At 36.7% G+C, this 87639-nt stretch carries 97 protein-coding genes, 9 tRNA genes, 1 rRNA gene, 1 pseudogene and 1 riboswitch (1 of these 109 only partly in view); of the genes and pseudogenes, 32 read left to right on the top strand and 76 right to left on the bottom strand.

Annotated elements, in window-relative coordinates; translation table 11 throughout:
• The 11 genes from ABDZ63_RS02125 to ABDZ63_RS02075 form a co-directional block, all read right to left on the bottom strand.
• Window positions 1-164 (bottom strand): 16S ribosomal RNA (locus ABDZ63_RS02125); the annotation flags it as partial.
• A 120-nt stretch (window positions 165-284) separates the two neighbouring features.
• Window positions 285-361 (bottom strand) — tRNA-Ile (locus tag ABDZ63_RS02120).
• A gap of 5 nt (window positions 362-366) precedes the next feature.
• A tRNA-Gly gene (locus tag ABDZ63_RS02115) sits at window positions 367-440 on the bottom strand.
• A 19-nt stretch (window positions 441-459) separates the two neighbouring features.
• A tRNA-Arg gene (locus tag ABDZ63_RS02110) sits at window positions 460-536 on the bottom strand.
• 62 nt (window positions 537-598) lie between these two features.
• A tRNA-Leu gene (locus tag ABDZ63_RS02105) sits at window positions 599-684 on the bottom strand.
• A gap of 114 nt (window positions 685-798) precedes the next feature.
• Window positions 799-873, bottom strand: a tRNA-Gln gene (locus tag ABDZ63_RS02100).
• 6 nt (window positions 874-879) lie between these two features.
• Window positions 880-956, bottom strand: a tRNA-Asp gene (locus tag ABDZ63_RS02095).
• Between the two features lie 3 nt (window positions 957-959).
• Window positions 960-1031, bottom strand: a tRNA-Glu gene (locus ABDZ63_RS02090).
• A gap of 14 nt (window positions 1032-1045) precedes the next feature.
• Window positions 1046-1137: transfer RNA gene (locus ABDZ63_RS02085), tRNA-Ser, on the bottom strand.
• Between the two features lies 1 nt (window position 1138).
• Window positions 1139-1213 (bottom strand) — tRNA-Asn (locus ABDZ63_RS02080).
• A gap of 342 nt (window positions 1214-1555) precedes the next feature.
• A complete protein-coding gene (locus ABDZ63_RS02075) occupies window positions 1556-2002 on the bottom strand; it encodes a SprT family protein (protein ID WP_343781461.1) in 447 nt (148 codons plus the stop codon).
• Between the two features lie 387 nt (window positions 2003-2389).
• Here ABDZ63_RS02075 and cmpA point away from each other — a divergent pair, with 387 nt between their 5' ends.
• Window positions 2390-2512: a cortex morphogenetic protein CmpA gene (gene cmpA, locus ABDZ63_RS02070; RefSeq protein WP_425541929.1), complete on the top strand. Its 123-nt coding sequence runs from the start codon at window positions 2390-2392 to the stop codon at window positions 2510-2512.
• Between the two features lies 1 nt (window position 2513).
• On the opposite strand, the gene ABDZ63_RS02065 is transcribed toward cmpA, so the two are convergent.
• The 14 genes from ABDZ63_RS02065 to acpS form a co-directional block, all read right to left on the bottom strand.
• On the bottom strand, window positions 2514-4694 hold the full coding sequence (locus tag ABDZ63_RS02065; protein ID WP_343781458.1) for a Tex family protein: 2181 nt from the start codon (window positions 4692-4694) through the stop codon (window positions 2514-2516).
• A 188-nt stretch (window positions 4695-4882) separates the two neighbouring features.
• Entirely contained in the window at window positions 4883-5491 is a 609-nt protein-coding gene (locus ABDZ63_RS02060) for a SpoIIE family protein phosphatase (protein ID WP_343781457.1), read from the bottom strand.
• A complete protein-coding gene (gene sigB, locus ABDZ63_RS02055) occupies window positions 5488-6276 on the bottom strand; it encodes an RNA polymerase sigma factor SigB (RefSeq protein WP_343781456.1) in 789 nt (262 codons plus the stop codon). The genes ABDZ63_RS02060 and sigB overlap by 4 nt, the downstream gene beginning before the upstream one ends.
• Window positions 6248-6727 carry an anti-sigma B factor RsbW gene (rsbW, locus tag ABDZ63_RS02050; RefSeq protein WP_343781455.1) on the bottom strand — a complete coding sequence of 160 codons (480 nt, stop codon included), beginning with the start codon at window positions 6725-6727 and terminating at the stop codon, window positions 6248-6250. The genes sigB and rsbW overlap by 29 nt, the downstream gene beginning before the upstream one ends.
• Entirely contained in the window at window positions 6724-7053 is a 330-nt protein-coding gene (locus ABDZ63_RS02045; RefSeq protein WP_343781454.1) for an STAS domain-containing protein, read from the bottom strand. Before ABDZ63_RS02045 ends, rsbW begins: the two co-directional genes overlap by 4 nt.
• Before the next feature lie 67 nt (window positions 7054-7120).
• Window positions 7121-8134, bottom strand: coding sequence for a PP2C family protein-serine/threonine phosphatase (locus tag ABDZ63_RS02040; RefSeq protein WP_343781452.1), 1014 nt, complete (start codon window positions 8132-8134; stop codon window positions 7121-7123).
• Between the two features lie 12 nt (window positions 8135-8146).
• Window positions 8147-8551 (bottom strand): anti-sigma regulatory factor, encoded by a 405-nt coding sequence (locus tag ABDZ63_RS02035; RefSeq protein WP_343781451.1) that lies wholly within the window; start codon window positions 8549-8551, stop codon window positions 8147-8149.
• Entirely contained in the window at window positions 8551-8910 is a 360-nt protein-coding gene (locus ABDZ63_RS02030; protein ID WP_343781449.1) for an STAS domain-containing protein, read from the bottom strand. Before ABDZ63_RS02030 ends, ABDZ63_RS02035 begins: the two co-directional genes overlap by 1 nt.
• 5 nt (window positions 8911-8915) lie before the next feature.
• Window positions 8916-9782 (bottom strand): STAS domain-containing protein, encoded by an 867-nt coding sequence (locus tag ABDZ63_RS02025; RefSeq protein ID WP_343781448.1) that lies wholly within the window; start codon window positions 9780-9782, stop codon window positions 8916-8918.
• Window positions 9783-10049: 267 nt separating this feature from the next.
• Entirely contained in the window at window positions 10050-10400 is a 351-nt protein-coding gene (locus ABDZ63_RS02020; protein WP_343781447.1) for a type II toxin-antitoxin system PemK/MazF family toxin, read from the bottom strand.
• A gap of 5 nt (window positions 10401-10405) precedes the next feature.
• Window positions 10406-10687, bottom strand: a complete 282-nt coding sequence (locus ABDZ63_RS02015; protein ID WP_343781445.1) for an antitoxin — start codon at window positions 10685-10687, stop codon at window positions 10406-10408.
• 119 nt (window positions 10688-10806) lie between these two features.
• The gene (gene alr / locus ABDZ63_RS02010) at window positions 10807-11922 is read right to left on the bottom strand and encodes an alanine racemase (RefSeq protein ID WP_343781444.1); all 1116 of its coding nucleotides are present in this window, start codon (window positions 11920-11922) and stop codon (window positions 10807-10809) included.
• Between the two features lie 160 nt (window positions 11923-12082).
• Window positions 12083-13102 (bottom strand): LolA family protein, encoded by a 1020-nt coding sequence (locus ABDZ63_RS02005; protein WP_343781442.1) that lies wholly within the window; start codon window positions 13100-13102, stop codon window positions 12083-12085.
• Between the two features lie 149 nt (window positions 13103-13251).
• On the bottom strand, window positions 13252-13614 hold the full coding sequence (gene acpS / locus ABDZ63_RS02000) for a holo-ACP synthase (protein ID WP_343781441.1): 363 nt from the start codon (window positions 13612-13614) through the stop codon (window positions 13252-13254).
• A gap of 84 nt (window positions 13615-13698) precedes the next feature.
• Between acpS and ABDZ63_RS01995 the strand changes: the two genes are divergently transcribed.
• Genes ABDZ63_RS01995 through ABDZ63_RS01985 form a run of 3 tightly spaced genes read left to right on the top strand, consistent with a single transcriptional unit; the run spans window position 13699 to window position 16124 of the window.
• Entirely contained in the window at window positions 13699-14295 is a 597-nt protein-coding gene (locus tag ABDZ63_RS01995) for a rhomboid family intramembrane serine protease (RefSeq protein ID WP_343781440.1), read from the top strand.
• Between the two features lie 28 nt (window positions 14296-14323).
• Complete coding sequence (locus ABDZ63_RS01990) at window positions 14324-15235, top strand: DMT family transporter (RefSeq protein WP_343781438.1); 912 nt, start codon at window positions 14324-14326, stop codon at window positions 15233-15235.
• 28 nt (window positions 15236-15263) lie between these two features.
• Window positions 15264-16124, top strand: a complete 861-nt coding sequence (locus tag ABDZ63_RS01985) for a DegV family protein (protein ID WP_343781437.1) — start codon at window positions 15264-15266, stop codon at window positions 16122-16124.
• A gap of 487 nt (window positions 16125-16611) precedes the next feature.
• Here ABDZ63_RS01985 and ABDZ63_RS01980 read toward each other — a convergent pair whose 3' ends face one another.
• On the bottom strand, window positions 16612-17010 hold the full coding sequence (locus ABDZ63_RS01980; protein WP_343781435.1) for a YppG family protein: 399 nt from the start codon (window positions 17008-17010) through the stop codon (window positions 16612-16614).
• Window positions 17011-17099: 89 nt separating this feature from the next.
• Complete coding sequence (locus ABDZ63_RS01975) at window positions 17100-17570, bottom strand: MarR family winged helix-turn-helix transcriptional regulator (RefSeq protein ID WP_343781433.1); 471 nt, start codon at window positions 17568-17570, stop codon at window positions 17100-17102.
• Between the two features lie 116 nt (window positions 17571-17686).
• On the opposite strand from ABDZ63_RS01975, the gene ABDZ63_RS01970 reads away from it, so the two are divergent.
• Window positions 17687-18298: a class I SAM-dependent methyltransferase gene (locus ABDZ63_RS01970; protein ID WP_343781431.1), complete on the top strand. Its 612-nt coding sequence runs from the start codon at window positions 17687-17689 to the stop codon at window positions 18296-18298.
• Window positions 18299-18395: 97 nt separating this feature from the next.
• On the top strand, window positions 18396-19691 hold the full coding sequence (locus tag ABDZ63_RS01965; RefSeq protein WP_343781429.1) for a globin-coupled sensor protein: 1296 nt from the start codon (window positions 18396-18398) through the stop codon (window positions 19689-19691).
• Between the two features lie 154 nt (window positions 19692-19845).
• Here ABDZ63_RS01965 and ABDZ63_RS01960 read toward each other — a convergent pair whose 3' ends face one another.
• The gene (locus ABDZ63_RS01960) at window positions 19846-20187 is read right to left on the bottom strand and encodes an LIM domain-containing protein (protein ID WP_343781427.1); all 342 of its coding nucleotides are present in this window, start codon (window positions 20185-20187) and stop codon (window positions 19846-19848) included.
• 97 nt (window positions 20188-20284) lie between these two features.
• On the opposite strand from ABDZ63_RS01960, the gene ABDZ63_RS01955 reads away from it, so the two are divergent.
• From ABDZ63_RS01955 to ABDZ63_RS01935, 5 genes are all read left to right on the top strand, one after another.
• Window positions 20285-21283, top strand: coding sequence for an LLM class flavin-dependent oxidoreductase (locus tag ABDZ63_RS01955; protein WP_343781426.1), 999 nt, complete (start codon window positions 20285-20287; stop codon window positions 21281-21283).
• Between the two features lie 24 nt (window positions 21284-21307).
• Window positions 21308-21973 carry a VOC family protein gene (locus ABDZ63_RS01950; protein ID WP_343781424.1) on the top strand — a complete coding sequence of 222 codons (666 nt, stop codon included), beginning with the start codon at window positions 21308-21310 and terminating at the stop codon, window positions 21971-21973.
• 19 nt (window positions 21974-21992) lie between these two features.
• On the top strand, window positions 21993-22847 hold the full coding sequence (locus ABDZ63_RS01945) for a polysaccharide deacetylase family protein (protein ID WP_343781422.1): 855 nt from the start codon (window positions 21993-21995) through the stop codon (window positions 22845-22847).
• A gap of 147 nt (window positions 22848-22994) precedes the next feature.
• Window positions 22995-23651, top strand: a complete 657-nt coding sequence (locus ABDZ63_RS01940; RefSeq protein WP_343781420.1) for a peroxiredoxin — start codon at window positions 22995-22997, stop codon at window positions 23649-23651.
• A gap of 372 nt (window positions 23652-24023) precedes the next feature.
• Entirely contained in the window at window positions 24024-25820 is a 1797-nt protein-coding gene (locus ABDZ63_RS01935; protein ID WP_343781418.1) for a M3 family oligoendopeptidase, read from the top strand.
• 77 nt (window positions 25821-25897) lie between these two features.
• Here the strand turns inward: ABDZ63_RS01935 and ABDZ63_RS01930 are convergent, their stop codons facing one another.
• Complete coding sequence (locus ABDZ63_RS01930; RefSeq protein WP_343781416.1) at window positions 25898-26392, bottom strand: GNAT family N-acetyltransferase; 495 nt, start codon at window positions 26390-26392, stop codon at window positions 25898-25900.
• A gap of 139 nt (window positions 26393-26531) precedes the next feature.
• On the opposite strand from ABDZ63_RS01930, the gene ABDZ63_RS01925 reads away from it, so the two are divergent.
• Window positions 26532-26891 (top strand): ArsR/SmtB family transcription factor, encoded by a 360-nt coding sequence (locus ABDZ63_RS01925; RefSeq protein ID WP_343781414.1) that lies wholly within the window; start codon window positions 26532-26534, stop codon window positions 26889-26891.
• A complete protein-coding gene (locus tag ABDZ63_RS01920; RefSeq protein ID WP_343781412.1) occupies window positions 26891-28990 on the top strand; it encodes a heavy metal translocating P-type ATPase in 2100 nt (699 codons plus the stop codon). Before ABDZ63_RS01925 ends, ABDZ63_RS01920 begins: the two co-directional genes overlap by 1 nt.
• A gap of 66 nt (window positions 28991-29056) precedes the next feature.
• On the opposite strand, the gene hisC is transcribed toward ABDZ63_RS01920, so the two are convergent.
• The 9 genes and pseudogenes from hisC to hisZ all read right to left on the bottom strand — a co-directional run bounded on the left by hisC (window position 29057) and on the right by hisZ (window position 36612).
• Window positions 29057-30127, bottom strand: a complete 1071-nt coding sequence (hisC, locus tag ABDZ63_RS01915; protein WP_343781410.1) for a histidinol-phosphate transaminase — start codon at window positions 30125-30127, stop codon at window positions 29057-29059.
• Window positions 30120-30751 (bottom strand): annotated as a pseudogene (gene hisIE, locus ABDZ63_RS01910) (bifunctional phosphoribosyl-AMP cyclohydrolase/phosphoribosyl-ATP diphosphatase HisIE). The gene hisC and the pseudogene hisIE overlap by 8 nt, the downstream one beginning before the upstream one ends.
• A 7-nt stretch (window positions 30752-30758) precedes the next feature.
• Complete coding sequence (gene hisF, locus ABDZ63_RS01905; protein WP_343781408.1) at window positions 30759-31517, bottom strand: imidazole glycerol phosphate synthase subunit HisF; 759 nt, start codon at window positions 31515-31517, stop codon at window positions 30759-30761.
• The gene (gene hisA / locus ABDZ63_RS01900) at window positions 31511-32230 is read right to left on the bottom strand and encodes a 1-(5-phosphoribosyl)-5-[(5-phosphoribosylamino)methylideneamino]imidazole-4-carboxamide isomerase (protein WP_343781406.1); all 720 of its coding nucleotides are present in this window, start codon (window positions 32228-32230) and stop codon (window positions 31511-31513) included. Before hisA ends, hisF begins: the two co-directional genes overlap by 7 nt.
• Window positions 32227-32841 (bottom strand): imidazole glycerol phosphate synthase subunit HisH, encoded by a 615-nt coding sequence (gene hisH / locus ABDZ63_RS01895; protein ID WP_343781404.1) that lies wholly within the window; start codon window positions 32839-32841, stop codon window positions 32227-32229. The genes hisA and hisH overlap by 4 nt, the downstream gene beginning before the upstream one ends.
• A 13-nt stretch (window positions 32842-32854) precedes the next feature.
• Window positions 32855-33439, bottom strand: a complete 585-nt coding sequence (gene hisB / locus ABDZ63_RS01890; protein ID WP_343781402.1) for an imidazoleglycerol-phosphate dehydratase HisB — start codon at window positions 33437-33439, stop codon at window positions 32855-32857.
• 15 nt (window positions 33440-33454) lie between these two features.
• Complete coding sequence (gene hisD / locus ABDZ63_RS01885) at window positions 33455-34741, bottom strand: histidinol dehydrogenase (RefSeq protein ID WP_343781400.1); 1287 nt, start codon at window positions 34739-34741, stop codon at window positions 33455-33457.
• A complete protein-coding gene (gene hisG / locus ABDZ63_RS01880) occupies window positions 34731-35384 on the bottom strand; it encodes an ATP phosphoribosyltransferase (protein WP_343781399.1) in 654 nt (217 codons plus the stop codon). The genes hisD and hisG overlap by 11 nt, the downstream gene beginning before the upstream one ends.
• On the bottom strand, window positions 35371-36612 hold the full coding sequence (hisZ, locus tag ABDZ63_RS01875) for an ATP phosphoribosyltransferase regulatory subunit (protein WP_343781397.1): 1242 nt from the start codon (window positions 36610-36612) through the stop codon (window positions 35371-35373). The genes hisG and hisZ overlap by 14 nt, the downstream gene beginning before the upstream one ends.
• 138 nt (window positions 36613-36750) lie before the next feature.
• On the opposite strand from hisZ, the gene ABDZ63_RS01870 reads away from it, so the two are divergent.
• Window positions 36751-37521, top strand: coding sequence for a histidinol-phosphatase HisJ family protein (locus ABDZ63_RS01870; protein WP_343781395.1), 771 nt, complete (start codon window positions 36751-36753; stop codon window positions 37519-37521).
• A gap of 127 nt (window positions 37522-37648) precedes the next feature.
• On the opposite strand, the gene ABDZ63_RS01865 is transcribed toward ABDZ63_RS01870, so the two are convergent.
• From ABDZ63_RS01865 to ABDZ63_RS01850, 4 genes are all read right to left on the bottom strand, one after another.
• Window positions 37649-38467 (bottom strand): DUF368 domain-containing protein, encoded by an 819-nt coding sequence (locus tag ABDZ63_RS01865; RefSeq protein WP_343781393.1) that lies wholly within the window; start codon window positions 38465-38467, stop codon window positions 37649-37651.
• Window positions 38468-38545: 78 nt separating this feature from the next.
• A complete protein-coding gene (locus ABDZ63_RS01860) occupies window positions 38546-39310 on the bottom strand; it encodes an ABC transporter ATP-binding protein (protein WP_343781392.1) in 765 nt (254 codons plus the stop codon).
• Window positions 39311-39321: 11 nt separating this feature from the next.
• Entirely contained in the window at window positions 39322-40362 is a 1041-nt protein-coding gene (locus ABDZ63_RS01855) for a FecCD family ABC transporter permease (RefSeq protein WP_343781391.1), read from the bottom strand.
• Window positions 40363-40399: 37 nt separating this feature from the next.
• Entirely contained in the window at window positions 40400-41365 is a 966-nt protein-coding gene (locus tag ABDZ63_RS01850; RefSeq protein WP_343781390.1) for an ABC transporter substrate-binding protein, read from the bottom strand.
• A 129-nt stretch (window positions 41366-41494) separates the two neighbouring features.
• A riboswitch (cobalamin riboswitch) is annotated at window positions 41495-41677 on the bottom strand.
• 178 nt (window positions 41678-41855) lie between these two features.
• Between ABDZ63_RS01850 and ABDZ63_RS01845 the strand changes: the two genes are divergently transcribed.
• The 4 genes from ABDZ63_RS01845 (at window position 41856) to ABDZ63_RS01830 (ending at window position 46864) form a co-directional block, all read left to right on the top strand.
• Entirely contained in the window at window positions 41856-42800 is a 945-nt protein-coding gene (locus ABDZ63_RS01845; RefSeq protein ID WP_343781389.1) for a BMP family lipoprotein, read from the top strand.
• A 12-nt stretch (window positions 42801-42812) separates the two neighbouring features.
• Window positions 42813-44462: a methyl-accepting chemotaxis protein gene (locus ABDZ63_RS01840; protein ID WP_343781388.1), complete on the top strand. Its 1650-nt coding sequence runs from the start codon at window positions 42813-42815 to the stop codon at window positions 44460-44462.
• Window positions 44463-44795: 333 nt separating this feature from the next.
• On the top strand, window positions 44796-46037 hold the full coding sequence (locus ABDZ63_RS01835) for a helix-turn-helix domain-containing protein (RefSeq protein ID WP_343781387.1): 1242 nt from the start codon (window positions 44796-44798) through the stop codon (window positions 46035-46037).
• Between the two features lie 53 nt (window positions 46038-46090).
• Window positions 46091-46864, top strand: a complete 774-nt coding sequence (locus ABDZ63_RS01830; RefSeq protein ID WP_343781386.1) for an enoyl-CoA hydratase — start codon at window positions 46091-46093, stop codon at window positions 46862-46864.
• 314 nt (window positions 46865-47178) lie between these two features.
• Here the strand turns inward: ABDZ63_RS01830 and ABDZ63_RS01825 are convergent, their stop codons facing one another.
• Together ABDZ63_RS01825 and ABDZ63_RS01820 are read right to left on the bottom strand one after the other, a co-directional pair.
• Window positions 47179-47742: an NADPH-dependent FMN reductase gene (locus ABDZ63_RS01825; RefSeq protein WP_343781385.1), complete on the bottom strand. Its 564-nt coding sequence runs from the start codon at window positions 47740-47742 to the stop codon at window positions 47179-47181.
• A 67-nt stretch (window positions 47743-47809) separates the two neighbouring features.
• On the bottom strand, window positions 47810-48349 hold the full coding sequence (locus ABDZ63_RS01820; protein ID WP_343781384.1) for a P-loop NTPase family protein: 540 nt from the start codon (window positions 48347-48349) through the stop codon (window positions 47810-47812).
• Between the two features lie 272 nt (window positions 48350-48621).
• Here ABDZ63_RS01820 and ABDZ63_RS15810 point away from each other — a divergent pair, with 272 nt between their 5' ends.
• Window positions 48622-49200: a 3D domain-containing protein gene (locus ABDZ63_RS15810; RefSeq protein WP_425541927.1), complete on the top strand. Its 579-nt coding sequence runs from the start codon at window positions 48622-48624 to the stop codon at window positions 49198-49200.
• Window positions 49201-49487: 287 nt separating this feature from the next.
• On the opposite strand, the gene ABDZ63_RS01810 is transcribed toward ABDZ63_RS15810, so the two are convergent.
• Both ABDZ63_RS01810 and ABDZ63_RS01805 read right to left on the bottom strand, forming a co-directional pair.
• Window positions 49488-49904: an organic hydroperoxide resistance protein gene (locus tag ABDZ63_RS01810; RefSeq protein WP_343781383.1), complete on the bottom strand. Its 417-nt coding sequence runs from the start codon at window positions 49902-49904 to the stop codon at window positions 49488-49490.
• Window positions 49905-50095: 191 nt separating this feature from the next.
• Window positions 50096-50293 carry a cold shock domain-containing protein gene (locus tag ABDZ63_RS01805; RefSeq protein ID WP_017185847.1) on the bottom strand — a complete coding sequence of 66 codons (198 nt, stop codon included), beginning with the start codon at window positions 50291-50293 and terminating at the stop codon, window positions 50096-50098.
• 259 nt (window positions 50294-50552) lie between these two features.
• Between ABDZ63_RS01805 and ABDZ63_RS01800 the strand changes: the two genes are divergently transcribed.
• The gene (locus ABDZ63_RS01800) at window positions 50553-51308 is read left to right on the top strand and encodes a SurA N-terminal domain-containing protein (RefSeq protein ID WP_343781382.1); all 756 of its coding nucleotides are present in this window, start codon (window positions 50553-50555) and stop codon (window positions 51306-51308) included.
• A 148-nt stretch (window positions 51309-51456) separates the two neighbouring features.
• On the opposite strand, the gene ABDZ63_RS01795 is transcribed toward ABDZ63_RS01800, so the two are convergent.
• The 4 genes from ABDZ63_RS01795 to ABDZ63_RS01780 all read right to left on the bottom strand — a co-directional run bounded on the left by ABDZ63_RS01795 (window position 51457) and on the right by ABDZ63_RS01780 (window position 54289).
• Window positions 51457-52143: a class I SAM-dependent methyltransferase gene (locus ABDZ63_RS01795; RefSeq protein WP_343781381.1), complete on the bottom strand. Its 687-nt coding sequence runs from the start codon at window positions 52141-52143 to the stop codon at window positions 51457-51459.
• 10 nt (window positions 52144-52153) lie between these two features.
• Window positions 52154-52687 (bottom strand): DUF4269 domain-containing protein, encoded by a 534-nt coding sequence (locus tag ABDZ63_RS01790; RefSeq protein WP_343781380.1) that lies wholly within the window; start codon window positions 52685-52687, stop codon window positions 52154-52156.
• A 74-nt stretch (window positions 52688-52761) separates the two neighbouring features.
• The gene (locus ABDZ63_RS01785) at window positions 52762-53790 is read right to left on the bottom strand and encodes a hypothetical protein (RefSeq protein WP_343781379.1); all 1029 of its coding nucleotides are present in this window, start codon (window positions 53788-53790) and stop codon (window positions 52762-52764) included.
• Window positions 53777-54289, bottom strand: a complete 513-nt coding sequence (locus ABDZ63_RS01780) for an RNA polymerase sigma factor (RefSeq protein WP_343781378.1) — start codon at window positions 54287-54289, stop codon at window positions 53777-53779. The genes ABDZ63_RS01785 and ABDZ63_RS01780 overlap by 14 nt, the downstream gene beginning before the upstream one ends.
• A 173-nt stretch (window positions 54290-54462) precedes the next feature.
• Here ABDZ63_RS01780 and hmpA point away from each other — a divergent pair, with 173 nt between their 5' ends.
• Window positions 54463-55689 (top strand): NO-inducible flavohemoprotein, encoded by a 1227-nt coding sequence (gene hmpA / locus ABDZ63_RS01775; RefSeq protein WP_343781377.1) that lies wholly within the window; start codon window positions 54463-54465, stop codon window positions 55687-55689.
• Between the two features lie 396 nt (window positions 55690-56085).
• Here the strand turns inward: hmpA and arsC are convergent, their stop codons facing one another.
• The 4 genes from arsC to ABDZ63_RS01755 all read right to left on the bottom strand — a co-directional run bounded on the left by arsC (window position 56086) and on the right by ABDZ63_RS01755 (window position 59102).
• On the bottom strand, window positions 56086-56526 hold the full coding sequence (gene arsC, locus ABDZ63_RS01770; protein ID WP_343781376.1) for an arsenate reductase (thioredoxin): 441 nt from the start codon (window positions 56524-56526) through the stop codon (window positions 56086-56088).
• A 15-nt stretch (window positions 56527-56541) separates the two neighbouring features.
• Complete coding sequence (locus ABDZ63_RS01765) at window positions 56542-57840, bottom strand: arsenic transporter (protein ID WP_343781375.1); 1299 nt, start codon at window positions 57838-57840, stop codon at window positions 56542-56544.
• Between the two features lie 21 nt (window positions 57841-57861).
• Window positions 57862-58206, bottom strand: a complete 345-nt coding sequence (locus tag ABDZ63_RS01760; protein WP_343781374.1) for an ArsR/SmtB family transcription factor — start codon at window positions 58204-58206, stop codon at window positions 57862-57864.
• Window positions 58207-58313: 107 nt separating this feature from the next.
• A complete protein-coding gene (locus tag ABDZ63_RS01755; RefSeq protein WP_343781372.1) occupies window positions 58314-59102 on the bottom strand; it encodes a hypothetical protein in 789 nt (262 codons plus the stop codon).
• Window positions 59103-59247: 145 nt separating this feature from the next.
• Here ABDZ63_RS01755 and ABDZ63_RS01750 point away from each other — a divergent pair, with 145 nt between their 5' ends.
• The gene (locus ABDZ63_RS01750) at window positions 59248-59670 is read left to right on the top strand and encodes a disulfide oxidoreductase (RefSeq protein WP_343781371.1); all 423 of its coding nucleotides are present in this window, start codon (window positions 59248-59250) and stop codon (window positions 59668-59670) included.
• A 2-nt stretch (window positions 59671-59672) separates the two neighbouring features.
• Window positions 59673-60086: a thioredoxin family protein gene (locus ABDZ63_RS01745; protein ID WP_343781369.1), complete on the top strand. Its 414-nt coding sequence runs from the start codon at window positions 59673-59675 to the stop codon at window positions 60084-60086.
• Between the two features lie 23 nt (window positions 60087-60109).
• On the opposite strand, the gene ytzI is transcribed toward ABDZ63_RS01745, so the two are convergent.
• Window positions 60110-60286, bottom strand: coding sequence for a YtzI protein (ytzI, locus tag ABDZ63_RS01740; protein WP_343781368.1), 177 nt, complete (start codon window positions 60284-60286; stop codon window positions 60110-60112).
• A gap of 64 nt (window positions 60287-60350) precedes the next feature.
• Window positions 60351-61508: an acyl-CoA dehydrogenase family protein gene (locus ABDZ63_RS01735; protein WP_343781367.1), complete on the bottom strand. Its 1158-nt coding sequence runs from the start codon at window positions 61506-61508 to the stop codon at window positions 60351-60353.
• A gap of 186 nt (window positions 61509-61694) precedes the next feature.
• Between ABDZ63_RS01735 and ABDZ63_RS01730 the strand changes: the two genes are divergently transcribed.
• On the top strand, window positions 61695-62003 hold the full coding sequence (locus ABDZ63_RS01730; RefSeq protein WP_343781365.1) for a YggT family protein: 309 nt from the start codon (window positions 61695-61697) through the stop codon (window positions 62001-62003).
• Window positions 62004-62027: 24 nt separating this feature from the next.
• On the opposite strand, the gene ABDZ63_RS01725 is transcribed toward ABDZ63_RS01730, so the two are convergent.
• The 9 genes from ABDZ63_RS01725 to ABDZ63_RS01685 form a co-directional block, all read right to left on the bottom strand.
• Window positions 62028-62906, bottom strand: a complete 879-nt coding sequence (locus ABDZ63_RS01725) for a DMT family transporter (protein WP_343781363.1) — start codon at window positions 62904-62906, stop codon at window positions 62028-62030.
• A gap of 457 nt (window positions 62907-63363) precedes the next feature.
• Entirely contained in the window at window positions 63364-64326 is a 963-nt protein-coding gene (locus ABDZ63_RS01720; RefSeq protein ID WP_343781362.1) for a ring-cleaving dioxygenase, read from the bottom strand.
• 118 nt (window positions 64327-64444) lie between these two features.
• A complete protein-coding gene (locus ABDZ63_RS01715; protein WP_343781361.1) occupies window positions 64445-64972 on the bottom strand; it encodes a GNAT family N-acetyltransferase in 528 nt (175 codons plus the stop codon).
• 14 nt (window positions 64973-64986) lie between these two features.
• A complete protein-coding gene (locus ABDZ63_RS01710) occupies window positions 64987-65436 on the bottom strand; it encodes a pyrimidine dimer DNA glycosylase/endonuclease V (protein ID WP_343781360.1) in 450 nt (149 codons plus the stop codon).
• A gap of 10 nt (window positions 65437-65446) precedes the next feature.
• Window positions 65447-66307, bottom strand: coding sequence for a 5'-3' exonuclease (locus ABDZ63_RS01705; RefSeq protein ID WP_343781358.1), 861 nt, complete (start codon window positions 66305-66307; stop codon window positions 65447-65449).
• 13 nt (window positions 66308-66320) lie between these two features.
• Window positions 66321-66605, bottom strand: coding sequence for a hypothetical protein (locus tag ABDZ63_RS01700; protein WP_343781357.1), 285 nt, complete (start codon window positions 66603-66605; stop codon window positions 66321-66323).
• Between the two features lie 137 nt (window positions 66606-66742).
• Window positions 66743-67198 carry an AAA family ATPase gene (locus tag ABDZ63_RS01695; RefSeq protein ID WP_343781356.1) on the bottom strand — a complete coding sequence of 152 codons (456 nt, stop codon included), beginning with the start codon at window positions 67196-67198 and terminating at the stop codon, window positions 66743-66745.
• A gap of 72 nt (window positions 67199-67270) precedes the next feature.
• Window positions 67271-67441 (bottom strand): AAA family ATPase, encoded by a 171-nt coding sequence (locus tag ABDZ63_RS01690; protein ID WP_343781354.1) that lies wholly within the window; start codon window positions 67439-67441, stop codon window positions 67271-67273.
• 421 nt (window positions 67442-67862) lie between these two features.
• Entirely contained in the window at window positions 67863-68996 is a 1134-nt protein-coding gene (locus ABDZ63_RS01685) for a M20 family metallopeptidase (protein ID WP_343781353.1), read from the bottom strand.
• Between the two features lie 649 nt (window positions 68997-69645).
• On the opposite strand from ABDZ63_RS01685, the gene ABDZ63_RS01680 reads away from it, so the two are divergent.
• The 5 genes from ABDZ63_RS01680 to ABDZ63_RS01660 all read left to right on the top strand — a co-directional run bounded on the left by ABDZ63_RS01680 (window position 69646) and on the right by ABDZ63_RS01660 (window position 75388).
• Window positions 69646-71376 carry an ABC transporter ATP-binding protein gene (locus ABDZ63_RS01680; RefSeq protein ID WP_343781351.1) on the top strand — a complete coding sequence of 577 codons (1731 nt, stop codon included), beginning with the start codon at window positions 69646-69648 and terminating at the stop codon, window positions 71374-71376.
• Window positions 71366-73201, top strand: coding sequence for an ABC transporter ATP-binding protein (locus ABDZ63_RS01675; protein WP_343781350.1), 1836 nt, complete (start codon window positions 71366-71368; stop codon window positions 73199-73201). Before ABDZ63_RS01680 ends, ABDZ63_RS01675 begins: the two co-directional genes overlap by 11 nt.
• Before the next feature lie 195 nt (window positions 73202-73396).
• The gene (locus ABDZ63_RS01670) at window positions 73397-74086 is read left to right on the top strand and encodes a phosphoribosylanthranilate isomerase (RefSeq protein WP_343781349.1); all 690 of its coding nucleotides are present in this window, start codon (window positions 73397-73399) and stop codon (window positions 74084-74086) included.
• Window positions 74079-75050 carry a carbohydrate kinase family protein gene (locus tag ABDZ63_RS01665; RefSeq protein ID WP_343781347.1) on the top strand — a complete coding sequence of 324 codons (972 nt, stop codon included), beginning with the start codon at window positions 74079-74081 and terminating at the stop codon, window positions 75048-75050. Before ABDZ63_RS01670 ends, ABDZ63_RS01665 begins: the two co-directional genes overlap by 8 nt.
• 113 nt (window positions 75051-75163) lie before the next feature.
• On the top strand, window positions 75164-75388 hold the full coding sequence (locus tag ABDZ63_RS01660) for a DUF3892 domain-containing protein (RefSeq protein WP_343781345.1): 225 nt from the start codon (window positions 75164-75166) through the stop codon (window positions 75386-75388).
• Between the two features lie 51 nt (window positions 75389-75439).
• Here the strand turns inward: ABDZ63_RS01660 and ABDZ63_RS01655 are convergent, their stop codons facing one another.
• The 5 genes from ABDZ63_RS01655 to ABDZ63_RS01635 all read right to left on the bottom strand — a co-directional run bounded on the left by ABDZ63_RS01655 (window position 75440) and on the right by ABDZ63_RS01635 (window position 79131).
• Window positions 75440-76249, bottom strand: a complete 810-nt coding sequence (locus ABDZ63_RS01655; RefSeq protein ID WP_343781344.1) for an RsiV family protein — start codon at window positions 76247-76249, stop codon at window positions 75440-75442.
• Between the two features lie 274 nt (window positions 76250-76523).
• Window positions 76524-77246: an amino acid ABC transporter ATP-binding protein gene (locus tag ABDZ63_RS01650; protein WP_343781343.1), complete on the bottom strand. Its 723-nt coding sequence runs from the start codon at window positions 77244-77246 to the stop codon at window positions 76524-76526.
• Window positions 77239-77898, bottom strand: coding sequence for an amino acid ABC transporter permease (locus ABDZ63_RS01645; protein ID WP_343781341.1), 660 nt, complete (start codon window positions 77896-77898; stop codon window positions 77239-77241). Before ABDZ63_RS01645 ends, ABDZ63_RS01650 begins: the two co-directional genes overlap by 8 nt.
• 27 nt (window positions 77899-77925) lie before the next feature.
• Complete coding sequence (locus ABDZ63_RS01640; protein WP_343781340.1) at window positions 77926-78726, bottom strand: transporter substrate-binding domain-containing protein; 801 nt, start codon at window positions 78724-78726, stop codon at window positions 77926-77928.
• 210 nt (window positions 78727-78936) lie between these two features.
• The gene (locus ABDZ63_RS01635) at window positions 78937-79131 is read right to left on the bottom strand and encodes a hypothetical protein (RefSeq protein WP_343781339.1); all 195 of its coding nucleotides are present in this window, start codon (window positions 79129-79131) and stop codon (window positions 78937-78939) included.
• A 455-nt stretch (window positions 79132-79586) separates the two neighbouring features.
• Here ABDZ63_RS01635 and ABDZ63_RS01630 point away from each other — a divergent pair, with 455 nt between their 5' ends.
• A complete protein-coding gene (locus ABDZ63_RS01630; RefSeq protein ID WP_343781337.1) occupies window positions 79587-80474 on the top strand; it encodes a cation diffusion facilitator family transporter in 888 nt (295 codons plus the stop codon).
• Window positions 80475-80709: 235 nt separating this feature from the next.
• Here the strand turns inward: ABDZ63_RS01630 and mbcS are convergent, their stop codons facing one another.
• Window positions 80710-82290: an acyl-CoA synthetase MbcS gene (gene mbcS / locus ABDZ63_RS01625; protein ID WP_343781336.1), complete on the bottom strand. Its 1581-nt coding sequence runs from the start codon at window positions 82288-82290 to the stop codon at window positions 80710-80712.
• Window positions 82291-82462: 172 nt separating this feature from the next.
• Between mbcS and ABDZ63_RS01620 the strand changes: the two genes are divergently transcribed.
• Complete coding sequence (locus tag ABDZ63_RS01620) at window positions 82463-82843, top strand: RidA family protein (protein ID WP_343781335.1); 381 nt, start codon at window positions 82463-82465, stop codon at window positions 82841-82843.
• A 639-nt stretch (window positions 82844-83482) separates the two neighbouring features.
• On the top strand, window positions 83483-84949 hold the full coding sequence (locus ABDZ63_RS01615) for a catalase (protein ID WP_343781333.1): 1467 nt from the start codon (window positions 83483-83485) through the stop codon (window positions 84947-84949).
• Between the two features lie 191 nt (window positions 84950-85140).
• Here the strand turns inward: ABDZ63_RS01615 and ABDZ63_RS01610 are convergent, their stop codons facing one another.
• The 5 genes from ABDZ63_RS01610 to ABDZ63_RS01590 all read right to left on the bottom strand — a co-directional run.
• On the bottom strand, window positions 85141-85830 hold the full coding sequence (locus ABDZ63_RS01610; RefSeq protein WP_343781332.1) for a Crp/Fnr family transcriptional regulator: 690 nt from the start codon (window positions 85828-85830) through the stop codon (window positions 85141-85143).
• A gap of 88 nt (window positions 85831-85918) precedes the next feature.
• Window positions 85919-86548, bottom strand: a complete 630-nt coding sequence (locus ABDZ63_RS01605; protein ID WP_343781331.1) for a trimeric intracellular cation channel family protein — start codon at window positions 86546-86548, stop codon at window positions 85919-85921.
• 219 nt (window positions 86549-86767) lie between these two features.
• On the bottom strand, window positions 86768-87226 hold the full coding sequence (locus ABDZ63_RS01600) for a DinB family protein (RefSeq protein ID WP_343781330.1): 459 nt from the start codon (window positions 87224-87226) through the stop codon (window positions 86768-86770).
• 112 nt (window positions 87227-87338) lie between these two features.
• Window positions 87339-87515, bottom strand: coding sequence for a hypothetical protein (locus ABDZ63_RS01595; protein ID WP_343781329.1), 177 nt, complete (start codon window positions 87513-87515; stop codon window positions 87339-87341).
• Window positions 87516-87639: the 3' portion of an aconitate hydratase gene (locus ABDZ63_RS01590; protein WP_343781328.1), read on the bottom strand. 1838 nt of this gene lie beyond the right edge of the window; the window shows 124 of its 1962 coding nt (coding positions 1839-1962); its start codon lies beyond the right edge, outside the window; the stop codon is at window positions 87516-87518.

The following is an 87639-nucleotide window of genomic DNA, read 5'->3' as shown; positions in this document are numbered from 1 at the left end:
GTTATCCCAGTCTTACAGGCAGGTTGCCCACGTGTTACTCACCCGTCCGCCGCTCGTTCCACAAACGTCCTCCCTAAGGATTCAGTTTGTTTCCCGCGCTCGACTTGCATGTATTAGGCACGCCGCCAGCGTTCGTCCTGAGCCAGGATCAAACTCTCCATAAAAGTGTTTGATTGACTCGTTTAATGTCATCTCTTTGTTTTCTTCTACAAGTCAATAAGAAGAAAACTAGAATTGACGACAGGCTATTTTGTTTAGTTTTCAAGGTTCGAAGAAAGTTTATATGGTGGGCCTGAGTGGACTTGAACCACCGACCTCACGCTTATCAGGCGTGCGCTCTAACCGACTGAGCTACAGGCCCATATATGGAGCGGGTGATGGGAATCGAACCCACAACATCAGCTTGGAAGGCTGAGGTTTTACCATTAAACTACACCCGCAGATGATTATCTTTATTGTTGGCGCGCCCGAGAGGAGTCGAACCCCTAACCTCTTGATCCGTAGTCAAACGCTCTATCCAATTGAGCTACGGGCGCTAAATGCGACAAACTCTATATTAACAAATCCAAATAAGTTTCGCAAGTCTTTTTTAATGTTTTGGTGCGGCCGAGAGGATTTGAACCTCCACGGGTTTTACCCCACTAGGCCCTCAACCTAGCGCGTCTGCCGTTCCGCCACGACCGCAAGTGATGAGCCAAAGAGAATCAATTAGAACCTCCAGCAATTAGCTTTAACCTTGATTCACTCTATTTCAGGCATAAAAAAAGACTGATCAACCAATATTTAATTTTAATTAAATGGCTGGGCCACCAGGATTCGAACCTGGGAATCACGAGACCAAAACCCGTTGCCTTACCGCTTGGCTATGGCCCAAAATAATGGCGGTCCGGACGGGACTCGAACCCGCGACCTCCTGCGTGACAGGCAGGCATTCTAACCAACTGAACTACCGGACCAGATGACCCATAGGGGATTCGAACCCCTGTTACCGCCGTGAAAGGGCGGTGTCTTAACCACTTGACCAATGGGCCTTATAATTTTAAAATGGCGGAGAAGGAGGGATTTGAACCCTCGCGCCGCTCAATGCGACCTATTCCCTTAGCAGGGGAACCCCTTCAGCCACTTGGGTACTTCTCCATGGCTCCAGCGGCAGGATTCGAACCTGCGACCAATTGGTTAACAGCCAACTGCTCTACCACTGAGCTACGCTGGAATAATACTAATGAGTCAATTCAACTTTATAAGGTGCATTTTATTTCTTCCATCTAAGAAGTAATCTCGTACAACTTCAACGCTAAAATATTATAAAATGTTATCTACCTAATGTAAAGTGTTTTTTATGACTTTTATTAATTTTATAAGGTGCATTTCTTGATGCATAGTCGCGTTAATTTGTTGCGACATACAGTATAATATAACATCTTCTTTTTGATGTCAATTACTAATCAATTAATTTATTTAAGTTTTTCGATTGAGCTAAACAGTTCCTCTGTGTCAGCTTTTATAATTTATCATGCTATATATTGTTCGTCAATACGTAATAAGTAATTTAAATTTATTGGATTTGTACAATTTTCCCCTGACATTTACCACAACGATAGCGAGCAGGATTAATTTTTCTTTTTCGTTTAAAAGTTAAACCACAACTACGGCATTGAAACTGGTGTTTTTTCTTGTCCTCTTCTGAAGGTAAAGTGCCACAAAATCGCGGTGACCCCGTTTCTTCCAACAATGCTCTAAATTCTCGACTACGGTGATGATAAGGTTTTCCTTCTATATGGAGGTGGTAGTGACACAATTCATGTTTAATAATCCCCATTAAATCTTCTTCACCTAATTCTTTATAATACTTAGGATTGATTTCAATAGTTCGTTTTGCTGGGATATACCTTCCACCTGTCGTACGTAAACGGTTATTAAATTGAACAGAGTCAACAAAAGGTTTACCAAAGAATTGTTGGGACAATTTATTTGTTAATAATTCAAGCTCTTCTTGCTTCATCATGATCACGCCCTACACCTTTTTAAAATTAAGAAAACCTTACCCATAATTCTTAATTATAACACGACTCGTTCATATTCTAATTCAAGTCTGAGACAAAAGAAATGAAATATTGTTAAAATGCGATCTTTGATACCTTGTGTAAGATGAGAAGTTACCCGAGCGGATCATTTTATCAGTGTTCGGGGGCTTTTTATCAGCGCTCAGCTACTTTTATCAGCGCTCGAGACTTTTGGAAGTCGCGAGCGCGAAACACAAAAATCCGAACGAGTTCATTTTCGATGAATCGTTCGGATTTTCTATTACTCCTTATACAGAATATTATATTTTACGGAAGCGAATAAGCTGTGGCTGCATAATATAAATTACAAAATAAATTAAAAGGTGATGTTTATGCCTAATTGGTTACAAAACCAGTTTCTTAATGCTTATGCTTCTAAAGACAAACAGCAAATTAAAACGTTAAATCAGTGTTGGTTTTTTTACTATAAAAAGTTACTCAATGAATAATTCAGCTCGTAACAGGAATCATCGTTAATGCGATACGCTGTCGTTTTACATCTACTTCATCAATCCAAACCGTTACAATATCCCCAACCGCTACAACATCTAATGGATTTTTCACAAACTGATTTGATAATTTAGAGATATGGACAAGGCCATCTTGTTTAACGCCAATATCAACAAAAGCACCAAAATCAACGACATTACGAACAGTCCCTTGTAACTCCATCCCTTGCTCTAAATCTTCCATCGATAATACATTCGTTTTTAAAAGCGGTGTAGGTAGTTCATCACGAGGGTCTCTGTTTGGTTTTTTTAAGTCATTTACAATATCTTGTAATGTCAAATGCCCAACATCTAATCCGTCAGATAACTGATTATTAGTCATTTCACCTAGCTTCTGTCGCACCTCTTCAGAACCAATGGCATCAGTAGTTAAGTCAAGCTTCCTTAGTAAATCTTCTGTCGCACTATAGCTTTCTGGGTGAATCGAAGTTCGATCTAGTGGGTTTTCTCCATCTAATATTCTTAAGAAGCCGATTGCCTGCTCATATGTTTTATTACCTAAGCGTGGAACTTTCTTAATTTGCTTACGATTTATAAACTTTCCGTTCTCTTCACGATATTTCACGATATTATTAGCTACAGTCTTATTTAAACCTGAAATGTATTGTAATAATGAAGAAGATGCTGTATTCACATTAACACCAACTTGGTTTACAGCTGTTTCTACAACAAATGATAATGAGTTATTTAATTTCTTCTGACTTACATCATGTTGATATTGTCCAACCCCGATTGATTTTGGGTCGATTTTAACAAGTTCACTTAGTGGGTCTTGAACTCGTCTTGCGATTGATACAGCAGAGCGTTCCTCCACTTGTAGGTCAGGGAATTCGTCTCTTGCTAACTTAGAAGCAGAATATACACTTGCTCCTGCCTCATTAACGATTAAATAAGCAACATCTAATTGATGCTGTTGAATTAAGTCTGCAATAAATTGCTCAGTCTCACGAGAAGCTGTACCGTTACCAATCGCGATTAATTCAATAGGATAATCTTCTAAATACTTCAGCACTTTCCTCTTTGCACCAGCGATGTCTTTTTTCGGTTCAGTTGGATAAATGACATCTACTGATTGCATTTGACCCGTTTCATCGACAATTGCTAGCTTACACCCTGTCCGAAATGCTGGGTCGACAGCTAAAATCGTTTTTCCTTTTAAAGGTGGCTGAAGTAGTAAGTTTCTTAAGTTTTTAGCGAATATGTCAATCGCGTGTTCTTCAGCATTCTCTGTTAGTGATGTTCGAATATCACGCTCAATTGACGGCTGAATTAATCGCTTATAGCTATCTTCAATTGCTTCATTGATTAAATCTGCCTCTTCTGTTTGATTATTTTTAATAACAGTTCGTTTAATATAATCGATAATCGGATCAACAGGAGGTTCAATCGCTACTTTTAATACTTTTTCTTTCTCCCCGCGATTGACGGCTAATACACGGTGGGGCACCATACTTCTGACAGGCTCCTGATATTCATAATACATTTGGAATATTTCTTTTTCGTCTTCTGCATTTTTCTTAAGCTCTGTAGTAATAGCCCCTTGCTTAAAGGTGTATGAACGAATATCATCACGGAATGCAGGTTCATCTGAGATCCACTCAGCAATAATATCGTTAACACCTTGTAGCACCGCTTCAACATCTGTTAGCTCATGCTCTTCTGAAAGATACTGTTTTGCTTCTTCATTAACTTGAATCCCCTCTTGCTTCCATACAAGCTCTGCTAATGACTCAAGCCCTTTTTCTTTCGCAATTGTCGCACGTGTTCGACGCTTTTGCTTGTAAGGACGATATAAATCCTCAACTCTTTGAAGCTGAGTAGCTTTTAAAATGTCCTTCTTTAACTCATCTGTTAATTTACCTTGTTCATCAATTAATCGAACAACTTCTTCTTTACGTGTATGTAATTGTTGTTGATAGTCATATGTTTCTTTAATTGATTGAATTTCAGTTTCGTCTAGCCCTTTCGTTTGCTCTTTACGGTAGCGGGCAATAAAAGGTACAGTATTCCCTTCATCGATCATTTGGACAACCGTTTTCACAATCGCCTCTTGAATACTGACTTGTTTTGAGGTGACTTGGATTAATTCATTCTGTATTTCAGCCAAAATGTTTCCTCCCATAATATTAGAATCTATCTTATTATAACAAAAAAATGTCCTTACCATGAATTGTTCTTTTAAGAAGTTTTATTAAATATTAAAGTCCTGCTGTATTGTAAAACATATATTCACCTTATACAGCAAAGGCCTTACTGACTAAGCGATTAGAACTATAGATTAAAAATGAGGGAAACCGTACTAGGTCACCCTCACTCCTTTTGATACTTCATTGCAATTAATGTGGTATCATCATCCATATAGTCTTTTTGCTGTAATCTAAACCATTGAATCGTTAAATCCATCGTATCATGGCTATAAAATTCTTTAGTTAATTGACGTTCATTGACTCCATCTGAAAACATAAAGAAAACAGAGCCAGCCTCAAGCTTCCCATCTTGAACTTTAACTGGCTTCTTAACACCTGATAAATAACCCGGAACCGGTATATTTCTACGCTTATTCCCATAACAATCAACCACAATAACACTAATATTTCCTATTGAAACATAAGAATATAGTTGTCGTTTATAATCAACACGTAATATACCTAAGACACAGCCTCGCAGTTGATGACCAAACAGGGACTTATTAGCTTGTTCAACTAATACATCTAATGGTTCATCAAGGTGGTTTCTGATCACATTAATCACTGTATCTGATGAATCTTTAGCGATCTCTCCACTCCCTAACCCATCAGCTAAAGCACATATGAAACCATCATTCATTTCCATGTAAAAATAAGAGTCACCTGAGTGATAGTTCCCTTTTTTCGGTTTTTGAAAAGTAGCAACCTCCATGCGGTCTTTCTTTTCAATCAAAATAAAACCTCCAAATCTTCTTCACCCATCGACTCTCTTAACTTCCTTAGCGCACGACGTTGCAATCTAGAAACGTGCATTTGTGATAAGCCTAAACGTTCGCCCGTTTCTTTTTGACTTAGATTTTCAAAGTAGGTAAATTTCAATATTTCTTGCTCTCTTTCGCTTAATAAAGGCATAATCTTTTCGATTAGAAGCTTATAATCCGTTTTATCATAACCTTCTTCATGATTACCCACTAAATCTAAAATCGTTACTGTACTACCATCAGCATCCGCTTCAATTTGTCGGTCAGTAGAGAGTGCGTTATAACTTTTACTCATTTCCATTGTTTCTAATACTTCTTCTTCAGTTGCACCTAGATAATTGGCAATGTCAGCTACTGAGGGTGATTCCTGCATATCAGTTGTTAGGTCTTCTACTGCAGATTTTATCTTAGGTCCAAGTTCCTTAATTCGTCTTGGAACATGAACACTCCAAGTTTTATCACGAATAAAGCGTTTGATTTCACCTATTATAGTTGGTACGGCAAATGACTCAAAGGATTTCCCATACGTAGGGTCGTAACGGCGAATAGCAGCCATTAGACCAAGCATCCCAACTTGTACTAGATCTTCATGAATTTCACTATTTTTAGAGTATTTTTTTGCTAGTGAATGAACCAAGTTTTCATATTTGTAAATAATCTTTTCTTGAGTCTCTTCACACTCTGGGTTTTCATGTAAATACTCGATTAGTTGATATATATCTTCTCCGTTATTGTGTTGTTGAGATTTGGTCGTCACTTTGCCCCACCTCATTTTCATACAAAAACTTGGTCATTATGACGATTACTCCATGGTTATTATTAATTTCCACTTTATCCATTAGGGCATCGATTAAGAAGAGACCAAACCCTCCTTCTCTCATATCCTCAACTGTTTCTCTCTCATCATAAGGACCGATTTGCTCTTTAACTTCCTGTAAATCAAAGCTTCCTCCACGATCTGCAACCATCACCTCTAAACGGTCCTCATATAGGCCAAAACCTATAGTCACTTCACCAGAATCTTCTTCATAATAAGCGTGGTTAACAGCATTTGTTATTGCCTCAGAAGTCGCTACTTTTAAATCTTCTATTTCCTCATATGAAAACCCCATACGATTCGCAACACCTGAAATGGTTAACCGCAAAACACCGACAAACTCAGATTTTGCAGGTAGCTTCATTTCAACAAAATCGAAAGCTTCCTTCATGACAATTCACCCTTAACTGTATTTTCTATATTAATAACATCATTTAGTCCTGTAATGTTGAATAGGCGATAAACATTTTCTTGTAAGTTTATAAGTTTTAAATGATGCTCTTTTTCCTTTGATAATTTAAGAGCACTAATAAACACTCCTAAACCTGTACTATCCATATAGTTCACTTTTAGTAAATCAACTTCTACTTCACGTTTCTCCTCAACTAAAGCAAGTAATTCTTCTTTTAATTGAGGGGCTGTGTAAGCATCGATTTCACCAGAAAGCTTTAAAACACCTAAATTCTCGTTTCGATGACCATCGATATGTAAGTTCATTTCTGTAATCCCCCATTCTATAGTTTACCTAATAGGATATACCCACTATTAACTTTCTTAAAACCTCTTACCCATCATTTCTTTTCATAACTACTAAAGTAAAATCATCTCTAAGCTGAAAATCTTGTAAACGCTCAAAGTATTTAAAGACATGATCCACGATTTCTTGAGATTCTAAATGGGCATGAGCCTTAATAACATTTAATACTTCTTCTTGTTCGATAAACCTACCATCTACCCGACATTCTGTTACACCATCTGTTAATAACACAATGAGGTCATTGGGGTTTATAGCAGTTTGTAATTGTTCGTATTGAACAGTACTTTCAACCCCTAGTAATAATCCTTTAGCATCTATCTCTTCAAACTCCCCTGTTTCCTCACGAAGAACATAACAAGGTTCATGTCCTGCAGATGCATAATAAAATTGGTGAGTATATACATCGTAGAGTCCATAGAACATGGTGACAAACATGCCCTTATCTACATTTCGTCCAACAACTCGGTTTAAAGACTCTAGAATCCACTGCGGATAAATTTGATTCTCAGTGAAACTTTCCATAGCAAACTTAATCATTGACATGCAAAACGCTGCTGGTATTCCTTTACCGATCACATCAGCTACAGCAACCCCAATATTACCTTGTTCATCTTTAATAAAATGATGGTAATCGCCATTCATTTCTTTTGCTGGAACTGACTTAACACCTATATCCATAGCATTTGCACTTGGAACTGATGTTTTTAATAATGTATTTTGCATATTGGCTGCTACACCAATTTCTGATTTCAATTCAATCTGTTTCTCACGTAATACTTGGTGTTCTTGATAGGCCAAGCCATATGAGATCATGGTCTCTATTAAGAACTGAAACGAATCTTGTACACTTTCATCAATATTTGGAATCAATTCTTGTAATGCTTGGTAATGAACATTAATAACTTCATCTGGTGATATATTTTGCTGTATAGATTGCTTACTAAACTGTTCTGCTTGGTATAATACCGCTTCGTCTTTCGTTTTTAAATACTGTGATAATAACTCTTTGTAGTCTTGCATATCCGATTTTAATGAGCTCAATTGCTCCCCCTCCTATGGTCGAGCCCACTTAATCACGGTAACTTTAGTACCCGTATCGCCAGACTCCATATCAAACTCATCCATTAAACGTTTAACCCCTGGCAAACCGGCACCTAAGCCTCCCGAAGTGGAATAACCATCTTTCATTGCAGCACTAAGATCATTAATCCCAGGCCCTTTGTCTTTAGCAATGATTTTAAGCCCAACCTTTGGCAGATCATGGACTTCATCAAATATAATTTCGCCTTCTTTAGCGTATAAATAAATATTACGAGCTAGTTCTGATATAGCCGTTGTAATTCTTGCTTGGTCAACAGAACCAAAACCTAAGCGCTGTGAGATTTGCCTTCCTGCTTGACGAGCAGCGACAATATCCCATTCTTTCTTAATAGCAACAGAGGATACCGTTTCTTTCATCACTTCTCCTCCAATTCTTGTCTTAACTTAATTATACCCTGTTCTAAATCTAGTGCAGTTGGTACCTCCTTTAAGTAAATACCTAATTCAATTAAAGTCATAGATACTGCTGGTTGAACACCAGTGAATACAACCTTTGCTCCCATTAAATCAGCCATTGATACGACATCACCGAAAACTTTTGCGATAAATGAATCAACAACCTCTACAGAAGTAAGGTCAATTACGACACCTGTTGCTCCTGTTTCGTGGATTTTACTTAACAGGTCTTCTTGAAATTGCATGGCTGTTTGGTCATCCAACTCGATTTGAATAGATACTAATAAATAATTATGCAACTTTAAAATTGGTACGCGCAAGACTATTACTCCTTTCCGATTGAATCTAAAATATCTTCAATATCTTCTGTTTTATTGTCATTTGAAATTATTTTCTTATCTGTCATTTGTAAAGCTGTTTCAAAGCCTTTCTTCAATGAACTCTTAGTAGGGAATTGACTCAAATCAATGCCTAAATTAACAATTGTTTGTGCAATTTCTGGCCTAATCCCTACTAAGATACACGTTGCACCTAGTAGTCTCACCGCTTCTGCTGCTTGAATGATATGATGAGCAACCATCGTATCAACTACTGGTACTCCAGTAATGTCAATTAAAACGACATCAGTTCTGTTTTTCACAACACCATTTAATAAATTCTCCATAATTAACTTGGCGCGGTCTGTGTCAATCGTTCCAACAAGCGGCATAACAGTCACTTCATCCATGACAGGAATTAATGGTGCAGAAAGCTCCTCTAAAGCTAGCTTCTGTAATGAAATAATATTGTTCCAGTTTGTGGAGTACTGATTCATTAATCGAATTTTAAGAGGGTCTAGCCAAGCATTAACCCCTTCCATCACCTCAATGAAGTCACTTTTAGTTTCAGTTTCATGTAAGTCTAAAACAAACTTAATGCTTTCTGTACGGAAGATTTGAAGCCCCTCTGTGATATAACCAAATGGCCACCCAATATTGACTACCTTCTCAGCAAATTCATCTAACTCTTTTAATTGAGATTCTCCGCCTTTCAAGCTTGAAACGATAATCCCTGAAAACTCACGGTTCATCTGTTCAATCATCTCAGTTGATATCGTTGAGCTGTAATCCTGTAAAGATTGATTATCTTGTTTGTCAAACCATCTCGCTACAATTTCATCACTATGTTCTAGTACAATCTTTTGTAGATTCATAATTAAACAGTACCTCCATATTTAAACTATTATTTACAATTTACCACTACGGATGATTTTTTTCTACATTTGTCAGAAAACTTTAGCATTAATTTGTATGTTTACATTATAGCGTTAACATCCGTAAATATAAAGAGCAGCACTACTAACATAATGCCTCCACCACAAGTGATTAATGCTCATCATACTGACCAACTACTAAAAGACCACCATTTATGAATGTATTTACAAAATACACTCATAAATGGTGGTCTTCTTCTAACCTTATTATAAGTCTAATAGCCCAAGACTAATTTGCAATGCATCATCCACTTGATTCATTAAATATTCATCTAGTGTTGTAATTTTATCGGTTAGTCGCTGTTTATCAATCGTTCGAATCTGTTCTAGCAAAATAACAGAATCACGCTCAAAATCATATTTTTCCGCATCTATTTCAACATGAGTTGGTAATTTAGCTTTTTGAATTTGCGCTGTGATTGCAGCAACGATTACCGTCGGGCTAAATCGGTTACCTATATTGTTTTGAATAATAAGAACTGGACGAACACCGCCCTGTTCAGAGCCTACCACGGGGGTCAGGTCTGCGTAGTAGACGTCGCCACGTTTAACATACAAATTAATTACACCCCACTCACTAAGCGCTCAAGAGTGGTTTCAGCCTCCTCTTCAGCTTGGAAAGCTTCAGATGCGATATCTAAGTTGATATTTTTCATTTCTACATAACCACGGCGCATCTTTTCTTTAATTTTACGTTTCTTTTCTTCTTTCACATAGCTATCAATAGCGTGCAGAATGAGCTGTTGGCGATCGACCATTTCTTCTTCATTCTCAACCAATTCATCACACTCATTCAGTAAAGACATCGGTAATTGTATCATTACCTCTTTTGAAGAATCTGACATCCTTACACCCCCAACATTTTACGAACAACAAATCTAATAAATATCATAACATCATTCGCTAAGTTTCGTAAAGAAAAAACTCAACTTAAATATGATTGTGGTGCTACTTTAAGAGTTATTCACTCAAAATAAACCCTTGGTACTCGCTCATTAATCATACAAGGAATCTCATAATTAATCGTTTCTAGATGGTTAGCGACATCATCTGTCGAAACGAATTCTCCATTATTCTCACCGATGATTGTAACCTTTGTATCAATCGGGATATAGCGATCTAATTTGACCATAAACTGATCCATACATATCCGACCGACTATAGGATACTTTTTCCCATCAATAATAACTTCGAATCCTTGTAACTTACGAATCCAACCATCACCATAACCTATAGGAACAGTTCCAACCCACTCCTCTTCTAAAGCGGTATAAGTTGCTCCATAACTAATCGTCTCACCTGGATTAATTTTTTTAATATGTGATAGTTGACTAATTAATGAAAAGGCTGGTTTTAAGGGTATACCAGTCTGTTCTTTAACAAGTTCAGATGGGTATAAACCATACATGCCAATCCCAAAACGAACAGCATCATACATGGAGTCTTTAAATCTCATCGCACCAGCAGAGTTACCTATATGAAACTCTATTTCTTCTGGCAATTGGGGTTTAAACTCCTCTATATATTGTCTAAACCGTTTTAATTGCTTCTCAAGATGTGTTCGTTCATCCTCATCTGCTGTTGCTAAATGGGAATAAACCCCTGTAATTTCAATACTTGTCGATTTAAGCTCTTTTAATACATCATACGCTTCTGCAGCTGTTCTTATACCTAAACGATTCATTCCGGTATCAAATTTAATATGAACATTTAAATTAGAATGCAAATACTGACGAGCTTCTACTACCCAATCTGCTTGAAAAACTGTGACCGTCAAATTATGCCAAGCAGCAATTTGGGCATCACGTGGACGAATTCTACCAAGGACTAAAATAGGTGTATCAGGTATATGTTTCCTTAATCGAATCCCTTCATCAAGTAATGCAACCGCTAATTGGTCAGCACCAGCTTCTAATGCAGCTTTCGCCACTTCTACATCACCATGTCCATAACCATTAGCCTTAACAACAGCATACACTTTCTTAGGTGATTGGTAGATCATTTTCATTTGTTTAATATTATGTTTAATGGCATTCAAATCAACTTCTGCCCACGTATCTCGATAAAAATGGTTTTCCATGCTTTGACCTTCTTTTCTTACCTTTAGAAAAGGACTTTTCTCTATATTATCTATTTCTTTCACACATCATGTCAAATGACTGTAGTCTTGACTTAAAAGAAAAAATGCCCAAGATTTATGTTGGGCATGATCAATGACTTATTCTATTTCTATTTATAGGTTACTTCATCATCTCAGAGTCTACCGATTGTGCAACTTGGATCATTTCATTTACCGTTAATGAGTCACTAGCTAGGACAAAACGCATGCCATCTAACTCCCATTCTAATGAACTGTTCGTTAAATGACCTACCGCAAATCCTAAGTCAACCATGTCACCGCCTGCATGGACTGGAGCCATTAAACTAGTAGGGTATGAGTCAAACTTCTCTTGTACTAAAGTAAATGGCTTATCACCTTCATAAGATGAGATGACTCTTTCACCATCTTCAAAATCAATCACTTCTTCACTAGCAGCAGATGCACCTTCAGGTAAGGACGATGGGGAATAAACTTCCATTTCACGATCTTCTAATTCAGCCATTGTCGGCACGCTCACTGCACCTTCTGCTAAGTTTTGTTCAGTATCAAACTCTTCATCACTAATTTCTACATCCGTTTCAAATGATGTAAAATCGACTTCGACCATTGTTTCACCATTATGGTCTTGCACTCTTACTAACGCCGGGTGGTAGGATCCTTTGTGGAAGTAAACTTCCTGAAAAGGTAACTGTTGATTACCTTTATAGTTTGTCTTCACTTTAAAGACATAGTAATTATCAGTCATTTGAAACTCTCGTTCACTATCACTAATAATGTCGCTGACAAGTGAGGTGTATAAATAAGGTTGGCTATGTTGCTTTGGCCAGTCATTTTGGAATTTGTAACTTTTGTTGATCGAAGGAGTTAAAACAAATACACCTTCATCATTACGCAAAATGACTTGATTACCTTCTTCATCCTCTGTGTTATTCATTGCAACTTTGAAATAATCTTCTTTTTTGTGCCAAACGTCAATTTGATATTGTTGTGATTCTTCCCCCGTGGTCATCGTCATCTCTGCTGAGGCCTTGAAACTCGACATGTCAGCTACTTGGTCATCAAGTGATTGTAGAACATCGTCTACAGTCTCTTCTCCACATGCCGTTAAAAGAACAGCGGTTAACACAATGGATAAGAAGAGAAAAAGTTTTCTTTTCATTTGGACAACTCCTTCGTCTCAATTTTCGCTGCTTGTTTACTTTTTGAACAAGCGATCTATTCAGTTGCGGTGACAATGTGCACATCGGACCCTTTTGTTACCCGCAATACACTATATGAGACAAGGAGTATGAATATGCAGACTAGCTATTAAACTTGTTCAATTATTACTTGCGCTACAACATAATCTTTACTATGAGAAATAGAAACGTGAACACCATGCATTCTCTCATTGTTTAAAAGGAATTGTGGTTGTCCATGGTGAGTAGATATGATCTCAACCGATTGGAAAGATAACTCCTTTCCAATACCACACCCCATCGCTTTACTATATGCTTCTTTAGCCGCAAACCGACCTGCTAAATATTCAACCTGCCTATTATAATTACTGTAAGAATAATATCTTTCCTGTTCCTTTTCAGTTAAGATTCGTTGAATAAAGCGTGGTTGTTTTTCTAGTAAATTTTTAATACGGTCTAACTCTGTAATATCTATTCCAGTACCTTTAATCATGAAAGCCCTTCTTTCTTATTGCATGTTTTCATAAAGATTAGTATTCTTAAAGGAAATAAACTCATCTAAAGTGAGGCGTTTGCCATGTTTTTTTTACGCACAGAAAGCTTTAGGGAATTCCTGCGTTTTTACCCTGTTATATCATCAATTGTTGTCATACATATTATTATTTTCTTAGCTGTTAATGTATCAATGGATATTCGCCAGCTATTAACAGGCTGGAACTTCGCTATTTTAGTACATGATCAATATTGGCGTTTATTTTCATCCATCTTCGTCCACATTCAACCTATGCATTTACTGTTTAACACATTCAGTTTAATTTTGTTTGGCCCTGCTTTAGAAGCAATGCTTGGGCGATTTAAGTTTATTTTAGCATATTTAGGTGCTGGTGTTATTGCTAATATAGCGACATTATACTTAGCAGATTTGGCCACATCAAATGTTGGAGCATCAGGTGCGATTTTTGGGCTATTCGGTATTTATTTATACCTACTCTTCATGAGACCTGAACTAATTGATGCGAATAGTAGGCAAATCATTGTCGTCATTGTTATTGTTGGTTTAGTTTTAACGTTTCGTCCAGGAATCAATATTTATGGACATATATTCGGTTTAATTGGTGGGCTTGCCATAGGCCCTATCATATTTGCTCGGTATAAAGGAAGATTTCGACTATAATCAATGGAAGCATACTAGGAGTGATCATATGAGCGAAAAACAATTCACACCCTACATAGCCATCGCAATTGGTGTAGTCGCTGTTTCAACGTCTGCTATTTTCGTTCGGTTAGCGGATGCACCTTCATCCATGATTGCTAACTACCGCTTACTACTCGCTGTATTAATCATGCTTCCATATATAGTATGGAAACATCTAGGTGATTTCAAATATATATCAAGACGCGATTGGTGGTTTTCAGCTGCTGCTGGTATCTTTTTAGCCCTTCACTTCATTTTATGGTTTGAATCACTCAACCATACGTCTGTTGCGAGTTCTGTTGTTCTTGTGACAACCCAACCCATATTCGCGTTTATAGGTACATATTTATTTTTTAAAGAGCGTTTTACAAGTGGAGCAGTCTTAAGTATGGTGATTGCTTTTACCGGTAGTGTTATTATTAGTTGGGGCGACTTTCAAATTAGTGGAATGGCTTTAGTTGGTAACTTTTTAGCGCTAATGGGTGCGATTGCTATTACTGGTTATTTCTTATTTGGACAAGATGTTCGTAAGCGTGTTTCACTTATGACATACACGTTTATTGTATATGGTATAAGCTCCATAACACTTGTCTTATACAATATTGTTTTAGGTGAATCTTTTACAGGATACACAGGTGAAACATGGATGTATTTCTTAGCACTTGCAATTATCCCAACATTCTTTGGTCACACATTGTTTAATTGGGCGATTAGATGGGTGAGTGCTTCAACAATAACGATGGGAGTACTCTTTGAACCAATCGGTGCTTCAATCATGGCGTATTTCATTCTCGGAGAACTGGTTACTTGGTCACAATTCTTAGGTGGTTCAATTGTAATCGTTGGACTTATGCTATTTATCATTAGTACATCTAAAAAAAGAAAAATAAAAGTTATTAATGAACAAAAACAAACATAGATCAATTTTATTTAATAGGGGTGTTAACATGAGTATTCAATTTATGGTTGATGGTGGGGCAGACCTACCACAAGGTTTCTCAGAAAAATTTAATATTAAAGTTATTCCGCTAAACATCCATTTTGATGATGGCGTCTATAAAGCGGGGGTTGAACTTTCAACAAAACAGTATTACGAGAAGTTTTTAGAATCTGAAGAAATCCCTAAAACTTCAGCTCCTAGCCCTAATGATTTCTATGAAGCGTTTAAAGAAGTCGACCCAACATCACCCATTCTATTACTATCACTAACTAAAAATTTAAGTGCTACTTATCAAAATGCAACTATTGGAAGAGATATGTTATTAGATGAGGAACCAGAGCGAGAAATTGAAATCATTAACACTAAAACAGCTTCATGCGGGATCACTCTATTACTAAACGAAGCAATCAAAATGAAAATTAAGAGTGAGGAATTTCAGAAGATTGTTACTGAAACCAAACAGAACGTCGAAAAAACCGTTACTCTATTTTCTTTGAAAACCGTTGAAAATTTAATAAAAGGCGGGCGTCTTGATAAGTTTCGTGGAACCATTGCCAAAACGTTAAATATCAAACTGTTAATGAAAGCTTCTGATGAAGGAGAAATTGATGTCACTGAAAAAGTACGCGGTGAGAAAAAAGCATTGCGTCGCTTAGTTGAACAAATTGGTGACTATACGAAAACATTAGACGGAAAAACGATTACAATGTCTCAAAGCAATTGTGAGAGCAAAGCAAAAAAAGTATTAAGTCAAATTAAAGAACACTATAATCATAATGAAGACTATATTGTTGAAATGGGGCCGTTAATTGCCAACTATGCAGGTGAAGGCGGGTTAGTGATCTCATTCCTTGAAGATGAAAAATAAAGACGAATGTTGATTAATGCTTATATTTAATTTGAGGTATATGATCTCCTCTCGATTATTGAAACTGGTTTCATACCAATCAATAAAACGGGAGGAGATTTTTTTGAGTTGAGGTGGTGAGTTCCCTTGAATGAGTGGTCAGTTTTATTAGTGCTCGCTGTTACTTTTATCAGCGTTCAACCTATTTTTTTCAGCACTCGCTACTAGTTGTACAGCACTTTAAATCAGCTGGAGACGATAATTCCATTTGGAGAATTTACATAGGGAATAAGCAGCTCATGACATGTATTAGCATCTTTATTCGCATTCATCGATATCGCCTGATTATTGATTATTCAGGCGATATCTTCAATATTCAGGCGAAAAAAATTATAATCGGGCGAAAATCCCGATAATCGGGCGAAATCCTCAATATTCAGGCGAACGCCCAATTATTTAAGCGTTCGCCCGATTATACACTCGCACCTGCTCTCATGCCCCCATTATTTCATGAATCTCTCACCATTGAGTTTAAACCCTTTAATAGCGGGGAAACTTGTTGTGTTATTTGTACGACTTGCCCGAGAGTTTTAAAAACTTTATCAAGGTCGACTTCACCATTTTCGTCTTGAAAATATTGCATAAGCATTTGTTTTTGTGAAGGTGTCATCGTTTGTTGATCATGTTGCATTATAAAAGGTTGCTCATCATAATGCGTGGGAAAAATAGGTTGTTGTGGCATATCATAGGTTTGGAATTGTTGATAATCAGGATAAAAATGCTGATAACCTCCCGTCGTCTCCATTGGCATCGCATTATACATTCCTGAATGGTAAAGATCATAATTATAATATGGATCATTAGGGCCTTGAGCCCATGGGTATACGCCATAATCATTTCGATACATTTTCTTTTTAGCCTCCCTCATCATTCTACACTGTGCTTTATTTTATGACTAATAAGGAAGGTGTGTGTATATCACGGTCGTGACCTTTGTTATCGTTTTTCTATTTTGTATTCCTCAGCTGACCTACCAAGTTTTTTCACTAAATCAATTGCCTGTAATTTTTCATCTTCTGTTAGACCATCCATAAACCGTTCGATCTCTTCCCAATGCTTAGGAAAAATATCATTTAACAACTCGCGACCTTTTTCAGTTATTTCAGCGTATGTAACGCGACGATCATTTGATGAGGGTATTCTTTTTAACAGCCCTTTTTCTTCTAGGTTATTAACGACATAAGTAATACTACCACTCGTTAACAAAATTCTTTCTCCAATTTTTTGTAGGGGTTGCTTGCCTCTGTGATACAGTAACTCCAATAAAGCAAATTCAGTTGGGTTCAACCCGTATCTTGTCATATCGAGTTGTGCTAAATCTCCTAATGCCCTAGAAGCCTTTGATAAAACGACGAAAAGTTTTAATGATGGGTCTTGTTTACGTTTTTGATATTCTGATTCATTCACGGCAATCATCCTTTATAATAAAACTACAACCATTATAGGTTGTAGACGTTCAGCCGTCAAAAAGGTTTTAACATCATATGACTTTTGGCATAATAGTTTCCTAGGAGGGAATCGCTATGATTGAAGATACAGGAGAACGTGTTATACCGAAAATGATGGACCCAACGAACCCATTATTGTTAGAACATATAGCTAGGTACCAATTTGCATTACCGTATTTACATGGCCGAGTTCTCGACTTAACATGTGGTGCGGGTTACGGGAGTCATATGATTGTAAAGAGAAGAAAAAGGCAAGTTGAAGAAGTGATTGGAGTCGATCTAGACCCAGAAATCATTAATTATGCAAAAGGGGCATACTACCATCCTAAAACACAATTTATCATTGCCAATGCAGTCGATGAAACATTGGTTGAACAAATGGGGACATTCGATGCGATTGTAAGCTTTGAAACCATTGAACACATTGAGGAAGAACAGGCATTATTAGACAATTATAATCGATTACTCAAACCAGGTGGGACACTCATCGTATCAACTCCATTTGGCAAGGGGCGTGGCAAGCCTTGCGGGTCTCCATTTCACGTCCATCAGCTAACGCCAGATGAATTTAAAGAATTATTCATACACTACCAATCGACACAATTTTATTACCAAAATGGCGTCTTAATTGAGCCTGGACGTGAAAACTTACAATATCCATTAGGGATTGCAGTATGTACTAAGTAGGTCGAATAGCGGATAAAATAGTCGATATTTAATTTACTTTCTGAGCATTTCCTAATATACTAAGGGAAAATGAACTAGTTTCTTAGGAGTTGTTGACATGTTTAAACTTCAAAAACAAATAGAGCCAACATTAACAGCTGACTTGTACATAGGTGATGTGATCATTGATACATCTAAACAAAATGATCTAACTAAACAGCTAAGTATGGTCAATCTATCAAAAGAAGATTTATCCATTTTAAGGTCATTAAAACCCATTGTCTCTGAACATATTGAAGCGATTGTAACACAGTTTTATGACAACATTGAACACGAACCTTCGTTAATGCAAATTATTGAAAAAAACAGTTCAGTAGAGCGTCTTAAAGAAACACTGACTCGACATATTCAAGAAATGTTTAATGGTGTAATTGATGATGAGTTTGTTGATCAGCGTAAATATATTGCTTACGCTCACGTTAAAATTGGATTAATGCCAAAGTGGTATTTATGTGCATTCCAAGATCTATTAAACTCTTTTCAGCGTATTTATTTCGACCATTTTGATCATCAAGAAGATATTTTCAAAGCACTATCTGCAACATCAAAAATATTGAATATCGAGCAGCAACTTGTTTTAGAAACATTTGAACAAGAAAATAAACGTGAACGCGATGAACAATATGAAAAACAAGATAAACTATTACAAGAAATTGATCAAATGTCTGATGAACTTGTTCAAATTTCAAACCAAACGGATGTCGCGATGAAGCAATTATTAGAGCACTCGAACGAAATCCGCTCATTCTCTAAAACAACCGTTGAGACTGCTTCGACTGTTGAAGATCAATCGAATACAGGAAAAGATGATTTAGAGGATCAGTTACATAAAATGGGTGAAATTGAACAGCAAATGAATTCCATTTACAAAGAGATGACTAAACTTGAAGAAGCTTCTTCACAAATCAATGAAATACTAGACTTTATTACAGACGTTTCAGAACAGACGAATCTATTATCGTTAAATGCTAGTATTGAGGCTGCTCGCGCCGGAGAATTAGGAAAAGGATTCGCTGTTGTAGCACAAGAGGTTAAAAAGCTGGCTGATCAAACAAAAGGATCGATTGAAAATATTACTGAATTAATTAATACAACAAATCGTCAAATCGGCCAAGTTTCAAAGGATGTTACTGCAACAACTAGTTTAATAAAAGATGGAACTGAGAGTATGAAGAAAACAAATACTTTCTTTGACGACATTTTAACAAACACTCACGAAAGTAAAGCGTTAAATGATGAAATGGAAGCTAAATTAGCTAATATTAATGAAGTTGTTGAACAATTAAGTGCAGCCTATGCTGAGGTTAATGATGCGGCTGAAAGCTTATCAAATTTAGCTAAAGATCACGGGTAATAAAACAAAAGATTAAAGAAAATCAAGTGGTAATAACAGAAAATCCGAACGATTCATCACAAATGAACTCGTTCGGATTTTTGCGTTTTGGTATCACTACATCTCGATTGTTAACAACTCTACATCCTTTTTGCCCACATCATTCATCATAAGATCAGCTTTTACTGGGTACTTTTCGTTCGATTGTAATCCAGCTAATGAAGCGATAAATCGGATAAATTAAAACTAAGACAACCGCAATAAAAGGAACTTCAATAAATGTTATAAAAGCTACAAATAAAATAACGAAAATTAATGTCATGATATTTGCGTAACGACCGTTAAATGGCATCGCATCGAAAAACATTGAAGCCCTTTCCTTCTTTTCTTCAACACGTTTTTTAAAACACTCTTCATGAAAAGGCTTTACTGTCATTTTTACATTAGCGGTCATTAATTCAGAGCGACCTTTAATTTCTTTATTACAACCATAACAGGTTACAGTTTTTGTCCCCATTGTCACTTTCCCTCACTCTTATATGCATATCGATTGAATTTTAAACGTAAATCTAAAACAATTATAATCATAACTTAATTAAAGAAGGGTGTCGAATATGAATTTACAATTAAGTGTGTTAGACCAATCACCTTTATTACAAAACCACACACCTCAAGAAGCTTTACAACAAACCATCCAACTTGCCAGGCATGTTGACCAATTGGGTTATAAGCGGTTTTGGATGAGTGAGCATCATAGTACGAAAAGTTTAGCAGGATCAGCACCTGAAATGCTCATACCAGCAATCGCCGCTTCTACCGAAAGAATTCGCATCGGAACTGGTGGTGTCTTACTTCCACATTACAGTCCATTTAAAGTTGCTGAACAATTTCGTGTACTAGAAGCGTTATACCCCAATCGAATCGACCTTGGAATTGGGCGTGCGCCTGGTGGAATGCCGGGTGTAAATTATGCTTTAAATAGAGGGAAATATCCTGATGTTAAGCACTATCCACAACAAGCATCACTACTAATCGATTACATATTAGGTAATGACCCTGAAGGCTATCAAGTCCAAGCAACACCTATGAGTGAATCTACTCCACCTGTCTGGATGTTAGGTTCAAGCGGGGCTAGCGCTCATGTTGCTGGTGAATTAGGTACCTCTTATACTTTTGCACAATTTATTAATGGTGATGGCGGCCCAGCAGCTATTGAACGCTATTATAATAATTTTATTCCTTCACCTTTACAACATGAACCAGAAGCTAGTATTGCTGTTTTCGTTGTGGTTGGAAAAACAGAACAAGAGGCTGAATATTATGCTTCAAGCTTAGATGTTGCCTTATTAATGGCAGATCAAGGACAAATTCGTGAGCACTTCCCTAACCCTGATGTAGCGAGTAAACAATCCTTTAGTCATTTTGAACAACAACGTATAATAGAGAATAGAAATAGAATGGTTGTTGGTAGTGTAGAAGGTGTTAAACAAAAGCTTGAATATATGTCAGCACAATTCCAAGTAAATGAAGTAATTGTTAATACAATCGTCTCGCCATTTGAGAAACGTCTCGAATCCTATGAGAAGTTAGCCAATGCTTTTCAATTAGAATAGAATCTATCAAAAGGAGTGTTTATTATGGTTGCATTTGACCACCTTGTTATCCATTCCTATAACCCTAAAAAGCACCAAGAGATGTTTTCAACTTTTCATCATCTAACAGGATTACCAGGTGGAAAGCATGAACAGTGGGGAACTTATAATTACCTTGCATTCATGGAAAACAACAGCTACATTGAATGGTTAGGAATCGAACACGAAGAGCAAGCCAGTCAATCTGATAACCCTTTGATCCAACAGACTTACAAAGCTAATAAGAATCACATTGAAGGTCCAATCCAATTTGCTTTACGAGTCAATTACTTAGATGATTATATCAATTCGTTTAATCAAAAAGGAATTGAATATGCAGGTCCATTCCCTGGTAGTCGTCAAAAGCTAGATGGAACGAGATTAGATTGGCGTATGTTATTTCCGAAACCTTCATCTGAAGGTTCGCCTATTCCCTTTCTAATTGAGTGGAGTGGAGAAGGGAATTTACCGAAAGATAAGTCACTAATTAACGAGACACCCTTCACATCAATTGAAATTGGAGTAGATCATGTAGAGGAGTACGCACAACTATTAGAAGAGCTTATTCAATTAAAACGTGTTGATCAAAATAGCTTCCAATTAGAAAACGGACAATTAATTATAGGTGCTCATAAAGGTTTAATAGCTCATTTTAATCACATAACATTTTAAATGAAGTAGAGGTTTTGAAATGAAATTTAAGATACTTATCTTACTATTTACCCTTGTATTTATTGCTGGATGTTCAAATTTCGATCAAAATAAGTCATTAACTTTAAACGATCACAGCACGATCGAGCATTCACTTACTGAGCGAGCAAGCCCCACCCACTTGTTCTCAACACCCATTGACCTAGACATCGAGCAGTATTCAAATGAAAGTCAGGAGTGGGGTGAATTCGTTACCGGCGTTAAAACACAGCTTGAAACAGATGAGCAAGTTATGGCATTAACATTTGATGCTTGTGGTGGACCTTATGGGCGTGGTTATGATGAGGAAATGATCGATTTTTTAATTGAACAAGAAATTCCTGCCACACTGTTTGTTAATAAAGACTGGATTGAACACAATCAAGAAGTATTTTTAGAACTAGCTAATGATCCACTTTTCCAAATTGAAAATCATGGGACTGACCATTTACCTCTCTCTGTTAATGGCCAGAAAGCTTGGGGAATTAAAGGAACAAGCAATCCAGAAGAAGTTTATGAGGAAGTTATGACAAACCAAGAATACATTAAAGAGTTAACTGGACAAGCGCCTTCTTACTTTAGGTCTGGAACAGCTTATTTTGACGAGGTTTCGGTACAAATGATACAAGACATGGAGCTAGATGCTGTTAACTACAATGTCTTAGGAGATGCAGGTGGGACTTATTCAAGCGATCAAGTTGAATCTTCTTTACTACAAGCTGAACCAGGTTCCATCGCGCTTCTCCATATGAATCAGCCTGACAGTGGGACTAGAGGCGGTGTAATGAATGCTATTCCCCAATTAATTGATGAGGGATATGAGTTTGTCCATTTAGATGAATTCCCTCTTAATTGAAGGGTTTGCACCAATCATGTGCAAACTCTTTTTTAATTTCTGATGCAAATATTGTGAAATTTCTTATCACTTTTGTTATATTTAGTGTATAATAAACCATAGTAATCCTATAGGAATAAATATTTTTTGTATAAGGAGAGGAATATTATGTCAGAAGAAAATCAACAATTTCAATTGCCTCGCATTGGGGACAAAGCACCTAGTTTTGAAGCTAAAACGACACATGGTCAAATTAGTTTAGAGGATTACAAAGGGTCATGGGTTGTATTATTTTCGCACCCTGCAGACTTTACACCCGTGTGCACAACTGAGTTTGTTTCATTCCAAAGTATTTACCCGCAACTGCGTGAGCTAAACACTGAATTATTAGGTTTAAGCATTGATAGTGTTCAATCACATATTGCTTGGGCACGTAATATTGAAGAGAATTTCAATGTAGAAATTGAGTTCCCTGTAATAGCTGACCTAGATCAGCAAGTTGCCAAGAAGTATGGTATGATTCATCCAAATGATAGTGGCACAGAAACTAATCGCGCTGTGTTTGTCATTGATGATCAACAAGTTGTCAAATCAATTATCTATTATCCACTTACTACAGGCCGTAATATGGATGAAATTGTTCGTCTCGTTAAAGCGCTTCAAACTACTGCTGAGCATCAAGTTTCTACTCCAGCTGATTGGAAGCCAGGAGACAAAGTCATTGTTCCACCACCTGCTTCAAAACAACAAGCAGCTGAGCGAGCTAAGGATGACAGCCTTGAAGTTATAGACTGGTACTTAGCTAAAAAAGATTTAAACAAGTAAAAGCTTCTTAAATCCGGACGACTCATCATAAATGAACTCGTTCGGATTTTTTAGTTTCGATACCGCTACATGAGAAAATCGCCTGAGCGCTGATAAACGACCCGCGAACGCTGATAAAAACGCCTGAGCGCTGATAAAGTCTCCTCGAACGCTGATAAAACTTCCCCGAACGCTGATAAAGCCCTAAACGTCGATCAAGTTACACAACCATCTCATGCTGTTTCTTGTTAAACAGGAGGATGCAATGGTGTCAGTGATACTACAACAATTAATTACTTCTTAACTCGAAATATTCTTCATTCGGACTACCTTTTATGCTATACTATAGTTATATTATTATGAAAATTTCGAATGTATTGGGAGGTTATTTTAATGACGAAAACAAGTTACCCCGTAGTTTGGGATTTAGATGTTTTCTTTAAAGGCGGAAGCGAATCTGAAGAGCTTCGCCGTCACCTGGATGAAACAAAAGAACATTTAGCATCCTTCACAGAAAAGCTTAATCAATTTAAGACACCTACTTCGGTTAATGAAGCTAGTGAAGTAGTGAACTTAATTGAAGAAGGATCAGACATTAGTCAAAAGATCCGCCAGGCAGGTGCTTTTATTTCATGTCTTGAAGCGCAAAATATGAGTGACCATAAAGCCAGTACTTTGCGTAGTGAAGTAACAGAATTATCCGCTTCTTATGGCTCTTTATTTAATAGCTTTAAACAACAACTTGCACAAACCGATAAAAATGTTTGGAAAGGGTTACTTGAACATGAGGAACTCTCTGAACTGTCATTTGTCTTAAATGAGTGGCGTGATGCAGCTCAAGAGCAACTATCAGAAGATGAAGAATCTCTAATCTCTTCCTTATCTGTTGATGGCTATCACGCTTGGGGCCAAATGTATAATACCATTGTTGGTGATATGACAGTTAATGTCACTGTTGATGGTGAAGAAAAAGAGTTATCAGTTGGACAAGCTAACAATTTATTATCGCATGAAAACCCCGATGTTCGTAAGCAAGTCTATGAAAAGTTAGAAGCAGCGTGGAAAGAGAAAGAATCGCTTTTTGCTAATACATTAAACCATTTAGCTGGCTTCCGTTTAAACGTGTATAAAAAACGTGGCTGGGACAATGTATTAAAGGAGCCTTTAGATATTAATCGTATGCAACAAGCTACGTTAGATGCGATGTGGGGTGCGATTACAAAGCATAAGCAGCCATTCGTTGATTTCTTATACCGAAAAGCCGAATTACTCGGTAAAGATAAGCTAGAATGGTATGATTTAGGCGCACCAACACAAGAAAACAGTCAAAAGCTTTCGTATGATGATGGAGCTCAATTTATATTAAAGCACTTTGAGCAATTCAGCCCTAAAATGGCCGACTTTTCTAAAACAGCTTTTAAAGATGCGTGGATTGAAGCAGAAGATCGTCCAGGTAAACGCCCTGGTGGGTTCTGTACAGGGTTCCCGTTAAGTGAACAATCACGAATTTTTATGACGTATAGTGGTTCCATGTCTAATGTTGCGACATTAGCTCATGAATTAGGCCACGCTTACCATTCATTTGCACTAAAGCCTGTGCATCCACTTAATCGTCGTTATGCCATGAACGTCGCAGAAACTGCTTCTACGTTTGCTGAAATGATTGTAGCAGATGCTGCGGTGAAAGAGTCAAAAACGACAGAAGACAAAATTGCTTTATTAGAAGATAAATTACAGCGCAGTGTCGCATTCTTTATGAACATTCATTCTCGGTTCTTATTTGAAACGCGCTTTTATGAAGAGCGTAAAAAAGGTTTTGTACCAGCAAGTCGATTAAATGAACTAACAGACGAAGCACAGCGCGAAGCTTATTGTGATGCTGTTAACTCAACAAGCCCAAGCTACTGGTCGAATAAATTACACTTTCATATTACAGGCGTACCTTTTTATAACTTCCCGTACACGTTCGGTTACTTATTTTCACTTAGTATTTATGCGAAAGCACTTGAAGAAGGTACAAGCTATGAAGATCAATACATTGAGCTCCTTCAAGATACTGCCAGAATGTCGGTAGAAGACTTAGCCATGAAGCATTTAGGTGAAGATATTACGAAAGAATCGTTCTGGGAAAAAGGGATTGAACTTTGTAAGAAAGATGTAGCTGAGTACTTAGAATTAACAAGTAAATAATCAGTAAGCCCAGCTTAGGACCTTCAAATCCATAGCTGGGCTTCTTCGTTTACAGTATGTGTTTTTACAAATTACCATTAAACTTTTTTCTCGTAATAAAAGAATGGTTCTTTGAAATTGCCGTGGTGCTGACGGTCGACTAGTGTGTAATTCCCTTTTTTAAACAAGTTAAGTGCCGCTTCATTTTCCCCATTTGTATCGGTACGAATATAGGGTATCCCTTGTTGTATAGCTAAGTTTTCAGCAAAACGATAAAACGCTAAGCCAATTCCTTTATGTCTTTTATTTAAGTCCACGGCTAATCTTTTAATACATAAATACGGCGAATCATCACTCCAGTTAATTTCTTTATACTCCTCATGCCCCTCATTACTTATACAAGCAACGCCAATGACTTGTTGCTCCTGTTCATAAACAAATAATTCATGCCTCTTTAGATCTGATTCATAATGGTTTCTTAATGGATATGTATCACCCCATTGTGTCATACCAGATTCAGCCATCATCACTTTTGCATGACTCACAATCGTTTCAATCTGATCTAAATCTTCCTTCCTTGCCTCTCTAATCATGAAAACGACCTCCCTTAACTTCTGATTTTAAACTTTATGTTAAATAATGAGAAATGATAGTGCAATTCTTTTGACATTCAAACATATATTTGAATATAATATATTCAAACGAACATTTGAATGAAAGAAGGTGTATCTGTTGAAACTCCCCAACTGTACTTCTGAAATAAGTGAAAACCAATTAAAAACTATTTATCAGTCTGTTAATCAAACATCGATTCAAGCCGTTGCACAATTGTTTAAAGTATTAGGAGACCCAACCCGTGTGAAAGTCGCTCAAGCTCTCACATTCGAAAAAGAACTTTGCGTTTGTGATTTAGCAGTAATCACAGAAACATCTGTTGCCACTGCTTCCCACCATTTACGAACTTTAAAAAAGCACGGTTTAGCTAAAGCTAGAAAACAAGGCAAAAACATTTACTACTCACTTGATGACCATCACGTGCACAGTTTAATTAATATTGCCATTGCACACCAGCACGAACTGGAGGAATCCTAATGCATCAAGAAACCTACTATGTCAAAGGTATGTCATGTACATCATGCGCTCAAACATTCGAAAACAACGTTAAAGACCTTAATGCTGTAGCGGATGCTAAAGTTAATTTTGGTGCATCAAAAATCACAGTTTATGGTGATGCTACAGTTGAACAATTAAAAAAAGCAGGTGCATTTGAAAATTTATCAATTTCAAAACAATACAGTCATAAAGAACAACCACCAAAATTAAATACCATTAAATCTAACTGGCACATTATCGTCTCAGCTATATTATTAATGATTGGCATCTACTTATTATTTCAATTAGGTGATAACCACCCGATTACAACAGGTATGTTTCTATCCTCTATTGCCATTGGGGGTTACCAATTATTAAATATAGGTGTAAGGAACTTATTTAAACTACGGTTTGATATGAAAACGTTAATGACGATTGCTGTTATTGGCGCTGCAATTATTGGTGAATGGGTAGAAGGCGCTGTTGTCGTTATATTATTCGCTATTAGTGAAGCACTAGAACGCTATTCAATCGACCGCGCTCGCTCATCGATTCAGTCCTTAATGGAAGTTGCACCTAACACAGCGCGGGTTATTCGTGACCAGAGAATAGTTGAAATTGATGTATCAGACCTTCAAATCGAAGACACTGTCATCATTAAACCAGGTGAGAAAATTCCAGTTGACGCTCACATATTAAAAGGTGAATCATCAATCAACCAAGCAGCGATTACAGGTGAATCTGTTCCAGTTTTTAAATCAAAAGATGACGAAGTTTTTGCTGGAACATTAAATGAAGAAGGCTACTTAGAAGTTAATGTTCAAAAGCTAGCCAAAGACACCACGTTAGCCAAAATTATTCATTTAGTTGAAGAAGCCCAAAATGACCAAGCGCCAGCTCAGCAATTTATCGATCGATTCGCCGCTTATTATACACCATTAATCATGTTAGTTGCTTTAGGTGTTGCAACGATCCCACCATTTATATTTGGATTAAGCTTTGAGACTTGGATTTACCAAGGGTTAGCTGTATTAGTCGTCGGATGCCCTTGTGCTTTAGTTATTTCAACACCCGTAGCAATTGTAACAGCGATTGGTAGTGCTGCTAGAAATGGTGTTCTTATTAAAGGTGGAGCATACTTAGAAGCGCTTGGTCAGATCAAAACAATCGCGTTTGATAAGACTGGCACCGTTACAGAAGGTAAACCAGTCGTACAACACTACCACTTGTTTGATGAAAATCTCTCAGCAGAACAGTTTTTCCAAAAAGCCCAAGCATTAGAAGTCATGTCACAACACCCTCTAGCTAAAGCCGTTACTGACTATACAGAGGACTGGTTTAACATACCCAATGACCTTGAGGTTGAGGATTTTCAATCGATAACAGGAAAAGGTGTTACTGGCTATATTAATGGCGATGAATACAAAATTGGTAGCCCTTCAATGTTTAATGACTTAACGACTGAAGAACAAGCACTCATCCATGAAGCTAGACAAACTGGACACACTGTTATTCTAATGAGTCAAAATAATCGTATTCTTGGTTTGATCAGCATTGCTGATGCGGTTCGTTCAATGGCAAGTGACATGATCCAACAATTAGACAAGTTAAGTTTAAGGCGAACTGTACTACTAACCGGAGATCATGAAGAAACCGCCAAATCAATTAGTAATCAAGTAGGGATTAAGCAATATTTATCACAACTGTTACCGAAAGATAAACAGATGAAAGTTAAAGAATTACAAGAGCATTACGGGCAAGTCGCCATGGTTGGTGATGGTGTCAATGACGCACCAGCATTAGCGACTGCAGATGTGGGTATTGCAATGGGTAGCGCTGGAACAGATACTGCTTTAGAAACAGCGGATATAGCTTTAATGGGAGATGATTTAACGAAGCTTCCATATACTGTTCGTCTAAGCAGAAGAGCACTTAATATCATCAAACAGAATATTATTTTCGCCCTTAGTACAAAAGCCCTAGCCCTTCTTCTTGTCATACCGGGGTGGCTTACCCTTTGGATCGCTATCTTAGCAGACATGGGGGCTACTTTACTCGTCACACTAAACGCTTTACGATTGGTTAAATTAAAAGAATAACTGTAACAGGACGAGCGCTAGTTAACCAGCGTTCGTCTTGTTAATTTGAAGAGGTCATTACTAAACCTAGTTAATTTGTTGATTTAACACCCTTTCTACCTTTCTCACCAACTCCTCCATCTCTTCGTTTGTTCCAATTGTAATTCTAATGTAACTATCCAAATTCGGCTTGTTAAAATATCTGAGATAAATTCCTTCCTTTTTCATCATCCTGTATAAAACTGATGCCTCTATTCCAACAGGCTGAACAAATACAAAGTTAGCATTTGAGTTTAATACTAAAAACCCAAGTTCTTTCAAAGATTCTTTTACCCAACTACGTGTTTTAACCACTTGATCCAGGACATTAGCATAATAAGCCTCATCTCTTAATGCCGCTTCTGCCCCTTTTATTGAAATGCGATCCATCGTGTAAGAATTAAATGAATTTTTCACACGTTCAATCCCTTCAATTAACTTCACGTGACCAATCGCATAACCTACACGTATACCAGCTAGCGCATGCGATTTTGATAATGTTTTTGTGATGAGTAAATTCGGATAATAATCAACTAACTGAACAGCTGATTCTGCCCCAAATTCAACATAAGCTTCATCGATGATTACGACATTGTTAGAGTTACCTTGTAAAATCTCTTCAATCGATTCTATAGGTAAAGCAATTCCTGTTGGAGCATTTGGGTTTGGAAAGATCACACCACCCGTAGAACGCTTCATCCCTTCGACATCTATTGTGAAATCTTCTTGTAATGGCACCTCTTGATATGGAATTTTATATAATTTCGCATATACAGGGTAAAAACTATACGTAATATCTGGAAATTTAATCGCTTCGTTCGGTTCAAAAAACGTTTGAAATGCAAAGGCTAACACTTCATCTGATCCATTTCCAACGAAGACTTGCTCATAATTTACCGATTCACGATCTGCTATTACATTTTTCAACGAGTTAACTGTTGGCGTCGGATACTTCCGTAGGTCGCTATTAACCATTTGTTTCATAGCTTCTAGAGCTTTAGGTGAAGGTGGGTACGGATTTTCATTGGTATTTAACTTAACAATATCCACTTCATAAGGCTGCTCTCCAGGAACATAAGGGTTCGCTTCAATTGCGGTTCGACTCCAAAATTTACTCATCCTCATCACCTTTCACCCTATTGGTTAAAGCCTCTTTCACACGTTCAATCGGCATATCCTTTTCAGCCATCAAGACAAGCAAATGATAAGTAAGGTCAGCTAATTCCATTGCTAAATTTTCATTGTCATTATTTTTAGCACCAATTAAAACTTCTCCTGACTCTTCACTTATTTTCTTCAAAATCTTATCGAGGCCTTCCTCAAATAAGTAATTCGTGTATGATTCATCTTTTGGATTTTCCTTACGGTTGTGAATCGACTCAAAAACTTGATGAATGACCTCGCGATTATAAGTTAATGAATCATTTTATTCACATGACGATAAAAACAGCTTTTCTTCCCTGTATGGCATGCAGGACCATTTGACTCAACTTGTACGAGTAAAGCATCTTGATCACAATCATAACTAAGCTGTTTTACATACTGGGTATGACCTGAAGTCGCTCCTTTAAGCCACAATTCTTGACGGCTCCGACTATAAAACCATGTCTGTTTCGTTTCAATTGTTTTACGAAAAGACTCTTCATTCATATAAGCTAACATAAGGACTTCACCACTACGAACATCTTGGATGACAGCCGGGATCAACCCTTTTTCATCAAACTGAATACTTAACTTCTCCATTAAAAAATCACCCCTGCCTGATCGGTAGTTCGTGGTTATATAAATATTGCTTTAATTGTTGTAAATCAATCTCTTCGAAGTGAAAGACTGAAGCGGCTAAAGCTGCATCGGCTTTCCCATCTATTAAAACATCACGGAAATGCTTCATTTCTCCAGCACCACCAGATGCAACAATTGGGACATTAACACATTCACTTATCCGAGCCATGACTTCGTTGTTATAACCTTGCTTCACTCCATCAGTGTCCATAACATTTAGAACAATCTCTCCAGCACCACGTCTTTCACCTTCTTGTGCCCATCTAAACAAGTTTTGACCTGTATTTTCACGTCCACCTTTTACAAAAACCATCCATTCTCCATCTACTTGTTTAGTATCAATAGATAAAACGACACATTGATTACCAAAACGAACAGAAGCTTCATCTATTAATGAAGGATTTTGTACAGCAGCACTATTAACAGAGACTTTATCCGCTCCGGCATTTAATACCGCTCTGAAGTCTTCAACTGACTGAATTCCGCCACCAACTGTAAAAGGGATATGGACTTCTTTTGCTACACGCTTGACTACATCTAAAAAAATTCCTCGCTTTTCATGTGTTGCTGTAATGTCATAAAATACTAACTCATCCGCCCCAAGCTTACTGTATCGTTTACTAAGCTCAACAGGATCTGCGATATCTTCTATATTGGTAAACCTCTTCCCCTTAACAACTCTTCCATCTTGAACATCTAAGCAAGGAATAATTCGTTTTGCTAACATATTGACGGCTCCTTCATAATTTCTAATAAAGAAATCTTACCTTCATACAAGGCCTTTCCGACAATGGCACCATAAATATTAGCCTTACTTAATTCACGTATATCCTCAATTGATGTTACGCCACCTGAAGCTATTACTTCTAGCTCTGTTAGATTGTTCATTTGAAATAAAGCCTCTAAATTCGGCCCTTGTAGCATACCGTCTTTCGCAATATCTGTGTAAACAATTGATTGAATCCCTGCCTTTTGTAACTTGTAAGCAAATTCGATTGCTTTAAGATTAGATATTTCAATCCAACCATCTGTTGCAACATAACCATTACGTGCATCAACTGAAACGATAATTTTCTCCCCGCCGAAGCGTTCAACAACGTCTTTTACAAAATCAGGATCTTTAACTGCCACAGTACCCAATATGACACGATCTACACCTATATCGAGTAATTCATTAATTCTTTCTATATTTCTAACTCCACCACCAACTTGAACAGGAATCGAAACTTCTTCAATCATTTGTTTAATGACTCCAAAATTTTTAGAGTAATCCCCTTTAATAGCATCCAAGTCAACGATATGTAAAAAGCTAGCACCTTCTTTTACCCATTCGTTTGCCATCTCAACTGGATTTCCATATATTGTTTGCACATTATAATCACCTTGCTTTAACCGAACACATTGTTGATTAATCAAATCAATAGCTGGAAATACTCTCATCTCATCATCTCCTTAAAATTCTTCAACAATTGCATACCAACGCGACCACTTTTTTCTGGATGATACTGCATGCCGATTATATGACCACGCTTAACAGCTGATGTGAAGGAAAAACCATAATCCGTTTCGTGTAATATATCTTCCTCATACTTTGGCTTTGCATAATACGAATGAACAAAATAAACATAATCCCCCATTTGAATTTCTTGATTAATGGTCGAATCACAGTACTGTTTATGAAGGTTTAACTGATTCCATCCCATGTGTGGAATTTTTAAATCATGATTAAAACGGACAACATCACCTTTAATTAAACCTAGACCTTCATGCTCCCCATGTTCAAAGCTTCTTTCAAACAATAGTTGCATTCCTAAACAAATACCTAAAAGTGGTTTCCCTTGGCTAACTTGTGACTTAATTTCATCTATAAAACCAGCTTCACCTAACCTCCCTATAGCTTCACCAAATGCCCCAACACCTGGCAAAACAATTCCAGATGCACTTTGCAAATCAAAGGGTTGGTCTGTTATTTTACATTCAATACCTAACAAAGATAAGGCGTGTTGCACATTTCTTAAATTTCCGGCTCCATAATCAATAATAGCAATCATTTATGACCCACCCTTACAACTTTCCTTTCGTTGATGGTACATCACCATTTGAATCTTGAATAACTAATGCTTCACTAAGAACTCGACCTACGCCTTTAAAAATTGATTCAATGATATGGTGATTGTTATAGCCATGAATTAATTTAACATGTAATGTAATCCCAGCTTGATTAATGAAAGCTCTTAAAAATTCTTCTACTAATTCTGTATCAAATTGACCGACCTTCTCCCCTAAACCAGAAACGTCGTAAACTAAAAAGGGACGATTGGATACGTCAATTGAAACTAAACTTAGTGATTCATCCATCGGCGTAAAGTCTGTAGCATAGCGCTTTATTCCCCGCTTATCACCCATTGCCTCCCTAAATGCTTGACCTAGCACAATTCCAACATCTTCAACTGTGTGATGATCATCAACATATAAATCACCATCCGCTTTCACCGTTAAGTCAAATGAGCCATGAGCAGCGAATAACATTAACATATGATCAAAAAAACCAACACCTGTATCAGCTTCAACCTCTTTTCTTCCGTCAATTACAAGTGATAGATCAATTGCTGTTTCAGATGTTGTTCGTTTAACCGTTGATTGTCGCACTGTACCACCTCACCTTTACTGTTCGAATCGGATTCTAACTGATTCTTTATGAGCATCTAAACCTTCACTTTCTGCAAATCGTTCAACTTGTTGACGGACTTGATTTAATGCTTTCTCGTCATAATAAATGACACTCGACTTTTTCATAAAATCATAGACGCCTAACGGTGAAGAAAACTTTGCAGTACCATTGGTTGGAAGTGTGTGGTTCGGCCCTGCAAAATAATCTCCTAATGGCTCTGGAGAATAATTACCTAAGAAAATTGCTCCAGCGTGTTTTACTTTTTCTAATTGTTCAAATGGGTTTTCAACTTGTAGCTCCAGATGTTCTGGGGCAAGTTCATTGACGAATTTAAAAGCTGAAGTAAGACCATCAACGATATAAATACAACCATGGTTAGTAATCGATTCATTTAAAATTTCTTGTCTATTTCGATGTTTCATTTGACGTTTAATTTCTACTTGTATCTCACTTCCTAACTGTTCACTTGTTGTTACAGCAATAGCTGAAGCTAATTCATCGTGTTCGGCTTGTGCAAGCAAGTCAGCGGCAACAAACTGTGGATTCGCACTCTCATCAGCTAAAATGCACACCTCACTAGGACCAGCAATTAAGTCTATCCCTACATCACCGAACACATACTTCTTAGCCCTAGCGACATATGCATTACCTGGCCCTACAATTTTATGAACAGGTTCAATAGTTTCAGTTCCATAAGCTAATGTGGCGATTCCATGGGCTCCACCAATTTTTAAGATCTCATCCGCACCAGCCATACTTGCCGCAACTAAAGTAGTCGGATGAATCGAACCATTGGACTGAACAGGGGTCGTGACTACAACCTTTTCAACACCAGCTACTTTAGCTGGCAAAATACTCATTAAAACAGTCGAAGGATAAGAAGCCTTTCCACCTGGTACGTAAACACCGACTCGTTCTATTGGGGTCACTTGTTGTCCTAACCAAATGCCTTGTTGGTCATTTGTGTACCAAGACTTCTCTTTTTGAAGTTTGTGGTAGCTAAGAATATTCTCTTTTGCCTCAGATAAAATCTGAACTGAAGATGCATCGACTTGGTTAAAAGCTTCTTCAATTTCTTGTTCAAGTACTTTGAAACTTTCTAACTCAACACCGTCTAGTTGTTTAATATATTGATAAACAGCTCGATCACCTTCTAACCTAACTGATTGCATGATTCTTTCAACCGTTTCGTCTATTTGCTGTAAGCTGATTGCACTATGATTCGAACGCTTTAGTAAAATATCCTTTATGTCTTTATGATTTATTTTTTTAAGCTTCATGAGTGACACTTCCTTTAGCATCAACAACTGATTTTATTTGATCAATGACTGGGCGAATTTTTCTCCCTTTCGTTTTAAAACTCGCCTTATTTACAACCAACCGTGCACTTATTTCCATCATACTTTCGATTACTTCTAAGTTGTTTTCCTTCAAAGTTGTTCCTGTCTCTACGATATCGACAACAACATCACTTAATCCGACTAATGGAGCTAATTCAACAGAACCATTCAACTTAATCGTTTCAATTTGCTTTCCTTTATCTAGAAAATAATCGTTTGTAACTTTTGGATATTTAGTTCCAACGGTTAGATGTTGGAACTGATTAAGTTTAATTCCGGGTTCACCCGCTACGGCAAATCGGCAACGGCCGAAACCTAAATCAACCACTTCAAACACATCAACACCCGACTCTAACAGTGTATCTTTCCCGGCTACACCAAGATCTACTGCTCCATTTGCAACATACGTCCCGACATCAGTTGCCTTTACTAATATCAATTCATACTTATTGTCATCACTTATAAATGTAAGTTTACGAGATTTCTCGTAATAAGATGAAAATATAATCCCAACTTCTTCAAATAAAGCTATACTTAAATCGGCTAGTCTTCCTTTAGCTAATGCAATTTTAATGGTTTCCATTAGTCCAACCTACCTTTGTAACTAATTCAGCTACAGAATTAAAGTGAACCCTATCACCTTCTATCGTTACTGTTTGCTCTGGTAATTCAACTAAGATTTCAACATTCTCTCCATTTATCTGATCATAAGCCATACTTACTACTAGCCCTTCTTGCCTTAAGTCATAGGCTAATCTCATCGCTTCAGGAAATGTCTCGTAATCTGTCACAATAGTCACTTGTTTAGGTAGTTCAATTGGAAGCCTGCTTTGCATTTTTACAATATTTATTAAATCATCGACATAAATCCCAAAACCAATAGCACTCGTCTTCAAATCGAAATATTTGGTTAATTGATCGTATCTGCCACCTTGAATGATTGGCTTTCCATACCCTTCAATATATCCCTGAAACATTGTCTCAGTATAATAGTTCAAGTGATTAACTAAGCCTAAATCGACTGAAATATACTGTTCATAACCAAGTCTTTTAAGCTGATTCACTAACTCTGTTAACCTCTTAATTGATTGGTTCATTCCATGATTCATCTTAAAATCTTCTACTTTAGATAAAACATCATCGGGTTCTCCAAATAAGTTGATTAATTGAACTAATTGGTCTTTAACCCATTCTTCGATCTGTAACGATTGAAGTAATCGACTTAATTCATATTCATTCTTTTCATTAACTTTTTGTTGTATTAATTGTTGTTTATCTTCTTCAAGGTTACTCTCCTGAAGTAAAGCTTTAAAAAATCCAGCTTGACCTAATTCGAGTTGAACATGATCCATACCTGTTTCTTTCAACAGCTCAATAGCTAAGACAACAATCTCAACGTCATTTAGTGGATGAGCATCATCAAAACATTCAACGCCAACTTGTGTAAACGAGCGCGATGTTTTGTCCGATTCACCACTTTCCATTCGAAAGATATTCGTGACATAAAATAATTTATTTAATGAAGGTGCTCTTGAATTCGATTGAGCTGCCATACGTGCAATAGGTACAGTAGCATCCGGTCTCAAAACTAACACTTTACCATCATGGTCTACTAACTTTATCATTTGATCAGTATCCATTGTTCCTGGCACATTCATAAACAGATCATAATATTCAAATGTTGGAGTTTGTATAGGTTGACAGCCATAACTACTTAATAGCTTTTTTAAACGGTCAATTAAAGACTGTTTTATCTCATAATCTTGTGCATATAAATCTGCAACTCCTTGTGGCAATTGTTGACTAGTCATATAAACACCCTTTATCACTTTATTTATTTATCACTTTATCAGAATAAAGGTTAATATTATTTTATCCATTGTAATACCGACTGTCAACCAGTTAAAATAAGATTCATAGAAAGGGATGATCATATGTTTGACAATCACATGCACTCGAGTTTTTCAGCGGACTGTAAAGCCCCTATGGAAGAAATGATTAAAGCCAGCATACAAAAAGGTCTAAAGGAAATTTCCTTCACAGAACATATCGATTATGATTACCCTGACCCTACAATTGTATTTGAGGTAGATTTAGAGGATTATGATCGAAAAATCTGTGACATGCAACAACAATACAGAGACACAATTAATATTCGGAAAGGAATTGAGCTAGGATTTCAACCCCATCTTATAGAACGTTACGATGAGCTACTTTCTAAACAATCCTTTGACTTTATTATTGGCTCAATGCATACAACAGATCAAAAAGATTTACACTCAGGTAGGCTGTTTGAAGATCAATCATTAAATGATGCTTATGAGAAGTATTACACTGAACTTTACCAATGTGTGCAAGGCTTTGAGCAATTCAGTGTTTTAGGCCACTTAGACTTAGTCACTCGTTATAAATATGAGCCTGGGGTTTATCACTTTTTAGATGTCATTGAGGAGATTTTTAAAACCATTATTCCGCGTGGCCAAGGAATTGAAATTAATACATCCGGTTATAAATATGACATGAACCGTTTACTACCTAGTCGTGAAATACTAAAGCTATATTATGATATGGGTGGTGAGATCATTACAGTCGGATCGGACGCACACAAGCCAGAACGGGTTGGTGACCGAATTGATGAAGGTTATCACCTATTACAAGAGATTGGGTTCAAGTACGTCACAACTTTCCAAAACCGTAATCCAATTTTTCATAAATTATAAAAGGAATTTACTCCAATTATAGTTTCTAAACTAAAAAAACTGTCCCAAAAGGAAATTTAATTCCACTTGGGACAGTTCAATAAGACTATTACAATAGCATTCACTTAACATTCCAGTTAGCCCTATTTTATTGCTGGTGCTCCAACTTCCCTAATAAATAAGCTACAAACATTCCAACAAAAATAAGAGCCACACTTACCACGTTCAATAAGAAGCTTGGATCAAAACCGGGATAAATAACAAATATTGAACCAAACACAAGCCCAATTATTAACGCATATGTTTGATAAAAATATTGGTTTAAAAAGTATTTAATAATCTTACTCATTATTAAGATCCCAAATACAATGCCTAAACCTAGGGGTATAAGTGCCTCAATGACGACATCACTTAAAACATAAACGAATGTTGGGTACATCCCGACAATCAACAGCAACATTGAACCGCTTATACCTGGTAAGATCATCGCAGAACTCGCTAACCAACCTGATAAAAATAACAACACATATGTCGAGCCATCAAACGTCGTAATTGTATCAGCAACACCTTCTTGAAATATTGCTGTAGAACCAACTAATAAAGCCGCTAAGAAAAACAGTACATAGTGCTGAGCACCAAATGTCTTTTTATAATCTGATTTCTTCAACAGCATCGGAAGGATTCCTGCAATTAAGCCTAAAAATGCAAATTGAAGTTGATTAGGATAATGTTCATATAGCCAATCGACAATGTTAGATAGTAAGAATAGTGCTAATAATACACCTACTAGTAACGGGATTAAAAACGCGAGGTGCCTTTTCCATTCTCGAGTAAAAATACCATTAATCGCTTCTATTAACCTTTGATAAATACCTAAAACAACCGCGATCGTTCCACCACTTACTCCAGGGATTAAATCACTAACCCCCATTAGTCCACCGCGATATAAATTACGCCACTCAATCATTTTATGATCCCCATTTCTAATTTCCGCTTGTCCTTTTTCATTCTATTATACTAAATCATGTGTATATGACTATTGTTTTTATAATAAAATTTGTGGAATATTAGATTTAGGATGGCGTATGATCTCTGGTTTGGCTTTGTAGACAGTCTCTAACGTATCTACATCCATGATTTCCTCACTGTTTCCCCGCTTTACAATTTCACCATTGTTCATGAGAATCATTTGATCACAATATTGTGCAGCTAAATTCAAATCATGTAGCACCATTAAAATCGTTAACTGTTCGCGTTGTTGCCAATCTTTAACAAGATTAAGCACATTCACTTTATAACCAATATCTAAATAAGAAGTGGGCTCATCCAATAATAAAACCTCAGGCTCTTGAACCATTGCCTTAGCAATAGCCACTCGCTGCCTCTCACCACCGCTTAACGTATCTAACATTTGATGACGCATCGACATTAGGCCAGTAATATTTAATACATGCTCGACTTTTCGATAATCTTCTAACCCTTCTCTTTGAAAGAAGCTTAAATGCGGATAACGCCCCATTAGTACCGCTTCATATACTGTCATTGGATACGGAGAAAGGCCATCTTGAGTTAAGACAGAAACTTTTTGAGCAAGTTTTTTAACTGACCACTTCCCTACCTCTTGGCCTAAGACGTTGATCGTACCGCTAGTTGGGTGCTCTAAGCCTGAGATCATTTTCATTAAAGTTGATTTACCAGCACCGTTTGGGCCAATTAGCCCAACACACGAGCCTTCATCGACTTGAAATGTAACGTCTTTCAGCAATAACTTAAAATCTTTTTCCTTCCTCACCTTGTCTACAGACAGCATAAGTATGCCTCCTAAAAAAATTCACGTTTCGCCTTTCTTAATAAATAAGCGAAAAATGGCGCTCCTAAAAATGCCGTAATGACTCCTAATGGCAGCTCACGTGGTGCCATTAATACTCGAGCCAGTGTATCAGCACCAACTAAAAAGATCGCACCACCAACGATCGATAACGGCAAGATCAGCCTGTAATCTGCTCCAACAATCAATCGAATAATGTGAGGTACAACTAAACCAACAAACCCAATTGCCCCAGAAACTGAAACGGCCGCCCCTGTCATAATCGATGCTAATATGAGTAGATAAAAACGGGTTCGTTCCACTGATAGACCTGAATGATGAGCGACTTCTTCACCTAATCCGAGCATGTTTAATTCACGTGTATAAAACAGAGCGACTACGCCAGCTACAGCTATAATCGGCAAAACAACTTGAGTATAGCTCCAATCAGTTAATGTTAAGCTCCCCATCATCCAAAACACAATCGTTTGTAGTTGTTCATTGGCTAAGGTCATAACTAATGAAAGACAAGCACCAATAAAAGCTTGCACAACAACACCAGCTAGAATAATCGTTTCCATTTTGACTTTTTGTCCAATACGTGCTAAGAAATAAACGACCATTAGTGTGCCAAAGCCGAATAAAAACGCAACAACAGGCAATGTAAATTGACCTAGCCAAACAATTTGGAGTCCTAAGGCAAAGACTAAAGCAGCACCAAATGAAGCTCCAGAAGACACACCTAAAATAAATGGATCAGCTAATGGATTGCGTAATACACCTTGATAGATCGCACCCGCTAATGCCAAAGCTGCACCTACAATAGCTGCTAAGATTACACGCGGCATTCTAATGTCTAATACAATCGTTTCTGTTGAGTCACTCCAATTAGGCTCAATCCACTGATTGATTATAGGAAGTCTTGAAAGGATCACTTGCCACACAGTCTGCCAAGAAAGATTAGCTGCACCTAAGGTAATCGATAAGCTCATAAATACAACTAATATAAGGGTTAATAACGGTAAAGCAATCCATAAAATCGAGCGTTTTTTCATTTATAACATCCATTCGTTACATGATCGTGATGTCCTATTACTCCATATATTCTGGGTATAAAATAGTAGCGATCTCTTCTAGGCCATCAACTAACCTTGGTCCTGGTCTTGTCACAATATCATTATGAATATCATGTACTTCTTCCTGTTCTACTGCTGTGACAGACTGCCAATTGTCCCGAGCTAAAACTGATTCAACCACATCGTCTGTATAGTAGCCATATGTTGTAATAATCACTTCTGGGTCACGTTCTAACACAATTTCTTCACTTACTTGTGGCCAACCTTCTTCATCAGCGATAATATTTTCACCACCAGCAAGTGTTAATAATTCATGTAAGAAAGAGCCTTCTCCACCAGAATACAAATCTGAATCAAGCTCCAACCAAACACTCCTACGTTCATCATCTGGAATGTCACTGACTTGCTCTGTAACTTCACTAACTTGACTTTGCATATTTGAAACAATCTCTTCTGCTTCTTCAGCTTGACCTGTAGCATTCCCTACCATTTCAATATCTTCATAAACTTCTTCTAAGCTTTGTGAGCCTAATGTAACCACATTCAAGCCAACATCACGCATTGCATCTAAATCCCCTGCGTTATTTAAATCAGCTATGACTACATCTGGCTCTAGTTCAACAATCTTCTCAATATTTAAATTCATATCACCAACAGTTTCTTCAACTTCAAAAACTTCTTCTGGATAATCAGCCCATTCTGATACCCCAACAACTTGATCACCTGCTCCTACTGCAAATACAATTTCAGTTGCACTTGGAATAACAGAAACAATTCGCTCTACTTCCTCTTCAATTGTTATTTCTTCACCTGCTTTATCTGTAAAAGTAACCGGTTCATCTGAATCATTCTCTGCAGTTTCTTCAGCTTCCTCATCATTCACCTCTTCATCTTCAGGTTCTGCACTTTGGCAAGCTGTTAACCCGACAACGATTACGAACATCATTACGATACATAATTTTAACCAAATTGTCTTTTTCATCTTCCTCTTCCTTTCTATAATAAAAAGTACTCATATTTCCCTAGAGTAAGGAAATATGAGCACTTTAGTCTCTACTATATATTAATCTTTCGACTGATATATAGCTATCCCTTTAACCCCGAAGGAAATAAGCTAAAACATACTTAGGCAGGTCTCCTGGCTTAGGTTCATCACTTCTGACCCCCTTCCCGTATTTAACAGTGGATTTGGTCAGTCGTTCCCCATAACAGTGGCGGGACCGCGTCGGACTTACACCGAACTTCCCTTTTAAATAAGCAACTAAATGCTCACACCTAAATGTTCTATGTATTTAATTCTTAATTTCTATATTAATCTTATAACACCCATTCGTCAACATATGCCAAAAGTTCTACTAAACTCCTAAAAAATTCATTTGGCTATTAACAGAACTGGATAGTGATCCGATAATAATTTAGTGGTCATTTTTCGATTAATTTCGACATAATTTTCAGAATTTAGGAGGATATTTATGAAAGTACATAAGTTAATGTTTTTATTAATTTTAACATTTATATTAGCTGCTTGTTCTTCAGAAGAGGAAGCAGTTATTGATCAAGAACTTAGTGCTGGTTTATTAGTAACTGAAAGTGGGTTAGGTGATAATGCATTCAGTGATTTAGCCTTTCAAGGATTAGCCCAAGCACGTGATGAACTGGGTATTGTTTTTGACTATCGTGAACCGTTTGATGAGGATTATGAAAAGCATCTTGAAGACCTCATAGAACAAGGACATGATGTCATTTTTGGTTTAAGTTTCACTACAACGCCTGCTATTGAAACACTGGCTGAAACTTATCCTGACCAACAGTTTGTGATTATTGATGACGTGATTGACTTACCTAATGTCACTTCCATTACCTTTAAAGAAGATGAAGGAAGTTACTTAATTGGACTAATTGCTGGTATGAGAACGGAAACGGACGTTGTAGGCTTTATTGGTGGTGTGGATAGTGAAGTCATTCGTACGTTTGAACGTGGTTTTATTGAAGGTGTTGAAGATGCGAATTCAGATGCTGAAATATTATCACAAGATGCTGGGACGTTTGATGATGACCAATTAGGCGCTGACATAGCTCAAGAAATGATTGATGAAGGTGCTGATCTCTTATTTCCATCAGCTGGATTTACTGGAACAGGTGCTTTACAAGAAGCTGAAAATCAAGGAATCTATGCGTTTGGAGTAGATACAGATCAATTCACCATTGCTGAGGAAGCTGTTATATCCTCAATGGTTAAAAATGTAAATGTTGCAATCTATGACATTATGGAACGTTTACATAATGGTGAAACTCTTCAAGGTGAACATATTGAACTTGGTTTAAATGAAGAGGGTGTTGGACTTGCTCCAATACGTCTAATTGAATTATCTAGCCTTGAAGAACAAACACTTGAAAATGCTAGAAATGAATCATAAAGGAGTGATTAAATGAACATCAAAAAACGATTATATATCATGACGATGATTCCTTTGCTTTTAAGTTTGGCTCTCGTTTCATGGATTGCTTTTGAAATGATTACTTTTCAAAGTTCGTCCCAAGAAGATGTCGAAGTCTTATTGGAAAGTAAGGAATTACATGCTCAACTACAATCATCAGAACAAGCTTTAACAACTTATTATTACAGTCCATCTGAGGCAACAAGACAAGATGCAATATTTCAAATCGAACAAACTGAAGAAACCATTACAGGCATCTCTAACCTTGTAGAAACTGAAGACCAAAGACAATGGTTAACGCAAGCACAAGATAAATATGAAGACTGGCAACAACTAGCGCGTACTGCTTTAGAAGAAGAGAATGTGAATGAAGTTCATAGACAAGCTTTAAGAACAGCGGGATTAGTTAACGATGCCTACATGCTTGAAGAAGCTTCAACAAATTGGTATAACGAAACCATTCAAGAACAACAAACGATGATCAATAATTTAGTAACATTCATCATAATCGCTAGCATTATTCTAATCACCCTTACATTGTTCTTATCACTTAAATTGTCAAATCGAATCGCTAAACCTTTACAAGAGCTATCTCAACAAGCTGAAGAAGCTGCAGGTGGTAAATTATCTACTTCTATTGAGGTTAGTGAAAAAGAAACAGACGAAATCGGCCAACTGAAACGCTCATTCAAGACAATGATGGAAAACTTAAAAGATACTGTTCAATCTATTCACAGTATTAACAATCGAGTTAATGACTTTAGTCATCAATTAAATGATGAAATTAACAGTTTAACTGAAGGAAGCCATCAAGTTGCCAGTTCAACAGATGAATTAGCACAAGGAAGCCAGTCGATTTCTAATGATGTACAAGATGCCGTCACACTTGTTGAAAAGATGCAACAAGACTTTAATATCAACACAAAGCAAAGCCAAGAAGCTAATGAAGCAAGTACCAAAGCACAACAAGCTGTTCAAAATGGACATCAAGCTATGACTGAACAAAGGTCCATTATGGAAAACAATCAAGCAGCCATTGGCGAAGTGAAAAGCTCAGTAGAACAATTTACTACTTACACCGAACAAATCGAGAAAGCTGTTGAACTTGTCAATGATATTGCTGAACAAACTAATTTACTCGCTTTAAATGCAGCCATTGAAGCTGCTCGTGCAGGAGAACACGGAAAAGGCTTTGCTGTAGTCGCTGATGAAGTAAGGAAATTAGCAGACCAATCAACCTCAGCTACAGATGATATAAAGAATATGGTCGAACAAATTAAACAAGGGGTTCACACCATTAACCAACAAACTGAAGAAACAACAAAGTTAAGCAAACAACAATCTGGAGCCGTTAATACATCTGAAGAATCATTTAATGCCATTGCAGATCATGTCAAACAAATATATGATCGACTAGAACTACTTGCAAATGGCATGAATGAATCACAAAAACAAAGTGAACAAATTACAACGACAATGGAAAGCATTAGTTCTGTTACAGAAGAAACGGCTGCAGGTACTGAAGAGATTTCCGCTTCCGCAGCTGAACAACAAAGTGCCTTTAATAAACTACAGGCTGAAGTAAGAAAGCTAGAAGACATGATTCAAGAATTAAACGAGAAAACATCTCATTTTTATTAAATCACTACACCCTTGGGTTAATATTAATTTAACTCAAGGGTTTTTTTGAGGGCTCTGTATGTAAAGTGTTGGTGATTTTTTGAGTTGCATGAGTTTTGAGCGAAGGATAAATGAGCGAACATCTCAATTATTTAAGCGGAGTCCCTCAATATTTGAGCTATAATCTCAATATTGTTCAAATCAACTTATGCTACCAACTCCTACTCTTTAGAAAGTGTCTTCCATAAGTGATTTACAATAACAACAACAGTCTTAAACCGGGGATTATTTTTTACAATCTTCCTTTATTCTCTTACAATAGTTTTATAATAGTTAAATTAGGTGGCTTATATGATGAATACTGGAACGTTTATCCAATACTACCGAACTAAACGAGGTTTAACGCAAAAAGACTTAGCAAATGGCATTTGTTCAATCTCATATTTAAGTAAAATTGAAAACGAAATGATTGAGCCAAGTTATGATGTCATTGTCTCATTATGCGAAAAGTTAGATGCCCCCTACGAGGAAATCAGCTCGCTAGACCAAGAAGACATACATATACAAATTATTAATTTATATAAACTAATTACTAAGAAAAATTTCAAAGAAGCTAAATTAGTTTACACCAGTTTAAAAGAAAACATAACACCTTTTCATCAGACGGAACTACAGCACTATTTTAAACTAATTGAATTTTATTATTTAATCGAAACTAAACAAGAAAATGCGATGAAACAACCTATAGAATCTATTCATAACATGGAACAAACCTTTAAAGGTGAACGGTTATACTATTTTTATAAGATACTAGGTGTTTATTATATCCATCGTGCTTTTCCAAACAACGCCATAGTCTATTTCAAAAAAGCTGAACGAACCCTTGTCAAACATTCCATGAACGACCCTGATATTTATTATTTATTAGCAGCTACGTATACTCGAATGGACGACCCTATAAGAAGCAACCATTATTGTCAGATTGCAAAGGAACGATTCATTGATGAATTCCTATACCCAAAGATTACAGACTGTTATATCTTATTCGGCATTAACTACACATTATTAAAGGCATATGACTTAGCAGAGCAATACTTCTTTCAAGTTCTTGATTCAAAACCGATGATGGATTCAGAGCTAATTACCGTACGGCTTAAACACAATATTGGTTTTTTATATTGCGAGATGAAAGATTGGAATAAGGCAATTGATTATCTTGAGGATGCAGCTGAATCCTTCTTATCACCTTACGACAAACTCCATAGTTACCATCTTCTTGCAAAAGCTCACTTTCAATTGCAGGAGAATGACCAAGCAATAGCGTATATTAAAGAAGGTGAGGTTTTAAGCAGGCGCATTAATGATTTAAAAGTTCGGTGCCAGCTGTCGATCTTAAAGCACCAAGTATATAACACAGTGAGGACTAATGAATTTGTTCACCAAGCTGAAAAGAAGTGGATCCCGTACCTTTTAAAAATGGGCGAAAGGAATACATTAAAAGAATTGTATGGAATTCTAGCTGAATCGTTGTTTGATCAAGGTCAATTCAAATTATCCGCATACTATTTCAAACAGTTAGCTAACGAATCTATCTAATTTGGTGGTAACAATCTAGCAAAATAATCTATCGACAAGTGAGGTTTTGCAAAATGTCAGAAACAGTAGTGTTAAGTTATGATAATGATGTTGCAACAATTACGTTAAACAGACCCGAGCAATTGAATGCTATGAACCAAGAATTACTACATGCTTTAAAAGAGCAGTTAGAAGAAGTCCAACGTAGTGATGCGAAAATTTTAGTCTTAAAAGGCAGTGGCAAGGCTTTTTCAGCTGGTGGCGATATGAAGATGATGCTTCAAGCTAGTGACCCAGAAGCATTTCAAGATGTTATGAACACCATTAAAAGTATTGTTTTAACTTTATATCAGATGCCTAAAGTTACCATTTCTGCTCTTAATGGTGCTGCTGCAGGCTTAGGTCTAAGTATTGCATTAGCTTGTGATTACGTCATTGCCAAAGCTAATGCTAAGGTTGCTATGAACTTTATTGGAATTGGATTAATTCCAGATGGCGGTGGTCATTTCTTCATGGAACAACGACTAGGTACCGTGAAGGCTAAGCAAACCATTTGGGAAGGCGAAACTTTAACAGCTAAACAATCAGAAGCAATGAATTTAATTGACTTAGCGACTGACAACGATTTAGATGAAGTTGTTAATGGCTATATCCAACAATTAAAACAAGCGCCAATCTTAGCTATGATTGAATCAAAGGAGATATTAAATAGTCAGCAAGTAGTAAAGTTAAAATCAATCTTGGAAGCTGAAACAAACGGGCAATTATCAATGCGTCAAACAGAAGATCATCAAGAAGGAGTACAAGCCTTTTTAAACAAAAGAAACCCCGAATTTGTTTGGAAATAACGAGCCTAGTACAAAAAGGTTGAAGAGCCGTTTACATACGTACGCCTGCTTTGTGTTTAGGTGAACAGCTACCCCTAGCAGAATCAAAGTGTGTAGACTCCTAGTCGGTGAAAACGACACGCCTGCTTGCCCTTAGGGAACAGCACACACACGAATCGTTAGATAGTTTTATCAAGGTTCAAACTTCTATTACCAGTGCTCAAGTATTTTTGATAGAGTGATTTCGAAACTAAAAGATCCGAACGACTTCATTTATGATGAATCGTTCGGATCTTCTATTATTACAATTAATTTTATCCACTGTTCATTCTACCTTATAAGTTTAAATGATCCCCTTCTATAACCGCTTGACTCATCGTAACATAATGAGAAAACACGCGAGTCAACTCATAAATCCGCTGTTTAACATCTTCATCAATTAATTCATTAGTATAAGAGAAATGTGACGCATGCGTATATACATAATTGGGTGTAATTAAACAACGGAAATAATCAAGAATTGGTTTCAATTGATTTTCAATGACTAGATGATGTTGAACTGTACCACCATTAGCTAAAAGCGCAACCGGTTTGTATCTCATAGCTTTCGGCGAAATGAGGTCAAATAAGTTCTTTAATACCCCAGGAATTGACCCTTGGAAGATAGGTGTTGCAACAATAAAACCGTCTGCACTTTCAATAAGGTTAATTAACGATTGGGTTTCGTCTGAATATTGGTCTTTACTTCTTCCATCAGCAAATTCTAAGGTGTATTGCTCAAGGTGAACTTGCTCTATTTCCATTATAGATGAGAACTGTTTCAATTGGCTTTCAACTTCTTGTAGTATAGTTTTCGTTTTCGAACCAATAATTGTCCCATTTATTAAAACAACTTTCACTATTTTACCCCTCTCAATGATGAACGGATGATTTTATTTACTAGCTTATAATACTTAATGACTCGTGTCACACATCTTGCTTTGTCAAATTGTCCAAAAGTACCTTAGCGTCTTTCGGAGAATTTAGTTCAATCACTTTAATGTGACCAACGACTTGATTAAGTTTATCTTCTAGAAGTGGCTTTTCTTTTTCAGGGAATTTCCAAATATACTGTAAAAATTCAACATGTAAACGCTCAGGACAGCCTTCCCCCATATCAGGCCTTGTCACACCCCTGTATTCAAACCGCCTCTTAATAGCACGATATAAACAAACTCGCCTAGGGTAGTTCAAATAAATAATCGTATCTGCATGTTGCATCCGGATCTCTAGTGTAGATGGATAATAGCCATCTATAATCCATTGATTACCTTTCACTATTTCCCTATTCAACTGCTGCCATTCTTCAAGATCCCTTTGTGTCCAGTTAGGTAACCAAAACAAGGAATCTAAATGGATCACACGAATATTTAGTAACTCACCCAATTGACTCGATAATTTGGACTTCCCTGCACCACTTGAACCTACAATTAATATTCGGTTCAATCCATTCATCCTTCCTGACACCAAAACCCATCCTATGCAAACGGTCTAGTTTTAAAATACCTATATCCTAACTATACTACTAGTTGTTTTTCAAATAAACCCAAGTATTCATCAATATATTTTATAAGTGATAATATTTAGTTTTTTTACAGTTAGTGTCATTAGATTGTTACCTCCTTGTATAAACACTGTGATTGACCTGTTATACATAACTGTTATACTACCATTCGGACTTCAAAACGAGTTAATAGTCCTATTGAAGTTAATAGATTTCCATCTTTGGAGGTATAACAATGAAAAGAACAATAGTACTAATGTTGGGAGTTGCATTATTCATTGCCCTTCTATTAGTAGCATTTGATTCTGATATAAAAGAAGCGAACACCCACAAAGAAATGACAACTAAACTATCTGAATTAGATGATTATACAGAAGGATTCAAGACTGTTTCTAGTCAATTAGAAACAAAAGAACAAATCACTCTCATTGAACCTGAACCAACACAAAATACGCAACAAGCTGAAAACAATGAGTCAAGTGATGATGACAACATTCAACATGTTAGTCAGCAAGAAGAATCAAAAGAGACAATGTATATGACTGCAACGGCTTATACTGCTTATTGCGACGGGTGTAGTGGGACAACTAGAACTGGCATTGATTTAAGAAGTAATCCGGATCAAAAGGTTGTAGCAGTAGACCCTGATGTAATTCCTTTAGGTTCAACAGTTTGGGTTGAAGGTTATGGAACAGCTGTTGCTGGTGATACTGGAGGGGCTATTCAAGGTAATCGGATTGACCTCTTCATTCCAGATGAAGCAGAAGCTAACCGATATGGCGTAAGACAAGTTAGAGTTGAGGTTATAGAATAATAAAGCCCTGAGAGACGATAGGGATGAAACACTGTTTAAATACGAATATTTGATTCCTTATGTAAGATGACCAATAATCCGAGTGCAAGCCGGATTATTTTATCAGCGTTTGGCATCTTTTATCAGCGCTCAGATTAATTTATCAGCGTTCGGCACCTTTTATCAGCGCTCAGAGCCTTATTTTGATGTAGCGATATCGCCACACACAAAAATCCGAACGAATTCATTTACGATGAATCGTTCGGATTTTCTATTATGACAACTATTTTTGTCCCAGTCTCTTCTGTTTATTTAACTTTTGCCTCTAATTCTACTTCAATGTTATTTCTTGTTGCTTTTGAATATGGACAAACTTGATGCGCTTCATCCATTAAAGCATTCGCCTCATCTTGTGAGACACCATCAATTTCAGATGTTAATTTAACAGCAATTTTAAAGCCTCCATCTGATTCATCTTTCATAAAACTAACCTCACCATGTGTCGTTGACTCGATGTCCTTACCATTATTCTTCGCAACTAAATTAAGTGCTCCATCATAACAAGCAGCATAACCAGCTGCAAATAACTGTTCAGGGTTTGTTCCTGTCTCATTTGTGTCTTCAGTTGGCATAACGACATTTAGATCAATGACACTATCATCTGACTTAACGTGTCCACCACGCCCACCTTTTGCTGTCGCTTTAGTTGTAAATAAATGACTCATCAACAACACTCCTTTATATATTTTCCTCAATCTATTACATACCCTAAATTATAATAAAACATGCATAAAACTACCAATTTTTCACGCTATTATTTTCAATTAAATGATCATCAAACCTGTACTATCTATAATTAAGGGTTAAAAAAAAGAACGTGTAGTTATACACTACACGTTCTTTGTTCAAGTCCTATTTACTGAGCAACTACGTTAGCTGCTTGTGGACCGCGGTCGCCTTCTACGATTTCAAATTCAACGCTTTGACCTTCTTCTAGCGTTTTGAAACCTTCAGCTTGGATTGCTGAGAAGTGTACGAATACATCGTCACCGTCTTGGCGCTCGATAAATCCGAAACCTTTTTCTGAGTTAAACCATTTTACTGTACCTGTCATATGAAATGACCTCCTTAAAATAATCTTGAAACAATTGAATCCTGTTACTTTAGACTTCTTTTAAGAGAGGCCAATCAGTAAACATCGATATCAATCATTCGTTCAATTAATACTTTACTTTGTTTTTGGGTAAAATGCAAGTGAAAAGTTAAATATTACAATTGTTTTTCATTTCGCACGAATTCTTGTACTTCTGAAAACGACTATGCTACAATGCATACTCGAAACATTTTATTTAATAAAAAGGATGTGTTTAATAATGAAGAAGTTGTTATTGCTTTTTGTTTTGGCTATATTCGCATCAGTGATGGTCGCTTGTGGTGGCGACAATGATGAGGATGAAGGTGCACAAGAAGGTGAAGAAACGCCTGAGACAGAAGATGAGCTACCAACTGAAGATGACTTAGATGAAATGGAAGTTTCTGATGTTGATGAAGATGAGGTTGTTGCAACTGTCGACGGTGAAGATATTACAGGGTCTGAATTACTTCAAGGTGAACAAGCTGTTGGTCAACAGTATGCGATGATGGGGATGGACCCTCAAGAAAACCCAGAAATGATTCGCGAAACAGCACTTGATCAAATCATCAACACAAAAGTGATTGAGCTTGCAGCTATAGAACAAGGTTTAGAGCCTTCTGATGAAGAAGTTGACGAGGAGATTGACAACCAAATTTCTGGTATTCAAGAGCAACAAGAATTAGAGTCTGCTGAAGAAGTTTATGAAGAGATGGGTATGTCAGAAGAAGAAGTACGAAATGAAATCCGTGCGATGATTCTTGTTAACAACTACTTAGAAGAGAATATAGAAGATGCTTCAGTATCTGATGAAGAAGTTGAAGAAGCTTATGAAGATTATGTTGCACAGGCTGAAGAAATGGAACAAGAAACTGAAGAGCTTGATGAAATGAGAGAATCTCTAGAACAACAAGTTATGCAACAAAAAGAAGCAGAGCAAATGGAAGAAATGCTTGATAACCTACGTAATGAAAGAGATATTGAGATTTTAATCTAAACTTAACGATAAAATCCAGCCTTTGGGCTGGATTTTTTTGGCTCTAAAACATTTTTTAGGGTAGCGGAACAATTTACGATGACATAGGCATCCGTAATTTCACCTAGTGCGTGTAAATTTAAGCAAGCATTAACAATTAGTGTTCGCCTTATTGTTTTTGCAACATAAATAACCACATAAATGATAAACTTTGCTTAAGCTCTTGAGACAGCCTACCTAAATGGCTTTTGTCTACACCTTGTTTATAAACACCTTCAGACCCTATAATACTATAGCCTTGTTCAGTTGCTAACTTTTCAAATTCCCAAGGCATCATCGTATTACAGATCACATCTTCGCCATAAATCCGGTTATAACTGTGAGCTCGTGGACCGGCTGTTGGGCCTAAAATACCAAATAACAAATACCCACCTGGCTTGATCACGCGTGATATTTCATCAAATGCTTTAGCTGGAACCTCAGTCCATTCTAATGAATTAATCGCGATTAAACTATCAAAAGTGTCATGTTTAAAAGGTAGATCTAACATATCTGCCTGTTCAAACATGAGTTGGTCCATTTCATCATTCATACGATGATGACAAAGTGTAATCATCTCATTGGACAAATCAACCCCTGTCACATCATATCCTCTGTGCCAAAGTTTATAGGAGCCATAACCATCGCCACATCCGAGATCTAATACGGTAGAGCCTATAGGTACAAATTGTTCAAAGAATGGGACAATCGTTTTTCGACTTCCTTCATCCCACATTTCTCTACTATTTGAATGCCAAAACGATGCTTTATCATTCCACATCTTCTTCGCTTCTTCATGCCACCCATAGTCACTCATACTAACACCTCTATTTTATATAACCTTGTTCACGACCATATCGTAATAACCCAATATAAGAGTCGCCTTCAATATTTAACACACTACAAAAAGCCGGCTCGGTCTTATATCCTTGTTGCTTTAAGATAATGACCTCATCCTTTAACTTCGGTCGTTCATTCAAAATCGCCGCTTGTATAATCATATGCAAATAAGCATGCTGGTTATGTGTTGGTTGGTTTTGACCAAATAACTCAAACTCAAACTCATGATAATGAAAATTTATTTTGATCACCGGCTGATTTTTTATCATAGTTCTTTTTATTCTAAACTCAGACAGATCACGATACAAATTTAATGCTTTTCGTTCAAAGTAGTCAAAATCATGTACATTTAAAATCACATCCAAGTCTGATGAGTCTATATCAATTTGAAGTGGAATCGTCCCACAAACGACCGGATTATATTGTGTGAAATCATTTAATAGGTTTAATTCTTGTATAGCATGAAAAGCTTGTCGTTGTTTTTTCGTTCCATTTTTTAAAGCTATTAACGAGTCAAACATGCTCACACCTCACTAAAATATAAACCCCTATTAGTAACATTTTACCAATAAGGGTTAGAAAAGACTACTTTTTTCTAATATTCTAATGTTTCGATAAGCATATTCATCCTAGGCCAGAAGCCATCACCCGCTTCTATAGGATAGCGGTAAGTAATCATTAGTATATCTTCAGCCACTTCAACTACGAAGTAACCTTCACCTTCATCAAAATGTTCTTGATAACCATTCAATGTCGTATCATACTCTGATAAGTCCTCTACAGAATTCCCGCCAGTAGAGTACTGATCTTCTAACATGCTTTGTGCTTCAACGAGATCACCCTGTTCATCGACTTCTATTTCAATGGCAATATCCACCTCCTCATAGTTGTTATGATGAATAACAATACCATCTTCTACTTCATAGTGTTCTAAAAACTGTTCTAGTTGATAAGTGATCCCATATGGAGTCAGTTCATAGGTTGTTACTTCTGTTTCTTCCTCCATCCCCTCAACAATAATAGTTGATTGTTCAGTTGAAACCTCATTAACAGAGAGCTCTTCTCTAGAATCAATCTCAGAAAATTCATCTAATACTATACTTTGTTCATCAGCGTCTACGCGAACTGAAAACAATATCTCACCTTCAGCTGGCAACCCTTCCTCCTCAATCGTTAAATCAAGCTCAAATGAACCATCTTGGCTTTCTATTTCATAATAATTATACGCTGTATCAATCGTTAGCCCTTTTACAACGAATTCAAACCCTTCCATTTCAGTTGGTACAGTACCTGTCACTTGGTATTGACCATTCTCGCCTTCAACACTTGCATCATCAATGACATCAGCAGCAGTAAAAGAAGACTCAATACTACTTTCTTCTGAACTAGTAGCTGTATTACCATTTTCCTCATCAATAAACGTTCCAAAAGTTAAGACTGAAAATAATCCTACTGCAGCAATAGAAGCTCCTGTTATTGCCCACATCTTACGTTTAGTACGCCTTTGTTTCTTTTCTGCATATTTCAAAACTGTAGAACGTATTTCATTTTTCTTTGTAGCATTTATATTTAAGTCCTTAGTGAACGCCTTCAATTTTTCTAAATCTTGGTTATGCTGATCCATCTTCAAAACCTCCTTTTCTTTGAAGCGCCTTTAAAGCTCTGTGGTATGTGACACTCACTTTATTTTCTGACCAGCCTAATACTAGAGCAGCTTCACGTATTGAAAGCTCTTCAATACCTCTTAAAAAGACAACATCTCGATAATCGGGCTTTAATTCAGACACTAACTTATGAACGAGTGTCTTCATTTCTTCTAACTCATATTGATACTCTGGTGAATCAATTGTTTTAGGAGATTGATATTCTTCATATTGAAGCAAACGGCGCCAATCTCTTACTTTATTCTTTCTAACGTGATCAATTGCTAAGTTTCTAGCAATACTGATCAACCAAGTTTTCGGATTAGCATCACCTCTAAATGAACGACTATGGTTGATAGCCTTAATAAACACATCTTGAACTAAATCTTCAACATCCGGTGTACCTAATCGAAAAGCCAGATAGCGATAAATGTCATCTGCGTATTGATCAAACCAGCGAGTTATTAATTCTTCATCCATATCTTGACCTCTCTTTCTTGCTCGTTTAATTATTAGACGTAACTACAACCCATAGCCTTACACGTTCAAACAATATTCATAAAACAAACCATAATTTGTGATATTAATCACAAACTAAAGGTAATTAATATCCCATAATTATAATTGAACCAAAACAAACGGGAGGTATTTAAATGCTTAAAGAACAACAAATACAAATTATCAAGTCGACTGCTCCTGTACTACGAGAATATGGAACTCAAATTACTACTCGATTTTACAATTTATTATTCGAAAACCATCCAGAGCTTTTAAATATTTTTAACCAAGCCAATCAAAAACAAGGAAAACAGCAACAAGCATTAGCGAATTCAATCATTGCAGCTGCAGAGAACATTGAACAGCTTGAAGAAATTATACCTGTAGTTGAAAAAATTGCCCACAAACACAGAAGTATTGGCGTAAAACCAGAACATTACCCAATCGTTGGAGAGAACTTGTTACAGACTATTGCAGATGTTCTTAAAGAAAATGCGACCGAGGAAATATTAAACAGTTGGAAAGAAGCTTACAATGTCATCGCAGACATCTTCATCGATTTAGAAGCTAATATGTATGAACAAGCCGAAAATCAAAACGGTGGTTGGAGTAACTTTAAAGATTTCTATATTGCCAAAAAAGTTAAAGAGAGTGATGTGATTACGTCATTCTACCTAAAGCCAGCTGATGAAGAACCTCTTCCTTCTTTCAATCCTGGTCAATATATTAGTTTAAAGATTTCAATCCCTGAAGAAACATATACACATGTTAGACAATATAGTCTCTCCAATAGCCCTGGTGAAGCGCACTTTAGAATCAGTGTTAAGCGTGAATCGGATGATGAACCTAATGGCATTGCTTCAAATTATCTTCACGACTCTTTAAATATAGGTGACTTAATACCTGTAAGTGCACCAGCTGGTGATTTTACACTTGATTTAACAAACCATAGACCATTAGTCCTAATCGGCGGTGGCGTCGGTGTAACACCAATGATGAGTATGCTACACACTGTGACTAAAGAACATCCAAACCGTCCAGTTACATTCATTCACGCTGCTAAAAATAGTAAGATTCAAGCTTTTAAAGCAGAGGTCGAAAATACTCTTTTAAATAACAATCACCTTAATGTTTTAACGGTTTACTCTGAGGCAACAGAACAAGACCAGAGTGAAAATAACTTCACTGAAGAAGGTTATATTTCTTACTCATGGTTGAAGCAGAATATCCGTAACTTAAATAGTGATTTTTATTTCTGTGGACCTAAGCCGTTTATGCAAAACGTGATGCACGCATTATTGGAACTTGGAGCTTCACCTGAGCAAATTAATTATGAATTCTTCGGTCCAAAAGAAGATCTACCACAACCAACCACCGTCTAAAATAAACACCGGGAGTAATCCGAGGCCACTGAAAAAGTCAGAAATACTGTGACAAAAATAAATACTAATAAACAAAACCCGAACGATCACCGCTACATCAAAATGCTTCGCTTTCCGCGGGCACGGCTCGAGACTCCTCGGCCCAAAAGCGCGGCCTGTGGGGTCTCGAGACGCGTGCTGTTCCCGCAGGAGTCTACGCATTTTGATTCCGCTAAGTAACGGCTTAACTAACATGTATTCCCTTTTGACAACACTTCATCCCCTTTGTCCAAGCCTCGCTTTCATTTATAATAGGGATAGTACATAAAAGTGAGGGATTGGATGATTGAGTGTCAACTTTCGTTAAATATAAGTGATGACTCCGGGTTATACGATGCAGTTATTCCCAAAGATCATTTACTTAGGCAAATCAATGAATTGGTTTATTTTTCGTTTCAATACTTCTAGACGATTTTGTATTTCCCGACGGACAGCACGAAATACCTTATTAACCTCTTCTTCTGTTCCTTCTGCTTTAGCCGGGTCAACAAGTCCCCAATGATCTGTTTCAACACCTACTGGAATAACAGGACAATTTTCCTTTGCATCTCCACATAACGTTATAACAAGATTAGCATTGCTTAAAATATCTCGATCAATTATAGAAGACTCTTGGTTTCGAATATCTATATTAATCTCATCCATCATTTCAATCGCTTTTGGATTAACTCCATGTGCTTCAATTCCAGCACTATGAACCGCCCATTCATCTTTCAATATCGCCTTACCTAATCCTTCAGCCATTTGACTTCTGCATGAATTACCTGTGCATAAGAAATATACAATTGGTTTGTCCATCTTTAATCACTCCAATTAACTGATTAATACTAATGATACGTATAAGCCTAATAAGGTAAAAACAAGTACAGGGATTGTTAAAATCAAACCTACTTTAAAGTAATAACCCCATGATATATAGATACCTTTTTTATATAGTACGTGTAACCATAATAAAGTCGCTAAAGAACCTATCGGTGTAATCTTAGGCCCTAAATCACTACCAATAATGTTTGCATAAATTAGCGCTTCTCGAATAACTCCTGTCGTATTCGTTACATCAATCGCTAAAGCGTTAATCATCACTGTCGGCATATTATTCATAACTGAAGATAAGATCGCCGCAATAAAGCCCATTGAAAAAGTCGCCGCTAATAAACCTTGTTGTGCTGAGCTTTCTATTACTTGTGCTAAGACATCAGTTAGACCAACATTTCGTAATCCATAAACGACAACATACATCCCGATTGAGAAGAAGACAATCGCCCAAGGTGCACCTTTAACTACTTCTGTCGTCGGAACTACTGGACTTCGTTTAGCTAAAAATAAGAATATTATAGCTATGAAACCAGCAACAAATGATACCGGTACTGTTTCTAAACCTTCTGTCATAAAGTAACCAACTACTAAAATAGCTAAAATCACCCATGAAATTCGAAACAACTTGTAATCTTTAATCACTTCTTTAGGATCTTTAAGATTACTCATATCATAACTTTTAGGGATTGATTTTCTAAAGAAGAGATATAAAACAATAATACTAGCAATCGTTGAGAATATGTTAGGAACAACCATTCGTAACATATATTCTATAAAACCAATCTCGAAAAAGTCAGCTGACACGATATTAACTAAGTTACTAATGACAAGAGGTAATGATGTCGTATCTGCTATAAAGCCACTTGCCATAATAAAAGGCAAAATCATGGCCTCTTTAAAATTCAATGCACGAACCATTGATAAAACAATTGGCGTTAAAATAAGTGCTGCCCCATCGTTAGCAAACAATGCAGCTACTGCAGCACCTAAAAGTGTGACTAAGATAAACATCTTCACACCATTCCCACCCGCTAAACGGGCCATATGCAATGCTGACCATTCAAAAAATCCAATTTCGTCTAAAATAAGTGAAATAATAATAATGGCAACAAAAGCAAAAGTCGCATTCCATACTAGTCCAGTTACGTCTATGACATCTTGGACCGTTACAACACCAACCATAAGTGCAACTAAAGCTCCGAAACAAGCTGACCACCCAATCCCTAGACCTTTAGGTTGCCAAATGACTAAAATTAATGTTGCTAGAAAAATAATAATAGCAAACGTTAATTCCATGATGTACTCCCTTCTATCTCATTAATCACATATAATGCGTAAGTTTTGTCGATCTAAATCTTCTAAGTTATCTTTTATGCTAGGCAGTTCTCTTATGATGTTTTCAATCAAATTATAAGCACGATTCTCCACGTTCACTTTATAAAAGACCCAATTTCCTTTACGCCTTTCTTGTACTAATTGAGCGTCCCTTAACTTTCTTAAGTGTTGACTAATAGAAGGCTGAGACATATTTAATAATTCAACTAATTCACAAACACAGCATTCTTGCTCAAAGACATACTGCATAATTTTTAGTCGAGTGTTATCCCCTAATAATTTCAGCACTTTTGATACTTCATGTGCCGATAATGCTACCTTTTCCATAAGAGTATCACCTCTATATAAACATATAATTATATAAGCATACGTTAAATATAATTATTTTTCAATACACTTTACAAAAACAAAAAAAAGACTGCCAAGAAGACAGTCTAGTCTAGTTCTCTCCAAGTAAATGTAATTGTTCCACCAATATCTTTACCATGATATATAATTTGTAAATCATCAGTACGATGAGCTTCTACTTGATAAAGCCATTCCTCATCTTCACCGATATGTTCTATATTTCCAAGGTTACTAGCAGATGGATGAATCTTTAATCCATATGGCAATGTATCATCGTCTAGCTCCCAATTAACGCTCACCTCATAATGGTGTCCCTCTTCAACAGGTATATCGACTACTTCTTCACCATTAAGCTTTTCAAACGTTGCTACATATTCTCCGTCACGATATTCCGCTTCAAATCCTTCAGTAATAGAAGGGTTAACTATTAAAATAATCATTAAGATGATAATCGCTGGAAATCCGACAAAGAATGGACGCCTTCGTGATTTCCTTGTGAATGATTCGATAAAATAGAACAATATAAACGCAATAACTGTAAAAATACTGCTATAAAGCGTTAAATATATGTACACAAAAAATGATGAAAATAATACTGGAATGTAAAAAACAAACCACACAAACATTCCTGATATCATGTATAAAGAGACAAACATTCGTCTCGATTCGTCTTCTAGTTTCCTAGCGATCCACTCATTCACATAAGAGCTTAGGACTAAATATAAAATAAAGACAGCCCAAATAATAGGATTTGATAACAAATCAAAAGCTTCAGTTAAATGAAAGCCTGTATAAAACAAATAAACAACATACGCTATTAAAAGGGTCATAAAAGCTGTTCCGATTCGACTACTAAAACTATGAAATTTACCCATCTACTTACCTCCAATCTTTTATTATCATACACTATTTTGATTTAGTTAGAAAATGTTCAAACAAATTACTTACTTTATGTAACGATTCATACTATAATTTCTATATATAAAGGTATTTTAAGTAAAATGGTTAGGGGATTAATATATGAAAAAGAAAGCAGAGAATTTAGCGGTTTATAGTTGGGTTGTCGCCTTAGTTGCCACCCTTGGCTCGCTTTACTTTTCTGAAATACGCCATTATGAACCGTGTTTATTATGTTGGTATCAACGGATCATCATGTATCCGCTTGTCATCATCTTTTTAATCGGGATCATTTTAAAAGACCGAAACACCTTCATTTATGGAATTGTATTTTCTGCAATCGGCTTTTTGACATCTTGGTATCATTACGCGATTCAAAAAGTAACATTTCTACAAGACTCGTCTCCTGCGTGCGGACAAGTATCTTGTATTGCTCAATATATTAATTGGGGCGGAGTTATCACAATACCTTTCCTAGCTGGGATAGCATTTACGTTGATTTTAATTATGAGCTTACTAGGGTTTAAATATTCAAAGGAGGACTAATCTTGAAGAAATTAATTATATTCGCTGCAGTTGTAGTCGTTTTATTTATCGCATTAATCTTATTAACTGATTCACAGAATGATACAACTGATGACCCACTGTATGATAATGAAGTTTCACCTAATGAACTAGAGACTAAGCTTGAAAATGAAGAAGGTGTTACAGTCTACTTCTACAGCCCTGAATGTCAGTACTGTTTAGAAACGACACCTCGCTTAGTGCCTTTAGCTGAAGAGATGGATATTGACTTAGTCTTATACAACCTATTAGAACATGAACAAGGTTGGCAAGACTATGGTTTAGAAAGCACACCAACTGTTGTCCATTATGAGAATGGAGAGGAAGTCAACCGCATCGTCGGAGCAGCTCCAGATGAAGACTTCGAAGCTTTCTTTAACCATTTTGTTATTGACTAACCCCGATATAAAAACGAGGACACCTAACTGTCCTCGTTTTTCTTTTGCCTATTAATGGATTGACTTTCTCCTCCACTTGTTCCCTCGTTCGGTAATGGATCGATTTGATGTTCATAAGCATATCCTTTTGAAATCGCAACAATTGTTAATACCGTAACAACAATGACGATCACAATTGAAATAATTAATATGGTAGTCATACCTCGCTACTCCTTATAATTACTGTTTCCTTCATTATAAAGTGCTTTAATTAACGTGACAAGTTTATTTCTCACCTAAGGCAGAGGAAGCTAATTGTTCATAAACTAAATCATCTAACGGCGGATTGTGTAAGCCTGCTCTAACATCCCGGTAATACCTTTCAAAATTATACGTTTTTGATAAACCTCTTCCACCAGCAATACGCATAGCAAGATCGACAACACGTTCGGCATCATTGGTAATGCTCACTTTAACCATAGCTAGTTCATTAGCTAATAACGACCTTTTCTCAAGATCATCATCAAAACGTTGGGCTAAGTCATATAATAAATGACGCGAACGCATTAAAAGTAGGCCCATCTCACCAAGCTTTTGTCTGACTTGGTGCGTCTTAGCAATTGGATGGTTTAAACTATTGGGCTGAAATTGTTGTGCAAAGGATACCGCTTCTTTTAAGGCGGCTTGTGCTATACCTAAATAACATGCTGGAATATGTAACAGCCATGCTTTAGGCATTTTTTTCCCACTAACTGGTTCAACATACCGGTCTTTAGAAACCAAAACTTCATCTAATACAAGGTCATCACTACCCGTTCCTCTCATGCCTAATGTATCCCAAGTGTGGTCTATTGATATACCTTCTTTTAACAAATCAACTAAAAACCAAGCCACCTCTTCTGTGTCTGGTACATAAGCTGATACTAAAGCGTAATCCAACTTTTCTGCCATTGTTGTGAATGTTTTACGACCATTAATGATGTAATGGTTATCTTTAAAAACAGCTGTCGTTTCAGGCTGACCACCACGTGTTGGACTTCCTGTATTACGTTCAGTCGAAGCACGATTAAAGAGCTTTTGATTACTCGCCTCTTCTGCAATGGCTTCATAAACTGGATTAGACCAAATACCTTCTGTTTTAATCTCCATTAATAAACCAAGATGCCACCCAACTGATAAGGCTGTTGCTCCATCACCTTCTGCAATCTTTTCTTGCATAAATAACCACTCATATAAGCTTAAATCCTCACCACCATATTGCTCTGGTAAGACAATCGATAAGTATCCGTACCGTTTTAAGATTTTCAACGTTTGATCTAGAAACCGTGCTTGTTGATCTGCTGTTTGGGCATGTTGTTCAACCTGTTCACATATACGTTTTGCGCGGTCATATAAACTCACTTGTCGTTCATTTTTTAGAAAAATCTCATCATTTAAACCCACGACAAGAAACTCCCTTCTTCAAACTATCAGATAAAACATAAACAATATATAAATTATCTTATGCAGCAAATGGGATTTAGCAAATAATAAATGCACATTTTTAAATGAAGATTTAAATTCAAGACTCCATTTAAGTTTAATAATCAAAACATTGCGGAACATAAAATTAATAAGGAGGGTATTACCATGAAAGGAATTGGATTTATTAATCACTTAATTAATATCGTTATCGGTGTTGTTCAGTTAATTCTAGGAGTCCGAATCATACTTAAACTATTTGGTGCAGCCGAGGCAGCACCTTTTGTCGAATGGGTTTATACGACGAGTGAACCTCTATTAAACCCTTTTGAAGGGATCTTCCCATCTACTGTGCTAGATGGTACATTTGTCATCGAATTCTCAGCAATATTTGCATTTTTAATATACACTTTGATTGGCTACTTTTTAACTAGCTTAGTCACCGGTTTTGACAGACGCTGGAATGAAAAACAGTGAAGCTAAGCGTTCTTACGTAATGCTTCACTGTTTTTTAGCTTCAATCCTAGATAATATTTTGGGCTTGTTAGCGAGTAGAACTAAACCGACAACTAATAAAAATAAACCAAATCCTGATAAAACAGTTAATGGCTCACCAAGTAGTAAAATACCAAGTAGGAAAGCTGTGACTGGTTCAGCTAATGCTAAAGTTACAGCCATCGAAGCAGGTACTCCTTTTAACCCTCTTGCAAACAACAAATAAGCTACAGCTGTAGCAATCAATCCAAGGTGTAACATGCTAATAGCCCCGGAAAGTTGAAATGCAAAGCTTAAATCATAGATAAACAAAATAGGCAATAAGAACACTGCAGCTGTACTAAAGACAACGGCCACCACGACATCAGGTGGATAGTTTGTCACAAGGTCTTTACTTACAAATGTATAAATAGCAAATGCTAAACCTGCCAACAATGAAAAAACCATCCCTAGTAAATCGAAAGTGACCTCTTCACCAGATTGGAACAATAAAACACACCCAATTAAGGCAAGTACCGTAGATACTACCCAAACACGGTCAGGGAGTCGTTTATGTATAAATCCTTCCATTATACCTGCAAAGACCGGTGCACTACAAATAGCAACAACTGTACCAATTGCAACCCCTGTCAAATCAACACCTGAAAAGAAAAATGGTTGATACAATGCCATCGCTAAAGCACTAATTAACAATGCCTTTTTGGGTATCCCTTTAATCGATAAACGATTTTGAATAACGATTAGTAAAATTAAAGAGCCACCACCAATTAATAATCGTAATGCACCTACAACTAATGGGCTTGATTCAGGTGCCAAAGCTTGAGCTGTTCCTGTTGTCCCCCACAAGATTGCTCCAAATAACACTAATAAGACACTATACCTCATAGCGTAACCCCACCTTTAAAATGGTAAGTGACGTTCAAATCTTACAAAAGAATAAATTCGCATTAGCAATACGAGGCTTAACACTAATATTAGAGGGATTTTAATATATTGTATTTCAGCAAAATAAACTAATATTAATCCGACCAAAGTTATTGCGGCCAAAAAGTTAGAATACTTACCATTTAATGGCGTATTACTAACCACTAATGAGGAGAGTTTTTTAATCTTTTCTATGTAACAATTTTTACAATAAGCTTGGACCATGAAAAATATTTGTGTCGTGTATAAATCTTTTTTCGATTCGATTTGCTTTTGACAATTTTGACAGTGTACTTTTTTCATGTTTATGTTCACCTACTATAATCTATTAATCTTTTTTATTGTATCAGTTTTTGGATAAAAATGTAGCTTAATAGAATTAAAGCCAGTTCACTTGAATGAACCGGCTTTTTAAAATTTAGTATTCAATGGAACTTAATTGTCGTTCGATTTGTTCTCTTTTTTCTTCTAAGAATGGAGGTAGTGCTAATGATTCACCAAGTGTTGCTTCACCTTCATCAGTCGTAAAGCCTGGGCCATCAGTGGCTAATTCAAATAAAATACCATTAGGTTCACGGAAATAAACTGACTTAAAATAAAAACGGTCTACAAAACCTGAGTTACCAATTTTCGCCTTGTTTAGTCGATCAATCCATTGGTGCATTTCTTCTTCATCCTTTACGCGAAACGCAACATGATGGACACCACCCCGACCTAAACGTTCAGCTAAGACATCAGGTCGTTCATGCACATGAAGTTCTGCTCCAGTACCACCTTCACCTGTTTCAAACACCACAACTTCCTTTTCTGTCTGATGGTGGGTATATGTTCCAGAACGACTAAAGCTTAATAACTTAGTTAAAATAGGCTCAGTTCGATCTAGGTTTGGAACCGTTAAATGAATAGGACCTAATCCAATTATGCCATGCTTTGGATTTGCCTTAGACTTTTCCCAAGGTGAACCAGCCAAGACACCTTGATTATTTTCATCAGAAACTAACGTAAGACGTTGATTTTCAAAATCACGAAATGGCAGTACTTTTCGTCCAAATTGTTCAACAATACCTTCATGTTCCACACCTGCTTCAGTTAACCGCTTCTCCCAATATTGTAATGCTTCATTATTAGGTACTCGTAATGATGTTGTAGAAATGCTATTATTCCCATCATGGTTTTGTCCAATTTGTGTCATTTCAAAAAAGGTTAACTCCGTACCGGGATTCCCCACTTCATCACCATAAAACAAATGATACATTGATGGATCATCTTGATTGACTGTCTTTTTAACTAATCTCATACCGAGTAACTCCGTATAAAAGTCGACATTTTGTTGTGCATGTTTCGTCATGGCTGATACATGATGAATTCCTAAGAGCTCCATGAATTAAATCTCCCTTCAAGACACATTCGTTATATGAAGAATAGCAAAATTAATATTATATGCCTAACTATTTAACTTATATATCGGGATTATACACGATCTATCACTGACCTCCATTTTACTCTCGAAGGTCAATCCAATAGCGTCTTACAACATTGCCATCTTCTTCAGTGAACGGCAATCCTTGCATTCCATTGTTCTTTTCGATTACCCGCAAAGACGCGATATTCCCGTCATTACAAGTTACTAATGCTCTTGGAACCTCTAAAGCTTTTAATAGCTTTAAAGATTCCCCCAAGATAAACGTTGCATATCCTAACCCACGCTCAGATGGCCTTACACCATAACCAACATGACCGCCCCTTTCAAGTAGCGGACCCGTTAAGTCATGGCGAATGTTACAAGCACCTAATATTTTATATTTTTCATCTACTAGCCACCTCGTTGAAGCTGGGACATACCCTTCTTGTAAACCGATTCCTTCTTCTATATTTAATAAGTGTTGCACTAGCTGATCAAAATTAGCAGGGTCTTTTCTTAATGCTGCTGGAATAATTTCTTCACCACTACTCACCCATTCATGGTAAAAGTCCATATATGCATCTTGTAATGAAGCTGTTGGTTTAATTAATTTTAAATGACTCATATAAAACCCTTTCTTTATCTCATATTAGATTGTGTTCGCTCCCAATCTTCAACTGGTCCTTCATTAAGAACAAACATGGGATGAGGTTTTACTTTCGTTTCATGATAGTCTTTATATTGTTGATAGCAATTAGGGGAACGTTCAGCGAGTTTCTTTAATAAATGCTCCCACTCGTAAGCTAATTGCCCCGTATTCAAGGTAATCGCGGAAACTTCTTTAAATGAATGTATTTTTGTAGCATCAAAACGGTACCCTCTCATCGATGCCTCTTCATAGATTCCATTTAAATAAGACCCAATGGCTGCAACAGGTTGTCCATGCTCGCGAAAACGAATACGTTGTGGATGGTTGCGGTACCCTTTCGTCTCACCTAGTAGTACTTTTTGCGCCAGTAATGTTTCACGCCATAAAGCGACTAACCCTTTAGAATCTAAATATTTCGGATGTACAGACCATAAACGCATGCAATCTCTCTTAGACGTATTCACCTAATCGTTTGAATTCTAATTCGTTAAACTTATCTATAACACGTTCGCGGTTTATTTTAAACTCGGCACCATTTAAGTCACACGTCACTCCAGTTTCGCAATGGATTTCAGCTAATTTACGTGAAAGGTGGATCATCTCGAGGTCATTCTCAAATTTAGTTTTTTGCGCTTTCGTTAACAAATCTAAATTGTCTAAAATAGCATCTAAAGAACCATGATTGATTAATAGCTTTAATGCTGTCTTCTCACCAACACCTCTAACACCAGGGTAATTATCGCTCGAATCCCCCATCATTGCTTTAAGATCAATCATTTGTTTAGGGGTAATACCTTTCTCTTCTAAGAAACGGTCCGCTTCATATACATCATAGTTACCGTAACCTTTTTTCAATAAGGCTACTCGAATTCCATCATCTAAAAGCTGTAAAATATCTTGATCACCCGTTAAAATCGTCACATCCGCTTCACCTTGATAAGCTTGAGCTAATGTACCAATACAATCATCCGCTTCAAAACCTGCTACTCCAACATTCGGAATGTCCATCGCTTCTGTTACTTCTTTAACGAGATCAAATTGCGGGACTAACTCTTCAGGTGGTGCACCGCGATTAGCTTTGTATTCAGTATATAAATCGTTTCTAAATGTATGACTCCCCATATCCCAACAACAAATAACGTGTGATGGCTGAAATGTATTTGTTGATGTTAATAAATGGCGGATAAAACCGTGAATCGCATTCGTTGGAATCCCTTTACTATTAATCATAAAGTTATTATTCATTGCCGTTGCATAAAAAGCGCGGAATAACAGCGCCATACCATCTACTAATAATACGTGTTTATTCATTGTTCTCACTCCATTATTTAATTTCAACTTTTCTAAATTGAATAATGAGCTCATCAGGCTCATCCTTAATTTGAAACGTAGATACTCCTTTTGTTGTATGTAAATAGAAAAAGCCGTATGAAGCTGACAGCATTTTATAAGACATGTCGAAAACAATTTTAAGGTCGAACTTTTGTTCAGCCGTTTCAATCCGGTCTTCATATAAATAGATAAAATGTTCTTCTTCGATATATTTCTGTTGCAGATCAATTTGGTCAATCTCACGCCTAAGAATGACATAGGGGTGCTTATACAACATATGACTGACTCCCTTTAGTTATTTGATTATCAATCATTATAGCATTGGACGAAGGTTAATGTCTTTTAATACATAAAAGAGGCTGGCGCTATTAACACGTTAATAAATTGCCTATTTCTAAGGATCGTTCGTAAATTTTACAAGTGTCTGAGAAAGGTTTCAGGGTTATTTAAGAAATCCCTAGTTAGAGTGACATGTTCTAATTCATCATAGCTAACCTTCTTAAGTGTCCCATTTTCAATAGAGAGTATTTCGGCTTCCGGAATTGCCATAAGTATAGGTGAATGTGTAGCTATAATGAATTGGGCGTTTTCTGTTATCATCTCTTTAATCATTGAAATAAGAGTCAATTGCTTTAAAGGTGATAATGGAGCTTCTGGCTCATCTAAAATATACAACCCCTTAGGCTGAAATCTGGCTTGAAATAAATTCAAAAAACTCTCTCCGTGTGAAAGATATTCTAACCCTTCCCCATATAACTTTTCCAAATCATATAAGGTGCGAGCGTGTGGCATGGCCTCAAGGTTACTCTTCCCTCTAGCTGAGATATCATTGATTGTTTGTCTAGATTCCTGTTTTATATCTTCTAACATTTTTATAAAATTAGTAAAATCATTTGCTCTAAAGTAAAATCCTCTTCTTGTCTTAATGGACCAAATTAATTTTCATTTATTCTTCAACTCCTCAAATGCTAAAGACTCAACACTTTCCCCATCGATTAAAATACTCTCAGCGCTAGCAGCTATACCTTCAAGTAAAGTAGACTTCCCAGTATCATTCTCTCCAACCAATAAAGTAACAGGTTTATTAAACTGAATGTTCCCCGTATTTTTCAAAACAGGTAAATTGTATGGGTGTCTATATCCTGATGATCAATTTCCAATTGAACAGACTTAAGGTGGATCATATGACACCCCTTCTAAATTGTTAGTTATAGAAATGTGTAACAGTTTTGTTCTAAAACTAATACGCTTTCGATTCACATGACATTCTTTAACTCATTTTAACATGACATTCAGTTTTCACCTTTAGTTAACAAATCGATCTCTTATATAAAGAAAGTTCAATTTAAGGAGACAAATTGTACTTTTGTCTCCCAAATTGAACTACTTTTAACTTATTTCTAAAAGAAGTCTCCATCTTCAATCGTGTGCAGGGTAAAGCTTAGGCGATAAGGTGGAGATGAATTTCAGTTAGGCGGTAGCCTAAAGGATTCACGAACACACATTCCTATGATAAAATTGCGAGCGTTTTTCATCAGCTTGAAAACAACAACATAGCCAACAAAGCACTCCGCCTCGGCATTTCATGAATCACTAAATGCTCATGCTGGGCGTGAGCTCCATCACCAACAGCACCTAACCCATCAAGAGTAGGTGATAATGAAGCTGTAAAGTTGGCATCACTCCCGCCACCTGTTGATTCTTCTTCAAGCTCAAAGTCTAAATAATCACGTGCTAATTCGCTCGCTTTATCAAATAAGTCCTCTATTTCATCAGTTCGCTCTAGTGGTGGGCGATAAATTTCACCTTCTATATCAATTTGAATATCTTTATCATGTGGCTTTAGATGTTCAATTAGCGGCACGACACGGTCCATTTCTTCTTGTGTCTGAACACGGACATCGACAACGGCATGCGCTTCTTCAGCAATGACGTTCTTCGATGATCCACCATCAATGATTCCAACATTCACTGTCGTTCCTTTATCTAAGTCTGTTAAGTTTGACAAATATGTGATTTGTTCAGCTAATTCTTCAATAGCACTCGCGCCCTTTTCTGGTTCAATACCAGCATGTGATGACACACCATGAATGGTTATATCATAAGTTCCAACACCTTTACGTGCTGTTTTTAAAGCGCCTTGGCTTCCTTGTGAAGGTTCCAATACGAATACGGCATCACTTTTTTCAGCTTCTTTCATAATATAATCTTTTGACGTTGGACTTCCTAATTCTTCATCACTCGTCATCATTAACACAATCTTCTTGTTAATTGATTTATTCAAGTCCTTCAACGCCCGAATAGCATATAAAGCTTGAACAATACCGCCTTTCATATCAAACGTTCCAGGACCATAAACCTTCCCGTCTTTTATTTCAAACGGCATATCTTCTAGCGTTCCTTCAGGCCAAACTGTATCGAAGTGCGTAATGATTAATAGCTGCCTTTCTCCTTCTCCCCATTCAGCACGAATGTGAGGTGAATATTCATCACTTGCTAGCTTTGTGAAAGTTCCGCCAGTCAACTCAACAAACTTGTCACTTAAATAATTGCCCATTTTTTCAGTTAAATCTGGGGCATTAGATGGTGATTCTATTAATACTAACTCTCGTAGTAATGACACCATTTCGTCTTCTTGATCTTGCAAATATCGGACTATGTCATCCATTCTATTTAGTTCTCCTCCGTTGTCCTATACATGATTACTACTCTATTATACACTTTTTGTAAAGAAAACGTTAGGGGATATATTTTCCGACACCTCACCATTACTGAACTCGTTTTAGATGATTTTTTATCGCTACTTCAACATTCTCCGCTCATTAATTGCTTATCGTCAAAAGTACTCAATTGGTCGAGTTTTAACGACCGCCATTCCCTTTTACTCCAAATTCTTCTCTATTGGTTCACCCTCAAATTATGGTAATATATAAATATATTTCGCATCCCTTAATAATACATACAGACAGTTTTTTAAATGATTGTTGTTTTTTAAAAATTAAATTTGATTATAGGCACTTCACAAGCAGTCGAAATACACGGAGACTCCTGTTGGGAGATGTGAGACAGGTGAGACCCCGCAGTGTTAGCGAGGAGGCTCACCGCTCACCCACGGAAAGCTAAGTGTATTTCGACTGCGGTAGCTATAGCAACAAACTCTGCAAAAACAGCCTACATATAAGACTAGCAGAAAAAATAAGAAAATTTAGTTTTTTCTATGGTTATTATTAATTTCACGATAAAATATAAAACGAATAATATCAAATAACTATTAATCCAAACCTAATATATACCGTAACCGCTGGAGGCTATTAATTATGATCCATGTCTTAAAAAACTTATTACCTTATCGCTTTCATATGATCATTGCTTGGGCACTTATGTTAATTGAACTTGGTGTTGAATTAATGCTTCCATTCATATTAATGAGAATGGTCGATGAAGGCATTTTAGTACAGGACATAAACAATGTCGTTTTTTGGGGTGCTATAATGATTGGCCTTGCGTTACTATCTTTTGCAGCTGGTATCGGCAATTCCTTTTTCGCCGCTCATGTCACCTTTAAATTCGGCTATGATGTGCGTGGAAAGCTATTTGAAAAAGTTCAATCCTTTTCATTTAAAAACCTGAATGAATACCCGACATCTTCTCTAATTACACGATTCACTAATGATGTCAGACAAGTACAAAATGGCGTATTTATGGCCTTGAGAATTATGTTAAGAGCCCCACTCCTAGTTCTTGGCGGTGTCACTATGGCCTTTATCGTCAATTGGCGCATTGCACTCATTTTCTTAATTTCAGTGCCTATTCTACTATTTTTCTTAACATGGGTACTGAAAAAAGGCAGTCAACTATTCGAAAAGGTGCAAGCTAGACTCGACAACGTAAACCGCGTTATGCAAGAGAACTTAGCAGGCATTCGATTAATCAAAGCCTTTCTTCGTCGTGACCATGAACAAGACCGCTTCGTAGGTGCAAATACTGGCTTAATGACGGAAATGAAAAAATCACTTCGTTTAATTGAAACGTCTATGCCTATCTTGCTACTTGTTATGAATCTAAGTTTATTGTTTATTCTTTGGTTTGGATATGCTGAGGTCAATAATAACAACGCTACTGAAGGTGAGATCGTTGCCATTATTAACTATGCCTTACGTGTATCAATGGCGATTTCTATGTTTGGCTTTTTAACAATGGCCTTTGCCAGGGCAAAAGCTTCAGCTGTAAGGTTAAAGAATGTTTTCATTGCTGATATCGATTTAGTTGAGGCGGTAGATGCTAACCCATCAAAAAGAATCACAGATGGTAAAGTCGAGTTTGACCACGTCACATTTAGATACCCTAACTCCAAAGAAAATGTTCTTTCAGATATTAGTTTTACTGCACGTGGACAAGAAAAAATTGCGATTATTGGTGCTACAGGGGCAGGTAAATCATCACTATTTCAACTAATCCCACGTTTATATGATGTGACTGAAGGTACTGTTTACATTGATGGAAATGATGTTCGTTCACTTAAACTAGACAATTTAAGAAAAGCCATTGGCTATGTTCCACAAGCGCCTCTACTATTTACAGGGTCGATTTATGACAATATCGCTTGGGGGAAAAACGACGCAACAAAAGATGAAGTCATTCAGGCAGCTAAAGATGCACAAATCCACAATGCAATTGTCGAACTACCTAATGGCTACGATACGAAAATTGGTCAAAAAGGGGTTAACTTATCCGGTGGCCAAAAGCAACGTGTCTCGATTGCACGAGCATTCGTTAGAGAACCCAAAATATTAATGCTTGATGATAGCACAAGTGCTTTAGACCTTAAAACGGAAGCTAAATTACTTGAAGCCATCTCTAAATATGAATGTACAACGCTCATTGTCACGCAAAAAATTACTACTGCGATGAATGCAGAGAAGATTATCTTAGTAGATGATGGTGAATTGTTAGCCTCAGGTACTCACCAAGAACTTCTCAAGCACTCTAATATGTACCTGGAAATTGTTGAGTCACAGTTTGGAAAGGAAGAAGTCCATGAGCTTTAAAGACAAATTAAAAGAACCTTTTCAATATGAAAAAATTGATTTAAATGAAGCTGAGCAAGTTGATGAACACGCTAAGCCAAAGGTCCGTAATTGGAAGGGAACAGTTAAACGGATTTGGAAGTACTTACTAAGTGAAAATTGGCTTCTACTCTTTGTAATCTTGATGGTCGTATTTAGCTCTGCTTTCTCCTTACTTGGCCCTTATATGATCGGAATGGGTGTAGATGACTTTATTGTCGAGCGCCAACAAGAGGGAATTGGCACATTAATTGTGCTTCTTTTACTCATTTATTTCGGTTACTCATTGGCGATCTTTTTGCAGAATTTTTTCATGATTGGCATTGCCCAAAATACCGTTTACCGCTTACGTTCACAGCTATTTAATAAACTGCATGAACTTCCGATTAAATTCTTTGATAAAAGGCAGTTCGGCGAAATTATGAGCCGTGTGACCAATGACGTTGATAATATTAGTAATACGCTGAATCAATCAGTCATTCAAATCTTCCAAAGTATACTTACACTTGTTGGAACGGTTGCTGTCATGTTTTATCTAAGTCCATTATTAACAGTCGTAACATTAACAATTATTCCAATGATGGTGTTTGGGATGAAATGGATTACCAAACGAACTGGACCATTATTCAAAATCCAACAACGACGCATTGGTGAAATGAATGGTTATGTTGAAGAAACGATTTCAGGTCAAAGAATTGTTAAAACATTCTCCCAAGAAAACCGTGTCACAAATGAATTCGAGCAAAGAAACGATGATGTGATGCGAGCAAGTTATTGGGCGGCTGTATTTTCAGGGTTTATCCCTAAGCTAATGAACATGCTTAACTCGTTTGGGTTTGCCATCATTGCCTTTGTTGGAAGTATATTTGCAATTAATGGCATGGTCACAGTTGGAACAATCGTTATCTTCACTGAACTTGCAAGACAGTTCACACGACCATTAAACGAACTATCAAACCAATTCAATCAACTGTTAACCGCTGTAGCCGGCGCTGAACGTGTTTTCGATATTATCGATGAAGATAGTGAAGAATTAGATGAACAAGAAGCAATCGAAATCGACGAACCTGAAGGAAATATTGAGTTTCAAAATGTCACCTTCTCTTATGATGAAGATGAAGTCGTACTTAATGATGTCTCATTTAAAGCAAATGCTGGTAGTACTGTAGCTTTCGTTGGCCACACAGGAGCCGGTAAAACGACCATTATTAACCTCATGTCACGTTTTTATAACTATGACAAAGGAAGGGTTTTATTAGATGAAACAGATATTCAAAAAATTAAACGGTCAAGTTTGAGACAATATATGGGCTTTGTACTACAAGATGCGTTTCTCTTTGAAGGAACAATCAGAGAGAATATCCGTTATGGTAAATTGGATGCAAGTGACGATGAAGTTGTAGATGCCGCAAAGAAAGCAAATGCTCATTCTTTTATTATGAAGCTACCTAATCAATACGATACTGTATTAGACTCTGATGGCAGCGGGATCAGTCAAGGACAAAAGCAATTACTAACGATTGGTCGAGTCATTCTTTCTGATCCTAAAATATTAATTTTAGATGAAGCAACAAGTAGTATTGATACGGTAACTGAAATCAAAATCCAAGAAGCCTTACAACGATTAATGAAAGACAGAACGAGCTTTGTGATTGCCCATAGACTCAACACCATTCAAAATGCTGATCAGATCATTATGCTTGAACATGGTAAGATCATCGAAAAAGGTTCACATAAAGAGCTGGTTAAACATGGCGAAAAGTATGCAGACCTTTATCATACACAACTAGAACAACGAGTTCAGTAAAATGGCTGATGACATATTAAGAATTTAATATTTAATATTTTTAAGGCGCAGAAGTCACTCTGCGCCTTTTTAATTATCTTAATAAATTGCTGAAATTACCACAACTCAAAAAAGTTTAAATATTCAGAATATAGATGGTACAATAGAAACTATAAAGTTAAACATAATAAACAATATAAAGGAGAGAATTAACGAATGAAGGTGCAAATTTATGAAATTCGATCAAAAGAAGATGCTATAAACGTCATTGAATCTGGGGCAGATCACATCGGAGTTCCATATGCCAAAAACCCTCAATACCCTGGCCACTTAACGTGTGAAGAGGCTAAAAAGGTTTTTGAAATCGTCCCATCTGATGTATTAAAAATCGGGTTAACTATATCTGAGGATGTTGATGAAATCATAGAAAATCTATCAATAGTGAAACCAGACGTCCTACATTTATCAGGTGATATAGAAGCAATAGCACCAGAACAAATCAAAACGATTAAACGTCATTGTAATGACTTGAAAATTATGCAAGCCATCCCAGTTTACTCTGGCATCCCATTAGAGAATCAAAAAGCCCTTAATTATGCAAAAGAGTATGAGTCCGTTTCTGATTATTTTCTAATTGATACAAAGTCAATGTCAGAGGAAGTAATAGGCGCTACCGGAAAAGTACATGATTGGAATATCGATAAAGCTATCATTGAATCAACTAATGTTCCTTGCATTATTGCTGGGGGATTATCAAGCGAAAATGTTGCTGAAGCCATACGAATCTCCAATCCGTACGGTGTTGATTCATTTACTTCTACTAACTACGATTCCCCTAAAGATGAAAAAAGAATTAAAGACCCTAGTAAAGTTAAAGCTTTCGTTAGGGCTGCTCAAAATGCATAAGAAAAATAAAACACAAAATGTCCTAGTCATTGGTGATGCTGGTGTTGATATAATTGTCCACTTACCTAAAATACAGAAAGATAATAAAACTGATTTTAAAGAACCATTCATCATTGGAGGTGGTACATCTGCCAATACAGCAGTATCACTGAAACGGTTAGGTATAAACACTTCCTTTCTAGGTACGATAGGCGATGACGCACAAGGGAAACAAGTAATAGATGACTTCAAAAACGAAGGGGTAAATATTGATCACCTCATCGTAGATCGACAAGTCAATACATTTTCCACATTTGCTTTTATTGATCCATTAGGAGAGAGACACCCTTTTATCTGGCCCAAAAATGATCTAGGGTTTCAAAAGTTAGACTTAAGCCAAATTGACGATAACGCTATTCATAATGCAACATGGATTCATTCATCAGGCATATCAATGATTGATGACACGTCTGCTCGCCATTCGATTATAAATATATTTAAACAAGCTAAAAAGAGGAGTATTCCGACATCATTTGATTTAAATTTAAGAGTAACGGACGAAATTGATCCAGATTATAAAAACGCAATCATCGAAACCATTAAGTATAGTGATTACGTCCTTGGCTCCGGTGAAGATGAATTTTACTATCTTCACCCACAAAAAAACTGGTTAGATAGTGCAAAACAGTTTTCTTCAAAAGATAGAGTCTTAATTGTTCGCATGGGAGATCAGGGGTCAATTGCTATCCAAGGTCCAAAGATTATAAAATCAGGGGCTTACCCTGCCAATGTCGTCGATACTCTAGGTGCAGGTGATACTTATAACGCAGGATTTATAGCATCCAGATTGATGAGGAACGACCTTTCCACTAGTTTATCTAAAGCCAATGCGGTGGCTGCTTTTAATGTCACAAAGAAAGGTGCACGTTCCTCTCCTACACAAGAAGAATTGGAACAATTTATTAATGAGCACACAAAACATTAAAGTTATTGTTTTATTTCTACCTCTTAAATCTTGTACCCAATAACTTCTAGAGCACAATAACTGTATAAAACACCCCCTCCACGCTAAAAATAACGGCAAGGAGGGGATCCGTGATGGCAATACAATTTGTCGCAGTTCGCCACAATGCAGATGGAGACATGACACATTTTAAAACAGCTGATGGGAATGTTTTAGACTATAATGAAGCATTGGCTTTAGTTGAACAAGGTGAAGTTAATGATGTTACAGTCGGAAAAGCACGAAACGGACGCACGACAATCCGAGGTGTTGCTGATGGTGATCCTAGCAACAACTTAGATCAGTTAGAAACATTTTAAACAAGATAAAGAGAGCCTATAATTAGGCTCTCTTTTCTCTGTAAATCTAAATTATAGATAGAAGTCTTGTCCAGTCTGATCTTCTAATTTAAGTCGCTCTAACCACTCTGATTTAAACAATTCCTCTACTGAACTGATTGGGATCTCAACCTCAGGTGTTCCCGCCACACCTGCTAACACTTCATACTTATTAAATTTAAAGACGATATCACCATCACGAACAAACATATTCTGAAAATGGTAATCAGTCTGTGATAACCAGCGTTCCATTTCATCTTCTAAAATATAGGCACTATACTGCTCAGAGTCTTTTAATTGTTGTTCAATTATTGAGAATAGTTCGCTCCTGGCTTCATCTGGATCAACAAATAAATCCGAGCGATTAACGAGTTCACCGTTTGATAAATCAACCATATATGCTTTACTCTTTTGATTAAGACTTGCGCCACCTGTAAAAGATTCCTCATTAAATATAACAGAGTATAACTGTTCATTAGCAGGCGCAATGTCAACTTTCAAACTTAAATTACCTGGCGTTTTTGAATCAACTCGCCCTAGTTCTTCAACTTCATGAAAGAATTGATTCATCACTTGCTCAACATAATCACCAAAAAACTCATTTAATTCCTCATGATCAAATACAGGAGCTTGAACAAACAGTATATAATCATCCGTTTCACGTGATACCGTTCTAATATTAATATTTGGATATTCTGTTTCTTCGATATCTCCAGTGTCATTGACGGTTTCTAAGGCATATACTGAAGAGCTCTCATCAAAATCAGGCGCAAAAAAGATCAAACCAATCAAATAGCTAATTAATAAAGATACTAAAAAGTAACGCACTGTCATCTTGCCCATTCCGACATAACTCCTTATAGTTAAGTTTACTATTATTTAGCCCTATAATTTGATTAATTATTCACTAAGAAATCGTGTACTTTAAAAAATCTAAAGATCAGAAAGCACCGACTTAAGTCGATGCTTTCTTTAACTAACTTTTAATCTTCTTTTGTATTCCTTTAATTTCTTTTCTAACTTTCTAAAACAACAATTACGCACCCATGTGGATTAAAAGTATTCCAATTCCACAAGATCCTGCCTCCAAAGCTTATAGCATTTGAATTATCATAAATTACAGTACTTTAGTCAAAAAGGTTTGAGCTCGTTTAGTCCTTGGTTTCTCAAAAAAAGAATTCGGCTCACTTTCTTCTACTATTTTACCTTGGTCCATAAAGATAATACGGCCTGAGACTTCTTTAGCAAAGCCCATTTCATGAGTAACAACAGCTAATGTCATACCAGAGTGAGCTAAGTCTTTAATCACCTCTAATACCTCTTTAACCATTTCAGGGTCAAGAGCTGAGGTAGGCTCATCAAATAACATCAGCTCTGGCTCCATTGCTAAAGCACGTGCAATAGCTACACGTTGTTTTTGTCCACCTGATAAGCTATTCGGAAAAGCATTGATCTTTTCAGTTAAACCTACTTTACTTAACAACTCTTCTGCTTTTTGATTCGCCTCCTTTTTACTAATACCTTTAACAGTCATCGGTGCATAAGTTAAGTTATCTAAAACACTCATGTGCGGAAATAAATGAAAGTGTTGAAACACCATTCCAATTTGTTCACGGACCTTAAGAATATTAACTTTAGGGTTTGTAATATCCTCATTATTAACATAAACATGACCTGAAGTTGGCTGTTCTAAAAGATTTAAACAACGAAGGAATGTTGATTTCCCAGAACCGGATGGACCTATGATCGTGACGACTTCTCCGTAAGAAATTGATGTATTAATATTTTGTAATACTTCATTTTCCCCAAAGCTCTTGTGTAATTGCTCTACCTTAATCACTTGCTCTCATCCTCCGTTCAATATACTTCCCGATTAATGTTAGTACCATGACCATGGCATAGTACAATAACCCAACAAACATTAGTGGCTCGAAATTACGATAAATATCTGATGCTACAACTTGTGCACGACGCATTAAATCTAAGTAACTAATAACAGATACTAACGCTGATTCTTTCGTTAACGTGATGAATTCATTCATTAAAGCTGGTAGGATATTTTTCAGCGCTTGCGGTAAAATGATTTTAATCATCATTGGGCGATACGGTATTCCTAACGCTTCAGCTGCTTCCTTTTGTCCTTGATCAACAGCTTGAATTCCAGCACGAATAATTTCAGAAACATAGGCTGATGAATTTAATCCAAACGTTAAAATCGCTGATAGAAATGGCGATATGTCATAACCAGTTAATTGTGGAATCGCAAAGTAAATTAACATTAACTGTAGTATTAAAGGTGTTCCACGAAATATTGATGTGTAAAAATCAGCAATCAATTTTAATACTTTATAACGACTAATCTTTATAAGTGCAATTAATGCCCCTAATATAAATCCAAATATAATGGCGATAATAACAAACTGTAATGTGACCCATACTCCTTCTAACATAAAAGGAATATAAGGCACGATTTGACTAAAGTCCAAATTCATGCCTTATTCACTCCAATCCCCTTAAAATTATGACTCATCCAACTCCCATTTTTCTTCAAGCTCTAAAATTGTACCGTCCTCAATAAATTGATCAATGACTTCATTTACTTCATCTTGTAAATCACTTCCTTTAGGAAACGCAATAGCCATACCAGGTGAGGCTTCAGTTGGATCTTCAAATCCAGCTAAATCCTGTTTTTCAATATAACCTTCTGCAACTGTCGTATCCATATAACCAACATCAATACGATTCGTTATTAATTCCTGAATAATATTAGTCGCCTCATCTACAGCATGAATTTCAAAGTCGTACTCTTCTTGTAAGATTTCAGCTCCTTCTTCTTGAATCGTTCCAAGTTGCACACCCACTGTCTTGCCTTCTATATCTTCAATGCTTGTAATATCTGAACCATTTTGAGTAATAAACATTTCTCCAGAACTATGATAGGAAGTTGAAAAATCAACATTTTCCTGACGCTCTTCTGTCGCAGACATTCCAGCCATCACCATATCAGCACGTTCACTTTGAAGAGCGCCGATCAATCCATCAAAGTTCATATCCTGAATTTCTAATCCATAACCTAGCTCCTCAGCAATCTTATGAGCTAAATCAATATCAAAACCAACAAACTCTCCATGTTCATTGATTGATTCAAACGGCGGGAAATCAGCTGAAGTTGCCATTTGAATCACTTGTTCACCACTAGGTGCTTCAATTTCTTCACTTGCCTCAGCACTACTTTCTGTCGGGTCTTCCCCTCCGCAAGCTACTAATGATACGAGCATAAAACCAAACAACAAAATAATTCCCCAATGTTTCTTATGCATTTCTATCCACTCCTTTGTATATTTATACGAATATATGCATATTAACACAAATAATTGAAGTTTTTAAAGTCTTTTTTGTATATTTATAAATTTAGAATATTCTGTATTTTGATAAATGTAGTAAATAGCGCTTTACCAATATAAAAAAAAGAGGCTGATAGGAAAATTCCCATCAGCCTCTTTCTTTATATATTTTTAGGGGGGAGTTACTTACATGTCTCCGTTTTCTTCATCTTCAGGATCGCCCATGTCATCATCTTCAGGGTCTCCCATGTCTCCATTTTCATCTTCTGGATCTTCCATATCAATGTCATCTTCTGGCATTGGATCTTCTTCAACATCACCACCACAAGCACCTAGTACTAAAGCTGAAATCATTAAAATGCTTAATAACCATTTTTTCATTTTCTTGCACTCCTTTTTAAATAGTGTAACTAGATTGTACTAGTCTAATACCCATTAAAACAATAACTATAAACCAACATTACAACATTGTAAGTTTTGATAAATTTGCGTAAAATTTTTAACCCATTTGTTACCTGCAGTAGTATAATTAACCTAAAACTTCAGGTTTATACATATCGATTGTAATTACTTTTAGTATGGGTTAGATTTTATAAATTATGACCGTTATTATTTGTTTTGCTTACAGAAAGGAAATTGTGCCATTTTAAGTTTATTGCAGTATGCTGTTAGTTAGTCCACACATTTTAAATCGTCTGTTCATATTAATTTTAGTATGTATGCATCATATGTTTAGTAAGCCTGAAGCTTCTTAACCTTTGTCAAAAATAGTTAGACTGAACCGTTTAATTATTGGTATGATAACAAATATAAACGATGAAAAAGTAGGTTGTTCTATGGAGAACCGTTTTAAAAAAGCACAATTCGCCTCAGTATTGGGAATTGTTGCTAATTTAATATTGGCAATTGTTAAAGGGATTGCAGGAGTCATCGGAAACAGTAAAGCGTTAATCGCAGACGCCTTTCATTCAGCTTCTGATGTGGTCAGTTCAATAGCTGTCCTTGTCGGCATTCGTGCAGCTCAGAAACCACCAGACCCTGAACATCCATATGGCCACGGTAAAGCAGAAAATATTGCAACGCTTATTGTCTCGATCCTACTTGTTGTAGTCGGGGTAGAAATTCTTCTAGATGCGATTTCATCCTTATTTGCTAATGATCAGTCTGAACCAGGTATGATCGCTTTATATGCCATCATTTTATCTTTAATTGTTAAAGAGGCTTTATTTCAATATAAGAAACGCCTCGGTGACAAAATAAACAGTCCAGCGATTATTGCTGATGCTTGGCACCACCGATCTGATGCAATCTCTTCATTAATCGCACTTGTTGGTATTGGAGCATCAATGCTCGGGAGTCATTACGGGTTGCCGTTTTTACAGTATTTCGACCCAATCGCAGGCGCTTTCATTGCATTATTAGTTATGTGGATGGGTTTTAAAATTGGCCGCGATGCTGTTAATGTAACATTAGAAACGGTTTTAGATGCAGGTCGAACGAAGAAGTTTGAAATGACCACAATGAAAGTGGGTGGAGTAGAGCGGTTAGATTTATTAAATGCTAGAACCCATGGATCTTATGTAATTATTGATGTCAAAATTAGTGTTGACCCTAATATTACCGTTGATGAAGGTCACAGTATTGCCGCTCGAGTTAAGGGGAAGTTAATGGAAGACCATCATGAAGTGCAAGATGTTTATGTACATGTAAATCCTTATCATTAAAGGTATTGAAGTTGGGATAAAAGGAATGAAGAGATATTATAATACGAACATTTGATAACTGTGTTATGTAACAGCTACCTGTAAGACTTTTATCAGCGCTCAAGGTTACTTTATCAGCGTTCAAAGCTCTTTCTAACGTAACACCATCAAAGCGCAAAAAATCCGAACGAATTCATTTACGATGAATCGTTCGGATTTTCTAATTATAGCTGATTTTGGCCCAAATTCTTTTATATTATAACTGTTTACTCATTTCTTTCTTCCTTAATTCTATTCGGCGAATTTTACCTGAGGTGGTCTTCGGCAATTCACTTATAAACTCAACTTCTCTCGGATATTTATATGGCGCTGTCAACTCCTTAACATGAGTTTGTAGTTCTTTAACAAACCCTTCACGACTTGAATCAACACCATCTTTAAGTACAATAAATGCTTTGACAATTGCTCCGCGCACCTCATCTGGACTTGCCACAACTGCACACTCTTGAACATCAGCATGCTTAACTAAAGCATCTTCTACCTCAAATGGCCCAATCGTATAACCAGAACTAATGATAATATCATCACTTCGACCTTCAAACCAAAAGTATCCATCACGATCTTTACTCGCTTGGTCACCTGTTAAATAATATTCACCACGATAAGTTGCACTCGTTTTCTCAGGATCTTTATAATACTCTTTAAACAAAGCTGGTGTTGACTGATGAACAGCAATATCACCTACTTCACCTTCTTTAACAGGCTCACCATCTTCATTAATCACCTCTACTATATTTCCAGGAGTCGGTTTCCCCATCGATCCTGGGCGTACTTCCATACCTTTTGTAATCCCTACTAAGAGCGTATTTTCTGTTTGGCCATAGCCATCTCTTACAGTAAGATCGAAATACTTTTCAAACGTATCAATGACCTCACGATTTAATGGCTCCCCAGCTGAAACAGCACTATGTAATTGACTCAATTCATATTGCTCTAATCCATCAACCTTAGCCATCAAACGATATTCAGTTGGCGTGCAACATAAAACATTAACACTATATGTTTGTAATAGCTTTAAATATTTAGTTGGTGAGAATTTACCTTGATATACAAAACCAGTCGCACCTGAACCTAAAACGGATAAAAACGGGCTCCACAACCATTTTGCCCAACCAGGACCAGCTGTTGCCCATACTAAGTCTTTTTCATTAATTCCTAACCAGTTCGATGCAGCTGTTTTTAAATGAGCATAGCCCCAACCATGTGTGTGAACAACCCCTTTAGGATTACCGGTTGTACCTGACGTATAAGATAAGAAAGCTGTGTCATCACGTTTTGTATCAGCCGTCTTAAATTCAGTAGGTGCATGCTCCATTAATTCATTCAAATTAGCCCAACTATCTCGTTCCTCTCCTAACACAAACTTCTTAAGCTCACTAACTTTATTAATTTTCTCAAATTCAAATGTATACGGTGCATAACTAACAACCGCTTTCACATCACCATGTTGAATACGGTATTCTAAATCTTTAGCACGCAGCATTTCAGAGCTTGGAATCACAACAAGGCCTGCTTTTAATGCTGCTACATACACTTCATACGCTTGAATCAATCGTGGGATCATCACTAAGACTTTATCGCCTTTGTTTAAGCCTTGGCTAACAAAAACATTCGCTAATTGATTCGCTCGTTTAAACAATTGTGAATACGTTATTTCATCTGTGTTACCGTTATCATCTGTCCAAATAACAGCTTTTCGATCTGGGTCTTTTAAAAATTTCTCAAACTCATTAACGATATTATAATTTTCTGGTGCGATTAGTTCTTCTCTTTTCATCCTATGATCCCTCCTACAGCCTCTTATATGTCTGATTATATCAAATTTTCTAAATTTTAAAACCGTAATTTTATGATTTCTTTACCCTAATAGGCTTTACTTTTATCAAAAAGATTTAATATGTTAAGAAATTTTTGCTAATATAGAGTTAACTGAAAGGAGAGATTAATAAATGAAGAAAGTTTACTCAACTGATCAAGCACCTGCTGCTATTGGCCCTTATTCACAGGCTGTCGAAGTGGACAATACGGTATACATTTCTGGACAAATTCCACTTAATCCAGAAACAATGGAAGTTGTCAGTCAAACGATTGAAGGACAAACACATCAAGTGATGAAAAATGTTGGCGCGATACTAAAAGAAGCAGGCTTAGATTATAAAGACTTAATTAAGACAACGATTTTACTAGATTCAATGGATGATTTTGCAACAGTCAATGACATTTATGCAAGTTATTTAGAAGAGCCTTACCCAACACGCGCTGCATTCGAAGTAAGTCGTTTACCAAAAGATGTAAAAGTTGAGATTGAAGGAATCGCAATGCGCGGATAAACTTTGTGACTGGGGAAAAAGGAATGAAGTGTTGTTAAAATACAAACCTTCGAAACCTTATACAAGACGGTCAGTTACCCGAGCGTATTATTTTATCAGCGCTCGAAAGTTTTTTATCAGCGTTCGCAGGCTTTTTATCAGCGCTCGAGACTAGTTTATCAGCGCCCAGCTACTTTTATCAGCGCTCAAACTAGTTTATCAGCGCCCAGCTACTTTTATCAGCGCTCGAGACTAGTTTATCAGCGCTCAGCTACTTTTATCAGCGCTCAAACTAGTTTATCAGCGCCCAGCAACTTTTATCGGCGCTCGAACTAGTTTATCAGCGCTCGAGACTTTTTGAAAGTCGCGAGCGCGAAACACAAAGATCCGAACGAATTCACCTACGATGAATCGTTCGGATTTTCTTTTATGATAACTAATTTTGTCCAAGCATATTATTAGCCATAGTGTCTTATAAATTGTATCATAGTAACAAATCTATTATTTTTAAATATTCAATTAAATCTTCAAACCCTTTACACACCCTATTTAACGTGTGTTTTTAATTTATGTTTATTTATAATCATTTTAATTTACAAAGCAATATAAATTAGTTATTATTATAATGTGTTACTTAATTCTTAAAGGGAGGAATTAATTATGTCTCAAAACAAGAACCGTCTAACAACATCAAGTGGCGCTCCAGTTGGCGATAATCAAAATTCTATTACAGCTGGACAAAGAGGGCCAACTTTAATTCAAGATGTGCATTTACTAGAAAAGTTAGCACACTTTGACCGTGAACGTATTCCAGAGCGTGTTGTGCACGCAAAAGGTGCTGGAGCATTTGGTTATTTTGAAGTCACAAATGATGAAATTGCTAAGTATACAAAAGCTGATTTCTTAAATGAAAAAGGTAAACGTACACCAATGTTCATCCGCTTCTCAACAGTTGCTGGTGAGCTAGGTTCTGCTGATACAGTACGTGACCCGCGTGGTTTCGCTGTTAAATTTTACACTGAAGAAGGTAACTACGACTTAGTAGGTAACAATACACCGATCTTCTTCATCCGTGATACGATTAAGTTCCCAGACTTCATCCATACACAAAAGCGTAACCCACAAACTAATTTAAAAGATAAAAACATGGTTTGGGATTTCTGGAGTCATTCACCAGAAGCACTACACCAAGTCACTTATTTACATGGTGACCGTGGTATTCCAGCTACTTACCGTCATATGAATGGTTATGGAAGCCATACTTATAAATGGGTAAACGAAGAAGGGGAAGCTTACTGGGTGAAGTATCACTTCGTAAGTGACCAAGGCGTTAAAGCATTAGATGTTGATGTAGCTGATGAGTTAGCAGGTACAAACCCTGACTATCACACTGAAGATCTATTTAACTCAATTGAGAATGGTGACTATCCTTCTTGGACTCTATACGTTCAACTTATTCCTTATGAGGACTTCAAAGATTATAAATGGGATATTTTCGACGTAACGAAAACAGTAAGCAAAGAAGATTACCCAAGGATCGAAGTTGGTAAAATGGTATTAAACCGTAACCCAGAAAACTATTTTGCTGAAGTTGAGCAAGCAGCTCTATCTCCAGCACACCTAGTTCCTGGTATTGAAGCATCACCAGATAAAATGTTACAAGGGCGCTTATTCTCTTATTCAGATACACAGCGTTACCGTTTAGGTGTTAACCATGAACAACTACCGGTTAACCGCCCTATTAATGAGCAGAGCAACTATCAGCGCGGTGGCTATATGCAATACGGTCAACACGGAAGTAACATCAACTATGAGCCAAATAGTTATGATGATGCACCTAAGGAAGACCCATCAAATAAAGTCAATCCGTTTGATGTTGAAGGAGAAGTTGCGCAAACACCTTATCAATCTGATGACCATTACACTCAAGCAGGTGACTTATACCGCTTAATGAGTGATGATGAGAAAACACGTCTAGTACAAAACGTTGTTGATCACTTAGGTCAGTGCACAATGGAAGAAGTTAAACTTCGTCAAATCGGACACTTCTACAAAGCTGACCCAGATTACGGTAAGCGTATTGCTGAGGGATTAGGCTTAGAAGTACCTGAAGAAGTTAAAGCATAACCACTTTATTTACCTACCATACCTACCATAGTAAACCCCCGTTCATTGAAATGAACGGGGGTTATTTAATAGTTTCATAGATTTCCTACTTCTATTACTTCACCAAAAGTTATACCCAGGTGAACCTAGTGGTGCATCTTGAATCAGTTCAATAACTGGAATCGAATATTAAAGGTGCTCTAGCACTTTACTCACAGCTCTTGATAACTCTTAAGATCATCCATGTCATATACAATAATTTCAGTACGGTTATAAGATATGACACCGTCTTTTCTCAATTTATTAAATGTTCGATTAACCGATTCACGTGTGACACCAATCATATTAGCCAAATCAGTATTCGTAATTGGAATATTGACATAAATTGAGTCATCTTGGCGATTTTTACCCATTTCTTCAGTTAAACGGATCAATGTTGATACCGTTCGTTCAAACACAGTTTGAGTACTCATTTGTTGAATTCGCTCTTGTAGATCTAATATTTTCCTACCCATAACATGCATTACTTTAATCGAAATGTGAGGTTTTTGAAGTAACAACTGTTCAAACGCCTCAATAGGAACAGCTATTAGATTAAGATCTGTTAACGCTTCAGCTGTTGCTGGATTTGGTGTATTGTCAAAAAAACCGACATGCGGGAACATTTCATCAGAGTGGATTAAGTTAATAACTTGTTCTTGACCATTAGCACTCACTTTAAAGACTTTAATCAATCCAGATATGACAAAATAAACAGCCTCTCTTCTTCCACCTTCTCTAAACACAACTTCTCCTTTTTTGATACTTCGATGTTGTGCAATTCTCCCTACTTCTTCTAATTCCTCATATAATAAATCCTCAAAGATTGGAAACTGTCTAAAAAACGTAACAGAACAAGCCATGATGAACGCCCCTTTAAAACTTTAAGCCTATCACTATTATAAGATAGAACAAGATAGATCGGTGAAAAGCTTTTTAAACAATTTTTAACTATTTCCTAAAACTACTTACAAACCTTAACCAATCGCTTCTGCTTGGTAGGCGCCAATCGTAAATAACAGACAGCATACGAAGCGTAATAATAAGAACTAATAAAACCATTAACTCCCACATTTCTGTTGCGATCCCTAATCCAATGACAAGAGCACCTAATACCGCCCACATCGCATAAATCTCTTTATGTAAAACAAGTGGTTTACGACCAGCTAATATGTCACGAATCATGCCCCCTCCAGTTCCTGTTAACACACTTCCAACAATAACAGCTGGAAGAGGATAACCAGCAGCTACAGCAAATAGAGCACCTTGAATAGCAAACGCTGATAAACCAATCGCGTCAAAGAAAACTCCCCATTTTTCCCACTCTTTAAAAAACCAATGAAAGGGAATAAAAAATAAAAGAGTCAATGTTATAAATGCAATTAAAAACAACATACTTTGTTCCCATACTTCAGAAACAGGTAAGCCTAACACAACATGACGTACTAATCCACCACCAAAAGCAGTGGTAAATCCTAATAAATATACACCAAACAAGTCATATTTTTCATCCAACGCAACAATCGCACCACTAATACCAAATGCCATGGTCCCAATCACGTTTAAAATTTCCCACGTCATGCTGTCCCCCCTCTCTTTCATCACCTAAGTCTTCATTATTTTAACAAATAGTGATGAAAATTTCTTTATATGATCTTACTTTCTTTCTTCTCATGCTTTAATTATTCAGATCACACTTGTTACCTATGCCTCTTTACATATAGTTGTAATTCTCCAAAGTGATATAAAAGCCTTTAATACAAATAAACAGAGGCCCAACTTAGAGCCTCTGTTACCTAATTATGCTTGTGCTGCTCGGTTTTGTGCACTTGCTGTTCCTATATGATGCGCCTCATGTGAAGCTAAAAATAAAAACGCCTCTTCAATGGTTTTCAAGTGAAGCATTTCAAAGCCTAATGGTTCACCTAATTTACCCGAAGCTAATTCTTCCATACGTTTCCCATGTTGTTTTACTTGTTCAAGTAATTCCTCTTTAGAAGGGACATTTTCGCCCCATTCCTTTGGGCTTGTCCCTCTTGCAAATAGAGCTGGATAGTGACTAGGAAGTTGGCTTTCTTGGCCTAATGCATTCGTAATCACTCCATCCCACGTTACAATCGAATGCCCAATATTCCAGCGTGGATTGTTATTAAATCCTGAAGAGATTCTATCTAGTTCTTCTTCAGTCATGCTATCTAATAATTTCGTTAAGTTTTCTCGCCAAAAACTCACTTGCTGAAACACTGCTTGTTCATTCATTTAAAGATCGCCTCCCTCAATACATTCATCATAGCAAATGAAACTTAATATTGAAAATAATTGTACTTCCATTAAAAATAAACAAACACCCCATCAAGAGGTGTTTGTTGTATCAATCTAATATTCGATGGTTCTCATCAACATCATTTATACGACTTCCTTGTTGATTTTCAAAACTTGAAACATAACCATCTCCACTGCAAACTGTACATGTGTAGCGCCATTCTTCATCGTCCATTAATAAGCCAGCACCATCACATGCCTTACAACGAAATTCTTGTGAACCCATTTAGACACCACTTTCTTGTTTGTTTTTCACCCAATTAATAATGCCACCTGCTAGTATTATGTCCAAATGACGGTCTGTTAAACTGTGCTTTACTTTAACTTTTTCATTTTTATCTTTAATGCCT

The sequence above is a fragment of the Alkalibacillus silvisoli genome, from assembly GCF_039521975.1.
Classification (GTDB): Bacteria; Bacillota; Bacilli; order Bacillales; family Alkalibacillaceae; genus Alkalibacillus; species Alkalibacillus silvisoli.
This window is presented reverse-complemented; position numbering and strand designations above follow the sequence as displayed.

Bases quoted from the DNA above. Each gene is read 5' to 3' on its own strand.
- ABDZ63_RS02075 (WP_343781461.1), bottom strand. From the start codon at position 2,002: ATGAAGCAAGAAGAGCTTGAATTATTAACAAATAAATTGTCCCAACAA.
- cmpA (WP_425541929.1), top strand. From the start codon at position 2,390: ATGTTTATGCCTAATTGGTTACAAAACCAGTTTCTTAATGCTTATGCT.
- ABDZ63_RS02065 (WP_343781458.1), bottom strand. From the start codon at position 4,694: ATGGGAGGAAACATTTTGGCTGAAATACAGAATGAATTAATCCAAGTC.
- rsbW (WP_343781455.1), bottom strand. From the start codon at position 6,727: ATGAAGGAAGCTTTCGATTTTGTTGAAATGAAGCTACCTGCAAAATCT.
- ABDZ63_RS02045 (WP_343781454.1), bottom strand. From the start codon at position 7,053: ATGAACTTACATATCGATGGTCATCGAAACGAGAATTTAGGTGTTTTA.
- ABDZ63_RS02035 (WP_343781451.1), bottom strand. From the start codon at position 8,551: ATGAAAGAAACGGTATCCTCTGTTGCTATTAAGAAAGAATGGGATATT.
- ABDZ63_RS02025 (WP_343781448.1), bottom strand. From the start codon at position 9,782: ATGAATCTACAAAAGATTGTACTAGAACATAGTGATGAAATTGTAGCG.
- ABDZ63_RS02015 (WP_343781445.1), bottom strand. From the start codon at position 10,687: ATGTCAGATTCTTCAAAAGAGGTAATGATACAATTACCGATGTCTTTA.
- alr (WP_343781444.1), bottom strand. From the start codon at position 11,922: ATGGAAAACCATTTTTATCGAGATACGTGGGCAGAAGTTGATTTGAAT.
- ABDZ63_RS02005 (WP_343781442.1), bottom strand. From the start codon at position 13,102: ATGAAAAGAAAACTTTTTCTCTTCTTATCCATTGTGTTAACCGCTGTT.
- acpS (WP_343781441.1), bottom strand. From the start codon at position 13,614: ATGATTAAAGGTACTGGAATAGATATTACAGAGTTAGACCGTATTAAA.
- ABDZ63_RS01995 (WP_343781440.1), top strand. From the start codon at position 13,699: ATGTTTTTTTTACGCACAGAAAGCTTTAGGGAATTCCTGCGTTTTTAC.
- ABDZ63_RS01990 (WP_343781438.1), top strand. From the start codon at position 14,324: ATGAGCGAAAAACAATTCACACCCTACATAGCCATCGCAATTGGTGTA.
- ABDZ63_RS01985 (WP_343781437.1), top strand. From the start codon at position 15,264: ATGAGTATTCAATTTATGGTTGATGGTGGGGCAGACCTACCACAAGGT.
- ABDZ63_RS01980 (WP_343781435.1), bottom strand. From the start codon at position 17,010: ATGTATCGAAATGATTATGGCGTATACCCATGGGCTCAAGGCCCTAAT.
- ABDZ63_RS01970 (WP_343781431.1), top strand. From the start codon at position 17,687: ATGATTGAAGATACAGGAGAACGTGTTATACCGAAAATGATGGACCCA.
- ABDZ63_RS01965 (WP_343781429.1), top strand. From the start codon at position 18,396: ATGTTTAAACTTCAAAAACAAATAGAGCCAACATTAACAGCTGACTTG.
- ABDZ63_RS01960 (WP_343781427.1), bottom strand. From the start codon at position 20,187: ATGGGGACAAAAACTGTAACCTGTTATGGTTGTAATAAAGAAATTAAA.
- ABDZ63_RS01955 (WP_343781426.1), top strand. From the start codon at position 20,285: ATGAATTTACAATTAAGTGTGTTAGACCAATCACCTTTATTACAAAAC.
- ABDZ63_RS01950 (WP_343781424.1), top strand. From the start codon at position 21,308: ATGGTTGCATTTGACCACCTTGTTATCCATTCCTATAACCCTAAAAAG.
- ABDZ63_RS01945 (WP_343781422.1), top strand. From the start codon at position 21,993: ATGAAATTTAAGATACTTATCTTACTATTTACCCTTGTATTTATTGCT.
- ABDZ63_RS01940 (WP_343781420.1), top strand. From the start codon at position 22,995: ATGTCAGAAGAAAATCAACAATTTCAATTGCCTCGCATTGGGGACAAA.
- ABDZ63_RS01935 (WP_343781418.1), top strand. From the start codon at position 24,024: ATGACGAAAACAAGTTACCCCGTAGTTTGGGATTTAGATGTTTTCTTT.
- ABDZ63_RS01930 (WP_343781416.1), bottom strand. From the start codon at position 26,392: ATGATTAGAGAGGCAAGGAAGGAAGATTTAGATCAGATTGAAACGATT.
- ABDZ63_RS01920 (WP_343781412.1), top strand. From the start codon at position 26,891: ATGCATCAAGAAACCTACTATGTCAAAGGTATGTCATGTACATCATGC.
- hisC (WP_343781410.1), bottom strand. From the start codon at position 30,127: ATGAGTAAATTTTGGAGTCGAACCGCAATTGAAGCGAACCCTTATGTT.
- hisF (WP_343781408.1), bottom strand. From the start codon at position 31,517: ATGTTAGCAAAACGAATTATTCCTTGCTTAGATGTTCAAGATGGAAGA.
- hisA (WP_343781406.1), bottom strand. From the start codon at position 32,230: ATGAGAGTATTTCCAGCTATTGATTTGATTAATCAACAATGTGTTCGG.
- hisH (WP_343781404.1), bottom strand. From the start codon at position 32,841: ATGATTGCTATTATTGATTATGGAGCCGGAAATTTAAGAAATGTGCAA.
- hisD (WP_343781400.1), bottom strand. From the start codon at position 34,741: ATGAAGCTTAAAAAAATAAATCATAAAGACATAAAGGATATTTTACTA.
- hisG (WP_343781399.1), bottom strand. From the start codon at position 35,384: ATGGAAACCATTAAAATTGCATTAGCTAAAGGAAGACTAGCCGATTTA.
- hisZ (WP_343781397.1), bottom strand. From the start codon at position 36,612: ATGACTAGTCAACAATTGCCACAAGGAGTTGCAGATTTATATGCACAA.
- ABDZ63_RS01870 (WP_343781395.1), top strand. From the start codon at position 36,751: ATGCACTCGAGTTTTTCAGCGGACTGTAAAGCCCCTATGGAAGAAATG.
- ABDZ63_RS01865 (WP_343781393.1), bottom strand. From the start codon at position 38,467: ATGATTGAGTGGCGTAATTTATATCGCGGTGGACTAATGGGGGTTAGT.
- ABDZ63_RS01860 (WP_343781392.1), bottom strand. From the start codon at position 39,310: ATGCTGTCTGTAGACAAGGTGAGGAAGGAAAAAGATTTTAAGTTATTG.
- ABDZ63_RS01855 (WP_343781391.1), bottom strand. From the start codon at position 40,362: ATGAAAAAACGCTCGATTTTATGGATTGCTTTACCGTTATTAACCCTT.
- ABDZ63_RS01850 (WP_343781390.1), bottom strand. From the start codon at position 41,365: ATGAAAAAGACAATTTGGTTAAAATTATGTATCGTAATGATGTTCGTA.
- ABDZ63_RS01845 (WP_343781389.1), top strand. From the start codon at position 41,856: ATGAAAGTACATAAGTTAATGTTTTTATTAATTTTAACATTTATATTA.
- ABDZ63_RS01840 (WP_343781388.1), top strand. From the start codon at position 42,813: ATGAACATCAAAAAACGATTATATATCATGACGATGATTCCTTTGCTT.
- ABDZ63_RS01835 (WP_343781387.1), top strand. From the start codon at position 44,796: ATGAATACTGGAACGTTTATCCAATACTACCGAACTAAACGAGGTTTA.
- ABDZ63_RS01830 (WP_343781386.1), top strand. From the start codon at position 46,091: ATGTCAGAAACAGTAGTGTTAAGTTATGATAATGATGTTGCAACAATT.
- ABDZ63_RS15810 (WP_425541927.1), top strand. From the start codon at position 48,622: ATGAAAAGAACAATAGTACTAATGTTGGGAGTTGCATTATTCATTGCC.
- ABDZ63_RS01810 (WP_343781383.1), bottom strand. From the start codon at position 49,904: ATGAGTCATTTATTTACAACTAAAGCGACAGCAAAAGGTGGGCGTGGT.
- ABDZ63_RS01805 (WP_017185847.1), bottom strand. From the start codon at position 50,293: ATGACAGGTACAGTAAAATGGTTTAACTCAGAAAAAGGTTTCGGATTT.
- ABDZ63_RS01800 (WP_343781382.1), top strand. From the start codon at position 50,553: ATGAAGAAGTTGTTATTGCTTTTTGTTTTGGCTATATTCGCATCAGTG.
- ABDZ63_RS01795 (WP_343781381.1), bottom strand. From the start codon at position 52,143: ATGAGTGACTATGGGTGGCATGAAGAAGCGAAGAAGATGTGGAATGAT.
- ABDZ63_RS01790 (WP_343781380.1), bottom strand. From the start codon at position 52,687: ATGTTTGACTCGTTAATAGCTTTAAAAAATGGAACGAAAAAACAACGA.
- ABDZ63_RS01785 (WP_343781379.1), bottom strand. From the start codon at position 53,790: ATGGATCAGCATAACCAAGATTTAGAAAAATTGAAGGCGTTCACTAAG.
- ABDZ63_RS01780 (WP_343781378.1), bottom strand. From the start codon at position 54,289: ATGGATGAAGAATTAATAACTCGCTGGTTTGATCAATACGCAGATGAC.
- hmpA (WP_343781377.1), top strand. From the start codon at position 54,463: ATGCTTAAAGAACAACAAATACAAATTATCAAGTCGACTGCTCCTGTA.
- arsC (WP_343781376.1), bottom strand. From the start codon at position 56,526: ATGGACAAACCAATTGTATATTTCTTATGCACAGGTAATTCATGCAGA.
- ABDZ63_RS01765 (WP_343781375.1), bottom strand. From the start codon at position 57,840: ATGGAATTAACGTTTGCTATTATTATTTTTCTAGCAACATTAATTTTA.
- ABDZ63_RS01760 (WP_343781374.1), bottom strand. From the start codon at position 58,206: ATGGAAAAGGTAGCATTATCGGCACATGAAGTATCAAAAGTGCTGAAA.
- ABDZ63_RS01755 (WP_343781372.1), bottom strand. From the start codon at position 59,102: ATGGGTAAATTTCATAGTTTTAGTAGTCGAATCGGAACAGCTTTTATG.
- ABDZ63_RS01750 (WP_343781371.1), top strand. From the start codon at position 59,248: ATGAAAAAGAAAGCAGAGAATTTAGCGGTTTATAGTTGGGTTGTCGCC.
- ytzI (WP_343781368.1), bottom strand. From the start codon at position 60,286: ATGACTACCATATTAATTATTTCAATTGTGATCGTCATTGTTGTTACG.
- ABDZ63_RS01730 (WP_343781365.1), top strand. From the start codon at position 61,695: ATGAAAGGAATTGGATTTATTAATCACTTAATTAATATCGTTATCGGT.
- ABDZ63_RS01725 (WP_343781363.1), bottom strand. From the start codon at position 62,906: ATGAGGTATAGTGTCTTATTAGTGTTATTTGGAGCAATCTTGTGGGGG.
- ABDZ63_RS01720 (WP_343781362.1), bottom strand. From the start codon at position 64,326: ATGGAGCTCTTAGGAATTCATCATGTATCAGCCATGACGAAACATGCA.
- ABDZ63_RS01715 (WP_343781361.1), bottom strand. From the start codon at position 64,972: ATGAGTCATTTAAAATTAATTAAACCAACAGCTTCATTACAAGATGCA.
- ABDZ63_RS01710 (WP_343781360.1), bottom strand. From the start codon at position 65,436: ATGCGTTTATGGTCTGTACATCCGAAATATTTAGATTCTAAAGGGTTA.
- ABDZ63_RS01705 (WP_343781358.1), bottom strand. From the start codon at position 66,307: ATGAATAAACACGTATTATTAGTAGATGGTATGGCGCTGTTATTCCGC.
- ABDZ63_RS01700 (WP_343781357.1), bottom strand. From the start codon at position 66,605: ATGTTGTATAAGCACCCCTATGTCATTCTTAGGCGTGAGATTGACCAA.
- ABDZ63_RS01695 (WP_343781356.1), bottom strand. From the start codon at position 67,198: ATGTTAGAAGATATAAAACAGGAATCTAGACAAACAATCAATGATATC.
- ABDZ63_RS01685 (WP_343781353.1), bottom strand. From the start codon at position 68,996: ATGGATGACATAGTCCGATATTTGCAAGATCAAGAAGACGAAATGGTG.
- ABDZ63_RS01680 (WP_343781351.1), top strand. From the start codon at position 69,646: ATGATCCATGTCTTAAAAAACTTATTACCTTATCGCTTTCATATGATC.
- ABDZ63_RS01675 (WP_343781350.1), top strand. From the start codon at position 71,366: ATGAGCTTTAAAGACAAATTAAAAGAACCTTTTCAATATGAAAAAATT.
- ABDZ63_RS01670 (WP_343781349.1), top strand. From the start codon at position 73,397: ATGAAGGTGCAAATTTATGAAATTCGATCAAAAGAAGATGCTATAAAC.
- ABDZ63_RS01665 (WP_343781347.1), top strand. From the start codon at position 74,079: ATGCATAAGAAAAATAAAACACAAAATGTCCTAGTCATTGGTGATGCT.
- ABDZ63_RS01660 (WP_343781345.1), top strand. From the start codon at position 75,164: ATGGCAATACAATTTGTCGCAGTTCGCCACAATGCAGATGGAGACATG.
- ABDZ63_RS01655 (WP_343781344.1), bottom strand. From the start codon at position 76,249: ATGGGCAAGATGACAGTGCGTTACTTTTTAGTATCTTTATTAATTAGC.
- ABDZ63_RS01645 (WP_343781341.1), bottom strand. From the start codon at position 77,898: ATGAATTTGGACTTTAGTCAAATCGTGCCTTATATTCCTTTTATGTTA.
- ABDZ63_RS01640 (WP_343781340.1), bottom strand. From the start codon at position 78,726: ATGCATAAGAAACATTGGGGAATTATTTTGTTGTTTGGTTTTATGCTC.
- ABDZ63_RS01635 (WP_343781339.1), bottom strand. From the start codon at position 79,131: ATGAAAAAATGGTTATTAAGCATTTTAATGATTTCAGCTTTAGTACTA.
- ABDZ63_RS01630 (WP_343781337.1), top strand. From the start codon at position 79,587: ATGGAGAACCGTTTTAAAAAAGCACAATTCGCCTCAGTATTGGGAATT.
- mbcS (WP_343781336.1), bottom strand. From the start codon at position 82,290: ATGAAAAGAGAAGAACTAATCGCACCAGAAAATTATAATATCGTTAAT.
- ABDZ63_RS01620 (WP_343781335.1), top strand. From the start codon at position 82,463: ATGAAGAAAGTTTACTCAACTGATCAAGCACCTGCTGCTATTGGCCCT.
- ABDZ63_RS01615 (WP_343781333.1), top strand. From the start codon at position 83,483: ATGTCTCAAAACAAGAACCGTCTAACAACATCAAGTGGCGCTCCAGTT.
- ABDZ63_RS01610 (WP_343781332.1), bottom strand. From the start codon at position 85,830: ATGGCTTGTTCTGTTACGTTTTTTAGACAGTTTCCAATCTTTGAGGAT.
- ABDZ63_RS01605 (WP_343781331.1), bottom strand. From the start codon at position 86,548: ATGACGTGGGAAATTTTAAACGTGATTGGGACCATGGCATTTGGTATT.
- ABDZ63_RS01600 (WP_343781330.1), bottom strand. From the start codon at position 87,226: ATGAATGAACAAGCAGTGTTTCAGCAAGTGAGTTTTTGGCGAGAAAAC.
- ABDZ63_RS01595 (WP_343781329.1), bottom strand. From the start codon at position 87,515: ATGGGTTCACAAGAATTTCGTTGTAAGGCATGTGATGGTGCTGGCTTA.